This window comes from Deinococcus grandis, assembly GCF_001485435.1.
GTDB classification, from domain to species: domain Bacteria; phylum Deinococcota; class Deinococci; order Deinococcales; family Deinococcaceae; genus Deinococcus; species Deinococcus grandis.
This window is the reverse complement of the sequence record NZ_BCMS01000001.1, coordinates 753,592-862,889: the sequence shown is the minus strand read 5'-3', so window position 1 is coordinate 862,889 and position 109,298 is coordinate 753,592. Positions and strand designations below refer to the sequence as shown.

Here is a 109,298-nt window from a genome sequence, read left to right as displayed (position 1 = left end):
GCCGCTCGGGGCAGGGTAAAGTTCGCGTCAGATGAGCCCGGAAGGCGCGTGATATGCTGAGCGGGCTGCCGGGTTCAGGACAGCGCCCCCGCCCACTCACCGCTCAGCACCCGCTGACTGACGCTGGACGGAGGGCGCAACCCGAGGATAGCGAACACCTGCTGCCCGTGGACGGGTCGCGCGCACGCCAGCGTCAGTCTGAGAAGTGCGTCTCACACGAGTTAACCCCCACGGGCGCGTCCTGAGTGACCAGGAACGTACATGCCGAAAACGAAGAAGACGGAAACGGTGCCCGGCACCGAGAGGACCGGCACCGACATCACCAAGACCACCCCAGCCAAGCGCGGCGCGAAGAAGACGGCCGCCCAGACCGAACCGAAGAAGGCCGCGTCGGCCCGCCCGGCGAAGAGCAGCGCCAGCAAGGCGCCCGCGAAGACCCCCGCTAGCCCCCGCGCGAAGAAGACCGTGGCGGTCACGCCCGACCCTGTCGCTGAGGCACTCATTCCTGCCGAAGTCCCCACCGCGGCCGAGCCGGTCACGACTCCCGTGCAGGCGGCGCCGAAGCGTGGCGCCCGCACGGCGGCCCCGGCTCCCTCCCCCGTGGACCCAACCCCAGCAGAAGCAGCACCAGCTGAGGCAACCCCAGTCGCGGCAGATCCTGCCGAGGTGACTGCCGAAGTCGAGGCGACCCCTGCGCTCGCGTCCGAGCCGCGGCCCGTGAAGGCCCGCCGCGGTCGTCCCTCGAAGACGAAGACTGAGCCTGCCGCGCAGCCCGACATTCAGGAGCCTGCGACGGCGCAGCCAGTCAAGGCCACCCGGGGCCGGAAAGGGCGCGCGGCGGCGGCGAAAGCGGCCGACACCGAGACCGAGACGGTCACCGCCGCGGAGGCCACTCAGCCTGTCGAGGTCATCCCGGCGGAGCAGACGACCCCTGTCCGTGGGAAGGCCGGTCGCCGCTCCAGCAGGGCCGAGGTCGCGCCTCTGCCGGAGAGCGCGCCTGCTGCCGTGGCCACAGCGGAAATTCCCGAAAAGCCATCTGCGCCGAAGCGGAAGGCGGGACGTGGCCGCCAGACGGTCAATGAGCCCCTGCCCGAGTCGGCGGCTGAGTTGCAGCCCGAGGTTCAGCTGGATGCCGAACCGGCCCGGGAACCCGCGCGTCGGGGCCGCAAGCCCAGGGCGGCGGCCCGGCAGGACACCCCGGCCAGCGAGCCGGAGGTCGTGTCACAGCCCGCAGGGGCTCCCGTGGACGCCGATCCGGTGATTCTGGAGGTGCCCCGCAAGCGCGGTGGCAGGCGCAAGAACGCGCTGCCCGAGGCGCCGCTGGAGGACGTCCTGACCGGCGTGGAGGCCGTCACGAGTGAGCCTCAGCTGACTGAGGTCACAGCCGAGACCGTCGAGACTGAGCCGGTCACCGCCGAACCCCTGGTCGCCGAGGCACCTGCTGCCGGGACGAAGAGCCGCCGGGGCCGCAAGAAGAAGCCGGAGGCGGCGCCCGCACCCGCCCCGGTGGCCGCTGATGAGTCCACGCCGGTCGTGGATCAGGACACGGACCCTGAAGTGGAACCCGAGGAACCACTGCCCGGCGCGGACCCTCTGCAGTCCATCGTGGTGGCGCAACTGCGCAAGCTGGGCCGCCCGGTGCATGTGCGGGATCTGGAGCGGACGTTCACGCGCCAGACCATGAACCGCCTGGGCGGCTGGCGGGAACTGACGGACCTGCTCGACACGTTGGTCGACGCGGGCGAGGTCATCCGCACCCGCAAGAAGACGTACGGGCTGCCCGAGGCGATGAGTCTGATCCGTGGGCGCTTCCAGGCGTCGGCGGCGGGCTTCGGCTTCGTGATTCCCGACAGTGGCGGCGAGGACTATTACGTCCCGGCCGAGCAGACGCTGGAGGCCTGGAACGGCGACATCGTCCTCGTGCGGCAGGAGGGGCGTGGCGACAGCCGGGACGACCGGGGCCGGGGCGGGTCGCGCCGTGGTCAGCGGGGGGACGGCAATCCCCGCGCGAGCGTCGTGCGGATCGTGCAGCGCGCCTACCATCAGCTGGTGGGGACGCTGGAATTCCATCACGGGCACCCGATCCTGAAACCGGACGATCACCGGGCGCGGCACCGCATCCTGCTGCTGCCCGAGGGTCTGGACGGCCTGGAGGCCGGGGCGCGCGTCGTGACCGAGCTGTTCTGGCCCGAGCATACGGGTGAGGACGAGGTGTTCGGGCAGGTGTCGCGCGTGCTGGGCGATCAGGACGATCCGGTCACCGAGACGGAGGCCGTGATCGTGAAGTTCGGCTTGCGCGGCGACTTCCCGCCCGAGGTGCTGGAGCAGGCGAACGCGATTCCGACTCAGATTCCTGAGGAGGCCCTGAAGGGTCGCCTGGACCTGCGTGGGTTCAACATCTTCACGGTGGACGGCCGGGACGCGAAGGACTTCGACGACGCGATCCACATCCAGCCGACGCCCGAGGGCACCTTCGTGGTGGGCGTGCACATCGCCGACGTGAGCCACTACGTGCAGGAGGGCTCGCCGCTGGACGAGGAGGCGTACGCGCGGGCGACCAGCGTGTACCTGCCGGGCCGGGTGCTGCCCATGCTGCCCGAGCATCTCAGCAACGGCGTGTGCAGCCTCGTGCCGTACGAGGACCGCCTGACCATGACCGCGCTGGTGGAACTGAGTGCCGAGGGCGAGATCCTGAAGGTGCAGCTCGCGCCCAGCGTGATCAACAGCAAGGCCCGCCTGACGTACGACGAGGTGCAGGCGTACAGCGAGGCGACCGCCACGCTGCCCGAACACGCCCGGCACCTCGAGGGCGACCTGCACCTGCTGCTGAAGATCACCACGAAGCTGCGCCAGAAGCGCCTGCGTGAGGGGTCTCTCGACTTCAAGCTGCGCGAGGTGAAGGTGGACGTGGGCCCCGACGGTCGGATGGAACTCATCCCGATCCGCGAGGAGACGGCGCGCGGCATGATCGAGGACCTGATGCTGCTGGCGAACAAGGTCGTCGCGCACGAGCTGATCCAGCGCGAGATCCCGGCCCTGTTCCGCATTCACGAGGAACCCACCCTGCAGCGCTTCCAGGACGTCACGAACGCCATCGGGCGCATGGGGCTGGCCTTCCCCGGCGGGGAACCCACCCCGCAGGCGTACCAGGCGGTCCTCAAGCAGGTGCGCGGCACGCCGCGCGAGAGCGTCGTGAACACGCTGCTGCTGCGCTCCATGCAGCAGGCGAAGTACGCCGGGGAGAACCTGGGGCACTTCGGGCTGGCGTTCGGCGAGTACCTGCACTTCACCTCGCCGATCCGCCGCTACCCGGACCTGCTCGTGCACCGCGTGCTGCGCGGCATGCTGTCGGGCGAACTGAAGGCCAGTTCGCGCGGGGTGGCGCAGCTTCAGGCGCGCCTGCCCGGCATGGGCGAGCACACCAGTGAGCGGGAACGCGCCGCGACGGAAGCGGAGCGGGACCTCACGAAGTACTACCAGGCGAAGTGGGCGCAGGAGCACCTCGGGGAGTCGTTCCCCGGCACGGTGTCCGGCGTGGTGTCGAGCGGGCTGTTCGTGGCGCTGGACAACGGCGTGGAAGGCAAGCTGCACATCTCGCACCTGGACGACGACTACTACGTGTTCATCGAGGACGCGCAGATCCTGCGTGGCCGCAGCCGCGGGCGGTCGTACCGCCTGGGCGATTCGCTTCACGTCACGATTCAGGCCGTGAACCCGCTGGCTCGCCAGACGGATTTCACGCTGGCCGACCCGACCGACCCGGACTACCGCCCGGGCGACCTTCATCAGGAGACCGATATGGATTCACCCGTCAAACCCCGTGCCCGCCGCCGTGACGACCGCGAGCAGGAGAAACGCGAGAAGTTGCAGAGCCTGCCCGTGAGCGAACCGAAGAAGTTCACGCTGGAGGACCCCTCGAACCGGCCCACGCTGTCCCCCTCGGCGGGCGGGCGCACGGGGCGCGGACGCGGCCAGGGCCAGGGGGGCCGCAGCGAGGCCCGCGGTGAGGCCAGGCCCGAGGCGCGGGGCGAGGGCCGCGAGCGGGGCCAGGGCCGCACCTTCGGCGGGGTGAGCATGGGCCGCTCCCGGCGCGTGATCACGCTGGAACGCCCCCGCAACGAGCACCTGCGCCCGGTGAACATCACGGTGCAGCGCATGTACTTCGGCGACTGGACGCTGGAGAACATGCCGCCCGAGGACGGTCAGGGCGGCGGGCGCGGCGGGCGTCCCCCCATGCGCGAGCGCAGCGGCGGGGAGCGCGGGCGTGGGTTCACGCGCGGCGGGAACGACCGGGGCGCGGTGCAGCGCGTGAACGGCCGCCAGCAGGGCCAGGGGCAGGGCCGTCAGCGGGAGGCCGCCCCGCAGGTGCCGGCGCCGCAGCCCGCACCCGCCGCCGCGCAGGACGCCGCCGGGGATGACGCCAAGCGTCGCCGTCGCCGCCGGGGTCGCCGGGGCGGCGGGGGCAGCGCGCCCACGCAGAGCTGAGCACAACCCTTGAAAACGGGCCGGTCTCCTGCGGGAGGCTGGCCCATTGACTTGGCAGAATTCTCATGTTGACAGATTGCCCAGCGAGGACCGTATCTGCCCTTCCAGACGGGTCGAACCGCTGGACACCGGGCGGCGCAGTCGCCTATGCAGGTGGCCGGAAGCCGGGCACGTCTTAGGGTTCCTATCATCGGGCGGGTGGCGGCGCGCCTCTAGGCTGTCCTGATGCGCCCGGACGGGCGTGCAGGAGGGAACAGTCATGACCACGTCGGAACAGCCAGGGACTCAGCGTCAGCGCTCCCGCCTGGGGGCGCAACTCCTGCCGGGGGGCCGGGAGACGCGCTTCCGGGCCTGGAGTACCCGCGCTGGGCGGATGTGCGTGCGGATCGGGGGCGAGTCGCACGTGATGGAGCCGCGGCCCGGCGCGTATTTCGAGACGGTACTGCCGGTCGGGGCGGGCACCCGCTACTGCTTCGAGCTGGACGGGCAGGCGCTGCCGGACCCGTACGCGCGGTTCATGCCGCACGGCGTGCACGGCGACTCGGAGGTCGTGGATTTCTCCGAGTACGAGTGGCGGCACCCGGACTGGACCGGGCGGGAGCTGGCCGAATGCGTGTTCTACGAGTTGCACGTGGGCACGTTCACCCCGGAAGGCACGTACCGCGCCGCGCAGGAGCGGCTGCCGGAGCTGGTGGACCTGGGCGTGACCGCGATCCAGATGATGCCGGTCGCGGCCTTCCCCGGCGAGCGGGGCTGGGGGTACGACGGCGTGGCGCTGTTCGCGCCGTTCGCGCCGTACGGCCGCCCCGAGGACCTCATGGCGTTCGTGGACGCTGCGCACGGCCTGGGGCTCGCGGTGTTCCTGGACGTGGTGTACAACCACTTCGGGCCGGACGGGAACTACCTGACGAGCTACAGCCCGTCGTACTTCACGGACCGTTTCCACACGGCGTGGGGGCAGGGCCTGGACTACGCCGAGCCACACATGCGCCGGTATGTCACCGGGAACGCGCGGATGTGGCTGCAGGACTACCGCTTCGACGGGCTGCGGCTGGACGCGACGGCCAGCATGCAGGACGACAGCGAGGAGCACATCCTGCATGAACTGGCGCGCGAGACGCACGCGCTGGGCGGCCGCCACATCCTGCTGGCCGAGGATCACCGCAACCTGCCGGAACTGGTCACCGAGACCGGCCTGGACGGCATCTGGGTGGACGACTTCCATCATGAGGTGCGCGTGACCCTGACCGAGGAGCAGGAGGGCTACTACGGGGGCTTCCGGGGCGGCGCGCGTGAACTGTCGGAGGTGATCAACCGCGGCTGGCAGTACCAGGGGCAGTTCTGGAACGTGACCGGCGAGGAACACCACCGTGGAAAACCCGCGACCGGTCTGGAGGCGCCGAGCTTCGTGTACTGCATCCAGAACCATGATCAGGTGGGCAACCGCGCGCTGGGGGACCGCCTGCATCACTTCGAGTCCGTGACGCTGGCCGAGTACCGCGGGGCGAGCACGCTGCTGCTGTCGCTGCCGATGACGCCGCTGCTGTTCCAGGGGCAGGAGTGGGCGGCGAGCACGCCCTTCCCGTTCTTCAGCGACCACGCCGGGGAACTGGGGCAGATGGTGACCGAGGGACGGCAGCGCGAGTTCGCGTACTTCTCGGGCTTCAGCACGCTGAACGTGCCGGACCCGCAGGCCGCCGGGACGTTCGAGAGCGCGAAGCTGAACTGGGCCGAGCGCGGGGAGGGCGAGCACGGGCGCACACTGGCGCTGTACCGCCACCTGCTGCGCCTGCGCCGGGAGGATCCGGTGCTGCGGGAGCGGTCGCGCCGCTTCATCCGGGCGGGCGCGGTGGACACCGGGGCCGGGGAGGCGCTGTGGGTACGCTGGGAGACCCAGCAGGGCGTGCGGGTCCTGCTGTGGAACCTGACGCACACGCCGCTCACGCCGGGGCTGCTGGCGCTGCCGTTCGCGCTGCCGCCGGAGGTGCTGCTGCACTCCGAGGGGGACCTGCACGCGCCCGCCGCGCTGGGCGAGCTGCACCTGAGTCCGGGTGAGGCCGCGCTGCTGGCCGGGCCGGTGGAGGCGTGACCCCGGCTGCCCGAGACGGGGCGGCACGGGCCGGGGCCGAGCGAAACACAACCGACGGCGTCCGGACCCACCTGCCGGGCGCGACGTACCGCCTCCAGCTGCACCGGGACTTCGATTTCGCGGCGGCGCGGCGGGTGCTGCCGTACCTCGCGCGGCTGGGCGTGACCGACGTGTACCTCTCCCCCATCTGGACGAGCACGCCGGGCAGCACGCACGGCTACGACGTGACGGACCACGCGCAGGTGAACCCGGAACTGGGCGGCCTGAAGGGCCTGAAGGGCCTGTCCGCGCGGGCCCGCGAGCTGGGCCTGGGCCTGATCGTGGATTTCGTGCCGAACCACATGGGCATCCAGGGCGGCCACAACCCCTACTGGGAGGACGTGCTGGAGCACGGGCAGGCCAGCCGCTACGCGCATTTCTGCGACATCTCCTGGCATCCGCTGAAGCGGGCGCTGGACGGCCGGGTGCTGCTGCCGGTGCTGGGCGACCAGTACGGGCGGGTGCTGGAACGCCGTGAGCTGCGCCTGGAACGCCGGGGCGGCGCGTTCCGGCTGCGCTACTGGGAGCGGCAGCTGCCCCTCTCGCCGCGCAGCGTGGGACAGCTGCTGGCCTGGACGGCAGAGGCCCTGCCCGCCGCGACGGACACGGTCACGCTGGGGGAATTGGCGAGCATCCGCCGCTCGGTGGATACGCTGCCGCGCAGCACCTCGGCCGACCTGACCGACACCGACCGCGTGATCCGCGCGCAGGAGGTGCAGGTCATGACCCGCCGCCTGGGCGCGCTGCTGGAGGACTCCGGGGCGGTGCGCGGCGCGCTGGACGCCATGCTGGACGCCGTGAACGCCGACCCGGCGCGGCTGGACCGGGTGATCAGCGAGCAGAACTACCGGCTGGCGTTCTGGAAGGTCGCCGCCGAGGAGATCAACTACCGGCGCTTTTTCGACATCAACGACCTCGCGGCGCTGCGCATGGAGGACCCCCGCGTGTTCGCCTGGGCGCACGGGACGCTGTTCGACCTGCTGCGTCAGGGGCTCGTGCAGGGCGTGCGGCTCGATCACACCGACGGGCTGTTCGACCCGGCCGGGTACTTCCAGGCCCTCCAGGAGGGCGCCGCGCACGCCCTGGGCCGCGAGATGGGCGACGGGCTGCCGCTGTACGTGGTGGCCGAGAAGATCCTGGAGCCCGGCGAGACGCTCCCCGAGGCGTGGGCGATTCACGGCACGACCGGGTACGACTTCCTGGCGCAGCTCAGCGGCACCTTCGTGGACGGCGCGAACGAGGAGGAACTGAGTGCCATCTACCGCCGCTTCAGCGGGGACCGGCTCTCGTACGGGGAACACCTGTACCGCGGCAAGCACCTGATCCAGCGGGTGAGCCTGCCGGGCGAGGTGAACGTCCTGACCGAGCACCTCGAGCGGCTGGCCGAGACGGACCTGAACGCGCGGGACTTCACGCTGAGCACGCTGCGCGCCGCGATCCGCGAGGTCATCGCGACGTTCCCGGTATACCGCACGTACATCCGTGCCGACGGGCAGCGCGAACCCGGCGACGACGCGAAGATCGCCCACGCCATCCGCGACGCGAAGGCCCACAACCGCCGGGACGGCCTGACCCTGGACCCCAGCGTGTTCGACTACCTGCACGCCGTGCTGACCCTGAACGCCCCGGACGGGCGGACGCGCGCGGCGTACGCGGACTTCGCGCTGAAATTCCAGCAGCTGACCGGGCCGGTCACGGCCAAGGGCGCCGAGGACACGGCCTTCTACCGCTACGCGCGGCTGCTGTCGCTGAACGAGGTGGGCGGCGACCCGGCGCTGTTCGGCACGCCGGTCGCGACCTTCCACGAGGCGGCGCAGGCCCGCGCGGCGCGCTGGCCGCACGCGATGCTGGCGGGCAGCACCCACGACACCAAGCGCGGTGAGGACACCCGCGCGCGCATCGGCGTGCTGTCCGAGCTGCCGCAGACGTGGTCGGCGTACCTGAGCCGCTGGTCGCCGCTGATCCGCAGCCTGGAGACCGACCTGGAACTGGGCCGCGCGCCCACCACCCTGGACGGGTACGTGCTCCTGCAGAACGCGCTGGGCGCGTACCCGCTGGACGGCCGCACGGAGGACTTCGCGGACCGCCTGAGTGCGTACATGCTCAAGGCGGCGCGCGAGGCGAAGCTCCGCACGAGCTGGGCCGCGCCCGACGAGGAGTACGAGGCGGCGCTGGATGCCCTGGTGCGCGGCCTGCTGGCCGACGACGACTTCATGACTTCGCTGGCGGAACTGCACGCGCGGATCAGTCCGCACGGCGCGCAGAACGGCCTGAGTGCCGCGCTGGTGCGCCTCACCGCGCCCGGCGTGCCCGACACGTACCAGGGCAGCGAGGGCTGGAACCAGAGCCTCGTCGATCCGGACAACCGCCGCCCCGTGGACTACGGCGCGCTGAACCGCACGCTGGGCCGCCTGGAACGCGGTCAGGGCACCCTGGCGCTGGCTCGCAAACTGCTGGACACCTTCGAGGACGGCAGCGTGAAGGTCCTGGTCACCTGGGCGGCGCTACAGGCCCGCGCCGCGCACCCCGAGCTGTTCCGGGACGGCACGTACCGGCCGCTGGACGGCGGTCGGCACGTCCTGGCGTTCGCGCGGGAACTGGGGACGCAGCGGGCCGTGACGGTCGCGCCGCGCCTGACCTTCACCCTGACCCGCGAGCGGACCCCCTGGGCGACCGGGGCGGTGTGGGGCACGCGGCAGCTGACCCTGCCCGCCGGGACGTACACCAACGTCCTGACCGGGGAGCGGCTGCGCGCGCGCGGCGGCAAGACCCCGCTGGCGAAGGTGCTGGAGGACTTCCCGCTGGCCCTGCTGCTGCGCGAATAGGGATGATCGGGTGGAGGCGGGACGTGAATCCGCCTTCACCACCTGCGGGAACTTCCGGTGTGGTCACCGCGTAGTCTGAGGCGTATGCAGACCTATCCCACCACTGCCCGTTCGACCGACATCGTGCGGACGTTCATGGCCCGCACCTATTCCTGGATGGCCGCCGGTCTGGCCCTGACCGCCGGCATCGCGTGGCTGACCGCCAGCAACGAGGCCCTGGCCCTGCAGGTGCTGAACCTGCGCCTGCCGCTGATCATCGCGCAGCTGGCGCTGGTGTTCGTGCTGAGCCTCGGCGCGCAGCGCCTGCCCAGCGCGCTGGCCGGCGTGCTGTTCATCGTGTACGCCGCCCTGACCGGCCTGACGTTCTCGTCGATCCTGCTCGCCTACGACCTGAGCGCCGTGACGGCCGCGTTCGCCACGACCGCCGGGACCTTCGGCCTGATGAGCGTGGCGGGCTTCGTGATCAAGAAGGACCTGAGCGCCATGGGCCGCTTCTTCATGTTCGCGGTGATCGGCCTGTTCGTCGCCATGATCGTGAACCTGTTCGTGGCGAGCAGCGCCCTGACGCTGGGGATCAGCATCGTGGGCGTGCTGCTGTTCGCGGGCCTGACCGCGTACGACACTCAGATGCTGCGGAACCTCGCCCTGAGTGGCGTGCAGGGAGAGCAGGCCGAGCGGGCTGCGATCAACGGGGCGCTGGCGCTGTACCTGGACTTCATCAACATGTTCCTGTTCATCCTGCGTCTGTTCGGCATCGGCGGCAGCCGCGACTGACCGACGCACCTGGAAGCGCCCCCGCCGATGCACCGGCGGGGGCGCTTCTCTGCATGGCCTATTTCGGGTACAGCGTCTTCACGAGCGGGCTGCCGAGGTTCGCGTCGCCGCGCAGCGTCGCGTACGGCAGCGTGACGGTCTCGGCGCACACACCCACGACGTGTGGCAGATCAGTGGGCGTCAGATGCACCCCGGCAGCGCTCAGGTATGCGGTGAACTCGTCGGCGTCTTCACGCAGGACGTTCAGGCACTCGGCGTCCACCTTCGCCTTCACGGCCGACAGGTACAGCGTCTTCTGCCGCGCGGCGCCCAGTTTCGGGAACAGGGTGGTCAGCGGGACGGCGCGGCCCGTGGCGCGGTCCAGGATGACGCCCTCGGTCCAGTTGTCGGGGTGCGCGCCGCCGCAGTAGTAATTCACGTCCTCGCGCAGGCTGAGCAGGCGGGCGTTCGACAGGGTGAGACCGGCACTCAGGGTATAGCCGTTCTCCGGGTTCTTCTGGGCCGATTCGGGCAGCAGGGCGCGGCAGTCCAGGGCGTCCGCCGCGTGGCGCAGCTGCCGGTCCTGCAGTGCGGCGTTCAGCGCGCTGCTCGCGCCGGGCACGCGCGGGTATGTCACGCCGGACAGCGGCTCACGCACCGCCCGGCCTCCGGGCAGCGTGACCCAGGCGCGGTTCAGTTTCAGGAACGCCAGCGGGTCCTCGCGGCGCAGCACACTCAGGCCCGGCGAGAGGGGCAGCCGCAGCGGCAGGCGCGCGGCGTCCAGCGGGGTCAGGGTGACCTCCTGCGGCCGGGCGGCACCCGGCGCCTGCCACGTCCCCTTCAGGCCGCCCGGGGCGGGCATCAGGCTGAAGCAACCGGTCACGACCGCTTCGCCGCCCAGTTCACGGCGCACTCGTTCCTCCAGCACCAGCGCGTTCCCGCTGCGCCGCGCCTCCAGGAGCAGGTCGAGGCTGCGGCCCTCGTAGAAGTACCGGGACTCGCCCTTCGGGTCCAGACTCAGCGCGACCGGCAGCGTCCCGAGGGTGCCCCGGAACGTCCCGGCGCGCGCCCAGTCGGGCATTCCCTCGGTGCCGCCGCACCCGGCAGCCTGCGCGCCCGCACCGAGGACGAGGGCGGCGGTGAACATCCATCTCATACGACCTCCGGTTGAGAGGTTTGTAAAAGCTTTCAACCCGAGCGAAGCGAGCAGGAGAGAAACGGGTTCCGGGCGTGGAGTTGGCAACCCGGTGCCTTCGCGGGTTGTCAACGGAACAGACGGAATCCGTATCAGCATGCGTGCAGCGTACACCGTCAGGGCTGCGGGCCCTCCCACACACCGTCCCCGCGGGCGTCCATGGTGCCGGTGCGCAGCAGTTTCGCCTCGCCGTCCCCGAAGGGCGTGTGGGTGCAGGCCCAGGTCACGGCGGCCTCGATGTCGTACGGCACGGCGTGGAAGGTGACGGCCCACTGGCCGTTCGCGCGGTCCAGCAGCGTCCAGCGGGCGCGGGGGTCGCCGTCCACCTGATCACTGACCGACCCGGCGTTCACGAGCAGCGTGTTCCCCACGCGGGTCGTCCCGGCGCGGTGGGTGTGTCCGCACAGGACGACCTCCGCGCCCAGCGGGTCCAGCGCCGCGCGCAGCTCACGCGGATCGCGGGCCCGGTAGAACCCACCGTGATCCCACACCCACAGCAGGCTGTGCCACGCGCTGTCCGGGGTGCCGTGGCAGGCCAGCAGCGCGCCGCCCAGCGCGCGGGCCGTCAGGGGCAGGGCCGCCACGCGCGCCAGCAGGGCCGGATCGGTATTCGCCGTGAGCCACGCCCCGTACGACAGTGACAGCGCCGAGCGGCGCCCGCCAGGCCAGAGTTTCTCCTCGTTGTTGCCCCGAACCTCCAGCGCACCCGCCGCGGCCAGTTCCGCCTGCATCTCCAGCGCGCGGGCGGGGTCGGCACTGCCCTCGGCCTGATCGCCCAGGTTCACGATCAGGTCCGGGGCGGCGGCGCGCACCTCGCGCAGCACCGCGTCCAGCGCGAAGGCGTTCCCGTGCACGTCACTGATCACCGCGAGCCTCATCAGGGTGCAGCGTAGCGCGGCGCTACACTCCGCGCATGACCGTCCCGCCGCGCCCCCGCACGCCCGACGATCTGCCCGCGCTCGTGGCGGCCCTGCGCGCCGTACACGAGCAGTCCGGGTACCCGTCGGTGTGGCCGGATGATCCGGCAGCGTTCGTGCTGGGCCGCGGCGAGGCCTGGGTGGCGGAACACGCGGGCCGCGCGGCGGGGCAGGTCATGCTGGCGCCCCTGCCCGAACCGCGTCCGGCCTGGGCGGCGCAACTGGTCATGCCGGGCGAGATCCTGGAGGTCAAGCGGCTGTTCGTCCGTCCGGACGCGCAGGGGCGGGGGCTCGCGCGGGCGCTGCTCTCGCACGCGCTGAGCGAGTCGCGGGCGCGCGAGGCGTTCAGCGTCCTGCAGGTGAACGAGACCAGCGGGCCCGCCATCCGCCTGTACGAGCGCGAGGGCTGGCGCGTCCTGGCCCGCGCGCAGGCGGCGTGGACGGACCCGGACGGCTCGCACCCGTGGGTGCGGGTATACGCCCAGCCTGCCCCTTGAGGCTCGCTTCAGAGATCAAGTGCCGTTCACGCGACCCTGAGGGTTCTCGCCCGCCCGCCTGCCACGCTGGACGCATGCCAGACAAGGACGACAAGAACAGCGGGCACACCAGCCAGCCTCAGGACTACGACCGCAACAAGAAGGAAGTCCACGAGATCGAGCACGACAACGGGCCGTCCATGAAGAGCGCGAACGACCGCGAGGCCAACGCGCCCCGCAACAACGACGACGGCCTGAGCGACAAGGAACTCAAGGACCGCGCGGAAGCGCGCAGCGTGCCCTCCAGCAACGGCTGACCGCCGACCCACCTGAACCCCCACAGCGAAGAGGGAGCCCCGCAGCGGCTCCCTCTTCGCTGTGGGGGCGTACCCTGTCCGGGTGACTGACTCTCCTGTGCCTGCCCGCCCAAGCGTGGGGACGCTGCTGCTCTCGGCACTGTTCGTCACGGCGGGCACACTGCACTTCGTGACGCCCGGCTTCTTCGACCAGATCGTGCCGCCCTGGGTGCCCCTGACGGCGCGGCAGGCGACCCTGATCAGCGGCGCGGCGGAACTTCTGGGCGGGCTGGGCCTGCTGCACCCGCGCACCCGCCCCCCCGCCCGCTGGGGCCTGCTGGCGCTGCTGGTGGCGGTCTACCCCGCGAACGTCTGGATGGCGCAGGACCCCGGGCGGTTCCGGATCAGTCCATGGGTGGTGTGGGGGCGACTGCCGCTGCAACCGCTGCTGATGTGGGCCGTGTGGCGCGCGGGCCGCCCCGACAGGGTCAGGGCCGGGCGAACACCTGCGTCCAATAGCGAGTGAATTTCGTGCCGGGGCGCTGCACGTAGCTCAGGCCGACCAGCGTGAAGTCCCCCATGATGTTGCGGCAGTGGCCGGGGCTGCGCAGCCACGCGTCCACGACCTCCTGCGGCGTCTGCTGCCCGGCGGCGATGTTCTCCGCGACGCTGGTGGGGTTCATCCCGGCGGCCTGCACGCGCCGCATGGGGGTGCTGCCGTCGAGTGCACTGGCGTGGTCGAAGTACCCGTACAGCGCCATGCCTGCCGACTGGGCCTGCGCGGCCACGTCCAGGGTCGCGTCGCCTTTCAGGGGGGGGCGGGCGGGCCCGCCGGGGCGTCTGGTGTCGCAGTTCCAGCCCTGCGCGCGGGCCTGGTTGGTGAGGCGCAGGACCTCGCTGTCGAAGGGCAGGCTGGTGGTCAGGGCCGCGCCGGTCAGGGTCAGGGTGCGCTGCACGGTCTGCCCGGCGCTGGTCGTGGCCTGCGCGGTGGCCGTGTTCGCGCCGCCGCTCAGGCGCCCCGCGGCGCTGATCTCACGGCCGTTCAGCAGCACCCGGACGGGTTCCGGGCGGTACAGGACGCTGCCCAGGCCGCTCAGGCGCACGGTGCCGTCGGCGGCGTGCAGGACGGTCAGTTCGGCGCGTTCGGCGCCGCTGCCGCGCACCTGCATGGGGATCTCGGTGCGGCCCACGGCGCGGCCCTGCGCGTTCAGCATCGACACCTGAATCTGGTACGTGCCGGGCCGGTAGAACGTGTGGGTCACCTGGGCGCCGCTGCCGGTGGCGCCGTCCCCGAACGCCCAGGCGACCGTGTACCCGGCGGGGTGCGTGACGCGCAGCGTGACGGTCAGCGGCGCGAGGTGGTCCGCGCTGGCGCTGTAGCCCACGCGGAACAGCTCGGTGCTCTGGGACCGGGCGGACTGCCCCAGCGTGAGGAGGGCCAGAACGGTCAGGCAGAGTCGCACGGCGGGCACCCCGCAAGCTTAAGAGATCCTGAAGGCCGCCTGCTGTGAAGTGCCCGTGAAGATCAGCCGGGCGTCAGCTTCCGCACTGGGACGGGCGCGGCGACCTGCGTGGCCGCCTGCCCGAACGTCAACGTGATCAGCAGCCCACCGCCGGGCGCGTGGTTCAGCATGACGTCCCCCCCGTGCGCGTGCGCGTAGCGGCGCACGAGCGGCAACCCCAGCCCGCTGCCCGGCCCGAGGCTCTGCGGGCCACGCTCGTACGGCAGGAACACCCGGCCGCGCAGCTCGTCACTGATGCCCGGCCCGTGATCCCGCACCTGCACGCGCGGCGCGCCGCCCGGCGCGTCCAGCGTGACCTCCACGGTCCCCTGCGTGTACTTCACGGCGTTCTCCACGAGGTTCTCCAGCATCTGCCGCACGCGGTTGGCATCCACCGGCCACACCAGCGGCGACGGCGCCGTCACGTGCACCCGGCTGGACGAGAAGCGCCGCACGAGTTCCCCCAGGTCCGTGGGCTGCACGCGCAGCGTCACGTCCAGGTACAGGTCGTTCAGGCGGGTCAGGTCCGCGCGGCTGGCCAGTTGCGCGGCGCTGTCCTCGATCTGCGTCAGCAGACGCTGCTGCATGCCCTCGTCCCGCGCGGACCGCAGGGCGTCGGCGGCCAGCAGCAGCGCCTGCAGGGGACGGCGCATCTCGTGACTGGCCAGCCGCAGCGCCTCACGTTGACGGTCCTCACGCCGCTGCGCCCGCACCCGGTCGGCGCGCCACAGCAGCAGGGCGCGCAGGATCAGCACCAGACTCAGCAGCCCCGAGAAGATCGCGCTGCCGATCAGGGCGCGGCGCAGTTCGAGGAACGCCCGCTCGTAGGTGGCGCCCTGGTCAGCGCTGTAGTCCCGCACGAGGTTGTTCAGCGCGATAGCCTCATCCGCCGCGCGCTCCGCCCCTGCCAGCGTGCGCCGTTCCAGATCACGCTGGACGTTCAGCAGGCGGAATTCCCCCCACGACTCGACGCTGTCGAGCAGGACGAACTGCCGCCGGTTGCTGGCGCTGCTCAATGCCTGCTGGTACCGCACCTCGCGTTCCTCGGGGGTGGCCTGTGGATTGACCAGCGCAACGCGGTACTGCAGCACGTCTTGCACCAGTCCCTGGTACGCGTAGGGGCTGAGCCCCTTGCCGCCATTCGTCAGGGCGATGTACGCGGGCTGGGTGGCCAGGGCCAGCAGCGTGACGGTGGCCAGCAGGGGCAGCAGCGCCAGCAGCAGTTCACGCAGCAGTTCACGGCGGGGGTGGGCGGGCCGGGCGGTCATTTCAGCGGGGCGATGCGCTCGACGTACCACACCCAGGCCGCGCTGTACTCCCCGGTGTGCAGCCGCGCAGGCTGGGCGGGCAGCACGACGGTCAGCGGGCCCTTCTGCAGGGTCGTGATGGCCTGCCCGTCGGCGCTGTAGGCGAGCATGATCGGTTCGTTCATGTAGTCGCTGGCCTTGATGGTCGTGAAGTACCCGTTGCTGGCGTACACGCGCAGGTCCTTCCCGGCGAAGCCGCCGCGCGCGGCGAGGTCGCGCAGCGTGACGCCCTGGTACGTGAAGGTCTGTTTCAGCTGGCGGTGCAGGGTGGCGTAGCGCATGGCGGGCATGGCCTGCAGCTGCCGCAGGGTGAGTTTCAGGGTGCCGGTCGTGCCGTCGAGTTCCAGCATGATCCGCTCGCCGGGCTTGCGGACCGGGGTGGGCTGGGCGGCGCGGGCGTACGTGAAGGGCTTCCAGCTGGCGGGGGCGCCCCAGGTCTGTGCCGCCGCGGAGTGCAGCAGCAGCACACTCAGGGCCAGTCGGGCGAGGTGGGGCAGGGTCACGTTCCCGATTCTAGGGGGGCGGGGCGGCCCCCTCAAGCGCGGGCGTGTGGTGGCCGCGCCGGGCGCATGAGGCGGACGTGAAAGGCAGGGCCGGTTGTCCTGATGCCCCGGTCAGCCTGGGGTCACGCCGGGCGGGCAGGATGGAGGGCATGAACGCGAAACTCTCCCTGACTCTGCTGAGCGCCGCGCTGGGCCTGGGTGCGCCCGCGCTGGCCGCCCCGACCCTGAGTGCCCAGAGCATCATCGTCAACCCGGTGCAGACGGACCTGAACGTGAAGGTCTGGACGGACCGGGACAGCAGCGGTGCGGGCACGCCCGCGTACCGCCCCGGCGAGAAGATCCGCCTGTTCACCAGCGTGAACCAGGACGCGTACGTGTACCTGTTCAACGTGGACCCGCAGGGGCAGGTGGACCTGATCCTGCCCAACCGGTTCCAGGGGGGCGCGAACTTCCTGAAGGCGAATACCGTCAAGGCCTTCCCCAGCGCCGGTGATCCCTTCACGTTCGACATCGCCGCGCCGTACGGCGTGAACAAGGTGCTGGCCCTGGCGAGCCGCGCGCCGCTGAACCTGGATCAGATCGCGACGTTCAGGTCGCAGAATTCGTTCGCGTCGGTGTCCGTGACCGGGCAGCAGGGGCTGGCGCAGGCGCTGAGCATCGTGGTGACGCCCGTCCCGCAGTCGAGCTGGGTGACGGACACGGCCTTCTATGCGGTGGCCGCTCCGGCGGCAGCCGCGCCGCTGCGCACGGCGCCCGCCCCGGCGCCCGTCGCGACCCAGCCCGCGCCCCGCACCGCGCAGGCGCTGTCGGTGACGGTGCAGCCCAAGGCGCCCGCCAGCCCGTGGGGTTCGGCGCGCGAGTGGAGCGCGGTCGTGGACAACCAGGCGGACCTGCGCGCCCTGCATGACCGGTACGCGGCGTTCCTGCGCGCCGAGGGCTACACCCTGACGGAACTGAAGAGCAAGCCCAGCGAGGTCAAGAGCGAGTACCGCCGCGCGAACGGCGGGAAGGCCGAACTGACCGTGAAACGCAAGGGCAACCGCGTCGAGGTGAAGGTCGAGCGCCGCTGAGCGGTCAACCTGACAGGAGGTGGTCTGGGGAACCGGACCACCTCTTTGCCGTGTTCCCGGCGGTGCTCAGCGTGTTCAGCGCAGCAGGTCGCCCGCGATGATGAGTTTCTGGATCTCGCTGGTGCCCTCGTAGATGCGCAGGAGGCGCTGGTCGCGGTAGTAGCGTTCGACGGGGCTGTCTTTCATATAGCCCATGCCGCCCGCGACCTGCACGGCCCTGTCGGCCACCTGCGAGAGGGCCTCGGTGGCGTGGTACTTGGCGACAGAGGCCATGCGGCGCACGTCCTGGCCCTGGTCGACCATCCAGGCGACCTTCTGCCACAGGACGCGGCTGGTCTGCACGGCGATCTCCATCTCGGCGAGCATGAACTGCACGGCCTGGAACTCGGCGATGGGTTTCCCGAACTGTTCGCGCGCCTGGGCGTGCGCGACGGACAGGTCGAGCAGGCGCTGCATGGCACCCGTGCTGCGCGCGGCGATGCCGACGCGGCCGTTCGTGAGGATGCCCAGCGCCTCGCGGTACCCGAGGTGTTCGGGCCCCAGGAGGTTCGCGGCCGGGACCACCGCGTCCTGGAAGATCACTTCGGCGCTCAGGGCGCCTTTCTGGCCCATCTTCTCGTCGATCTTGCCGATGCTGACGCCGGGCGTGCTCTGCGGTTCCACGAGGAACGCGCTCATGCCCTTGCTGCCGCGCGCAGGGTCGGTGACGGCGATGACGGTCAGCAGGCCCGCGATGGGCGCGTTGCTGATGTAGTGCTTGGTGCCGTTCAGGACGTACGCGTCGCCCCTCTTCTCGGCGCGGGTGCGGATGTTCGCGGCGTCACTGCCGGAGCTGGGTTCGGTGATGGCGAAGCCCGCGACGCACTCGCCGCTCGCCATGCGCGGCAGGAAGCGCGCCTTCTGCTCGTCGGTGCCGAGCTTCACGAGGCCGCTCGTGCCGATGCTGGCGTGCGCGCTGATCACGCCGCCGAAGCCCATGTGGCCCATGCCGAGCGCCTCGTACACGGCGCAGCGGCCCAGGGCGCCCAGGCCGACGCCGCCGTACTCCTCGGGGATGCTCAGGCCGAACAGGCCCAGCCCGGCGGCCTCGCGCAGCAGGTCCTCGGGGACGTGGTTGGTGTCCTCGATCTCGTGCGCGCGGGCTTCGACGCGCGTGAGCATGAAATCGCGGATGATCGCCTGCATGTCGCGCAGGTCGCCGGGCAGCTCGAAGTTCATGTGCCCCCCAGCGTACTCCCTGCGGGCGGGACACCTGCGCGCGCCTGGGCGTGGCACCATGGGGGCAGGAGGTGGCGGGCATGACGGACGGGGACAGGCCGAATGGGGACTGGCTGCTGCGCTCACTGGGGCAGGCGGAGGTGCTGCGCGGCGGCGTGCCGGTCACGTGGCCCGCGCGCAGCGCGGAGGAACTGCTGTGGTACCTGCACGCGCACCCGGACGGCCGCTACCGGCATGACCTGCTGCGGGACCTGTGGGATCTGGAGGACACTCCGGCCGCCGCGAACCGCTTCCGGGTGGCGCTGCACCGGCTGCGGCACGCGCTGGACTTCCCGGAGGCGGTGACCGAGCGGGGCGGGCGGTACGCGCTGCACCCGGACCTGCTGGCGGCCAGTGACACGGCGGCGCTGCACCGGGCGCTGCACGGCGCGCGGGAGGCCGAACTGCCGCGCGCGCAGGAGGAACTGCTGCGCCGGGCGCTGGCGTGCGCGGACGGCGAGTACCTGCCGCACCTGACGGGCGAGTGGGTGCAGGAGGCGCGGCAGGCGCACCGCGCGGCGGTCGTGGAGGCGCACCTGACCCTGGCGCGGCTGCACTGCGCGGCGCACGAGTGCCCGCTGGCGGCGCAGGATCTCGTGCGGGCCGCGCAGACCGACCCGCTGATCGGGGAGGATCACCACCAGCGGCTGATGGCGTGTCTGGCGATGACCCGGGACCGGTACGCGGCGACCGAGTACTACCGCCGCTACCGGCAGTACCTCCTGACCGAGATCGGGGACACGCCGCTGCCGGAGACGGTGGCGTTCGCCGAGCGGCTCAAGGAGGGCGAACTGCCGTGCGTGGACGCGCCGTTCCGCCCCGCCGGTTCCGGCGACCGCACCTGACGGACAGGCGGGCTGGATGAAGGGCCCTGGTCACCGCCGGGGCCCTCGCTGCTGCTGCGCCCAGACGGCCTGAATTGGGGCCGATCGGGCCGTAATGCCTTCGTAATGCCCTCACTGGACCCTCACGGCATGGAGGTGTTCCATGCGAGTACTTGATCTGATGACGGCCCCGGTGATCACGGCGGCCCCGACCCTGTCCCTGCCGGACGCGGCGCACCTGATGCGCTCGCGCGGCATCCGCCGCCTGCCGGTGATGGACGGCGCGACCCTGGTGGGCATCGTGACCGACCGCGACGTGCGCGAGGCCATGCCCAGCCGCGTGTCCAGCCTCTCCCCCTGGGAGGCCACGACGCGACTGGCGGCCGTGTCCGTGGCGGACGTGATGCGCCGCTCGGTGCTCACGACCCGTCCCGACGCGGACGCCCGCGACGCGGCGCACACCATGCTCACCCACCGGGTGGGCGCCCTGCCGGTCGTGGACGACCAGCGGCGCGTGGTGGGCGTCGTGACCGTCAGTGACGTGCTGCGCGACTACGCGTACGAGGACGGACTCAAGCCCGGTACCGCCAGTGGTGCGGAGGCGCAGGCGTGAGTGGCCCGCACCACCCGCAGGAGGGCGGCGAGGCCCCGCGCGGCACGCTGGTCGTGGTGATCACCCTGGTGCTGAGCATCCTGAGCCTGTGGATGCTGGCGCTGGGTGTCCTGCAGGGGCGGGCCTGACATGAGCCGCGCTCCTGAATCCGCCCCGCCCGCCCGGCTGGACCACCACGCGCTGGAACGCTACGAGACTGCGTGGCTGGGCGTGGCGGCGGTCATGACGGCGCTGCTGTTCGTGGGCGTGCTGGCCAGCGTGGTCAGCGGCACCTACCCCCTGCTGGACGCGGGCAGCGGGCATGCCCACGACGGGCCCATCGTCCGGGGCCGTGTGGATCCGAAGAATCTGGCCGCGACGCCCTTCGTGAAACCGGGCCTGGTCGTGGACGCGGCCGGGCAGCCCCTTCTGAATGATCAGGGCACCCTGGACGCGTACATCGTGGCGGGGAACTTCACGTTCCAGCCGGCGGTGCTGCGCGTCCCGGCGGGCGTGCCGGTCACGCTGCACGTCACCGCGACCGACGTCGCGCACGGGTTCGAGGTGACCGGCACGAACATCAACGCCGAGATCCTGCCCGGGCACGTCGCCTCCCTGACCGTCACGTTCCGCCACCCGGGCGAGCAGCACGCCATCTGCAACGAGTACTGCGGGGTGGGGCATCACAACATGATCACCCGCTTCGTGGTCGATCCGCCTGCCACAGGCGCCAAGGAGACCCAGTGACCACCGCCCTTCCCTCCCAGTCGGCCCCCAGCGCGGCGCTGCCGGGCCTGGACGCCGCCACGCTGAGCAGCCTCAAGAAGCTCACGCAGTATTACGCCGTGACCGCCTTCGTCGCCCTGATGATCGGCGTGCTGCTGGGGCCGCTGCAGGCGCTGAACTACGGCGGCATCAACGTGTACGACTACCCCCTGCTGAAGGTGCTGATCAAGTCGTACTACCAGGGCCTGACGCTGCACGGCGTGCTGAACGCGCTGGTGTTCACGCAGTTCTTCATCAGCGGCTGGATGCTGTACCTGCCGGTGCGGGACCTGAACGTCCGCCCGAACATGCGCTTCGCGTGGTTCACGTACCTGATGATGACCGCGGGGCTGCTCACGGCCGCCGTGCCCCTGCTGACGAACGACGCGACGGTGCTGTACACCTTCTACCCGCCGCTGGAGGGCAGCCCGGTGTTCTACATCGGCGCGGCCGTGATGGTCGCCGCGAGCCTGCTGGTGGCCGGGCAGGTCGTGTGGCTGTGGCTGGCCTGGAAACGCGCCCACCCGGGCCGCGTGACGCCCGTCGTGACGTACATGAGCGTCGCCACGTGGCTGATGTGGGTCGTGGCGGCGCTGGGCCTCGTGATTGAGGTCGTGGTCCTGCTGATTCCCTGGTCGCTGGGCCTGACGCGCGGCGTGGACCCGCTGCTGGCCCGCACGCTGTTCTGGTGGACGGGGCACCCCATCGTGTACTTCTGGCTGCTGCCGGCGTACATCTCGTGGTACGCGTTCCTGCCGCGGCAGGCGGGTGGCCGCATGGCCAGCGAGGGCCTGACCCGGCTGGCGTTCGCGATGTTCCTGGTGTTCAGCGTGCCTGTGGGCCTGCACCATCAGTACGCCGACCCGAATGTTCAGAACAGCTGGAAGATCATCCACATGTTCCTGACGTTCCTGGTCGCGGTGCCCAGCCTGCTGACCGCGTTCAGCGCCGCCGCGTCCCTGGAGGACGCCGCCCGCGCCCGGGGGGGCCGGGGCCTGATCGGCTGGGTGCGCCGCCTGCCGTGGGGGAACGCCAGCATGACCGCGCAGGTGCTCGCCATGGTGTCGTTCATCTTCGGCGGGGCGGGCGGCATCGTGAACGCCTCCATGGCGTTCTCGCCCGTGGTGCACAACACCGCGTGGATTCCCGGGCACTTCCACATCACGGTCGGCACCGCGACCACCCTGACGTTCATGGGCGTGATGTTCTGGCTGGTCCCGCACCTGACCGGCAAGCGGCTCGCGTCGCCCCGAACAGCGCTGGCGTCGGTGTGGTGGTGGTTCACGGGCATGATGCTCTTCGCGCTCGGCATGCACTGGCAGGGCCTGGCGGGCGTGCCCCGGCGCGCGCAGGTGAGCGCCTCGGCGCAGCAGGCGGTGTACGACGCCATGCACCTCGGTCTTCCGAAGGCGATCACGGCGGCCAGCGGCATCGTGCTGTTCGTCGCGGCCATCCTCTTCTACACGGTGCTGTGGCGCACGCTGCTCTCCCGGCGCGTGGACGACCCGGAACGCACCCCGATCCCCACCAGTGAGGCCATCAGCCCCGCCGGGGAGGTGCTGGCCGACGCGAGCCCGCTGGTGCGCCGCACCGAGCCGCTGCTGGCCCTGACGTTCGCGGCCCTCGTGCTGGTGATCCTGGTGTACGGTCCGGTCATCGCGCCGATGCTGACGAACTACCAGTTCATTCCCGGTCAGAGGCTCTGGTGAGCGGCATGAACGAGACCCACGGGGGCTGGTTCACGCCGGGGCAGATCGCGGGCTTCGTTGGCCTGCTGGTGCTGGGCGCGGCGCTGGGCGCCGGCTCGTACGGGGTCGGGCACCGCCTGGCGGGCACGGGCAGCGGCGCGGTCGTCGCGGCGGCCAGCAGCGCCGCCACCCCGGACGGCAGCGTCCTGTATGCCGGGAACTGCGCCGGCTGCCACGGCGCGAAGGCCGAGGGCGCGGTCGGCCCCGCCCTGAAGGTCGTGGGTAGCTGGAGCGCCGCCGACTTCCGGCACGCGGTGCTGGACGGGAAAACCCCGGACGGCCGCACGCTGGGCGTCGTGATGCCCCGCTTCGCCACCACCGGCCTGGACGGCGCGCCCCCCACCGACGCGCAGATGGACGCCATCCAGGCGTACGTGAAGACCCTCCAGTGACCTGCCGGGGCCACCCGCCGCCCGCATGGGATTGACAGGTGGCCCCCCTGCCTTTAATCTGTGTGGGCCTGACAGGACGTGGGCCAGCGTGGTGGGTTTAGCTCAGCCGGTTAGAGCGCCGCTCTGTGGAAGCGGAGGTCGTGGGTTCAAATCCCATAATCCACCCCACACCGAAATTCCGGCCCCAGGCGTGAGCCCAGGGCCGGATTTCATTTCACGCCGGACAGGCGGACACAACCAGCGTGCGGGGATGGCGGAATTGGTAGACGCACCAGACTTAGGATCTGGTTCCCGTAGGGAGTGAGGGTTCAAGTCCCTTTCCTCGCACCACACGCAGCGCAGCGGCGGCCTCACCCACAGCGGGCAGGGGCCGCCTCTGCATTCTGCCCCGGCGGCCCAGCACCGCGTCTCTCTGCCCACTGCGCGCAAATGCACTATCATGCTTGGCGGCATGTCGCGCCCAGGCCCCCGCACTGGTGGGGAGCCGGTGAGCGGCAGGGCAGATTCAACAGAGGAACGCGCCGCGCACGCCCGCACGCACCCCCACCGGGGCCTGACGGCGGGCGGAGGCGGCGCAGACGGGAGACCCAATGGCAGAGCTGATCAGCAGAGAAGGCAACAAGGTGGAATTCAAGGTGTCGGTGCCCGCCGCCGAAGTGAACCGCGCCTACGACCAGGTGTGGGCCGGTCTGGCGCGCGACGTGCGCGTGCCCGGCTTCCGCCCCGGCAAGGCTCCCCGCAAGGTCATCGAAGGTCGCGTGGGCAAGGGCTACGTCGAGCAGGAAGTCCGTGACCGCCTGCTGGAAACCCACTACACCCAGGCCGCCCGCGAACTGAAACTCAGCCTCGTGGACGCCAGCATCGAGCCGCAGACCCTGGCCAGCGGCCAGACGTTCGAGTTCACCGTGAAGGGCGAGACGTACCCCGAAGTGAAACTCGCCGACTGGAGCGGCCTGAGCCTCAGCGCCGCCGCGCCCGAGATCACGGGCGAGGTGCTCGAGCGCACCCTGAACGACCTGCGCGAGCGCAACGCCACCTTCGAGAGCGTCGAGCGTCCCATCGAGGCCGGCGACCAGGTGACCATCGAGGAAGAGGGCGAGGACGGCGGCACGTACCCCGTGTACCTGGACGTCGCCGAGGCACACGTCCGTGACGCGCTGGTCGGCAAGACCAAGGGCGACACCGTGGAGATCACCGTGCCCGCGCACAGCCACGGCGACCACGAGCACCCCGAGCACACCGTGACCGTCAAGGTCGTGGACGTGAAGACCAAGCAGCTGCAGGAGCTCGACGACGCGTTCGCGGGCAGCCTGAACTTCGACTCGCTGGAGCGCCTCAGAGGCGACCTGAAGGGTGAACTGGAGCGCCGCGCGCAGCAGGAAGGCGAAGCCGCCCGCCGCGAGGAGTTCATCACCGCGCTGGTCGACGGCATGGAAGCCGACATTCCCCAGGCGCTGCTGGACCGCCGCCGCGAGGGCATGCTGGAAGAGATCAAGGACGACCTGGGCCGCCAGGGCGTCAAGTGGGGCGAGTACGAGGCGTTCATGCAGGAGCAGGGCAAGCTGGACGACTTCATGGCCGACCTGGGCAAGAACGCCGAGAGCCGCGTGAAGCGTGACCTGGTGCTGGAGAAACTGGCAGAAGACCTGAAGGTTCAGGTCAGCGACGCCGAGTTCAACCAGACCATGAACGCCCTGGCGCAGGCCAACGGCCTGACCCCGGCCGAGCTGAGCAAGCAGCTCGGGCCGAACGGCATCAACTCGTACTACATCAGCCTCGTGCGCGAGAAGGGCCTGCAGCAGGCCATCGCCCAGCTGTCCGGCGCCAAGAGCGAAGGCAGCGAGGCCGCCGAGAGCACCGAAGAGAGCACCGAGAACAGCGCGGAGTAATCCCGCGTAAAGGGCCGGGGCGTTCCTGCGGGAGCGCCCCGGCTTTTTCGGTCTCCTGGGCCTGATGAGGCGGGTGAGCGTGGCGGCCCGGACGGCCGGACGAACTCTGAACTCAATTCATTGAACGTCCGTTCAAAGAATGCTACGGTGCCCCCATGAGCGACCCCTCCCCCACCCGGCCCACGCTGGGCATCACGGCGCTGGGCATGTACGTCCCCGAACGCGTCGTGCCGAACAGCGACTTCGAGGCCCGCATGGACACCAACGCCGACTGGATCGAGTCCCGCACCGGCATCCGCGAACGCCGCTTCAGCGCGCCCGACGAGTACACCAGCGACGTGGGCGTCGGCGCCGTGCGCGACATGCTGCGCCGCGACCCGCAGGCGCTGCACGAGGTGGACGCCGTCATCTGCGCCACCGTCAGCCCCGACGCGCTGATGCCGTCCACCGCCGCGCTGATCGGCATGCAGGTCGGCCTGACCGGCGCGGCCGCCTTCGACCTGAGCACCGCGTGCAGCGGCTTCGTGTACGCCCTGAGCGTCGCGCAGGGCCTGATCCTCGCGGGCAGCGCCCGGCGCGTGCTCGTGGTGGGGGCCGAGGCGCTGAGCAAGGTCGTGGACCAGAACGACCGCAACACCGCCATCCTCTTCGGGGACGGCGCGGGCGCCGCCGTGGTCGGCCCGGTCCCCGCCGGGTACGGCTTCCAGGACTTCATCATGGGCGCCGATGGGAACGGCGGGTCCAGCCTGTACCTGCGCTGCGCCGCCCCCCAGCTGCCGGGCGGGTTCCCCATGGGCGAATCAGTCGGCATGAACGGCCGCGAGGTCTTCAAGTTCGCCGTGCGCGTCCTGGGCGACAGCGGCACGCAGGTGCTCGCCAAGAGTGGCCTGACCACCGCCGACGTGGACTGGGTCATCCCGCACCAGGCGAACGTGCGGATCATCGAGGCGGCCATGGACCGCTTCGGGCTGCCCATGAGCAAGACCATCGTGAACCTCGACCGCTACGGGAACACCAGTTCCGCGACCGTCCCGCTCGTGCTGCGCGAGGGCGTGGACGCCGGTCAGATCACGGACGGGCAGCAGCTCCTGCTGATCGCGTTCGGCGGCGGCCTGAGCTGGGTGGCGGGCACCATGAAATGGTGGGGCGGCGCGCCCAGCCTGAGGGCCGAGGAGCGGGGCGAGCAGCAGGCAGAGGTGAACGCATGAAGATCGCCGCACTCTTTCCCGGACAGGGCTCGCACAGCGTCGGCATGGGCGCCGACCTGACCGCCGCGTTCCCCGAGGCTGCCGAGGTGTACACGCAGGTCGAGCACGTCCTGCCGGGCCTGCGCGCCTTGATCGAACAGGGGCCGCTGGAGGACCTGACCCTGACCGCCAACCAGCAGCCGGCCCTGGTCGCCGCGAGCGTCGCCGCGTACCGCGCGTGGCGCGCCCAGACCGGCCTGACGCCCGCGTTCGCCGCCGGGCACTCGCTGGGCGAGTACTCCGCGCTGGTGGCCGCCGACGCCCTGAGCCTCGGGGACGCGCTGCGCCTGACCCGCCAGCGTGGCGAACTCATGCAGGCCGCCGTCCCGGTCGGCGCGGGCGCCATGAGCGCCGTCATGGGCGACCCGGCCATCGTCGCGGAAGTCTGCGCCGGGACCGAGGGCGCGCAGCCCGCGAACTTCAACGCCCCCACCCAGACCGTCATCAGCGGCACGAAAGACGGCGTGGACGCCGCGAACGCCGCCCTGAAAGCCCGTGGCCTGAAAGCCATTCCCCTGAAGGTCAGCGCGCCCTTCCACTGCCCGCTGATGGCGCCCGCCGCGGCTGGGCTCGCCCCGGAGCTCCAGACGACCGCGTTCGCGCCGACCGCCTTCCCCGTCTACGCGAACGTCACCGCGCAGCCGAACACCGACCCCACCGCCCTGCCGGGCCTGCTGACCGAGCAGATCACCGGCGCCGTGCGCTGGGTCGAGACCATCCAGGCCCTCGCCGAAGCAGGCGCCGACGTGTTCATCGAGTTCGGCCCCGGCACCGTCCTGACCGGCCTCGTCAAGCGCATCCTGCCCGACGCCCGCACCATCAACGTCGGCACCGCCGCGCAGGTGCAGGACTTCACCCTGTGAATCCCCACCGCCCAATTCCCTGGAGCATCCACCCATGACCGAAACCTCCCGTAAAGTCGCCCTGGTGACCGGCAGCAGCCGGGGCCTGGGCAGAGCCATGGCCCTGAACCTCGCCGCCAGCGGCTTCGACGTCGCCATCCACTACGGCCGGAACGCCGACGAGGCCCGCAAGGTCGCCGACGAGGCCGCCACGCACGGCGTCCGCGCCGAGGTGTTCGGCGCCGACCTGACCGTCCCCGCGAACGCCGGAGCGCTCGTCGAGGACGTCATTAAGACCATGGGCCGACTGGACGTCCTCGTGAACAACGCCGGGATCACGCGGGACACCCTCGCGATCCGCATGAAGGACGAGGACTGGGACGCCGTCCTCCAGACGAACCTGTCCAGCGCGTTCATGGCGTGCCGCGCGGCGATCAAGCACATGATGCGCGCCCGCTCGGGCCGGATCATCAACATCGCCAGCGTGGTGGGCCTGATGGGCAACCCCGGACAGGCGAACTACGTGGCGAGCAAGGCGGGCCTGATCGGCCTGACCAAGGCGCTGGCCAAGGAGTACGGCGGGCGCGGCATCACCGTGAACGCCGTGGCACCCGGCTTCATCGAGAGCGACATGACCGCGCAGCTGCCCGACACCGTGCAGCAGGCGTACCTGGGCGGCATTCCGCTGGCGCGCTTCGGGCAGCCGCAGGAGGTCGCGGCGCTCGTGGCGTTCCTCGCCAGCGACGGCGCGGGGTACATCACGGGGCAGACCATCGGCGTGGACGGCGGGCTGAATCCTCACTGAGCGGCGTTCAGGTCTCCCAAGGGCGCTGTTCTTCAAAGAGACCTGAACCGCTCCGTCAGGGAACTTGCCGCGCGGAGCGGCGTGATACCCGCCTTTTTCCGGGCCTTTGGACCCTGTTCAAATCAGCCGACTCTCATGGGCGCCGCGTGTAGACTGGCGCAGACTTCAGTATCAGGAGGTACGAACTCATGGCAACTTTTGATGATGTGAAAGACGTGATCGTGGACAAGCTGGGTGTCGACGCCGACAAGGTGAGCCCCGAGGCCCGCTTCGTGGAGGACCTGGGCGCGGACAGCCTGGAGACCGTGGAACTGATCATGGGTCTGGAAGACAAGTTCGGCATCACCATCAGCGATGAGGACGCCGAGACGATTCGCACCGTGCAGGCCGCTGTCGACTACATCGAGAGCAAGCAATAACTTCCCTGGTCGGGTCAGCCCGACCCGAGCGGAGCGAGCAGGGAAAGGGCGGCGCTGAACGCAGCGCAGGGCACGCAGGCGCGGTTTGCCGGAGTGCCCGGAGCGGAGTTCAGTGACGCCGCAGAAGTCCGCACAGGACGGACGGCGGGCGGGGTGCGGGCACAGATCCGCCTCCCGCCCCGACTTTTTCCGGGTGGCCCCTGTGGGCGCGCCCAGTCAGGAGGGAAGCCAGTGGGTGTTTCAGGACTGAAACGGGTGGTGATCACGGGCCTGGGGCCGGTCACGCCCATCGGGGTGGGCGCGCAGGCGTTCGCGCAGGCGCAGCGGGCCGGGAAGAGCGGCATTGCGACCATCACGCGCTTTGACCCGGCGGAGACCGGCAGCAAGATCGCGGGTGAGGTCAATGACGATCTGTCCGCGTTCGTGGATCCGCGCGAGGCGAAGAAACTCGACCGGTACGTGCAGCTGGCCCTGGCGGGCGCGGCGCTGGCCGTGCAGGACAGCGGCCTGAGCGAAGAACAGCTGCGCGGCGAGCGCACCGGCACCGTGATCGGCAGCGGCATCGGCGGCGTGAAGACCTTCGAGGATCAGGCCGGGGTGCTGCACTCGCGCGGGCCGGGCCGCATCAGCCCCATGTTCATCCCGATGATGATCGCGAACATGGCGACCGGGCACGTCGCCATGCGGTACGGCGCGACCGGCCCGAGCAGCACGGTCGTGACCGCCTGCGCCACGGGTACGGGCGCGATCGGGGACGCGGCGCGGTACATCCAGCTGGGTCTGGCGGACGTGATGATCGCCGGGGGCAGCGAGGCCGCCATCACGCCCATTGCGATCGGGGGCTTCTCGAACATGAAGGCGCTGTCCACCCGGAACGACGAGCCGGAACTCGCCAGCCGTCCCTTCAGCGCCACCCGTGACGGCTTCGTGCTGGGCGAGGGCGCGGGCGTCGTCGTGCTGGAAGAGTACGAGCACGCCGTGAAGCGCGGCGCGACCATCTACGCCGAGGTCGTCGGGTACGGCACCAGCGCCGACGCGCACCACATCACCATGCCCGCCCCCGAGGGCCGCGGCGCGCAGGTCGCCATGCGCATGGCGCTCGCCACGGCGGGCGTGAACCCCGATCAGGTCGGGTACATCAACGCGCACGGCACGAGCACGCACTTCAACGACCTGCACGAAACGCAGGGCATCAAGCACGTGTTCGGCGACCACGCGCACAAGCTGGCCGTCAGCTCCACGAAGAGCATGACCGGGCATCTGCTCGGCGCGGCCGGTGCCGTGGAAGCCATCGCGGTCGCGCAGGCGCTGAAGGACGGCGTCCTGCCGCCCACCATCAACCTCACCGACCCCGACCCGGACCTCGACCTGGACTACATTCCCCTGGAAGCCCGCGAGGCGCAGGTGGAGTACGCGCTGAGCAACTCCTTCGCGTTCGGCGGCCAGAACGCCGCGCTGCTGTTCAAGAAGATCTGACGTTCAACGATGAGGCCCCCTCCGATCACTGGAGGGGGCCTCTGCTGTGTGTTGCGTGGGGCAGGTCAAATGGCTTAAGGGCGCGCCCCTGCCTCTATCCTGCCGGTCAATGACTGCAGACTGGATAGACCGGGCCGCAGCGGAACGGGACGAGCAGGCGTTCCAGACGCTGCTGGAGGATCACTACGCTTACCTGCACGCCAGCGGGTTCGGGCAGGAACTGCCGGGGCTGCTCGCGGACGCGCTGCGGGGGGCGCCCGAGCGGCAGGACCGGGGCGAGTGGGCGCAGGCGCTGCAGGGCGTGCTGTCCCGCAGCGTGGACGGGCACGCCCGCGTGCGGGAGTTCCGGCCGCTGCCCGGCGCGATTCCCGCGCTGATGCACGTGTCCGGCGACCGGGTGGTGGCCGTCCGGCCTGACCGGTCCGGGTTCCTGCTGCCGGACTTCCCGTTCCTGACGGCCATCGATGGCCTGGGGGTGGAGGCGTGGCTGGCCCAGGTGGGGACGCTGGTCGCGGGGAGCGGCGCGTCGTGGCGGCGTGAGCGGACCGTGAGTGGCCTGCACCTGATCCAGCAGTCGCGGCGGCGCCTGGGACGGCCCGAGACGGACACGGCGACCCTGACGCTCTCGGACGGGACGGGCAGTCGGGAGGTGCAGGTTCCAGTGGTGCCGGAGCGGCCGGAGTACGGCGTGTGGCCCGCGCCGCAGTCCCGCTGGATCGGTGACGTGGGGTACCTGCGCCTGCCGGCCATGACGCCCCGCGCCGCGCCGGAGATCGCGCGGTGGCTGCCGGAATTCGGGTCGGCGCGGGGGTTGATCGTGGACGTGCGCGGGAACCCCGGTGGCATGCGGGACGTGTTCCTGCCGCTGCTGCGGGCGCTGCTGCCCCGCGAGGCCGGGCCGCGGGTCGTGAATGTCGCCGCGAGCCGCCAGCTGGACGCCGAGGGTGCCGAGCGGCTCGCGGGCCGTCACCTGCACCCGGTGGACGGCCCGCACTGGACGGACGCGGAGCGGGCCGCAGTCGCGGAGACCATGAGCACATTCAGGCCGACCTGGACGCCTCCGGCAGAGTCGTTCAGCGGGTGGTACGCGCAGGTGGTTCACCCGGCGGCGCCGGACGAGCCGCGCGTGACCTGCCCGGTGGTCGTCCTGACCGACGGCCAGTGCTTCAGCGCCACCGACATCTTCCTGAGTGGCGTGCAGGGGCTGCCGGGCGTCACGCTGCTCGGCGAGACGAGCGGGGGCGGCAGCGGTTCCCCGCGCGTCCACGCGCTGCCCAGTGGCCTGCAGTTCCGGGTGGCGTCCATGGCGTCGTTCCGGCCGTCCGGCGAACTGATCGAAGGGCACGGCAGCGTGGTGGACGTGCGCGTGCCCGCCGCGCCGGAATCGTTCCTGGCAGGCGGCATGGACAACGTGCTGCAGGCCGCCCTCAGCGGTTTCCAGTTCCATTGAAGGGCCAACACCACACCCTTCAATTCCACTTCCAACCGCTGGTGTGGTCAGGTGCTCGCTCCGCTCGGTTCAGTGGTCTTGAGCAAGGCCCTCAAGACCACTGAACTCTGCTGTGACCCGCCTTCAGGGCTGAACGACGTGGCAGGGGCCACCTCCACATCCCGGAGGTGGCCCCTGCTGTTCCTACTTCCTACTGCCTACTCCCCACTACCTACTGCCCTCAGATGGCCTGTACGTCGAATGTCAGGCCCAGTGCGGCGAGGTCGTCGCTGTTGGGGTCGCGGCCGGTGACGACGCCGTACGTGGCACGTTCCGGGGTGAGGTAGGTGTCCATGACGCGGCGCAGGTCGTCCAGGGTGACGGCCAGGAGGCGGGCTTTGTAGGTCTGTTCGAGGTCCTGGGTGTAGCCGGCGTGGTCGCCGTAGATGCGGCGGCGGCCGGCGGTGTCGGGGCTGGTGAGGGGGTCGAGGATCTTGCTGGCGGAGAGGATCGCTTCGGTCAGTTCGCGTTCGCCCAGGTCGCCGTTCAGGAAGGTGCGGGCGTCTTTGAACACCTGGTAGGTGCGGGTGACGTGCGGGTCGCGGTAGCTGCTCATGGCGAACACGCCTTCGCGCGGGTCGAAGCTGGCGGCGCCGCCGTACGCGCCGCCTTTCTCGCGCAGTTCGGGCAGCAGGTACTCGCTGCGCAGGACGCGGGACAGGACGAGCAGGGCGGGGCTGTCGGGGTGGGTGTAGGGGACGGTGGGGAACGCGACGGCGTTGTACGAGACGGGCACGTCGGTCGTGCGGGCCTGGGGGGCGCGCGTGGGCAGGGTGGGGGCGGGGCGGCCGACGGGGGCGTCGCCGCTGAACAGGTCCGTGAGGGGGGTCAGGTCGAGGTTCAGGTCGTCGGGCGTGGCGGTCAGCGCGAGGAGGGGTTCCGCCGTGCGGATCAGGTCGCGCAGGCGCCCGAAGCGCTCCAGGAGGTCGTCCAGCCCGCCTTCGCCTTCGACGGTGGCTTTCAGGGTGGCGAGGGCGGTCAGGCCGCTGAAGCGTTCCTGCACGGCGCCCGTGGCGTTCAGCTGCGCGGCGGCGAGGCGTTCGGCGTAGGCGTTCCCGGCCTGCACGACGCTGGCTTTCAGGCCCGCGAGGCGCTGCTTGAGCAGCTGCTCCAGGCGGTCGCGGGTGAATTCGGGCGCGGCGATCAGGTCGCGCAGCACGCCCACCAGGGCGGGGGCGTTGCGGGCCAGGGCCTTGCCGCTGAAGGTCACGGCGAGCCGCACGGCGTTCAGGTCGTCCGGGGGGGTGCCCACGCCGACGGCGGCACTGACGCCGCCCGTGACGGCCTCGATGCGGCGCGCGAGGCTCACGTAGTCCTGCCCGGCGGCGCCGCTGCGGGTCACGGCGAAGGTGTACAGCGGCAGCGCGTCCAGCAGGTCGTCCGGCAGGGCCGGGAGGCGCAGTTGCACGTCCAGGTACGTGAGGCCGCCGGTGGGCTGCGCGGCGCGGGCCACGCGGGCGCGGCCGGGCTGCTCGGTGTGGTAGGTCACGGCGGGCGCGGCGGTGGGGATGTCCTCCAGGCCCAGGGTGGGCAGGACGCTGCGGTCGGCCTCCTGACCCTGGAGTTCCTTCAGGCGCAGGCTGTCCGCGACGATCCGGGCGCGGTCCTCGTCGGTGAAGCTGGCGCTGAGACGCTCGACCAGCGCGGCCTCGTCGGCCTCGGCGCGTTCGGCCAGGGCGGGATCAGGGGCGACTTCCAGCGTGACGCGGTGGGGGTTGGCGAGCAGGTCACGGAGCATCGGTTCGAACACCGCGCCCTGCGCGAGGTCGGCCCGCAGGCGCCCCAGTTGCGCGTCGAGGCGCAGGCCCGTGACGGGGTCGCCGCCCTGCATCCAGGGGCCGAGCAGGCGGAACATCACGCCCAGCGCGTAGGGGTAGCCGCTGTTGCTGACCTCCTTCTGCGCGATCTCGAACTGGTGGAGGCTGCTCTCGATCAGTTCCGGCTCGATGCCCTGCGTGGCGATCTCCTCCAGGGTGCGCAGCACGAGCGTCTCGACCTGGGCGGCCTTCCCGGCGGGGAGGCCCTTGAGTCCGGCGGCGAAGGCCCCCTCGCGGAAGTTGTCGCGGTAGCCGCTGCCGTCCGCCAGGGCGCTGCCCAGCCCGGACTCGATCAGCGGGCGGGTCAGGGGCGCGGCGGGGTTGCCCAGCAGCACGTCACTCAGGACGCTCCAGCGCAGGTTCAGGTCCGGGTCGCTGGAATGCCCGAGCTTCCAGCCGACGAGGACCTGCGCGCCGCGTTCGACGTCCGTGCCGGGGTACACGGCGCTCTCGTGGCGGGGCGCGTCGAAGGGGGGCTGGTCGGGGATGCTGACGTCCAGCGTCTGCGGCGCGAAGTTCGCCATGACGTGGTTCTCGATGGTGTCCAGGATGCGCGCCAGCGGCAGCTGCCCGTACGTGTAGAAGAACGCGTTGCTGGGGTGGTAGTGCGCCGCGTGGAAGGCCCGCAGGCCCTCGTAGGTCAGGTTCGGGATCTCCTCGGGGGCGCCGCCGCTGTTGTTCGCGTACGTCAAGTCCGGGTAAAGCGCCTTGCCGAACGCGCGCCACATGACCGAACCGGGGCTGGCCATGGCGCCCTTCATCTCGTTGTACACGACGCCCTGCAACTTCAGCGGCGTGGTGGGATCGTCCGGCGTGGCGAATTCGAAGCGGTGCCCGTCCTGCCGGAAGCTCTCGTAGCGCATCAGCGGGAAGAACGTCGCGTCCAGGTACACGGCCAGCAGGTTGAAGAAGTCCTTCTCGTTGCGCGTGGAGAACGGGTAGGTCGTCCAGTCGCTGGCGGTCATGGCGTTCATGAACGTGTTCAGCGACCTGGGCAGCATCGAGAAGAACGGGTCCGGCACTGGGAAGCGCTGGCTGCCCATGAGGACCACGTGTTCGAGGATGTGCGCCACGCCGGTACTGTCCTGCGGGACGGTGGGGAAGGTCACGCCGAACGCGGCGTTGTCGTCCGCGCGGATCACGTGCGCGTGCCGGGCGCCCAGTTCGTGGCGCAGCAGCACCAGCGTGCCCTGCATCTCCGGCAGGGGTTCGACCCGTTCGACGGTATAGCGGCCCAGCGTCTCGCCGACGCGCGGCGCGGCGGGCAGTGAATCCATGATCGTCATATGCCCGGCAGTCTAAACCCGCTCCCGCCGGGCCGTGCGGGAAGTCGGGCACGATTCGGGCGGCGGCGCGCCCGGCGGTATCACGGTCCGTTCACCGCCGCGCGGCCCGGCGCGGCTACACTGCGGGGCATGGCACATTCGCGTTTCGCTGCCCGGCAGGGGCTGGGCGTCCTGCTGGCCTGCGCGCTGCCCGCCTTCGGGCTGGTCGCGTGCGGGCAGGACCTGACCGGCACGTCCAGCACCAGTGCGCGCGACGCGCTGTACTTCAACGACCGCGCCAGCGGCCTGCCCCCGGTGTACCTGCAGGAACCGTATTCGGCGCCCATCGAGGTCGCGGGCGGCGCCGGGCCGTACACCGTGCGCCGGATCGAGGGCACCCTCCCACCGGGCCTGAACCTGACCGGGAACGGCACGACCCTGAGCGGCACGCCCACGAAGACCGGGACGTACACCTTCACGCTGGAGGTCACGGACTCCACGCTGAGCAGCAAGCAGAAGTCGTACACCCTGAACGTGCAGGAACTCCCGCCGCTGAGCCTCAGCCTGACCCTGCCGACTGGTGAGATCCGCGGCGAGACGCGGGTGCCGCTGCTGATCGCCGCGCCGCGCAGCGTGCGGGCCGCGCGTGTCACGTGGACGCTCCCGGCGAACGTGACAGTCACGCGCGTGCAGCCCGAGGGCGGCGCGCTGGTGTTCTGGCGGCAGGACGGCCCGCGCCTGACGGTGGACCTGGGCTTCAAGGCGGTGCCGCGCAGCGGCGCGCGCGTGGCGCTGATCAGCGTGAAGCCGGGCGCGCCCGTCACCCTGAGCAGCCCCGACCTGGGCTACGAGGCGCGCGGCGGGGACGGCAAGGTCCTCGCGCAGAAACTGACGGCCGCCGAGCAGAAGACACTCGACGAACAGAAGGCCGCCGAGCAGAAAGCCGCCCAGGAGAAAGCAGCGCAGGAGAAGGCGGCGCAGGAGAAAGCCCCGGAGGCGAAACCGGGTGACGTGAAGCCCGGCACTTCCACCCCGACCGACGCGCCGAAGACCGGGACGGACACCACCCCGCCGGGCGAGGCGCCGAAGACGGCCCCGCCGAAGACCGAGCCGACTCCCACTCCTCCGCCCTCGGGCGGCACCGGGGGTGGCAAGTGAACGCGCGCACGCTGCTGCTGGGCGCGGCCCTGACCGTGCTCTCCCCGGCCCTGGCGACCACCGCGCCGACGCTGACTCTGGCGCAGCAGGCGCAGCGGGCCGAGGTGATCGTCCGCGCCACGCTGGGCACCCCTGCCGAGGTGAAGGACGGGGAGGTCACGTACCTCGCGTACCCGCTGACCGTCACCGAGACCATCGCCGGGGACGCCGCGAAGCTGCCGCAGCAGGACGGCAGGCCCGCCCTGTTCGTCCTGAAGGGCGTGGACGGCCTGCCCGACCTGCGCGCCGGGCTGGAGGTCGTCGCGCTGCTGTACGCCACGCGACTGGACAGCCCGGTCGTGGGCTTCAATCAGGGGCTGTACCCCGTGACGGCCGGGAAGGTCGCGGCGGGCGACATCACGGACCCCACGAAACTGCGTGAGGCGCTGCTGGGCGCCCGGGGAGGCAAGTGATGCGCGCCCGGACCCTCCTGCTGCCTGCCCTGCTGACCCTCGCGGGGACCGCTGGTGCCGTGACCGTCAAACTCCGCCCGCAGGGCGAGGAGCTGACGAAAGCCGTGCAGGCCGCGCTGGCGGCCCTGTCCACCCCGGACTTCCCGGTCACGCTGGACACCAGTGGCGGCCCCATCCTGACGCTGGGCGGCGCCGCCCCATTCAGCCCGGACGTCGCGGCCCGCAGCTTCGGCGTGGGCACCGAGCGCCGCATCGAGTTCAACCCGCGCGGCCCGCTGAACCTCCAGGACGCCGTCCGCGCGGAGCTGACCCGCGAGTGGAAACTGACCGACTGGACAACCGCCAGTGCCCGCGCCCGCCTCAGCGGCGCGGACCTGAACGGCGACGGGAAGATCGACCTGACCGACCTCGCGCTGCTCATGAACAACTACGGCAAGTCAACCAGCATCGGCGACCTGGACGGCAACGGCAAGGTGGACGACGCCGACCTGAAACTGTTCAGCGCGCAGTACAAGCTGTGACTCCGCTGGGCTGGTTGGTACAACCAGTCCAGTCCGAGCGGACTCGGAGAGCTGCGCAGCAGCGCGAGTGGGAGCCCTGCGGGTTCCGGACGTGGAGTTGACGACCCGGCGCCCTTCCGGGTCGTCAGCGGAACAGACGGAATCCGCCAGAGTGAGCCCACAGCCCACACCCCGCCCCACAGACAGGTGGGGGCGGGCGCTGCTACGCTGCGCGGCATGACTGGCGAACGAGGGTACCCCGAGCAGGACACGATCGACCTTCAGGACTTCCTGAAGATGCGCGGCATGGTGGAGACGGGCGGCGAGGCGAAGTTCCGCGTGCAGGGCGGCGAGGTGCGCCTGAACGGGGAGATCGAGACTCGCCGCCGCAAGAAACTGCGCCGGGGGGACATCGTGGAGTACGCCGGGGAGCGCGTGCGGGTGGATTTCTAACGTGACCGCCTCGGCGTACGAGGCGGCGGTGCTGGACTTCCGCCGCCGCAAGGACGAGCACTTCGCGGCGGGGCGCGGTCCGGTGAACCCGGCGGCGTTCGCGGGCCTGTCGTACTACCCGCCGGACGAGGCGTGGGCGTTCACGGTGCTGCTCGAGCCGCTGCCGCAGGATGACGCGGGCGCGGAGTGGACGCTGGAGACGAACACGGGCGAGACGCGCACCATGGCCCGCGTCGGGCAGGTGCAGCTGCCCCTCCCGGACGGCGAGCGGACGCTGCTGGTGTTCGCCCCGCTGGGTGAGGAGCGCCCGGAGCGGGTGTTCATTCCGTTCCGTGACGCCACCAGTGGCGACACCACGTACGGCGCGGGCCGTTACCTGGACGCGCCCCTGGACCGGCAACTGGGCGGGGACGGCGCGCTGGTGCGGGTCGATTTCAATCTGGCGTACCACCCGTACTGCGCGTACGGAGAAGGCTGGACCTGCCCGCTCCCGCCCCGCGAGAACTGGCTACCGGACGCGGTGACGGCCGGCGAACGCCTGAGCTGAACTCGGATCGAATGGCTTGCAAAGCCGTTCCATCCGAGCGGACGCGAGTGGGAGAAAAACGGGTTCCAGACGTGGAGCTGATAACCCCGTGACGTTCCAGGTTGTCAGCGAAACAGACGGAATCCGTATGAGCTGACGCAGGCCCGGGCGGGAGGGGGTGGACGGGAGGCGCCCGCCGCCCTCCCGCAGCCTGTTTCAGCGGGCGACGACCGCCACGTACACCTGTGGCGCGCCCGCCTGCATCAGGGCGTCCTGGCAGGCCTGCGCGGTGTGCCCGGTGGTGAGTGGAGGCGCACTCATGCACATGGAGTTATCCACAGCCCGCCTGTGGATAACGAAAAACGCCCCCATCCCAGCGCAGGCCAGGGTGGGGGCGTGTCAATCGCCTGAGTTGTCCGAGGAGTTACGCGGCGTCCAGTTCCATCGCGCTGTAGCCCCACGCGACGGCCGCACGTACAGCTGCGGCTTCCAGTCGATCGATGATCGGCAGGTCCATGAACGCGCCGAGGACAGGGATCTTGTTGTCGTACTCCTCGACGGCGGCCAGCAGCCACTTCTCAGCGAACGCGGCTTTTTCCGCACCGGTGGCACCGGGCAGTGCCTGGTTCGCCAGTCGGGCGGCGGCCTTCGCAGCAGCCTTGAGGCCGTCCACGGTCAGGACATTGCCGATGCGGCTCTTGAGGTCGTTGAGGATGGTCTGCGGGTTCAGGTTCGTCATGGTGGGTGCCTCCAAGGGCACGGCCCCCATCGCAGGGGGCCGGTGAGAGGGTGGATTGTCAGTGCCCCATGGGGCACGGCGGGCCTTACTCGCGTTCCAGCTGCAGCGCACCGTCCGGGTACAGGGTCAGGCGTGAGCCGTTGTAGATCGTGGGTTTCCCATCCCACAGGACGTTCTCCCCGCCGGTGCCCCGCAGGAACACACGCGGGACCGGCGGGCGCGCCGCTTGCTCAGCGAGCCAGTCACGCTGGGCCGCCACCCGTCTGAGCCAGCCCTTCAGGAAGACCTGCTGGCTGGGCCGCGCCTTGACGATGTTCTGGAAGAACTGCTCCCGCGCATCGATCAGCCGGGCCGCGCGCTCCGCCGGGGTGCCTGTCGCCGGGACGCTGCCCAGCATCAGCCGCAGGTTGCCTGGGCCGTGGTTCACGGCGATGTCGTACGCCACGCCACTCAGCGGCCAGGGCAGGCCGGACGCGGCGGGCCAGTACCGCGCCTCGTACAGCGGCAGTACGTCCGCCATGACGAGCGTCTTCATGGGCTTCACGGGCAGGCCGCGCTCCCGGCACCAGCTTTCCCACACGGCCTGGGTCACGCCCAGGTTCGTCGGGCCGCCCTTGTCCGCCGGGTGGTTCACGTACCCCCCTTCCCACTTCGCAGTGAACTCGTGGGCCTTCTCGAAGTCAATCGTCATGCTCTCCCCTTCCCTGCGCTGCCAGCTGCGCCCTGAGCGCCGCGTTGTGCCGCACGGCCCGCGTGAGCCGCACCGAGAGTTCGATGATCGCCAGCACCAGCGCCAGTCCCAGCAGCGTCACGCGCACGCCGTCACCAAACGGGTAGGCCACGCCCACCCGGGCCGCAGTGATTGCCTCGTGCGGCCACGCCCACATCGCGGCGTAGTACGCGAGGCTCAGCAGGCCCGGTGCCCAGCGGCTGAGTGGGCTGAGCATGAAGCGCCAGCACGCGACGCTCGCCACGCCCAGCGCCAGCCCGATCAGCAGCAGGCCGATCACGCCAGCGTTCACCGGCGCCACCGGGGCTGAGGACCGAGGGTGCCCCTGGCGAGCATCAGCAGGATGGTGTTCAGCACCCACAGCCACGCCGCGAACACCGACGTGCGCAGCACGCTGTCCAGCGTGGCGTGACTGCTGTTGTCGCGCAGGCTCGCCAGGACGCTCGGCACGTCCAGCGCCAGGAGCACGATGTACCCCAGCGCCAGGATGATCAGGAGCGCCCCGCGTTCCTGCCAGTGGGGTTTGGGCGCGATCAGCTGGATCAGCAGCATGACGGCGCGGTACGTCACCCCGCCCATGCCGGAGACGAAGGCGAGTAGGGCGAGGGCGGCCAGGAGATCAAGGGGTGTTACGGCCATTGCTGTCACCGTCCTTTTTGCGAGTGGCGAGCGCTGTGATCAGGCCGCCGAGAATGGTGCCCATGCCTGCGAGGATCTTGTCGTCGAGCTGCCCAGTGACGGCGTACCGTCCAAGGACGAGCAGCAAGCCAGCACCGACAATCCAGGTGAGGATGACGAGGGGGTCTTTCATGTCGCTCCTGTCGGGGGGTGAGATTGAGGCATGAGGCTCCAGAGTCCGGCCGGGGTGAATGGGAACCGCCCCAGGGCCGGAGAGGCTGGGGCGGTGCTGTGATGGGATAGGGGATCAGATCAATAAATTGTGGTGGGCATCTCAACCCGTATCCAGGGCACGGGCAGCAGGGGCAGCAGCAGGATGGCAATGCGCGCCCAGAGCGGCAGGCGTTGCGTTGCGTCCCACGCGACCGCAAACCAGATGGGCAGGCTACTGCCGAAGAACACCGCAGCGGAGAGGCTGAGCGTCATGCGCGGCGGGGGCGGGAGAGCAGGAGGAGGACGCAAGCGACGGGGAGCAGGTAGATGTAGACCACGTTCACGCACGCCCCCACGGCCCAGACGGTCACGAGCCCCAGGAGGCCCAGCCCGAACGGACTCTGCCGTCTGAGCCACGCCTGCGCGCCCTCTCGTGCCAGCCAGTACAGGCAGGCCAGCGCGAGCAGCAACCCCGGCAGTCCGAACTGAAGTGTGAGGAACAGGCCCTCGTTATCCACTGGGACGAAATCCGCGAGGTCGGGGCGTGCGCCTACCGGAGTCAGCAGGGCCTCCAGGTCACGCGCGCCTGTCAGGAGTTGGTCGTTCCGCGCCGTCAGTTCACGCAGGAGCATGGGGTAGTCGGACAGGCGGATCAGCAGGTTCTTGCTCTGGAAGAGCGCGTCCCCGCCGGTGTTGAGCCTGCCGATCAGCTCCGAGAGCCCATCCGCAAACACGAGGGTGCCGCAAAGGATGACGTACAGCGCCGTGAGCAGCGCAGGGACGTACCGCACAACGGCGGGACGTAGTTTCGCAGCGATCACGACCATGACGGCCACCGCAGCACCGGCCAGCGCGGTGCGGTTGGCACTGGCGTACACCCCGAGCAGGCCAATCAGACCGATCAGCAGGTGGGGTTGCACGGGGCGGACGCGCAGCCGGGGGAGCCGCACCGTAGTCCTGATCCGCAGGCGGGGGCGGGGCAACGCGACAGGCCGCATGCGCCACGCGGCCACCGCCGTCAAACCCACGGCAGCGCAGAACACGCCGTACTGAACTGGTGTGTAGAAATAGCTGAATGCCCGGACGCTCAGCAGGCCCGTCGTGGGGTCCTGCGCCCGCCACACCCACGGGTACCATGAGCCCTTCTCGCCCACCCACACAATCGGTGTCTGGGTAGCCCACTGCGCCAACCCCATGCCGACGAGCAGGGCGGTGAGGCCCCCCAGGGTCCACGCTGCCGTGCGATTTTTGCGGGGCGCGTAGGGCGCGAGCGCCACCAGTCCGAGCGTGGCGAACGGGATCAGGTACGCCACCGTGCGGGCCTGCCACGTGTTCGTGCTGGACCACACCTCCTGGATGATCAGGGCGACGACGCCCCAGATCGGCACCAGGAACGCCAGCGCCGCCAGAGGTGTCAGGCGCACCCGCCCGCCTGCCAGGACGCCAGCGATTGCCAGGGCGAATCCCAGCAGCGCCAGCACCCGCTCGCCCAGGATCACCTGCCCAATCACGGCGTGCTGCACGTTGATGAGCAGTCCCGCTGTGATCACGAGTAGCAGGCCGCACAGGACGGCGGCGGCACCGATGCCCACCGTAGACACGCGGAGGGTGCGGGGGGACTGGGAGACAATCACGCCCCCAACTATACCGACCTCTAGTTGATCTCCCAGAACCAGGTGACGGTCCCGCCGTCAGAGCGTGGCATGTGCCAGGGCGGGGGGGGGTAGCAGGCAAATGGCGGTGCATGCAGGAGCAGGAGGCGTATATAGACGAGGAAGGGAGCCCGGAGGCTCCCAGTTAACCGATACCCGGCCCTGTGCTGCGGGGTCTACTGCTGCCAGCCGAACGTGGCGGCCTTCGCGGCGATGGCCTGCGCCAGGCGCCACTGCCCCGCATCGTTCGGGTGCACCGGGTCGTACATCCATGCGGGATTCGGCGTGCCATCCGCGCGTGCACTGCCATCCGCGTTGACGCACAGCACGGCCCTCGGGTCCAGGAACCGCACCCCGTACGCCGCTGCCATCGATGCGTTGTGGGCCTTGATGCCCTCGCACTGCGAGGTGCCGAGGGCTTCGGTGGTGGCGTTCAGGACGCCGATCACCAGGAACTCGCGCGGCCACTGGAGGCGGCCCACCATCGTCCCAATGCGCGCGGCCACCACGTCCCGCCCGGCACTCGTCGTCAGGTCGTCGTTGCGCCCGGACCAGATGATGTTGCACATGCGGCGGTAGGCGTCGGCATCCGGCACGAACGGCACCGAGCCCGCCGCCGCCGTCGCGGTGGCCGCCGGGTCGGGGAAGAAGTAGTAGGCGCCCCCGTCCAGTGGCGGGTCGCGTTTGAGCACCCCAGGGCGCCCGGCCAGCGTCCCCCGCAGGGAGCGCACCACGTCCGAACGCAGCAGATCTACGCTCCCATCGGCCAGGGTCAGGGCCGCGAAGTCCCCGGCCGCCGAGAGCGACCCGCCGGCCACCGTAAAGGTCACGGCCTCCCCACCGGCGCGCGCCTGGATCATCCGGGTGGTCTGCCCCGCGATCCCCATATTGATGGCTGGGCGGCGGTGTGGCAGCAGGGCACTCAACAGGTAGGGGTAACTCATGGTGCTGGTGATCCCCTGCGTGATGCTGTCCCCCCAGGCCACCACCTCGTCCTGCGGCGAGCGGGCCGCCACGGCCGCCGCATCGTCCCGTTCGCGCAGCACGTAGTGCGCCCCGGCATCGTTGCTGACCCGGGCGCGGTACGTGATCCCCGCCGCGTTGCCGTTCACGAAGATGTTCCCGGTGGTGTCCGGGCTGGTCATGATCGCCTGCACGTCCGGGAGGCGCACGCCGCTGCTGGCCGAGCCGTTGATCTCGATCAGGCGGACGAAGCGGTCGTCCGTTTCCAGGCGGTAGCGGTGGATCGTCAGGTCCTGCACGCCCGAGAGGAACAGCGCCCGCCCGTTGGGATCGTTCGTGCGGTTCGGGTTCCGCACGTTCAGGCTCTCCACGAGCACGTTGTTGACGTTGGTGAATGCCGCCGCCGCGACCGGCGCGCTGTCCAGCCGCCAGTCCCCGCCGCGGATCAGGCTGATGTTGCCCAGGCTGATCGACTGCGCCTGCATGGTGCCCAGGGTCAGGTCGGTCATGCTGTCGAGCACCAGGGGCGCGTCGGTCGTGACCCGCCGCAGATCCACCGGGCCCGCGCCGGTCACCTGGAGGGTGCCGGTGCTGCGCAGCGTGCGGATCACGTCCACGGACAGGTTCGTGACGTCCCCGTAGATCGGGGCGGGCTGGTCGAGGCTCTGGTGCGTCCCGACCCGCAGGTCCGCCTGCGCCGTGATCCGGTCCGGGTACGCATTGCCCTGACTGTAGATGCTCTGCACGGTCGTGAACTGCCCTTCGAGGCGGACGCCGGCGCCGAGGTTGTTGATGGCGCGGATGCTGCCCCACTCGGTGTACCGCTGCTGATGCGGCGCGTTCGGGTACCCCTCGCGGATGCCGGCCGTGCCGCTGCTCTCCGGGTCGCGCGCCTGGTTGCACGCGAACGCGGCGGCCTCCGCCACTCGGGTGTACAGCGTCAGTTCCCCCTCCAGCGCCTCGGCCGCCACGAGCACGCCTTCTTTCCACGCATAGCGGGCGTCGGCGCGCAGCACGTGCGCGTTGGTGGTGCCGCTCACGACGATCCCGCGCGCGAGACTCCACTCGCTCGTGGCGTCCAGCACGTTGCCCACCATCTCCGGCTCGCCCGTCTTGCGGACCATCGCGGCGCTGTCGTCCCCCGTGTGATCGGCGTGCACCGTGAAATGGTTGAAGCTGCTGCCCCCGTGGATGTGCACGCCGTCCGCGAGGCTGCGGCGCACCGTGAGGTACGCCCGGCCGTAACTGCAGCCGCTCACGACGGTGCCCATGCCACGCACGCCGTCCACGGTCGCGTGCAGCTCGTAGTCCTGGCAGCCGAACACGCTGATCCCGTGGTCGTTGTGCGTGCGCCAGTAGCGGGCGGCGGGCAGATCGGATCGCAGCTGGAACGGGTCGCCCCACCCGGCGGGCGCGATCCCGGCGGGCGCGTGCCCCTCGGTGATGTCGCGGCTGGGGTCGGGGAGGCCCAGCTGGCGGATCAGGCCGATGTTGGCGTACCAGCTGCGCGCCTGGTACAGCGTGAGCATCGGCATGCCCACGCCGGACGAGCCGGTGTCCTTGACGCTGAACACCAGACTGACGCCCCCGGCCTCCAGGCGGAAGGGCTTGCTGCCCAGGACGGGCAGGCGGCGGCTGGTGCGGTACACGCCCGCGTCGATGTCGATCAGGCCCCCGTAACGGTTCACGGCGCCGAACAGCGCGTCGAGCGCGTCGGCGTTGTCCGTCCCCGCCCCGGCCAGGGTGAGGTCACCATCCGGCACCAGGCCGTACCAGACGCCCCGCACGCGACCCTCACGTTCGCGCACGGCCACGCGGTCACCGGGCAGGGCAAACACCACGCCACCGTCCGCCGGAGGGGCGTCGGCAGCGGGTTTCACGACGAAGCGACCGCCACGGCTGCCCGCCACCATGAGCACGTCCCCCGGCAAGGCCGGCAGCGTCGCGAGGTCATCCACGCTGCCCAGTCGCAGGGCCTGCACATCGGCGGCGGCAGCGGCCTCCAGTTCCGGGCGGCGCAGCACGCCACCACCGGCCACGCGCTCCCAGACCTGCCCGACCTCCGTGCCGGTCATGATTCGGTACACCCCAGCTCCGGCCGGGATGGTGGTGTGGTCGCCCCCCTCGTGCGCGATGAGTCCGGCGGTCGCGGTTGCGGCGAGCCGCGCGGCTCGCAGATCCGGCAGGAGACCAGCGGCCAGCAGGGCGTTGGCTTTCGCGCCAGCTGCCAGCAAGGCGTCCGCCTTCGCGCCGGCGGCCAGCAGGGCATCTGCCTTCGCGTTGGCGGCGGCCTGTGCGTCTGGGATGAGACCGGCGATGGCCGCGCGGGCGTTCTCGGCAGCCTGTGCGCGCTGCTGCGCGTACGTCGTGGCTGCCCGGAACGCCTGGAAGTTCGCGTCGGTGTTGGTGAGTACGGATTCAGCCATAGGTGGCCTCCAGGGTGTCGAATGCGAAGGCGGTGCCGTCATCGGTGACGAGCAGGAACTGCCCCCGCTGTGTGCTCACGCCTTTCAGGGGCGTCAGGATGGCCGTGCCCCCGCCGATCTCCTCAATGCGGAGCTTGCGCAGCGGATAGATGGCCAGGAGGCTACTGCGCGTCACGCGTTCCACCGTGTTCAGGGACACGTTGAACGTCGTCTCGCGCAGGCGCGTGCCGGACGTGATCAGGGTGTTGCCGGGCCGCGTGGCGTCCAGCAGCATCAGGAACTGCCCGCGCCACCACACGCTCCGCGCGTACGGCATGGCGTCCTCGATGGCGGCCGTGTGGATCAGTGCCTCCTCGTCATCCTGGTACGTCCAGCTGCCGGTGAGGGTCATGATCGGGCGGATGCGGGGCACGCCGTCCCCACGCGGGAACCAGCGGTCCGTGAGGGGCGGGTGGTCCCAGGTGTACGGGTCGGGCGTGCCCAGCGCCTCGCGGAACCCCACGGTGGGCGGCAGGGCCACCAGGAAGTTCTCGCTGACGTCCCGCAGTTCGAAGTTCACGTCGCGCCAACTGGCGGGGCTCAGGTCGGGGCCGGTCGCCCAGGTGGGGTCTACGGCGGGTGTGGGCATGGCACCTCCTACGCGGTGACGGCCGTGATCACGGCCGCGTCGTCCCGTTTCTTGATGAGGGCGGCCTGCGCGAGCTTGCCGGGATCGTCGGCCTGCTCGGTCAGGTACGCGGTGTACAGGTTGTCGGTGAGGCGGTACTCCACGGCGTCCAGCCCTCGCTCGTACGCCGGGCCGAAGTCCGGGTCGTCGAGGCGCACGCGGCCCGGCAGGTCGTCCGGCGGCACGAACACCTGCGTTTCGAGTTCAGCGGGTTCCCGCGCGGGCGGTGCGTAGTGGTACTGGGCGGCGCTGTCGAGGTCACGCGGGTCGATCAGGTCCGCGCGGAACTCCGTGAGGACCAGCGTGGTCTGGGTGGCGTCGCCCAGGCTGGCGCGGTTGGTGAACAGGACGCGGGTGGCGGGCGCGTCGAGCGTGATGCTGCCCGCGGCCCATCCGGCGCCGTGCTCAGCGAGGGGCGCGACCACGTACCCGGTCTCGTCCGGCACGGCGACCAGCGTGGCCACGTCGCTGCCCAGGCTGCCGGGGGTGCCGCTGTAAGCCCGGCCGGTGTACGTGATCCGCTGGAAGGGGTAGGGCGTTTCGAACAGCAGGCCCAGGCGGGTCACGTCCTGGGTCATGCCGAGGCCGCCGTCCTCCGTGCCGGCCTTCCCGTCCCGCAGCACGCCGAAGGCGGCCAGGGGCGGCTGTGGGTTCAGGGGCACGTACCGCCCGGCGCCGTCGTAGGTCACCCATGTCCACGTGCCGGGTGCCGCCTGCCAGTACGTGAGGTCCGGGCCGGGCGTGAGGCGTTTGATGCGCGTGCGGTACACGCGGGCGCTGTCGCTGCGGCTCAGGTACGTCAGAGGGCGCCCGTTCTGGCGTTTACCCAGGTACCAGAGCACGGCGGTGTACGGCGTCTCGGCCACGGGGCTGCGCCACTGCGGGCGGGCACTGATCTCGCCCGTGATGTTCCGCACGGTCTGCGCGGCGGGCCGCGCGAACGCGTACCGGTCGGGGCGCACGCCCACCCACACGTCCACGTTCTCGCGCGTCCCGACGGCCTGCACCGCTTCGATCAGTCCGGCGAGGGTCTGCTGCGCGCCGTCCTTCACCTCCGGGAAGTCGAAGCCCAGGTCAGCGAACCGCGCCTCGTCGAACAGCACGAGGCTGGGCGTGCCCCACTGCCCGCTGCTGATCACGTCCTGGAACGCGGCCCGCAGGGTCAGGTGGGCCGCCTGGGCGGGCTGCGCGAACCCGTCACTGAGGACCACCTCGTCGAACGTCCGGCTCATGCCGCGCAGGGTGTAGCTCTCGCCGTCCACGTCGCGGGCATTCCCGCCGATCCGCACTTCCCCGAACCACACGGCCGTCCAGACGCCGTTCACGCGCACCTGCACCTGCGTGGGCGTCAGGGGCGGCAGGGCGAGGTCACGGCCCACCGCCGTCCACGTGGCCTCCCGGCAGTCCCCCCGGGCGAGCTGGAGGCGCAGGCCGTTCCCGCCGTCCGCGCTGATGAACGATTCCCGCGCGGGGATCACGCGGGGCTCGCCGCCCATGACGGGGTACGCGAGCAGCTGGTACGTCAGGTCATCCATGATTCACCTCCTAGAGAGCGCCGCCGGACAGGGGTTGCAGCCCGCCGGGGCGTGAGCGGCCGAGGTCTGCGACCGTCTGCCGGAACTCCGCGTTGATCTGCCGCCACTCGGCCACCCCGGCCCGCCACTCGGGCACGGCCTGCCCGAACGCCGTGAAGCCCAGCAGCGCCTCGGGCGGGAACAGCACGCGGGGCGGGGCGCCGTACTGCACGTCCGGGGCGTTCCCGAACACCGGGCGACTGCCACTGGTCCCACCACCCGACTGGGCCGGGTCGATACCCCAGCGCTGCTGCAGGTCCATGAACTTCGGCGCGACGTCCGTGTAGAACCGCTCGGCCCGCTGATCCACCTGACTGATCGCCGCGTCAATGCCCGCGAGGGCCGCCGCGTCGTCCGCCGTGTCCGGCGTCTTCAGCGCGTCACTCCAAGCCTTGATGGCCGGGGCGAGGATGCTCTTCAGGATCTCGTCTTTCAGGAAGGCGTCTACCATGCCGGCCAGCAGGCCGTCGAACGTGTTCTCGCGCAGGGTGCTCTTGAACAGGCTGAAGTCGTTCTGTTTGATGGCCTCCACCATCCCGGTCTTGATCCCGCCGATCAGCGCGTCCTGTAGGCTCTTGGCGAACATCACGCCGATCTTGTCGATCTCGTTGACCACCTCGGGCCCACCACCGAACACGTCGGCCAGGAAGCCGCGCGAGCGGGTGTACGCCTTCTGGTAGTCGCCAGGGTTGAGCAGGGGGTTGTCCTGCGCGAACTCCTGTTTGAGGCGGGCGACCTCCGCCTGCGCCTTCTTGAACCCGCTGATGGCGTCGGCGATGGAGCTGACCACGTTCGTGATGAGACTGACCCACGCGCCAATGTCGGCGGGGTTGGCCAGCAGTTTGACCACGTCGGTGATCATGCTGCCCAGCTTCTTCGCGGCGTTCTGCGCGCCGTCGAGGTTCGCCGCGAGGTCCTTCCAGGGCGTGGAGAGCTTCTCGCCGGTCACCCCGTCGTACGCCTGTTCGATTTCGCCCAGCGCGCCTGCAACCTGCCCGAGGGAGCCCGCGACCTGACCGCCCCAGTCGAGGTACTCCTGCGCGTCCATGAGCTTCCCGATGGCCCCGGCCGCCTCACGTGCGCCCCGGGCGATCTGGCGGAACTGTCCCGCTAGTTCGGCATCCCCGGCCGCCTGAGCCGCTGCGGCGTACCGCTCGGCCTCCTTCGCCAGCCCGCGCAGCTGCGTGGCGGCGTCCACGGTGTCGAGTTCCCCCGCCGCCCTGGCCTGCTCGATACCGACACCCCGCGTGAGCAGCCCGTCGTAGTTGCCCTTCATCCGCCCGATGGGGCCAAGGTCCACGTTGTCGCTCGCGCTCTTGAGCTGCTCGATCAGGGCCAGCAGGTTCTGCAGGTCCGCGATGGTCAGCTCGCCGCTCGCGCGCGCCTCGTCGAGGCTCTGGGTGAGCCCGTCGAAGGTGGTGGGGTCGTTCAGGCCCGCCGCGCCCAGGTCGAAGATCTTCTGGGCCCAACTGGTGAACTCGTTGGTGGGAGTGGGGTTCGCCAGGGCGCCGCGCGTGCCGCGTTCCCAGCCGTCCACGACTGCCTCCTCGGTCAGGTCGCTCAGGATGCCCAGGTAGGTCTGCGCGTCCTTCACGCCGTCCTCCAGGCCCTGGCGGGTGCCGTCGCTGAGCTTCTTGCCCGCCTCGCTGGCGAGCAGGTCGGTCACCTCTGCGATCACGCCCTGGAGCGCGGCCGGGTCGGTGGTCTCGGCGATCAGCGTGCCCAGATCCCGGGCGCGGGTGATGGTGGCGAGGTCCGCACCGTCCTGCACCTGGGGCGCGAACCCATTGCCCCCGGGGATCAGGCCGGCCGCGTACGGGTCGGCGTACTTCGGCAGTTGCCCGCGCAGGTCCGCGAGGAACACCTTCAGTTTCGCGGCGAGCTTGGCGCCCGTGGCGGGGTCGGCGATCTTGTCCACCACCTGCGCGATCTGATCGTCGATCATCCCGCCCAGGCCCGCCACGAACGTCCCGAACTCGGTGTCGAGATCCAGGGCGCTGCCCAGGTCGTTCAGCCGGTCCACGACCTGCCCGATGGCGGCGGCCACGTCCTCCCCGTTTTCCAGGCGGGTGTAGAGGTCGTCGAGCGTGCCGTACAGCGTGTCGATGGCCCCCTCGGTGTCCCCGACCTGCGCCAGGGCGTCGGCAGCGCCCAGGCCCTCGGTGGTGACGCGGGCGATCTGCTCGGCCTCCAGTTGCCAGATGACCGTGCGGTCCGCGATGGCCTGCCGCACGGCGTTCAGCGTGTCGGCGCTGACCCGCCCCTGCGTGGCGAGGTCCTCCAGGGCGCGCACGTACGCGTCCGTGGCGGCTTCCCCGTCCGGCAGGAGATCCAGGGCCCGCTCCAGGGTCACGGTGTACCCCTGCCCGGCGCGGGTGGCCCGGTCGTAACTGTCGCCCACGTTGTCGTACGCGCCGCTGGCGACCTGCGCGTCGATGGCGAGCTGGTACACGGCCTCGGCGCTGGCCTGCGCGCCGGTCACGAAGCGGCTGCCCGCCACGCCCGCCGCGCGCGCAGAGGTGGCCAGTTCATCCACCCGCTTGCGGTACGCGGCCAGGGCCTCCTCGTCCACCTGCCCCGCGCGGATCTTCTCGCGCAGGCCGGTGGCCAGTTCGCCGTACGCGTCCCGCACCTGCCTCACGGCCTGAGCTTCCCCGGCGAGCGCGGCGCGGTTCGCGGTCTGCTGCGCGAGTCGCGCCGCCTGCACCTCGTCCGTGTACGCCTGCCGGGCCTGTTCGATGGCCGTGCCCATGTTCGGGCCGCCTGCGTTCTGAGCCTCCCGGATGGTCTTGTCCCGCACGGCGCGCGCGACCTGCTCACGGGCATTGGCCTCGTCAGCCGCCTGCCGTTTGATCAGCGCGACCCGCTGGGCCTGCGTCCCCTTGAATGCGTCCAGCTCGGCACTGTTCAGGGTTCGGACCCGGGCGAGGGTGGCCTGCTGCTCACTGACCTCCAGGTCGCGGGCCTGCGCGGCGTACCGGGCGCGCAGCTGCGCCTGTTCCTTCGCGCGGGCCTTGGCCTTGTCGGCGGCCTGCTGGGCAGCCCGGTCATCCCCTTCCCGCTGTTGGCGGGCCTTCCCGGCAGCGTCCCCGGCGAGGTCGAGCAGCGCGCGGTACTTCGCGGTCTCCCCGTTCTTCGCCTTCTCGCTGCTGGCGGCGGCCTGGGCGGCCTTGCTGATGGCGTCGAGGCTCCGCACGTACCCCTGCGCGTCGTCCGAGAGCTTGAACGTGGACCCCGCGAGGTCGAGCTGCCCCTTGAGCTTGTCGAACGTCTGCCCGTACTGGCTGACCTCCTTCCGTGTGGCCTTCGCCTCGCTGCGCACGATCTCCAGCGCCGCCGCCGCGCGCGGGCCGCTGTCCGTGAACGCCTTCAGCACCGCCTCGGCCTTGACCTTGCCGGTCACGTCCCCGGCCTTCGTGGCGGCCTCGATGCGGTCGAGGATGCGCCGCGCCTCGGCGATCAGGGCCTGATCGGTCTTCTTGACGAACGTGGTGGCCGTCCGGGTGGTGTTCGTGTCGGCCGGGCGGACACTCCCGTCGAGCCCCGCGTACCCGATGGTCCGGGCGTCCACGGGCGTGGTGCTGCCCGCGCGGTAGCCCATGAGGTGGAGGTGTGGCGCGCTGCCGGCGGTCGTGCCGGTGTTGCCCACGGTGCCGATCTGCTGCCCCCTGAGGATCAGGGCCTTCCCGCCGCCTTTACGCAGGGCTTCCTGCACGCCCGCGTCGAACTGGTCGAGGTGGATACCCACCAGTTTGTTCCCGAGGGCGTCCACGAGTTCGAACACCTTGCCGTTCCGCGCGTCCTGCCGGGTGCTGATCTGGCCCGCGAACGGCGCGAGGATCGGCGTCCCGCGCGGCGCGCCGAAGTCGATGCCGTTGTGGGTCGCGTCGGCCCGCACGGCGCCGTCGTGATGGTAGTCCTTCCCGCTCACGCCGAACTCGTTCAGGATGCGCTTCCCGGCCATACCCAGCGCCTGCACGATGCCGTCCGTGGCCTGCTGCACCGCGCGCTGCTGCCCCGGCAGGAGCGGCCCCTCGCCCACCTGCGGCTGAATCCGCTTCAGGGTCAGGTCCGCCTGGTTGGTCGGAGCGGCCTCCCCTGCCCCGCGCCCCAGGCCGGTGCGGGCCACGATGAAGGCAGCGGCGCGCAGAGCCGGGTTGTTGGCCGGGTTGAAGCCCTTCTCGATCTGCTGTCCCGCGCCCAGCAGGAACTTCAGGATGGCGGTGGTGCCGTCATCCTTCGCCGTGATCTGGAGCGTGGCGTGCAGTTCCGCCGGGGTGGCGGCGTTGTTCATGGCCTCTTTCAGGTCGCCCAGCTTGATCAGCAGGGGGTTCACGCCCTTCTCCAGGAACGTGGTGAAGCTGCTCAGGAGGGTGCCGTTGAACAGGATCTGCGTGCGGTCCCACGCGGCGTTGAACTCCCCCACGCTGTCCTGCGCGGTGCCCTTGAGTTTCGCAGTGGCACGGTCGAGTTCGCCGGTGCTGTTCGTGACTTTGCTGAGGATGCCCCCCGTGTCGCTCAGCCCGCCGTTCAGGAGGCCAATCACGGCCTGGAGGCCGCCCACGTCCCCGATCAGGGTGGCGAGCGCCTGGCTGTTGTCGCCCACGCCCCGACCCAGCTGGTCGAGGAACTTCACGAGGCCCATGCTCTTGAGGCTCGTGGCGCTGAACTCGATGCCCAGGCTCTTGGCGAGGTCCCGCGCTTCCTTGCTGGGTTTTTGCACGTTCGTCAGGGCTGAGCGGATGTACTCCAGGGCGGTGCTGGCGGGGATGCCGCGCGTGGTGAGCAGCGCCATGGCGCCGAGCAGTTCCTCCAGCGGGACGCCGAGGCTCTTGGCCTGACCGGCGACCGCGCCGAGACTCCCGGAGATTTCACCCAGGCGGACCTTACCGGCGCTGATGCTGGCCCACAGCATGTCCGTGACGCGCGCGGCGCTGGTCGCGTCGAGTTCGTACGCGTTGAGGATGCTGGTCAGCGCGTCGGCGGCGACCTTGGTTTCCTCGCGAGTGACGCGGGCCAGCTGCGCGGACCGCTCCAGGAATTGCAGCGCGACGGGTTCACTGTCCGTGCCGCGCACGCTCGCGCCGAGGATTTCCTCGTACCCGGCCTTCAGGTCCGCGAAGGACCGGCGGGTGTCCACGCCGAGTTTGAGCATCTTGCGGCCCAGGTCGTCGAGGTCGCCCGGCATCTTGTTCGTGAGGGTGCTGATCTCCGCGAGCCCCTGCTGGTACGCGGCAGCCTTCTGGGTGCCGTTCACGAGAGCGACACTCACGGCGCCAGCCGCGAGGGCCGTGCCGCCCAGCGCAGCGGTGGCCAGGGCGGCCTGCGTGGCGACGCCCCTGAGGCCCGCCTGCGCGCTGGGGAGGACAGCCGGGAGAGCCGCGCCGCCCAACGCGCCTCCGCTGACGGGCGTGGCCACGACGGGGATGTTCGGCGTGGCGTTCACCTCGGCGGCGTTGGCGAGGGCCTTGGCGGCGGCGCCGACCTCGGCGCGTTTGCTGAGCAGCCCGTCCCGCAGGCCGTCCCCGGCGAACTGCCCAATGCGGCGCATGACGCGGCTGGGACTGTGAATGTCCAGCGCGTCCTCCGCACCGTCCTGCACTTCGTGCGCGAGGTTCACGGCGGCCTGCCGGACGCGGCCCTGCTGCCCGGCGAGTCCACTCTGAAGGCCCGCCCCGGCCTGCTGCGCCACGTCACGCGCGCCCTCGCGGGCGGCCTGCTCGGCGGCCTGCATGCCGCTGGTGATCACCTGTTCGAGCAGCTGCCCGAACGGCCCGAGGTTCCCGACCGCCTGGAGGATGCCCTGGGTGATGCCCGCGCTGAACCCGCCGGGCGTGTTGATGCCCTGGACGTTGTTCACCGTGTTCTGCGCGCTGGCCATGACCTGCGTGAGGCGGCGGTAGGCGTCACTCTGCTTGTCCACGGCCTGCGCCTGGAGGAGTGCCTGCTGGTAGATGCGGCGCTGCGCCTCGATGGTCTCGTCGTCGCTCAGCTGCCGCGCCCGCCACAGGTTCCGGTAGCTGCGCTGCTCGTTCTCCAGGGCCGTGATGGTCGCCTGGGACCGCACGCGCTCATCCCGCGCGGCCTGGGCGGCCATACGGGTCTGCAGGGAGTACGCAGCCGACTGCTCGCGGATCTTTGCGGCAGCGGCGGCACTCTCGGCGGCCGTGACGCGCGCGGCCTGCACCTGGGCCTGCCCGGCGGCGCGGTACTGCTGTTCCAGGCTGCGGGCGGCGGCGGCCTGCTCACGGCTGACCTTGGTGGTCTGTCCGCTTACGCGGTCCAGTTCGGCCCGCAGGTCGCGCAGGGCGGGGATGGCGTTCCCGCCGACGAGCACGGGGATCTCGATCTTCTTCCCGAGTCGAGCCTCGGCGGCGTCGAGCGCGCGCTTGAGCTGAGCCTCGTCGAGGTTGAAGGCGACGTCGGCGGTCAGGCTGCCGAGGCTGATGCCGGGGGTGTCGGGAGCGTCACTCTGGGTCATGGTTCACCTCCCGCGCAGGGGCGGAATGAGAAACCCCCGCGCAGGGCGGGGGTCACGGGGTCAGGGGGTAGGTCAGGGCAGCATCGTGAACCGCGTGGCGAGTTCCTTGTAGACGTTCTCGATGCGGGTGTCAACTGCGGAGGAGGGGGTCACAGCGTTGGTGCCCAGCTTGGCGAAGTGGCTGACACTGGTGCTGTTGCCGGACTGCAGGGCCGTGAAGGTGGCCGTGATGGGCTGATTCCCGGCGAGGAACTGCATGCCGATGGTAGGGTTGGCGCGCACGGTGACCTGTGTGGGGGTCACTTCCGTCACGCTGAAGTAGTCGTACCCGCCCAGCGGCTGGATGGTCGTGGCGATCTGACTGATCGCGGTGAGGATCTCGGCACTGTTCCCGGCGTACATGCGGGGCTTCACGCCCTGTGAGGGGGTGCAGGCGGCGAGGGGGAGGACCAGGAGGGGCAGAAGGAGAAGTTTCTTCACCCTTCACCCGTATCACCTGGGCGCGTCAGGCGTTGACGCATGTGAGACACAGCCCCCGTCAGGTGCCCTGTGCGGCCGTTGCCTGAATCTGGTGCCACAGGGGCGCCACGTCATCCGCCCAGACGTTCTCGGGGAAGCCGCCGGCCTCCGCGAAGGCCATGACGGCGCGCGCGGTGGCGACGGGCAGCCCCCCGATGGGCTCGGCTTTCGGGACGAGGGTGGTGCCCGCTGCGGGCGTGCTGGGCAGGTAGAACGCGTGGGCGATGCGGTACGCCTCGGCCCGGTCGCGTTCCTCCCGCGTGGGTGGCGGGGGTTCTGCCGCGCGGCCCCTCAGGATCTTCGCCACGCCGTCCTTGTCCATGTGCGCCCAGTTCGCGTCCAGCTGCGGGCGCAGCCGGGGGTAGAGGATCTGACCCTGGCCCCGCATCAGCCAGTGCAGTTGCGGGATGGTCAGCGCGGCCAGGGTGGGCAGGTCGTACCCGGTCACGCCGATCAGGGCGTACATCTGGTCCGAGAGTTCCTGGTCGCTCAGCGCGCTTTTGTGTTCTCACCCGCCTTGGGCAGCTCGCCGTAGAACAGCAGGTGCTCCAGCAGCGGCAGGCGGCTGGATTCCATGTGCTCCATGAACCACTCGGCGGTGATGCTGGCCGGGTCGGTGGTGTGGTTCTTCACGCGGCGGCGCAGTTTGTCCGCCCAGAACTCACAGCGGGCGTCCTCCGCGATCCGCTCGCGGGCCTCCCCGCCCACGGTGACGGTCACGGTGGGCAGGGCGTTGTACTCCGCGACCTCCGCGATGGTCAGGGGCGCGGCCATGAACACGATCTCCTGGATGGTGAAGGTGTCTTTGCTGGTACCAGCGAGCACGGTCAAAAGGTTCATTCGCCCTCCTGGGGCATAAATACGCGGCCCAGCCGGAAGCCACTGGGGAGACCGGCGGGCGCGCGAAATCTTCGTTTATCGGGGGTGATGAGGGTGCGGACGCGCGTGAGGGGCGCGGTGGCGTAGAACGCGAACGCCTCCACGCCCCCCGGCACGTCGCGCGGGGCGAACAGCGTGACGCTGCAGCCCCGCGCGGTGAGTGTCAGGGTGTCCACGAGGTTTAGGCGTTGTCGTCGATGTAGTTGTTGCTGGTGTCGACGTACCGGTAGTTGATGACGTTCAGGTCGAAACCCCAGGTGGGGATCGCGGTGGCGTCACCCTGGATGCCGCGGTCGCCGATGGTGCCGTTGCCGTACACGCGCACGCCCGCGCTGTGGTACATGCTCTTGAACGCAACGGGCCAGCCGTTCTTCGCGGCGGCGATGAGCTTCTTGGTGAGGGGGTTGCTCGCGCCGGACGCGGTGGCGAAGGGGATGGTGCCCCCGTTGTCCTGCGTGGCGCGCAGGGTGGGGGTGCTGCCGTCCGCTTCGACGAACAGCGGCAGTTCGCTCGTCTGGACGTTCTTGGCGAACGCGCCCAGTTCCGCGACGAGGCTGACGCGTTCGAACACGGGCGTGGTGACGCCCGGGGTTTTCACGGCGATGAGCAGGTAGTCGAGCTGCTTGCGGACGGCGACGGTATCGAGCGCGACGAATCCGGGATCAGTGGCGGCGGTGGGCATGGGTTCCTCCAGGGGAACGCCCCCACGTCAGGTGGGGGCGGGTGAGGGGCGACGGGCTGGCGCGGGGGCGCTTAGCTCTTGAGGTAGGCCAGGATGTTCTGGTATGCCTCGTCGGCGGTGTCGGCGGTGTTTTCCAGCTGGCGGCCGTCCTTGGTGGTGAGGTACACCTTCTGCTGCCCGTTCACCTCCTCGCTGTAGTAGCTGTTGCCCTTGTTGTCCTTCTTGGGCTTGACGACGGGGGTGCTGGGCGTGGCGTCGGTCTTGGTCATGGTGGTTCCCTCCAGGGGTGGATTTACTCGATGTACACGCAGATGAGGCGCACGGCGGCCAGGGGGCGGCGCGTGTCGCTGTCTGGGGTGGGGGGCAGGACGGCGCCCCGGGTGACGCCGCGCAGGGGCGGGTAGCCGGGGTGCTCGGTGACGAGGTTGGCGAGGCCAGCGCGGGCGGCCTGCCAGATGGGGCGCAGGTCGCTGAGCGTCCAGCCTTCCTTGCCGTAGAGGGTGATCAGGAGCGTCAGTGTGCGCTCCTGGGGGCGCGCGCCGTTGGCTTCCGGGTAGTAGTCGCGGCGGGCGGCGTCCGTGATCTCGCTGATCACCCAGAACGCACCGGTGGGGAGCGGGGTGGGGCGGGCCTCGTGGATGTCCCGGGCGGGCACGAGGGTGGGGAACAGCTGCGCGAGGGCCTGGGCGACGTTCACGGGGGCTCCTGGTACACCACCGTGCCGTGGGCATCCACGGTGAATGGGCGACCTCGGTAGGGCTCATACCAGTGGTGGAACTGCGCGGCGGGAATGACCTGCCGGGTTTGGTCGAGGGCGAGGATGGTGACAGCCTGCTCATCCATGCGCAGCACGACGCAGCTGTCGGGTTCACAGACAGGGCACTGTGCGGTGGCGACGTAGACCCTCATGGTTTCACCCCCATGGCCGCGCGCACGGCGCGGTGCACGTCCCGGTCCTGCAGCAGGTCGTCCATGAAGGGGCGCCCGCCCATGTCCGGGGGTTTGAAGTGCAGCGCCATGACGTACCCGGGGACGTTGCGCAGGGCGCCCCAGCGGGCGCGCAGGCTCCCGGCCCCCTCCGCGTCGATACTGTCCCGCAGGCGGCTGCTCTGCTCGGCGGGGTACTCCCCCTCCGCGCTGGACCGGTTGGGCAGCCGGGCGTACTGCCGGCCGCTGCCGGGACCAGAGAGCTTGTCGCGCGCGACGTCGGCGGCGGCCTGTGCACCGGCCAGCGCCAGGGGCGTCAGGCGGGCGCGGAGCTTAGCCAGTCCAGCCGGGTTCACTCGGGCCACTCGTCACCTCCCCGGGGCTGCGCAGCGGCACGATCCACACGACGCCCTGCCCGCCGGGGTCCTCGGCGTCCCCACTCGGGTAGTACGCGCGGCCCTCGTGGAACAGGTGCCAGCCGGGCGTGCCCAGGTCGGGCGTGTACGGCAGGTACGCCACCCAGTCCGGCACGGGCAGCCCGGCGGGCGTGCCGGCGCGGCGGCGCTGACTGGCGGGCATCAGCAGGCCCCGGACGTTGATGTCCGCGCCTGGGTCGCTGCTCTGATTCCACGCGGTACTACTGCCACCGCGCACGACGACCAGATCGTGCCCAAGATCCTCGAACAGCTCGTCCAACTCCGGCTTGAGGAGCTGTTGGATCTCAAGGGTGAGCGCGCCGGTCACGGCCACACCTCACAGTCGTCCCAGCTCACCAGCGCGGGGCCAGGGACGCCACTCCCGGCGGCCTGGTCGCGCAGACGTCCGGCCAGCGTGCACCACGTGTCGGCATTCGCGGCACTGACCGTCCCGGTCGCCGCCTTCTCGATCTCGATGCCCTCGATCTTGAAGCGCTTCTTGCCGGGCGCCGTGAGGGCCGCCCCGCGCGCCTTCAGGCACACCGTATCGAGGATGTCAGCCGCCACGAGCCGCACGTCACCGTGCACCTCGAAGGCCAGCTCCGCATCCACCTGCTCAGTGGAGTCCAGGGCCTCGTGGGCGGCCCAGGCGCCAGGGGTGACCAGCACCCGCAACCGCTTCAGGTCATCTGCGCTCAGGGCCATGGGTCACCCCCTCGCTCAGCTGCCCTTGGCGAGCCAGGCGCCCGTGTCGCTGACGATCTTGGCGCCCAGGGCGTGACCGACCTTGCCGTGCAGGCTGTGATCGTTGAAGCTGCCCTCGTCCTCGTAGCGGTCCACGTCGGGCACCTTCGCATAGAACTTCGCGCCGCCCTGGAAGCCTTCCAGGAACGCCACTTCCAGCCAGTTCACCGTGCGGTCGAACAGCAGGTAGTCCGCCCCGAAGATGCGGCGCCACATGCGCTCGAAGTGCGGGGTCAGCACGCCACGCAGCGGGTTAGCCAGGCCGGTGGCGGTGCCGTCCACGGTGATCTGGTTCAGAGCGGTGTACACGAGGTCACGCTGATCGATGCCGTACACGATGTCCGTGGCGTCCAGACCGAGGTCTTCGTCCTTCTTGTCGTCGTTCTTGAAGGTCTGGCTGCCGAACAGGGTGCGCAGGGCGCGCAGCTTGGTGATGTCGATGGCGCCGGCGTACGTGCCGCCGGTCTTGAGGGTGAGGCCCGCCTTGATCGCTTCGAAGATCACGCGGATCTCGGTGCGTTTCGCGGCGCCGCCCATCTCGTTCGCCATGGCCGTCAGCAGGCCGATGTCGTCCGCGAGGTGCATCTCCCACGTGTACTTCCACGCGCGTTCGTAGTTCCCGGCGCGGTACCCGTCGGTCGTCTCGCCGAAGGTCGTGTACTTCACGTCGCTGCCTTCGGGGCGCAGCAGAAGATCACCGGGAATGGTCAGCTTGATGCCGTTCACGGTGCGGAAGTCGTTCACGGTGCGAGTGCGGACGCCACCCCAGGTGCGCCAGGCGCTTTCCACGTCGGGCGCGTCGCTGGCGCGCACCGTGCGCTGGCGGAGGTTCGCGAAGGCCTGTGGGAAGTCGCTGGTGGTGTGCGTGTCGACCAGGGTGCGGACCACGCTGCGGGCGCCGTCGACGTACTGGTCAGCGAGGTTCAGGGTGTGCTGCTCGTACTCGGCGCTGTTGCGGGGCAGCGTGACGCGTTCCTGGCGGGCGTCCGCGAGGGCCTGCTCGACGGCGCGGTCACCGTAGTAGCCGCGCGCGAAGGCCATGGCGGCGGTCTCGGCGATCATGGCGTCGGTGAGGCGCCCGGCGGCGCCCTGGGGGATCTGACCGCGGGCTTCGGCCAGTTGCATGCGGGCGTAAAGGGTTCGGCTCATGGGGTGCTCCTGTGTTCAGTGCGTGAAGGGGCGGGGCTGCGCGCGGCTCAGGGTCGGGTCAGGCCGACGGGGATGGTGTCCCCGGCCGCGCCGCTGGGTTCCAGGGCGTACCCGATGAACTGGTTGCCCGCGTCGTTGGCGGTGGTGTAGGTGCCGTCACCGGCTTTCTTGTAGATGCCCTCGCCCAGTGCGGCGGATTCCGCGACGGTGAGACGGACGGCGGTGCTCACGCCGATCAGTTCGACGCTGGCCTGCCCGTCGGTGAGGCCGGGCGCGGCGGTTCCGGCGTTGATGGTGGCGGTCGTCGCGCGGTTCGTGAGCGCGAGACCGGTCAGGCCTTCAGCGCCCACGAGGACGACGTCGCCGCTGGCGGTGCCGGCCGCCACGGCGCACGCGATGACGATCTGAGCGCTTCGGGTCATGTGCAGGTTCTTCATGGGTTCCTCCCCAATGAGAAAGCGCCCCGTGGGGCGCGGCGGGAATGGTCGTGGCGGATGGGGGTCAGGTCAGGCCGAGGCCAGCGCGGACGCTGCTGACCAGGTTCCTGCCGCCCTTCTGGGCGTCCTGCACCTGATCCTTGCGGGGCACGTTCGGCGTGTTCGGGGGCGTGCCGGCGGCGTCGGCCACCTGGCCGGTGTTGAGCTTGCGCTCGGCGATCATCGCGGCCACCTCGGCGGCGGCTTCCTGATCGGACTCGGCGCGCAGGGCAGCGTCGGTCACGCGCTTCTCGAAGCGGGCGTCGAGGTCGATGTCGCCGCTCTTGCCCAGCTTGGGCAGATTCGCGTCAGCCAGGGCCTTGGTGGCGATGGCGGTGCGTTTGCCGTCCTGGATCTCGCGTTCCAGCTTGAGGCGCTCGGTGCGCTCGGCGGCCAGCTGGTCTTCGAGGCTGGTGGTGCCCGCTTCCTTCTTGCCGTCGGCGACAGCCTGGGCGTACAGGTCGGGAAACTTCTCTTTCAGCTCCTGCAGGTTCTTCACGGTGGATTCCTCCCGGTTGGGGTTGTGCGAGTCGGCCGCCTGCACGTCGCCCGCGCTATCGCTGGGCGTCATGACGGCGTCGATGGTGGTAAGGCGGGCACCCACTTGAACCACGCCAATCCACTCCTCCGGGTCGGGCCAGGACTCGTCCACGTCACGGGCCTGCTTGTACTCGAGCATCCCGTTGATGTTGGTGCTCATCCCGACCTTCACGCCGCTGTCCAGCACGGCCATGAGGTCACGCCCCCGGGCGGTGCCGACGAGGGTGCCTTCGAACTTCATGAGCTTGCCGTCCATCCAGAGCTTGTCGAAGCGGATGGCGACGTCGTCGATGCGGCCCTTACGGCCGTCAACCCAGAAGTCCGGATGGCCGTTCAGGCCGATCAGTTCACCCTGCTCCATGGGGACCTGGGCGGCGTTGACCATGTCGGTACAGCAGTCGAGGCCGAAGTAGTAGCGGTTCAGGTTGATTTTGTCCGCTTCCTTCGCGACGCCGGCGATGCGGCGGGGGCCGTTCTTGGTGGCGTCGGTAAGGGGCTGCACTTCGAAGCTGACCACGGCGTCCCGGATGGGCTTGGCCGGGTCGGTCGGGGCGTTGTCGAGGAGGGGCGGGCAGGGGCTGCGGTTGAGTTGGTCGGGCATGATCATCCTCCTCAGGACGGGATTTTTGGCGCGGTGGGGGTGGGCTCATCCCGGATGTGGGTGGGGACGAAGCCGACGTCAGGTCCTCTGAGCGCCCAGCGGTTGCAGCTGAAGGCGAGCTTCGGAGGACGGAAGAACAGCACGGTCTGCCCGGGCCCGCCCTGACTGAGTTCGACGTTCTCGCAGAACAGGTGCTGTGGGCCCTCATCGGCCTTGCGCTGGTAAGTGATGAACCGGCACGTGGCGCAGGTTTCCACCGTCTTGAGTTCGGTTTCCTGTTCAGGCATGGTCAACCTCCAGTGGGCGCGGGGGCGGGTATCGGGTCGGGTTCCTGCTGTTGGCGTTCCACCTCAGCCAGGTGGTCATACCCGAGTTCTCCGCTGAGCGTGGCGCGGCTGGCCAGGCGCAGGCGGGCGGCCACTTCGACCTTCTTGATCAGGCCTTCCAGGTCCTCGTCGTTCAGCGTCGGGAAGATCACGGGCGCTTCCAGCAGGTACGCCTTGACCCTGCGGCTGCTGCGGCTGATGTCCCCACCCGGCAGCATGCGGGCACTGACGACTTTGTACAGCTGGTCGGGCCCGTTGCGGCGGATCAGTTCGGTGATCATCACGGCGTTCAACCAGCGGAACACCTGCCGCTGCCGTTTCTGGAAGCCTCGGCGAGTGGGGGCGCCCATGCTGTCCGCCGTCGTGCGGGTCACGCCCCCACCCTCAGCGAGGTAGTGCTCGGGGAGGCCCAGCGCGACGGCAAGCAGTTGCTTGATGAGCTTCCCGTCCACGGCGGCGTCCTGTGATTTCAGGTCGGGCGTGTGAAACTCGAACGATTCCTTCTTGCCTTCGGCGTTCTGCCCGAGGGTGAGCACGGCGCCGCTGCGGGGAACGTTGCGGAAGCGGGCGCCCTTGCGGTTCAGTTCTGCGTCGTCTTTCGCGAAGGCGTAGTAGATGGCGTTGATCCGCCCGGCCAGCTCGTGGATCTTCCGGCGGGCATCCAGGAAATTCATGTACGCCAGGGCCGGGCCGATCGCGCGGGCTGTGGCGGGCCAGCCGCGCGGGTCGTTATACAGGGCGTCCGTGGCGCGCCAGACGAACTGCCCAGCCTCGTACCAGCGGTGGTTCGCCTTGATGCGGGTGACGTGGTGTGGCACGCCCGGCTCGGTTTCGACCGTATCGAGGCCGCCATCGACCACGTCCCAGAAACCCAGGCGGGCGGGTACGTCCCCGATCTTCGCCAGCGGCCAGAGCGTGAGGCTCTCGCCGTCCAGCAGGTGCTCAATCAGCCAGCGGTCCGTGAGTTCGTCCAGGTCGTTCGTGGCCCAAAGCTCTTCCAGGCCCGCCTGGGCTCGCTTGTCGGCGAACTCGCCGTAGTTGATGCCAGCGCCCAACGTGAACGAGTGGACGACCTGCACCGCGCCGTAGAAGAGCGGGTTGAGGTGGTACGCGAGGCGCGCGGCGCGCTGCGTGGTGGCCCGGTCGAACGTGCCGCGCGCGAAGGCGGGGATGCTGGTGACGGGATCGGCCACGCCGCCAGAGACGCGCCAGCCGCCGGACAAGCCAGGATCGCGCGCGTCGGTCATGTCGATGGGGTCACCCCTGCTGTCCAGAATCACCAGTCATCACCTCCTTGGTAGGTGTCGTCCTGCTCGTACCCGGCGATGCCGGAAGGGGGAAGATCAGGCGCGGCCTCTTCCATGAATGCCTCGATGACCGCGTCACCCTTGTTGGTGCTGCGGCCGATACGTTTCTTGATGTCCTTCTTCGCCTCGATCAGGATCTTCCCGCCTCGCGGTTCCCAGCCGACGCTGATGAGGTCCTGCGCCATCTGCTCGTCTGGCGGGAGGGCCAGACCCAGTCCAGTGATGGGATCGAGCGCCTCGCGGAACTTCCAGTACGCCTCGGCGCGCAGGTTCGCGAAGCCGTAGTTGCCGGTGCTGTCCATGGCGTCACTGCCGGCGCCGAAGTTGATCGGGACGGTCCGGTCGTGCACCTGCTTCGTGAAGTCGAATGGACTGGTACCGACGCCGACAATGTCCACGTTCACCAGGGTCTGCGGACCGATCTCGGGCAGGATCAGGTCCCGCACGCTCGGGCCGTCCGGCGTGAGGGTCCCGGCGAACTCCTTGACCGGGCCGAAGTACACGCCCCAGCGGGGGGCGAGCACCGTGGTGTCCTGTCCGCCGCGGGCCACGTCCACACCCAGCGCGTCTGGCGGGCGCTGCGGCTGCTGCATGGCTTCCCAGCGCTGCTGAGCGAGACGCACCCACGCTTCCGGAATGACGCGCAGGCCGCCACCCTGGATGTTCACGAACTTGCCGTAGATCTCTTGGTTGACGAGGTTCTCGCCGCCCAGGGTGCGCATCTCTTCGATCAACCCGGCTAGTGCCTCACGCCGCAGCCAAGGGCTGTCGTGGCTGGTGAAGGTCTGCGTGTGGTACCCGGGCAGATTCTGTGTGGCGCGCTGGTGCAGGTCGTAGAACAGGTTCGTGGTTCCCTTGGGCACGCCGAACGCGTACAGCTCACTCTCCTCGAAGTCCAGCAGCATGGGCAGCACGCTGTTCTGGTACAGGTACCGGCCGTTCTCCCCTTCCAGGATGATCCCGGCTTCGTTGAGCAGCACCTTGTGGTACCCGAACCCTTCCCAGTTCTCGGGGTTGTCAGCCGATCGGAAGTCGATGAACCCGCCTGTTTCGAAGCGCAGGGTCTTCTCGACGACGTTCCAGGTGTGGGGGATCTTCTGCTTCTGCAGCAGCGGCAGCGCGTACCGCTCCACGTACTTGCGGATGTTCACGCTGATCGTGTCACCCCACAGTACGGCCAGGCCTTCCAGGGCCCACTCGCACGCGGCCTGCATGCCACCCCGGGTGAAGCCCACGCGGCGGCCCTTGGGGTAGATGAAGTACTTGCCGGGCGGGTGATCGAAAAACGCCGCGTTCTGCGCGGCGCTGTACGTCAGGTCGAGGTGCAGGGCAGTCACGAGGTGCCGCCCACGATCCGGCGGGTGATCTGCACCTGCACGGGCCCGCCATCAGCACCGCTGATCTGCACTTTGTCCGTGAACATGTTGTGCAGCTTGCCCAGCAGTTCCAGTGCCCGCGTGGGGTCCTTGATGCGGTACTCGATGCTGCCGTCCTTGTTCTTCTTCAGCACGGCCATGCCGCTGATCGCACCGGCAGCTTTCGCGGCGGCCCAGTCGATCTCGACATCCTGACTGATCGTGGCGACACGCACGAGCATCTCGCCGTCACCGGTGCGGCTGATCTGATCCTCGCCGAAGTGCCCGCATAGGTCGTAGATGTCGAGGTCGTCCACATGGCAGCCCTTGCGCTTGGCCAGCTCACGCACCGGCTCGTGCTCCCGGGCGGGCACCCAGAAGGTCCGCTCGGTGGGCGCGACGGTCACGAACGCGTCCATGTCCACGACGCTCCGGGCCTCCATGGTCAGGCGTGCGGCAACCTCGCTGCGGCTCATGACGTCGTCTTGTTCGTCGAGGCGCGCGGCGATGTACGCCTTCACAGCAGGGTGGCGCAAGAGGCCCCAGCCTTCACGATGGTCGCTGTACTTCGCCTCGCGGGAGGCGGCACTGGCGTTCAGGCGGCATGGGCCGAGGTAGGCGTCCGCGAAGCGCTTCTGCTTAGGGGTGAGGGCCGCGCCCAGCTCCTCAGCGGTGGGTTGTTTCGGTGCGTCGGTTTGCATGTGCGGGATCACCTCCAAGTGGATAGAGTTGGCATGTGCTTGACTTCACGCCATCTGAATACCGGGGAGCCATTCTAGGAATGGTGGGAGCTCTTTTAATAAGTGGTGCAGGCTGGGCATTACGAAAAACGTATCCAATAATCAAAGAGAAGCAAAGACAGGCCGATGAGTCAGATTTTAGAATAAATATGCGCCTAGTTAGCAGTCTTGATAGACTCATTATATTTACTGGATTGTCAATAGTAATGACAATGGCTTTCGCTTTAATATCTGCCACTTTATGGGCATTTTTTGTCATGAACGACGCCAAGTCACCCTTTTGGTCCGACATCATAAGAGGATGTCTTGGAGGCGCTATGATCATATCTGTTGTCACCACATATGATTTTTTCAAACTAGCAGAGGCCGCCAAGATCAGAGAGAAATCAAAAATTTGATTTTGAAGCCTGATCGCAAACGTAGAACACCATCACGTCTTGTCTGGGCGGCCCAGGCTCAGGCCGCAGCAGGCCCAGGCTGGTCAGGTGCACCCGGTACCACTGGTCTGCCTCGCGGTATTCCGGTCGGAGCTGGCCGCGCCAGTCCTCCCGGCCCTTCCGGTCAGGTGGGCGGATGTGGCGGGGGTCCATGTCACGCCCGGCGCCTGAGGTGGCTGTAGCGCCTGCCGGTGCGGCCACCGTTGCAGCGCGTGCCGTTGATGGTGCGCCAGTGGCTGAGGCGTTCCTTCCGGGTGCGCTTCACCGGCGCACCTTCGCGCGGCCCAGCATCAGCGGGCGGGGTACACCTCTGGCCACCATCGCCTCTCTGGAGAACTCGGAGAGCGTGCCCATCTCACCCGTGTCCTGAGGGCTGAGGATGATCTGGTCACATGCGATGGACGTGAAGGTCCGCCCGCCGTCCGTGCTGATGCTGACGCTGGTGCCTGTGGACTTGATCATGGACGACTCCCGTGTAGATGGCGTGTAGAGCGGTTTACGAGTGGGGCAACCCGCTGGCATCGAATCCAGCGCCCCTCCAGTTCGGGGAAGGGCATCCATTGAGCTGCACGCGTCCCGGCCGCCACGCCCCGCACAGTCAGGCGTGACGACTGGGTGTTGGACCGGACTGTCACCATCCGGCAGTCTCGAAACGCAACGCAAAACCGCCCACGTGGGGCGGTTGGGTTGGTCTCTTGACTACTCTTGCGAGCTTACAGAAATTGTACCTGCTTGCCGCGCAAATGCAAGGGCTTGTACGTGCACCTCCGCTTCGGGGTCGCCCAGGATCACCGCGAGGCGCAGCACGGCCTCCGCGTACGCCATGGCCCGCTCGCGGGGTTCCGCCCAGCCGCGCCCGGAGTGGTGCAGCAGCATGGCCATGCTCTCGCCCTGGCGGATGCGTTCCAGCAACTGCCCGTGCTCGCGCTGGGCGGGGATGGTGCTCTGCGCCCAGCGCGTGATCAGCCGGGCCACCTCACCCTCCCGCAGCACGCCGCACGGCAGGCTCAGGCCAGTGGGTCGGTCCGGGCCACCCTCGCCCATCGTAGTGGCGTTGTCCACGTAGAACGTGCCGTACCGCAGGCGGGGGATGACGATGGGCGGCACGATCACCTCCCACGCCCTGAGCGCCTGGTACCAGACCTCCGCGTACGCCCGGGCGTCCCGCTGCTGTTGGCGGATGCTGCCCAGCGCCTGCGTGACCTCCTCCCGGGTCGCAGGGTTGGCGCGACGGCGCGAGGCGGTCATGGGCGCTCCAGTTCGAACAGCTCGGCATCGTTGATGCTGACCTCTTCCTGCATGACGATCAGGTCGCTGATGCACGCTGCTACCAGTCGCGCCGACATGGGCGCAGCGCGCCCGACGATCAGGCTCAGGCTCATGGGCCGCCCGTGCGCCCGCATGATGCGCAGCACCGTCGCGCACCCCTCAGGGGTGGCGGGCTCATCTGCGGCGACGCGCCACAGCTTCTCTCGCTGGTACGTCATATGGCCCTCAGTTCGACGATGACGCGACCGCCGGGGTGGTTCTCGCGGCGCACGATCTCCAGCCGGTCAATCTGGCTGTCATCCACGTACACCCCGGCGTGCGTCAGCAGGTCCAGCACCGCCTTGGGCATGTTGTCGAGGTCCCGGCGGCGACGGTCAGGCGGGTACACGCTGATGCTGACGCTCAGGCGCACCTCGGCGGGCCAGTGGCGGGGGGACTGGGCCGCCACCACGGTCAGCCCGTTCTCGCGGTACTGGCGGCCCTCCTGGCTGAGGATGTTACGGCCGCGCACGCTGCGCCACATGCGGTTCACGCTGGGAGGCCAGGGCAGGGTGATCATGCGGCCCACCTCCGGAACAGTTCGACGGTGCGCTGCCAGTCCGCCTCGGTCAGCAGTCGGCGGCGCACGCCCTCCCCCACGCTGGGCACGTTGAACCCGTGCAGGTGCAGGGTGTGCAGCAGGTACATGACGGCCTGAGCTTCGGCGTTCACGACTTCACCGCCGCGCGGTAGACGCGCACGGTCCGGCTGGTCAGCTCGCCCAACTGCGCGAGTTCAGCCAGGAGCTTGCGGGTGTAGTTGTGTGAGAGGTTCAGGCGCACCGCGTAGTGATTCGCGGGCCGCCCGGGGTCCTTGCGGACCAGGGCGAGCAGGTTCTGCATGTCCGTCGCGCGGGTGATCACGGGGTACCTCCGAGCGCCAGGGCGGCGCGTTCCAGGGCGTCGAGGGCCGCGCGGCGGTCCGCACTGGTGCGGGCGTCACGGGCCTGAACGGCGAAGGCGTGGACCTGCTCGACGGCCTCAGTGGCCTTCGCCAGCTGACCCAGGAAGGCGAAGATCTTCGAGCGGAGCATGACGGGCACAGGAACGCCGGGGGTCTTGCCCCATTCGGCACGCAGGCGCACCAGCGAGGTCAGGACGAACAGCGGCGTCACTGCGCCTCACCTCCAACGCTGCCCGCCCCGGCCTGCGCCTGAGCGAGCGCGGCGTGTTCCCGTTCCGTGAGGCCGTACATGCCGTCCGCAGCGAATGGGCCAGTTTTGCTGATCGGGTCCGCATCGAGGACCACGCCGAGGCGCAGCAGGGTGTGCGTGGCGCGGTTGTGGTCGTCCGGGGCGTAGGTGCTGCGACCGTCGCAGTAGCGGCGGGAGTACATATGCAGAGTGCGGGCTGCCTGCCGCAGGTCCTGGTCCGCTTCCGCCTGGGCGCGCAGGGCCTCGCGTAACTGGGCGGCACAGTCCAGGTATGCCTGCCCTGCATGGGCATTGGGGACACTGGCATGCACCCCGTCGCAAAGTTGCGCGCCTTCGATCTCCCACCCGTCCGCCAGCAGCGCCAGCGGGTGCCGGGGCTGGGCGGGGGTCACGACTGGGCTCCGAGGAGGGCGGCGGCATCGTGGATGATCTGCTCGTCGGGTACGTGCTGGCGGAGGAGGGCAACGGCAAGCTGCGTGGTTTTCTCCTGTGTTGTCAGCGCCTTTGCCTGCGCTGTGATCTCGTCCCGCACCTCACTCAGCAGCGCGATGTACTCCCGCGCCTGGTCATCCAACTGATCTTCCAGCAGGCCCTGATCCTGGTACACCAACTCGGTCTGCTGAACCGCCTGCGTGTAGATGCCGCGGTACTCCTGCAGCTCACGGATGCGAGCGTCGAGGCGTTCCAGGAGGGTGGCGTCTTCGGCTTTCTTCGGGGTGCTCTTGCTGTCGTTTGCGGTCACGGTTGGCCCCTCCCGTCGTGGGTCTGGTGCGGCTTGAGGTCGGTCAGGTAGTACCGGCACTGGCGGTTGAGCAGCAGCGTGGCGAGGCCGTGCAGGTGGAAGTCGGCTGAGGCCTGTGTGCTGAAGGTGGGGAGGAACTTGGTGCGGTTGGGGTCGTCGTCCTCGCCGCTCCAGTTGCTTTCGATGGCCGCCCAGGTGAACGGGAGGACTTCGCCGTCGAAGTAGCTGGTGCCGTCGGGCGCGTCGGGGATGGCGAGGTCCCGGTAGGCGGGCCAGCAGGCGCGGAGGGCTGCCACGGCGCGTTCACGGGCGGCTTTGAGTGCTTCGCCTTCCAGGTCCTGGCACCGGGTGAGGTAGGCGCAGAGTTTAGGGAGGCGTTCAGTGTCGAGGTACCCCTGGGGGAACGTGGCGGTGTAGGGGTCGCCGACTTGCTGGATGAGGCAGCGGGTGCAGACGTGGTAGTAGGCGAGCAGTGCGGCTTCGTCGCCGTGGATGGTGGGGTCGTCCTGTTTGAGGGTGGCCCACTCGGTGTCGAGTTGATCGAGGATCGACTTGACGAGGTTCCCGGCGGTCTTGGGCTTGCCAGTGCTCGCGCTGGGCTTCTTGGTGCCGGTCAGGGGCATGTGTGGCCTCCGTGTTGCAGATCGGTTGCAGATGTGTTTTCGGATCTGCAACGGGAAAGTGCCGTGCTGGTTGGGGTCGTTGCAGATGCGGCAGATGTGGCAGATGTTTTGGACAAATTCCCGCAGTTCTCTGCGCTTCCCAGGTTTTTCTCTCTCTCGTATGAGCTATTGAAAAAACCTGCAACATCTGCAACATCTGCAACCGAACTGTCTAGAACGCTGTTTTTCTGTTGCAGATTGCTGAATGAATCTGCAACGCATCTGCAACAGGTCATGCTTCGCCCTCCCAGCCGCCGGGTGAGGTGCTCAGGGTGATGTGGTGGAAGATCGTGCCGGTCCGGATTCGCTCGCGGACCAGGGTCTTGCCGAAGTAGCGTCCGGCGGCCAGCAGCTGCTTACTGAACCCCTTGGCGCTCAGGGGCTTGTGGCCGTTCGTGCCGCACCACTTCCGGTACTCGTCGTACAGCTCGCCGCTGGTGGCGGTGACGTCTCGGGTGTAGCGGCACTCGTCCCGGATGAACGAGATGACCTGGTTGCTCTCTTCGACGATCTCGCGGGTCAGGCTGCTGGACTCGCTGCTGGGGAACCGCATGCCGCGCTCTTGCAGGAGGCGCAGGCCGTCCAGCATCCAGTTGAGGACGCCGGGCAGCTCGTCGGGGTGCGTGAGGCGGTCAATCAGGGTGGGGTCCTGCTCTGCGGGGCGGACGTTGAACGCGACGGGGAGGAAGCGGCGCAGCAGGCTGTTGTTGCTGACGTCGTCGCCCAGGAAGGGCATGACGTTGCTGAGGATCACGAGTTTCATGTCGAGCTTGGTGGTGTACGGCGTCTTGTTCTTGACGTCGACGCTGATGTGGTCTTCGCCGGTGATCCGCTTGAAGGGCAGCCAGTCGAACGACCTGGGCAGCTCGCTGACGACGCACATGCGTTTGCCGACGAGGGTGCCGACGAGGAAGCTGCCGTCCTTGATGTTCTCGATGGCGCTGCTCGTGGCGAGGTTGCCCAGCACCGTCTGCAGCACGCGGGTGAACGTGCCCTTGCCGGTGCCGCCCTCCCCGATCAGCAGCAGGGCCCGCTGGGGGCTGGTGTCGCCGGTGAGGCACAGCCCGGCGAACATCTGGAGTAGCTCCCGGTCTCCCTCGTCTGGGACGGCCTGATTCAGGAAGGTCAGCCAGTCGTAGGACACCTGGAACGGGGCGTACGCCGCGGCGCTCTGGATGATGCTGAAGTAGTCGGGCGTGTGGTCGTACAGGTCACCGCTGGCCAGGTCGAGGATGCCGCTGCGGGTGTTCAGTTCCCAGGCGCCCTGGTCCACGATGCGGCTGCCCACCATGGGGTCGCGGCCGATCTTGACCATGATCTCGGTGACCTGGGCGTTCTTGAGGGTGAAGCCGTGGTTCTGCAGGGTGAGGTCGACTTTCTGGCTCATGACCTCGTCGGGCACTTCGACGTACACGCCCTGGCGGTACTCCCACCACGTGCGCCACACCTGGTGGTAGCGGTAGACCTGCCCGCTGTCGTGGAAGTCGGCCAACACCAGATCGCGGTACTGGGCGAGGCTGGGGGCTTTGTCGTCGGGCAGGGTGGCGAGCACGTCGGCCACGCCTGCGGGGGTGGTGTCACTGCCCTGCCCGGCGTGCTTTCCGATGGTGCCGCGCCCGGCGGTGGGGGGGCGCTGGCCGACGCGGGTGAGGTCGCGTGGCTTGAGGCGCCCGGCGCTGATGGCGCTGTGCAGGGTGGTGCGGATCTCGCCCAGGTCCAGGCCGGCCTGCTGGGCCGCTTCGGTGAGTTCCTGACGGGCGTGCACCTCGTCGAGGATGCCCGCGCCGATGAGGGTGCCAAGGTTGAAGGCGGCGTCGTTCAGCGCCTGGTTCCGGCCGCCTTCGCCGGTGCTGCGGACGCGTTCCACTTCGCGGGCTAGGGCGCTGTGTGCGTACCGTTCGTGGCTGGTGGCGCCGGGTTGGGGGAGCGGGGCGGGCGCGTCCCGCCGCTCGATGGGTTCCGGCGCAGCCCTCTCCGGCTGGGGGAGGGCGTTCAGGGCGGCGTCGGTGACGGTGGCCGTCTCGTCCGTGAACATGACCTGCACGGGTAGCGGCCGGGCCGGGTTCTTGAGGTTGTGTGTGCCCGGGACGCGGAGGATGCGCGCCAGGTCGGTGCTCTTGAGGTCCCCGCCCAGCAGGTGCGCCAGGGCCCGGTTGAACCGCTCAGTGTCCGCCTGATCGGTGGCGTACTCCCGGGCGAGGTACAGCTGGACGCCGTGCCCGCTGTCCACGGCGGCGCGGATGCTGAGGCCGTGATCGGCGAGGGTGTTGATGCTCTGCGCCAGGAGCACGGCCTTGTACTCGGCCAGCTCCTCGGGTGCGGTCTGGTGCAGGGTGTCCTTGTGAAGGCCGCCGGTGAGCCCTGGGTGATCGGCGAGGTCCACGTCCACCCACACGAGGCGGGTGGGTTTGCAGTTCTCGGCCTTCCCGCTCGTCTGGTCCTTGCGCAGCGCGACGCCGAAGTACACGTCCTTGCCTGCTGGGGCGCGGTCGGGCGTGAAGAGTTCGGGGTGACCTTCGAACACGGGCCAGGGCATCCAGTGCTTGGTGCCGCCCTTGAGGTAGCGGAATTCCACCCAGCCCTGCGCGGTGACACCCGCGTACAGGCTGGTGAGGAATTCCAGGGGTGAGACTGGAATCATGTCAGTTCAGTCCCAGCGCGGCGAAGTCCGCCTCGTCGATCGGGAAGGGCAGGTCCTCGCCGGGTTGCTTCGGTTCGATGACCACGCGGGGCGGGACGGGGTTCAGCGCGGCGGCCACGGTCTGCCAGTGGAACAGCAGCGTGCTGCGCATGCTGATCAGGTCCTCTTCGGGTGTGGTGCTGGGGTCTTCCCAGTCGCTCGGGTCGATGCCGATGTCCTGCAGCAGCGCGCTGACCTCGTCGGCATCCGCGCCGGCCACCAGCGCCGCGATGCGCTCGTAGGCCTGATCGCGGGGCGCGTGGATGTCCGGGCAGTGCGGGCAGCCCTCGGCCAGCATCCGCTCGCGCGCCAGGTCATCCTGCAGCAGCTCGTCCAGCGCCCAGGTGGGCGTGACGGGGTCCGCGTCGAAGTCGAGGCCTTTCTGCTCGCGTTCCTCCACGACTTCCACGACCAGGTGCAGGTCGAAGCGGCCGTACTTGCCGGTGCTGAACAGCTCGGTGAGATTGTCGCGCGAGTCGCCGTACTTCGTAAAGATCGCGACGGGCACGAAGTCTTTCATCTTGCTGTTCTTCAGCGTGAGCGGCAGCCGCCGGGGTTGTGTGTCGTCCTGGGGGCGGACGATCAGGGTACTGCGGACGTCCTGGTCGTTCTCCTGAGCGGAGAGGACTTCACCCAGGTACTCGAGTTCATCGGCGGGGACGCGCAGCTCGATGGTGCTGATGAGGGTGCCTTTCTTGTCGTACTCGGTGAGCATGCGGTGCGCGGTGACGTCCAGTTCTCGTTTCATTGCAGCCACTCCTGAGCGGTGAGGTGCCCCCACTGCTGGGGCGCGGGCGGGGTGAGGCGGGCCTGGACGATGGCGGTGAGGTCGTCACCGAGATCCCAGAAGCCCTGCTTGCCGCTGCACTGCACCGGCTCGGGGAGGGTGATGACGTCGGTCAGGTGGAGGTGCAGCAGGCCAGGAACGGCCCAGGGGTCGGTGCTGTGCACATCCACGTCGGCTACGGTGGCGACGGCGACGATGCCGGGGAGGATGAACGCCTCGGGGGTCAGCGCGGTGACGCCGCGGCGCGCGAGGTACTGGGCGGCACTGTCGGGCAGCTCGCCGCCGAGGATCCGGTGCACGCCCTGCAGGTCCTCGCAGTGCTGGCGCCACAGGTTCGTCTCGGCCAGCTGGCTCCAGTGCCCGGCGCGCTTGGGCCGCTGGGGGGCGGTGCCGCCGTGAATGGCGATGGTCTCCCCCACCAGCTGCGGGAGGCCCATGAGGTCAGCGGTGCGGGCGTCCCAGTCGCGGTTCTCGACTCTCTTGCCGAGGTGGGCGATGGCGAAGGCCCACGGGTGGCGCAGGGTGAGGGCCTTCATGCAGTACCTCCGAGTAGTACGGGGCTGACGTGGGTGAGGCGGCGCCACGCGACGGGGTTCAGCCACAGGGTTTCGGCGCGCTGCGCGTTCGTCTGGGTGCGGGCGGCCGTGCTGACGGTGTGCCAGCCGGGCAGTTGCTCGCTGTAGTACTCGTTCGCGTACGCGCTGAGCACCACGGGCCCCAGGTGGGCGCGTAGCGCGTCAATCAGCTCGTCGTGTTGCGCCCGGTCCCGCATCTCGTGCTCATACATGCGGGCCCCGCTGCGGATCTCACTCAGGTAGGGCGGGTCGGCGTAGACCAACGTGTCCGGTCCCTGGGTCTGCTCGATCAGGCGCACGGCGGGCATCTGGCTGACCTGCGCTGCAGCCAGCCGGAACGCGGCGTGCTGGATGCGGTCGGGCAGGGTGCGCCAAGCGGTCACGGGACTCTGGCCGCGCACGTCGCGGAAGCGCCAGCTGCTGCGCTGCGTGATGGGTTTGCGGCCCATTTGCTGCCAGCTCACGACGATCAGGCAGCGGGCGCGCTCCAGCTCGCTCAGCCCACCATCGTTCAGGGCCGCCCAGCACTCGCGGTACTCCTGCTCACTCCACGGGGTCAGGGACACCAGTGCGGCGAGTGCGTCGGGTTGCTCGCGCAGGACGCGGAAGAGAGTGACGACGTTGCTGTCGAGGTCGTTGATCACCTCGACGCGGCTCGCGTCTTTATTGAAGAAGACGGCACCGCTCCCGAAGAAGGGCTCGATGTACACATCGTGCGCGGGGAGGTGACTGACCACGAATTCGGCAATGCGCCACTTCGCGCCCGGCCAGCGCAGGACAGGGGCGACGAGCATCACGCCACCTCCATGGTCTTGAACTGGGCCTTCAGGGCCTCGATGTGGTCGGGGGCAGGCGTTTCGACGACACTCGGCTGCCGAAGCGTGCGCCACACCTGCGGGGCGGGCGCGCTGACCACGTCATCCCGCTGGGCGGCCAGTTCCACGGCCAGGGGCGCGCTGTCGGTGGGCTCGGTGACGCGTACGGGGGCCGGGCCAGCCGCGTAGCGCTTGAGGCCGGCGGCCAGCCGCTCGTACGCCTCTTCCGGGTAGACCGGTTCAGGCTCAGCGGCCACCACGGGGCGGCCCAGGATCAGCTCGGCGGCCGGGATGAACTCCGGGCGGATGTCCAGCTCGACGGGTTCAGGCGCGGGGCGCGCGAGGCGGCGCATCAAACTGCTGGGCACCTCGGGGGCATCCTGGGCGGCGTTCTTCCACCACGTCGGCGTGGGCAGCATGCTCACGATCACGAGGCGGGTCTTCGCGCGGGTGGCGCTGGTGTAGAAGAACGGCCGGGCCGTGTCCGCCCGCACCGCGCTCGGCTGGATCAGGATCACGCGGTCCCAGTCGCTGCCCTGCGCCTTGTGCACCGTGATCACGTAGCCCAGCTGCACGTACTTCTCCAGCTCGTCCTCAGGAATCGCGACGCTGCCTTCCTGCGCGCCGATCTGCACGACCAGGTGCATCATCGGGTCGCCCAGTTCTTCTTCCCAGCTGCCGTCCGGCTGCTTGCGCAGCACGCGCTTGGGCTTGTACGTGCGGTCCACGACGCGGCCCGTCTGCCCGTTGAAGATGCCCAGCAGCGTCGAGTTCTTGACGACGATGATCTTGTCCCCGCGCCGCACCTCGGCCTTGTGCAGCGGGCGGTTGCGTTCGCCGGTGCCCAGCTTCCACAACGGGTATTCGAATAGGGCCTCGCCGTCGGGGTTGATGACGGCCTGCGCGGCGAGGTTGTACCGCTCCGCGTTCTCGTTCTGGTACGTGATGGCCTGCCAGTCGTTGAAGTCCTGCCCGCCGTGCCGCCGCACGAGGTCCGTGAACAGCGCCTCGAGGTTCATCTGCGCGGTGTTCAGGTGGAACTCCACGCAGTCCGCCGGGGCGGGCCGCTTGCGGTGCAGGATGCCTTCGGCGACGTGGAGGATGCCCTGCTGGTCCTGCTGGCGGTAGTTGCGTTCCAGGTGCACGCGGGGCGCGCCGTGCCGGATCAGGTCCACGAACGGCGTGCCGTGTCCGATGGGCGGCAGCTGGTTCGGGTCACCCACGACCACGAGGCGGCTGCTGGGGCTGAGGCGCATGACGACGGCCCACAGCAGCCAGTTGGGGAGCATGCTGCTCTCGTCGATCACGACCAGGTCTTCGTCGAGGACGGGCACCGTGAACTCGCGCCGCATGAAGCCCAGCGCCTTGTGGATGGTGCTGGCGTCGGCCATGATCCCGTACCGGTCGAACGCCTCACGCATCCGGTCCGCGGCTTTCCCGGCGAAGGCCATGCCGCGCACCGTGCCGCCTGCGATGGTCACGCACTGGGCCGCTGCGGCGATCACGTGCGTCTTCCCGCAGCCGGCGCCGCCGGTCAGGCTCAGCACGCGGTTGGCGAGAATGGCGCGCACCGCGCGGGTCTGCACGTCATCCAGGCCCAGGCGGTCGCACACAGCCTGTTGCGCCGGAGTGAGGTCAGCCAGGGCGGGCTCGCCGGTGGTCATGCGGCGCATCCAGGCTTCCAGGCCCTTCTCGGCGGCGAGTTCCTCGGGCAGCCAGTACAGGCCCTCCTCGATGTCCACGCCGCTGCCCAGGTGGGCCGGGTCACGCAGTTCCAGCCGGGCGCGTTCGGCGGTGAGTTCCTTCTCGGTGAGGACGCCCTTCTGTTCGAGGATGCTGCGGTTCCCTGCCTCGTGGCGGCGGGGGTCTTCGCTGCCCAGATTGAACTGCGCGAGGGCGATCTTGTCGGCCTTCTTGAAGCCGAAGCCGTCTACCTGCATCAGGTTGTAGGGGTTGCGTTCGATCATGACGAGCGCTTCGTGCGCGTCCCCGTCGCCCAGGTCTTCGATGATGCGGGGGGCGAGGCGGGAACCGACGCCGGGGAGCTCGCGTATGGCTTGGTGAGGGTCGGAGCGGAACCAGAGGGAACCGGGTTGCTGCTTTAACATGATCTCGCCTCTCTTCAGGGGCTGAAAAATGCCCACCGCAGGCTTTCCAGGCGTATGCGGTGGGCTTTTTACGTGCTCCTCAGGGGGATTGGATAGGGTCGAAACTCAGGTCAGTACGGGGGTTCGTCGTTGATGGCGGGCGCGGGCGCCGGAGTGGCCGGACGGGCCGGGGGGCGGCTCGCCGGAGCCTGCTGCTGGGGCGCCGCTGCGGGCTGGGCGGCCTGACGCTGGGGCTTGCGCGGGCCAGTGCCGCCACCCACCTGCATGACGGCCGCGATTTCGTTGCCCTGCTTGCCGTTGCTGTCCCAGACCTTCACGACCAGCTGGCACGTCTTGCCGATCAGCTGCTGATCGCCGACGGTCAGGCCCTTCACTTCGGCCTTCTCGTTGTTGCCCTTCTCGTCCTTGCTCTGCAGGTGATCGACCAGCTCGTCGTAGGACTGGATGAACTCGCCCAGGTCGATGTCGACGGTGTCGGCGTTCTCGCTGGTGATCTTCGTGCCGGCGATTTCGCCCACGCGCTTCCAGAAGATGCTCTTGTCGTTGAAGGCGAAGTTCTTGGGGAAGCCGAGGTAGTCGACGAGTTCGAAGGTCTGCCCGTCCGCTTCGTACTCCCAGACGAACATGATCTTGGGCGCGCCGTCGGGCTGGAACTGGGTGGGCTTGCCCCACATGACGAGGGCTTTCTTGAGGGTCATGGGGTAGGTGCCGGGGTCGAAGAGGGTGCGTTCGAAGGTGCTCTGCTGCTGTGCGGTTCCGCGCATGGTGTGCTCCTGGTGTTGGCCTGGTGCTGGGTGTCGTGGGCCGGGTGAGTGGAGGGGGTCGTGGTGTCCGTGCCGCTGGGCCGCGTGTGCGTTGTGGGCAGCCGCACCCCTGCCAGAGGGGCTAGGGGGTGGGCAGCATCTCCAGCAGCTGCGCGTTGTCTTTCCCGCAGCGCCTCATGGCCCAGGCCGTATCGAGCGCGGTACTGATGGCGTTGCCTTGAAGAGCTACAGCGATGAAGGCCGGGTACCAGGCTTTGGGCAGCGGGATCAGCGTCTTGCGGTACTCCGGGTCGTTGAACAGCGCGTTGAGGTAGTCGTGAATGGCCTGTTCCAGTTCGGTGTCGCTCAGGGCACGCCCGGCCCGCTGCTCGTGGAATGCGCGGCGTTGCTCACGCCAGTCCGGATCGACGAAGAAGGTTTGAGCGGAGTCGTTGAAGCGGGCCATCAGCGCCTCGCCTCGATGCAGAGCCAGCAGAGGGTGGTGCCGGGATCCACGTGGGCGCGGCACTCGGGGCAGGTGGGCAGCGGGTAGTAGCGGCGTTCGATGAGGTGACCGGCGCGGCGCACGACGATCTCCCCCAGCCCGGCGCGGGCGAGGAACGCGAGGGCGTGCGCGGGCCGCTCCTTGGGTGTGGTGCTGAGGGTCACAGCTTCACCGCCCGCACAGCCAGCGCCAGGGCAATCACGCCGTTCACGGCGGACTCGGCCACCTGTTGGAGTTCGAGGATCTTCAAGCCCAGGCAGATGCCGACGAGCAGGGTCAGGATGAACAGCAGGGCCAGCAGCGAGCGGCGCCGGGCGCGGGCGATCATGGCGCTGACGAGCGGCGGGGTCACTGCATCCCCCGGCGAGCCTTCAGCAGGGCCGCTTCCAGCTGGGCGGCCTCCTCGTGGTTCAGCTGGATCTCCTTGCCGTCCACTTCGATTCGGACAGTGCGCTCATACGGGACGGCTTCGACGCTGATCTCGTGGCCGAAAGCGGTGAGTCCGAAGCTCGTGTCGTAGTAGCCGCTCACGCCGCGCCGCCGGGGTACAGGGGCACGCTGACCGGGCCGGTCACGGGGTTGCTCAGCGTCACTGTCAGGGCGGGGCTGAATTCCAGCTGCGCGCCCCAGCGGGTGTGATCAGCAATGCGCTGCTCGACTTCGCGGGCGATGCTGCTGGCGTGCCCGATCAGTTCGCTGGGCAGCGCGACGTTCGTGCCGACTTCGAGGCGGACCAGCTCGCCGTGAGCGAACTGCGCGAGCATGGGCGTGCTGGGCCCGAGGGGCTGCACGCGGTTCCACTGGTAGATGCCGTCCTGTATCATGTTCGTACCTCCTCCCCCCGCTGAGCCGCTTCCGACGGCATTGACGCGGGGGGTGTGTGCTTTCAGCTCGCCTTGGCGGGCTGCGGGGTGGGCTTGCGCGGGATGCTCAGCAGCGCGCGGTGAATGCGGGCGAGGTTCTCGGGGGCGTACGGATCACTGCCGTCTGCCATCACGACGGCCACGACACGCACGGACGAGGGGCGGATGGGCTGAGTCATGCCATTTGCCTCCGGAAGTCGGCGGACAGGTCTTTCTCGGGTACATCCGAGTTTGGCGGTAAAAAAAGCTCGTACCGTTGGCATCCCAGTGCCGCACACAGGGCATCGAGGGTGTTGCCGTCTACTCCATTGATCGCCCCCTGTTCGTGCTTGAAGATGGTCGCCACCGACACGTCAGCAGCAGCCGCGAGCTGTTGCTGCGTCAGACCCGCCGCCTTTCGGCGGGCCTTCAGCCCGGACAGCAATATCTCCATACCCGAGATAATATACCTCTGCCCTAGTAACGTCAATATTATTTCGGATGTACCGTTGGAAATCCGGGAACCCCGGACTAATACTCTCCGTACTATGCGCCATGTTGGTAGAAACTCGGATGGGCGGCCATAACGTGGCACGCGGGCCGCAGCCTAAAAACCCAGTACCCAACTGGGCGCTGGCCCTGCGCATGCGCAGGGTGCAGTTAGGCAACCTCACTCAGGAGGACGTCCAGGAGCGATCCAAAGACCTCATCTCCCAGGGAACTGTCTCCGATCTGGAGCGCGGGAAAATCACTCTCGACAGCCTGAACGTTCGCCGGGCATCCGCACTGGCACAGGCTCTCGGATGGAGCCTGATAGAGATGCAGCGAGCGACAGGTGTGGATTTAGGTCTGACAGAAGCCCACGAAATCAAAGCCGCTGAGCCTACCCCCGTGTACAGCCTGAAAGCACTGGGAAGCGTCACACCCGTCTCAGACGGGGTCAACATCACCCCCAATCCCGGCCCGCATCCTGCCAACTGGATGCAGACCTTCATGGACGGAGATGAAATGGACCCCCGCATTCGCGATGGCGAGACCATTTATCTCGACACCGATAAAACAACCCCCGACAAGGGCGTGTACGTCATTCGATACCGCGACAGGGCTTACGTCCGTCGGTTCTCTCAGCTGCCCACCGGCCCAGCATGGACAGCGGATAATCCAGCGTTCGCCCACCAATTCATACCTGATGGCCCCGAAGTGACCGTGCTTGGCAAGATTTATCGCGTGGTCGGCATTCGAGACAGCAAGGCTCTTAACTAAAGGAGATTCCGATGCCCGCCAGCCTCATCCTTCCCAAAAGCCAGCCGCGTACCAATTACACGCTCCCACTTTCAGGCATGGTGCAGGCCAGCCTCCCCTTCGCGCCTGCCGATGATGATGACTTCGACCTGCTCGACAGCATTGAAATCATGCTGCGCGGCACTCAATACCACCCACACGTTCGAGCCTTCCAAGTGACTGGCAACAGCATGGACGACGGCACGCGAAATGCCATTCGACATGGGGACATCGTGCTGGTGAACAGCCGGGACGAGTTCAACACCACGCGGCCCTGCCTGTTCGAGACGCCAAACGGGTACATCATCAAGACCCGCGGCCTCGTGAATGGGACTCCGGCGCTCGTCAGTGCGAACTCGACCGTGCCCCCAATCCTCGACATGACCGACATCCGTCCCTGCGGCAGCGTGTACGGCGTCTACCTGGGGCCTTACCGCGTCCGGATGCTCTGATGACCCGCACGGCCATCTACCTCCGAATCTCTGACCCTCGAGGGGACCGGGACGACCGCTTCGGTCTCGCGGTTCAGGAGCGGGCCTGTCGGGAGTACGCGGCCCGCGCTGGCCTGACCGTCCAGAAGGTCTACACGGACGCAGTGACCGGCGTGACCGAGACCCGCGTGGGCTTCGGGCAGCTGCTCGCCGAGGCGGACGCCTACACCGACGTGATCGTGTACGCCGTCGACCGACTGGCCCGCCACCCGAAGGCCGGGTACGCCCTCCTCGAAACTTTGCAGGCGGCCGGGCTTCAGGTACACACCGCCATCGAGGGCATGCTGGACCTGGAAGACGACGCGGGGGCCCTGAACTTCGGGGTCAGGATCGTCATGGCTGATGCGGAACGCCGGCGCATCGTCCGCCGCCTCACCGAAGGCAAGAAGCAGAAGGTCCGCAACGGCCAGCCGCTCGCGCCCCTGCGCTGCTACGGGTACCAGAACGGCGAGGTGTTCGAAGAGCAGGCGCAGTGGGTGCGGTGGATGTACCAGCAGGCCCTCGTGACCGGCACGCACGAGATCATGAACGAACTCCAACGCCTTGGGGTGCCCAGCAGTGCCGGCCACCCCAAGTGGAACCGGGACCAGGTGCTGAAGATCCTCCGGAACAGCGTCTACCGGGGCGAGTACCTGTACGGCCGGGACCGCCGCACCCGCCGCGCCCACCCGGACGCCATCAGCTGCCCCTGCCCCCGCATCGTGGATGACGAGACGTGGTACGCCGTCCAGCGCGCCATCGACTACCGCCGCAGCGGCGCAGGCCGCCGGGGCAGCCGCACCGACCTGTTCTCCCTGACCGGCCGCATCCGGTGCGCCGAGTGCGGGGCGGCCATGGTCGGCCGGCGCCCAGGTGGGCCCGACACCCGGAACGCCGGGTACGTCTACTACGCCTGTGGCGACCCAGCCCTGATGCGCCACCGCAAGGGCTGCACGCACCGGAAGTTCTACCCGGCCGTCGACGTGCACGGCGCAGTGCAGGCTGAACTGGAACGCCTGGCGCGGCAGCCCGCGCAGCTGGCGAGCATGGTGGTCACGCCCACCTCGCGTCCCATCGACACCGACAAGGCCGTGTACGACATCGACGCGCAGCTGACCAAGGCGCGCAACGCCTACCTGCGCGGCATTGACACGGAGGACGAGTACGCGGAGACCAAGGCCACCCTCCTGGCTCAGCGGGCCCGCTTGCTGGCCCTGGCCGAAGGGGGACAGCCTGAGCCGGTAGCGGACGCCGGCCACCTGCAACGCGCCTTGACCGAGGCGCTGGAACTGGGAGACCTGCACCAGGCTGCTGGCCGCCTGGGCCTGCTGGTGCGCGTGGCGCCCGGCGGCGAGATCACGCTGGCGCTAGACCCGTCGTAGCCAGTGCATGAGTGCCGATGTGGTGGTCAGGACGTCGTCGATCAGCAGGACCGGCCCGGTGGGCAGGAAGCCCTCGTGTGCGCGGAACGCGCCGTGCAGGTCCTCGCGCTGCGTGCCCTGGCGGCGGGCCTGCTGCGCGGTGGCGCGGGTGCGGGTCAGGGCGGGGACGCACGGGACGGCCAGGGCGCTGGCCAGGGCGCGGCCGAGCAGTTCGGCCTGATTGAAGCCCCGCTGGCGTTGCCGGTCGGGGTGCAGCGGGACGGGAATGACGGCCTGCACGTCCCACGTGGCGGGGACGCCGGTGGCGAGCGTCTCGCCGAGGATGCGGGCGAGGTCGCGGGCCTGCGCGAACTTCAGTTCCCGCACGGCGCGTCGGCGCACGCCGCTGTACGGGCCGAGCGTCACGAGGTGCGGTTCCGGCCGGGCGCGCAGGGGGCTGTGGTGCTGCACGTGGGGGCGCAGGGCGGCGCGGCAGTCCGGGCACAGTCCGGCGTGCGCGCCGAGTTGCGCGCCGCAGCCGGGGCAGGCGCGGGGCAGCAGGGTGCGCAGCGCGCCGAGCAGGGCCGTTCCGAACGCAGCGGTCATGCGGCGAGTGAATCACGCGGCGGGGCGTGGCGTTGCCTCAGGTGAGCCTCTACGGGGCGGGCTGCTGCAGTTCGTCCAGGAAGAGGGGCGGGCGGGTCGCCTCGATCCGCTGCCACGCGGCGGTCAGGCCGTCCGGGTCGAGCATCGGCGCGGCCAGCGCGAAGCACGCGATGTGATGCGCGCACACGAGCGCGACGCCGCCTGCCCCGAGCCGGGCCTGCTCGGCGGGCGTCAGCAGGCGCGCGAACGCGGCCGGGTCGCCCAGCGCGGGGTGGCTGCCCTCGCGGATCGCGGCGCGCAGGAACGCGGCGACCTCCGAGGGGTTCAGCCAGAAGCCGAACATCAGCTGGTCGCTCAGGGTGTCCAGTCGGCGCATGCGCGCGCCGTCCAGGCCGCGCCGCACCAGTGAGCGGGCGAGGTCCTGGCGTTCCAGGCGCAGCGCGGCGTACTCGCTCAGGCGCAGCTGCTCGCCGGGCGGCGTGACGCGGCCGCCCACGGCGCGGCGCAGGCGGTAGGCGAGCACGTATTCCTGGTACTCGCGCAGCAGTTCGCTGACGGGCAGGGTCACGCCGGTCAGTGTACGGGCCTCCCATACGGCACACGGGGTTTTCACACCCGTTTGACACTGGGGGGGCATGCTGCGCGGGACGGACATGTTGGACAACTGCTGCGCGGTGGGGACAAAGGCCACCGCGTGACCCCGTACGCTGATGGTATCCAAGTCAGTTTCAAGGAGATTCCCATGCACCTGCTGAGGCGCAATCATCAATTCGAATTCCGTTCCCCGTCCGGTGATGACCTGTTCGGCGCGGCCGACCTGTACAGCGACGCCGGGGCGACCCGCGCGGTGCTGGTGCTGCGCGGCATTCCGGCGGCCGAGGCGCCGCGCGCGCTGGCGTCCCTGAACCACTCGTGGCTGCCGTACCTGCTGCGGGCCGACACGACGCTGCTGGTGCTGACGCTGCGCCCGCACGCGGACGGCGAGAAGGCCCGCGCGGTGGTGCTGCCGCTCAGCGCGTAAATCCCATTCACAGGACGGCGCGGCCCCAGGTTCCGGGGGCCGCGCCGTCTGCCGTCAGGGTCAGGCGGGGCGGGGGTGCGGGGCGGTCTGCACGGCCTTCAGGGCCAGCAGGGTGGCGGCCACGTCCAGCAGGGCGTGCAGGCCGTACACGGTCAGGCTGACCGCGTCGGGCGCCCCGGCCAGACGGGCCACCGGCACGACGTTCACGACGCCCAGCGCGAGGCTCAGGGGCGCGGCGGCGTTCAGCCACGACAGCAGGCGCGCGCGGGCGACCGGGTCCTCCGGGTGCGGAGCGGCGCGCACGAGGCTGCCGTACACGGCGTTCTTCGCCAGGATGAACCCCAGTTCGATGGTGGCGATGGCGGTCAGCGCGACCGGGTTCGCGTTCAGGCTGCCGCTCAGGTACACCAGGGCGCTCAGGGCCCACAGGGCCAGCCGCAGGGACGTCAACCAGGGAAACAGGCCGCGCAGGGAGCGCAGCACGCCGTCCCCGTCCGGGGTGGGCACCGCGTGCGTGTAGCGGGCCAGGAGCTGCGTCCACCACACGAGCACCACGGCGGCCAGCAGGGCGCGCAGGGTCGCCAGCCACGCGAACTGGTCGTCCAGGCCCGCGCGCCACAGGCTGTACGCACCGAGCGCGAGGGTCGCGGCGACCAGCGTCCACAGGGCGGCCAGGGCCGCGGCGCGCCAGCGCCCCGGAGTGATGGACCCCGCGGTCATGACAGGCCCAGTTTCGCGGTCAGGCGCTCGCGCACCACCTCCGGCTTGGCCTGCCCGCCCATGGCCTTCATGACCGGGCCGAACAGCGCGTTCATGGCCTTCGCGTTCCCGCCGCGCACCTTCTCGACGGTGGCGGGGTCGGCGGCCATCGCGGCGTCGATGGCGGCGTCGATGGCCGTCGTGTCGGTCACGACGCTCAGGCCGCGCTCCTGCACGAGAACGGCGGGGTCGTGCCCGGCGAGCACGTCGGGCAGCAGGTCCTTGGCGATCTTGCCGCTGATGGTGCCCGCGTCGATCAGACCCACGAGCGCGGCCAGATGCGCGGGCCGCAGGGCGCTGCCGTCCAGCGTCTCCTCGCGCGCGGCGAGCAGGCCGGACACGTCGCCCAGCAGCCAGTTCGCGAGTTTCTGCGCATCCACGTTCTGCGCGTCCGGCCGGGGTTGCGCCGTCAGCGCCTCGTCGAAGAAGCGCGACAGCGGCACGCTGAGGCTCAGCGTCTGCGCGTCCGCCGCGCGCACGCCCGCCGCGAGGTAACGCTCCAGCTTCTGCGCGGGCAGTTCGGGCATCCGCGCGCGGACGCGGGCGATCCACTCGGGCGTGATGTCCAGCGGCGGCAGGTCCGGCTCGGGGAAGTAACGGTAGTCGGCCTCGCCCTCCTTGGTGCGCATCAGGAACGTCTTCTGCCCGCCCTCGTCCCAGCCGAGGGTGTCCTGCGTGATGCGCCCCCCGGCGTCCAGGATGCGCGCCTGCCGGGCCGTCTCGAACTCGATAGCACGCGCCACGCTGCGGAACGAGTTGAGGTTCTTCACCTCGCACTTCGTGCCCCACGGCTCGCCGGGCCTGTGCAGGCTGAGGTTCACGTCGCAGCGCATCTTGCCTTCCTCGGGCGCCGCGTCGCTGACACCCAGCGCCTGCGCGATGGCCTGCACGCTCTCCAGGAACGCGCGGGCCTGCTCGGCGCCTGTGATGTCGGCCTCGGTGACCATCTCCAGCAGGCTGGACCCGGCGCGGTTCAGGTCCAGCATGGAATACGGCGCGTACGTGGGGTGCGTGAGTTTCCCCGCGTCGTCCTCCAGGTGCGCGCGTTTGATGCGGATGCGGTGCGTACTGCCGTCCTCCAGCGTCACGTCCAGGAAGCCGTCGCGGGCGATGGGCCGGTCGTACTGCGACAGCTGGAAGTTCTTCGGGGCGTCCGGGTAGAAGTAGTTCTTCCGGTGGAACTGCGTGAAGCCCGACACGTCGCAGTTCAGGCCCAGGCCGAACATCATGGCGAGTTCCACCGCCTCGCGGTTCAGGGTCGGCAGGGTGCCGGGCAGGCCCAGCGTGAACGGGTCCGTGAACGAATTCGGCTGCGCGCCGTGATACTCCTGCGGGCACGCGCTGAAGATCTTCGATTTCGTCTTCAGCTGCAGGTGAACTTCCAGACCAATGACCGCCTGATACGCCATGACGCGCAGGATACCGCCCCGGGGCGGGAAACCCGGCGCTCAGGACTAGGAAGGCGTCCCCTCACCGGGCCCCTCAGCGCCCGGCGGCGCACGCTCCCGTGAGTTCCGGGCGGTACTCGAAGTGCATGGTGTCGAGGTGATACCAGCGCCCACCCCAGATCCAGCCGCGCCGCTCGAAGGTGTGCACCAGCCCCGCCGGGAACTGGTTGCGCCAGGGAATGCCGCGCTGCCCCTCGCGGAAGCCGCTCCACTGCCAGTACGCGGCGCGGGCGGTGTTCAGGTCGATGGCCGCGCCGAACGAGTGGACGCTGCGCCGGGGCGTGCCCGCCACCGTGCGCCACAGGAACGTGCCCGCGCTGGGCGTCAGGAACGCCCGCCACTCCGGGTGCGCCGCCAGGTCCTTCGCGACCGCCCGCAGGGCGTCGGCCGCGCCGTTCACGCGCGTGACCCGCAGCGGCTGCCCGAACCAGTCCACGGTCACGAGGTTCGCGCGCACGGCAGAGTCGGACGCGCCGTACATCTTCCGCAGCAGAGGCTCGAAGCGCACGCGCCCCGGATCGCTCAGGTACGCGGGCGCCGTCAGGGGCGCGCACGCCGGGTACGCGGCGTCCAGCTGATCGAGCAGGCCCGGCGCGTCCAGTCGGCCCGGGTAGGTGGTGGCCGCGCTGCGGGTCAGGGGCATGCGCGTCCCGTCGCGCCACACGAGCGCGCCGCCCTCCACGCCCCGCAGGAACGCCGGGTACGCCGCCACCAGCCGCTGCGCGGCGGCCGACTCGGCGGGGGTCAGCGACTCGGCGGGGGTCAGGGCCGACGCCCACCCCAGTCCGGCCCCCAGCACGCAGGCCCACACGTTACGCCTCTGCACCCGCGTAGCGTAACGCCTCGTTAACGCTGCCAGGCGCACACTGACCCCGTGCCTGAGCGGCGATGCAAGGGGGGCCGGAACCCGGGCCGGCCCGCCTCTCACGCCGCGCCACGCACCGCCGATGTCCTCTCCGTCTTCCCCCCTGAAAGTCGTCACGCCGTGACGCGAAGGCAGCCCATGACGAACTATCCCCTTGCCAACTTCACCGGTTCCTGCGGCGAATCCTCCACCCGGGGCCAACCCAACTCCGTGACCTGCCCGCGCGGCATGCAGCCCAACGAGGCCGCCGCCATCGACGGCAACACGGACTTGTCCACCTGCATGGTCGCCAACGGCGGCGCCAAGGTGTACGGCATCACCCTGACCGGTTCGCCCGGCATCTACGACTACGTCGTGAACGTGGACGCGCAGGGCCCCAGCGGCTTCGGCAGCGGCAGCATGTACCTGGCGTTCACGGATCAGTCCGGCGACACGTACTCCCTGTCCATCTACAGCAGCAGCCGTTCGGTGCACACCGTGCGCTACAACAGCCAGCAGCCGGCCATCGTGAAGATGTGGTGGAGCGACTACAGCTTCGACGTGTGATCCGGAGCTTCGACGTGTAAACCAGCCCGACTGAGCCGCGCCGCCCCACGTCCGGGCGGCGCGCTTCAGTCGGACAGTCCTTCTGACTGGGCGCCAGGGAGCGTGAGGCTCATCTCGTGCGTGCTGCCCGTGAACCCCAGTGCTCCGTACAGCGGGCGGGCCATGTCGCTGCTGCCCAGGCTGACGCGCGTGATCCCGCGCGAGCCCACGGCGTCCAGGCAGGCCGCGACCAGCGTGCGGGCGTGCCCGGCGCGCCGAAAGTCGGGGTGCGTCCAGACGTTCACCACCCGCGCCCGCCACGGCTGCGGGTCGCCGCGCGTGGGCCCCCAGTGCAGCAGGGTCACGCCCGCCCCGGCGATCACCTCTGCGCCGTCTTGCCGCAGGAAGCCCAGGTACAGCCCGTCCCGGATGGCACCGGCCACCCACGCGGCGTACGCGGGCCGCTCGGGCAGGTCGCGGGCGTCCGGGTAGCGGTGCGCGGCGATGGTGTGGGCGTCGGCAGGGGTGACAGCACGCATCAGGCCCCCAGTCTGCCGCGCCGGGCGGCCCGGCGTCTGGTAGAACGCAGTGCATGATCTTCGTGGCGCTCCTGCACGCGGTGAACCTGGGCGCGCGGCGCAAGGTGCCCATGGCCGACCTGCGCGCCCTGCTGACCGGACTGGGGCTGGAGGACGTCCGCACGTACATCCAGAGCGGCAACGCCGTGTTCAGCGCCGCCCCGGAAACGGACCTGCGCGGGCGGCTGGAGGCGGCGCTGGAAGCGCAGTTCGGCTTCCCGGTGCCCGTGACGCTCCGCACGGCGCACGAGTGGCAGGAGGCGGCCCGTGGCTGCCCCGCGCACCTGCGGGACGAGCCGGTGGTGCTGGCATTCCTGCGCGACCCGCCCGACCCGGCGCGCGTGGCGGCCCTGCGCGGGCGGGACGTGATACGGATTCCGTTTGTTTCGTTAACAGATCGGAAAATCACCGATCTGCCAACTCCACGCCCGGAACCCGTTGTTCTCCTCCTCGCTCCGCTCGGGTTGAAAGTTTTTGCAAACCTTTCAACCGGAGTCCGTATGACCCCGGAACGCTGGGAGGTAGTGGGGCAGACGCTGTACCAGACGGTCCCGGACGGCGTGCGGACCCTGAACCTGTCCTCGGGCGTGCTCGAGCGGACGCTGGGCGTGAAGGTCACCGTCCGGAACGAACGGACCGTGCAGGCCATCGCGGCGATGCTGGACACCTGAGCCCCGGTGGGGACGTGGCTGGTTTAGCCTGCCGCATGCCCCGCCTGCGCTTCGCGCCCGCCGCCTTCCTGTCGGCGGCGCCGCTGCTGTTCGTGCTGCTCTGGAGTACCGGGTTCCTGGGTACGAAGGGCGCGGCCCGCAACGCGGACCCGTTCGCGTTCCTGACGGTGCGGTTCGTGCTGGCCGCCGGGCTGATGGCGCTGCTCACGGCGGCGCTGCGGGCGCCGTGGCCCACGCGGGCGCAGGCGGGCCGCGCGGCCGTGACGGGTCTGCTGCTGCACGCCGGGTACCTGGGCGGCGTGACGACCGCCATCTGGCTGGGCCTCCCGGCGGGCGTGACGAGCGTGCTGGTGGGCGTGCAGCCCCTCCTGACCGGCCTGCTGTCCTGGCCGGTGCTGGGCGAGCGGGTCACGGCGCGGCAGTGGGCGGGGCTCGCGCTGGGCTTCGTGGGGGTGCTGCTGGTCATGGAGGGCCGCGTGAGCGGTGGGCTGGGCAGTCCCGCCGCGCTGGGAGCGGCGGGCTTCGCGCTGCTGTGCACCACGGCGGGCACCCTCTACCAGCGGCGCGTGGGGGCGGACATGCCGCTGCTGGGCGGGACGACCGCGCAGTACGTGGCGAGCGCCGCCGCGCTGGGCGCCGTCACGCTGGCGCGCGGGGGCGGCGAGATCCACTGGAACGCGGAATTCATCCTGTCGCTGACGTGGCTGGTGCTCGTGCTGTCGGTCGGGGCGATCCTGCTGCTCATGCGGCTGCTGCGGGACCTCCCGGCGGCGCGCGTGAACAGCCTGTTCTACCTCGTGCCGCCGCTGGCGGTGCTGGAAAGCTGGCTGCTGTACGGCGAGCGCCTGAGCGCCGCGTCCCTGGCCGGACTGGCGCTGTGCGTGGCGGGCGTGGCGCTGGCGGCCGCCGCGCCGCGGCCGGCCGCGCGGGCGGGGGGCAGCTGACCGGCAGACCTCTGACCGCGCGTCAGCTTTCTGTGCGCGTCATGAGGTAGCCTGCACTCCCGAGATCAAACTGGGAAGGTTGACGTGACGGAATGACGATCCACGCCACAAACGTCCGCACGCCGGAACGGCGGGCCGAGACCGCGCTGCTCACGGCCGCCGCGCTGCACGCCGCGCTGGTCCTCGCCGCGCCGCACCTGCCGGGCGGGCCCTGGCTGACGGGCGGCGCGTACCTGCTGGCCCTGGGCGTGTGCCTGGCCGTCACGGCGTGCGCGGCGCGCGGCGGCCACACCGCGCAGCGGCCCCTGCTGCGGCGCTTCACGCTGGCATTCGGCGCGCTGATCCTGGGCGACGCGGTCACCCTGAGTTTCGAACTGCGCGCCCTGCCGGTCCCGCCGCTGTCCGTCGCGGACGCCCTGTACGGCGCGTACTACGTCCTGATGACCTGGGGCCTGCTGAGCCTCACGCGGCTGCACGTGAACTCGCTGCGCACGGCCGCCATGATCCTCGACAGCCTGATCGTCATGGTCATCCTGGGCACGCTGTGCTGGACGTTCCTGCTGACCCAGCCGGCGCCGCTGCACACCGCGGGCGCCGCGTACATGACCCTGGACCTCGCGCTGATCGCCGTGGGCCTGCTGGCACTGCGTCAACAGCGGCTGAGCGTCCCGGTCGCGCTGCTGTGCGCGGGCCTGACCCTGATCGTGGGCGGCGACCTGCGGTTCGCGGTGACGGGCGGCCTGACCGGGGACCGCGCGGACGTCCTGTACCTGTGGGGCACCGCCCTGCAGGCGCTGGGCCTGTGGCAGCGGCGCGAGCAGTCCGTGCGGGGCGTGCAGTGGCGCCCCCCGCGCCCCGTGCGGGTGTGGCTGGCCGCGTTCCCGTACCTGGCGGGCGGCCTGACCTGCGCGGCGCTGCTCCTGACGCGGCCCGCGCCCGTCACGCTGTGGGGCGCCGCACTGACGTTCCTGCTGATCCTGCTGCGCCAGAGCACCGTGCTGGAGGAGAATCGCCTGCTGGCCCGCAAACTGCGGCACTCCGCGGCGGAACTCGAGCGGCGCGGCGCGCGGCTGCGCCACCAGGCGCGGCACGACACCCTGACCGGCCTGCCCAACCGCAGCGAGTTCGAGGACCAGCTGCGCGCGGCCCTGAGTGGCCCCGCCGCCGTGATGTTCATCGACCTGGACGGCTTCAAGGACGTGAACGACACCTTCGGGCACCCGGTCGGGGACGAACTGCTGCGGCTGGTCACGGCGCGGCTGCGGGCGCACCTCCCGGCGCGCGCCACACTGGCCCGCGTGGGCGGCGACGAGTTCACGCTGGTCCTGCCCGGCGCGGACGAACGGCAGGCGATGCACGCCGCGCGGCAGCTGCTGGGCAGCCTGCGCGACCCCGTGCCGCTCGTCGGCCTGAGCGTGCAGGTGTCCGCGTCCATCGGCGTGAGTCTCGCCCCGCGTGACGGCACGGACGTCACCACCCTGCAGCGCCGCGCGGACACCGCCATGTACCACGCCAAACGCAGCGGACGGCAGCAGGCGCAACTGTTCACGCCCAGCCTGGACGAACAGCGCCGCGAACGGCTGGTGCTGGAAGCCGCGCTGCGCCGCGCCCTGCACGGCGACGAATTCACCCTGCACTACCAGCCGCAGCTGCGCGGCCCGCACCTGGAGAGCGTCGAGGCGCTGCTGCGCTGGACCGCGCCGGACCTGGGCACCGTCACGCCCGGCCGGTTCATTCCGGTCGCGGAGCAGTGCGGCCTGATCCTCCCGCTGGGCCGCTGGGTGCGTGAACGGGCGTGTGAGCAGGCCGCCGCGTGGCACCGGCAGGGCCGCGCCCCGCGGGTCGCGGTGAACGTCTCCCCGCTGGAGTTCGCGCAGCCGGACTTCGTGCCGCACGTGCAGGACCTGCTGGCGCGGCTGGACCTGCCCGCGCACCTGCTGGAACTGGAAATCACCGAGGGCGTCCTCGTGCAGGACCTCACGGGCACCGCCGCGAAACTCCGCGAGCTGCGCGCCGCCGGAGTCCGCATCAGCGTGGACGATTTCGGCGTGCAGCACGCGTCCCTGAGCGCCCTGATGGCCCTGCCGGCCGACGTGCTGAAACTCGACCGGAGCTTCCTGACCGGGCCCGGCGGTGGGGGCGCGCCCGCCGCCGGACCGCAGGTGCTGCGCGCCGTGCACACCCTGGGCCGCGAACTGAACCTCGACGTGCTCGCCGAGGGCGTCGAGACCGCGGAACAGCACGACATGCTGCGCGACCTGGGCTTCGAGTACATGCAGGGCTTCCTGTTCTCCCCCGCCCTCCCGCCGCAGGAACTGGACGCGTGGCGTGCCGAGCGGGCCGCACCGACCGGCACGTAGCACCGCGACCGGCCGTCCGGCCCGGGCGGCAACCCAGACGGCCGGACCCGCGTACCTGTGGGCATGAACCTGAACGGACGGATCGGCGGCATCACCCAGGGGTACGACGTGCACGCCGCGTGGGACGGCACGCACCTGACTGGCCGCATCGGCGGCCGCTTCGAGGGCAAGGACATCCGCCTGAGCGTGCAGGAGGGCCGCGTCACCGGCCGGATCGGCGGGACCTTCGAGGGCTTCGACGTGACCGGCGACCTCAGCGGCGACCGGGTGGACGTGCGCCTGGGCGGCCGGATCGACGGGGACGACCTGCACCTGACCGTCAGCGGCACGCAGATCGAGGGGCGCTTCTCGGGCCGCATCGACGGCAAGGACGTGAATCTCACCGCCGACCCCGAGCGGCTGCACGGGCGGATCGGCGGGGCCGTGGACGGCAAGGACGTGCACCTGACCCTGGCCGGCGCTCCCGGCACCCTGGCGGCCCTCGCCGCCGCGTGCGCCTACAAGGCGCTGGAGGATCAGCAGGCCGCCTCGACCGCCGCCAGCACCAGCACCTGAGGAGCGGTTGTGGCACGGACCGCCCCGGGCATCAGCCCAGCCTGGCGCCCGTCCCTCTGCTCATGTCGCGCGCCCGTCGCCGGCAGGCCCTCAGCGGCGCAGCAGGATGAATCCGGCGGCGCAGGCCAGCGCCAGCAGCAGGGCGGGCGCCCCGAGCATCCAGTGGGCGGTGCCCGCCATCGCGGCGGTGACGGTCAGGACGCCACTGATCCACCCGCAGGACAGCAGCGCGAACGTCGTCCAGGGCAGGCGGTTGACGGTGATGAGCAGCAGTGGGCTCAGCGCCACGTAACGCAGCGTGCGGACCAGGCCGCTCGTGGCCCCCGCGTCGAAGGTGGCCCCGGCGATCCACAGGGTCAGGGCGGCGGCCGGAATCAGCAGCAGGATGGGCAGGAGGGCGGTGCGGGCGGCAGCGGGTTGCATCTGACCCACAGTACGGTCGGGAGAGCCGCCGGGTTGCCTCAGGTGCCCAGCCTTTCCCACTGCCCACAACCCATTTTCCCCTTCATTCCCAGCAGGTCGCACAATCCCGCCCGGGGGCGCGTGGTACGTTCCGCGCATCATGACCGTGACTGCGAAGGCGAGGACGTTGGGAGAGCTGCTTCAGACCGAAGGGTACGCCGGGCGCGCGCCGTTCGACGGGAAGATCCGCCTGGTGCAGGACGAGGTGCGGGACAACCTGACCCGCAAGCTGCGGAGTGGCGAGGAACTGTTCCCGGGTGTGGTGGGGTACGACGACACGGTGATTCCGCAGCTGGTGAACGCGCTGCTGGCGCGGCAGAACTTCATCCTGCTGGGGCTGCGCGGGCAGGCGAAGAGCCGCATCCTGCGCGCGATCACCGAACTGCTGGATGCCGAGGTGCCGGTCATCGCGGGCGTGGACATGCCGGACGACGTGCTGAACCCCGTGGGTGCCGAGGGCCGCGCGCTGCTGGAGGCGCATGGTCTGGACCTGCCGATCCGCTGGCTGCCGCGCGCGGAGCGGTACGTGGAGAAACTGGCGACGCCGGACGTGACGGTCGCGGACCTGATCGGGGACGTGGACCCGATCAAGGCGGCGCGCCTGGGCACCAGCCTGGGTGACGTGCGCTCCATGCACTTCGGGCTGCTGCCCCGCGCGAACCGCGGGATCTTCGCCGTGAACGAACTGGCGGACCTGGCGCCGAAGGTGCAGGTGGCGCTGTTCAACATCCTTCAGGAGGGGGACGTGCAGATCAAGGGGTACCCCATCCGCCTGGAGCTGGACGTGATGCTGGTCTTTTCCGCGAACCCCGAGGATTACACGGCGCGCGGGAAGATCGTCACGCCGCTGAAGGACCGCATCGGGTCAGAGATCCGCACGCACTACCCGACCGACGTGCGCCTGGGCATGGACATCACCGCGCAGGAGGCCGTGCGCAGCGGCGACGTGACCGTGCCGGAGTTCATCGCGGAACTCGTAGAAGAAATTGCCTTCCAGGCGCGCGAGGACGGCCGCGTGGACAAGCTGAGCGGCGTGTCGCAGCGCCTCCCGATCTCGCTGATGGAGGTCGCCGCCGCGAACGCCGAACGCCGCAGCCTCACGCAGGGCGACGACGCGGTCGTGCGCGTCAGTGACGTGTACGCGGGCCTCCCGGCGATCACCGGGAAGATGGAACTGGAGTACGAGGGTGAACTCAAGGGCGCGGACAACGTCGCCCGGGACGTGATCCGCAAGGCGGCCGGGGCCGTGTACGCCCGCCGCCACGGCAGCGCGAACACCCGTGAACTGGAAAAATGGTTCGAGGCCGGGAACGTGTTCCGCTTCCCGCAGGGTGGGGACAGCGCCGCCGCCCTGAAAGCCACGGCGGAGGTGCCGGGCCTGAGCGACCTGGCCGCCGAGGTCGCCGCGAGCAGCGTGGACGCCGTGCGCGTCTCCGCCGCCGAGTTCATCCTGGAGGGCCTGTACGGCCGCAAGAAACTGTCCCGCGCGGAGGAACTGTACGCCGCGCCGGAACCCGAAACGCGCCAGCAGCGCGGCGGCCGCTGGAACTGAAGACCCATTGCGGTGAGTCGCAGACGAACCCGACCGGAGGGACTCGCCGAGCTGCGCAGCAGAGAAGCAATCAAAGCCGGTGCTCAGGAGATGGACGGCTCTCCGGCGCTGTCCCGGAGAGCCGGGAATCGGATGAGTCCGGCTCCGGCAGGGCCTTGAGCTCTGGGCTGTGAGCTGTGAGGACCCCCTCCCCCACCCCGCGTGGGCCGGAGGGGTCTTCTTTTCCCACTTCCCACAACCCACTTCCCACTCCCCATCGCCCCCCTTTCGTATGCTGTGCGCTATGTCTGTTGTGACCCGTATTGCTCCGAGCCCGACCGGTGATCCTCACGTGGGGACCGCGTACATCGGGCTGTTCAATTTCACGCTGGCCCGTCAGGGTGGCGGGAAGTTCATCCTGCGCATCGAGGACACCGACCGGAACCGTTACGTGCCGGACAGTGAGAAGCGCATCTTCCAGATGATGCAGTGGCTGGGCCTGAGGCCGGACGAGTCGCCGCTGCAGGGCGGTCCGAACGGCCCGTACCGTCAGTCGGAGAGGTTTGACCTGTACGGTGAGTACGCGCGTCAGCTGGTGGCGAGCGGGCACGCGTACTACGCGTTCGAGACGGCCGACGAACTGTCGGCGCTGCGCGAGGCGGCGCAGGCGGAGGGCCGCGTGATCGCGGTGCCCAGCCGTGAGCTGGACCCGGCGGCGGCGCAGGCGAGGGTGGACGCGGGCGAGGCGGCCGTGATCCGCCTGAAGGTCCCGCGTGAGGGTGAGACGGTCGTGAATGACCGGCTGCGCGACCCGATTCACTTCCAGAACCGCGAGATCGACGACAAGGTGCTCCTGAAAGCGGACGGGTTCCCCACGTACCACCTGGCGAACGTGGTGGATGACCGCCTGATGGGCGTGACGCACGTGGTGCGCGCCGAGGAGTGGATCACGAGCACGCCCATTCATGTGCTGCTGTACCGCGCGTTCGGGTGGGATGAGCCGGTGTTCGCGCACATGCCGCTGCTGCGCAACTCGGACAAGTCGAAGATCAGCAAGCGCAAGAACCCCACGAGCGTCGAGTGGTACCAGGGGCAGGGCTTCCTGCCGGAGGCGATGCTGAACTTCCTGGCGACGATGGGCTGGACGCACCCGGACGGCCTGGAGGTGTTCGACCTGGAGGAATTCGCGCGGGTGTTCCGGCTGGAGGACGTGACGCTGGGCGGCCCGGTGTTCAGTCAGGAGAAGCTCCGCTGGTACAACGGCAAGTACCTGCGCGAGGTGCTGACCGAGGACGAGGTCGCCAAGCGCCTGCACGACTTCCTGGCGGGCCAGAAGGTGGACCTCCCCCTGGATGACTACTTCCGTTCGGTGGTGCGCCTGATGACGCCCCGCATCGAGGTCTTCAGCGAGTTCCTCGACAAGACGCCTTACTTCTGGTCCGAGGAGTACCCGGTGACCGAGAAGGCGCAGGCGGCGATCGACGGCGCGCGGGAGCTGCTGCCCGAGCTGGCCGCCACGCTGAAGAACCTGCCGACCTTCGACGCGGCGGCCATCAAGGCGGCCTTTGCGGCGTTCGCCGAGGAGAAGGGCCTGAAGCTCGGGAAGGTCATGCCGCCCGTGCGCGCGGCGGTCGCCGGGACGATGGAGAGCCCGGACCTGCCGGACCTGCTCGCCACGCTGGGCCGTGACCGGGTAGTCGCCCGGATCAGTAAGCTGGGCGCATGACCCTGATCGCCTCGGTTCTGGTGGGCCTGATCGCCCTGCTGCACGTGTACATCATGGTGCTGGAGATGTTCCTGTGGACCACCCCGCGCGCCATGAAGGCCTTCGGGACCACGCCGGAACTCGCGGCGCAGACCCGCGTCATGGCGGGCAACCAGGGCCTGTACAACGGTTTCCTGGCGGCGGGCCTGATCTGGGGCCTGATCACGGGCTCGGCGGCGATTCAGCTGTTCTTCCTGGCGTGCGTGGCGGTCGCGGGCCTGTACGGCGCGGCCACCGCAAACCGCCGCATCCTGTTCATCCAGACGGTGCCCGCCGCGCTGGCGATCCTGGCGGTGCTGCTGGCGCGATAGGGGTCATTTCCCGCGTCCCCGCCTCCCAAACGCTCGTTTGGTTCCCGTGCCTCCCGGCTGCTACGCTGGGAGGCACTTCTCATCCCGACGGGGCCGCGCGGCCCCACCTGCCCTGCCATGCCTGACGTTCTGCCCTGCCCCGCCTCCGGCCTGCCCCGTCGCAGTGACCGGCTGCTGAACCAGCGCCGCGCGCCCTGACGCGGCCCGCACCCGCCGCCTCAGATTCCGTGCCCGCCGCCCCAGACAGGAGACTTCATGACCCCAGATGCCAAACCGGCTGCCCCGCAGCCTCACGCCCCAGCAGAGTCGCAGGACACCGCCCCCGGCTACGCGGCGGCGCAGGCCGCGTACGACGCCGCGCAGCAGGACACGAACATGGTGCAGTGCCTCGCGCCGGACGGCTCGGTCGTCCGCGAGGACCTGCTGCCCGACCCCGAAACGCGCCTGGAACTGTACCGGCAGATGCGCCGCGCCCGGCACTTCGACGAGCGCGGCTGGGTACTGTACCGCCAGGGCCGCCTGGGCGTCTTCCCGCCCTTCGGCGGCATGGAGGCCAGTCAGGTCGGCACCGCCGCCGCGCTGACGAAGAACGACTGGCTGTTCCCCACCTACCGCGACACCGGCGCGGCCCTGACCCTCGGCCTGCCCATTGCTCGCACCCTCGCCTACTGGCGCACGTCACCACACGGGTGGCACATGCCCGCCGACCTGAAGGTCCTGCCGTTCTACATCCCGATCGCCACGCAGTACCCGCAGGCGGTCGGCGCGGCCCTCGCCGAGCGGCGCCAGGGCACCCGCAACGTCGCCATGGCGTTCATCGGGGACGGCGGCAGCAGCGAGGGGGACTTCCACGAGGCCCTGAACTTCGCCGGGGCCCTGAACGCCCCGTGCGTGTTCATCCTCCAGAACAACGGCTGGGCCATCAGCGTCCCCACCCGCGCGCAGACGCGCGCCACCGACCTCAGTCGCCGCGCCGACGGGTACGGCATTCCCGGCGTGCGCGTGGACGGCAACGACGCCCTGGCCACCTACCACGTCACCCGCGAGGCCGTGGACCGTGCCCGCAACGGCGGCGGTCCCACCCTGATCGAGACGGTCACGTACCGCGTCAAGCCGCACACCGTCGCCGACGACCCCAGCCGCTACCGCAGCGAGGCCGACACCGCCGGCTGGGACGCCAAGGATCCCGTCACGCGCCTGCGCACCCACCTCCTGACCGCGGGCCTGCTGACCGAAGACAGCGAGGCCGCGCTGCTCGCCGAGATCGCCGCCGAGTTCGAGGCCGCCCTGGCCGAGGCCGACAGCTACCCCGAACCGACCCCCGCCGAGATCCTCGACCACGTCTTCGCGGAACCCACCCCCCAGCTGAAGAAACAACGCGCGGAGATCCTCGCCGAGCACGCCGCGCCGAACCAGAAGGAGCAGGCATGACCGCCACCCCCCCCACCGGCACCAAGAACATGACCATGGTCGCCGCCATCAACGACGCCCTCGACATCGCCCTCGCCGCCGACGACACCGTCCACATCTTCGGCGAGGACGTCGGCGTCATGGGCGGCGTATTCCGCGCCACCGACGGCCTCCAGGCCAAGCACGGAGAAGGGCGCGTGTTCGACACCCCCCTCGCCGAAGCCGCCATCGTCGGCATGGGCATCGGCATGGGCCTCGCCGGCCTCAAACCCGTCGCGGAAATCCAGTTCGCGGGCTTCCTCTACCCCGCCCTCGACCAGATCCTCTCCCACCTCGGCCGCTACCGCCACCGCACCCGCAGCCGCTACCACCTCCCCATGGTCATCCGCGCCCCCTACGGCGGCGGCGTCCACACCCCCGAACAACACGCCGACAGCCCCGAAGCCATCCTCGCCCACACCCCCGGCGTCAAGGTCGTCATCCCCAGCACCCCCGCCGACGCCAAAGGCCTCCTGCTGAGCGCCATCAACGACCCGGACCCCGTCTTCTTCTTCGAAGCCATCAAGCTCTACCGCAGCGTCAAGGAAGACGTCCCTACCGGCGACTACCGCGTCCCCATCGGCAAAGCCCGCCTCGTCACCCACGGCGACGACGTCACCGTCATCTGCTACGGCGGCATGGTCGAAGTCGCCCAGAAAGCCGCCGCCGCTGCCCAGGCCGCCGGGATCGGCGTGGAAGTCATCGACCTGCGCACCCTCGTCCCCATGGACACCGACACCATCATCAGCAGCGTCGCCAGAACCGGCCGCGCCGTGATCGTCACCGAAGCGCCCCGCACCGCCGGATTCCACAGCGAAATCGCCGCCGTCATCGCCGAAGAAGCCATCGAACACCTCCGCGCCCCCATCGTCCGCGTCACCGGCTTCGACGCGCCCTACCCACCCTTCACCGCCGTCGAGGACGTGTACCGACCCAACCCGCTGCGGGTGGCGAAGGCGATCCGGCAGGTCATGGACTACTGACCGTCTGACCTGGGACGGTCAGTTGAGTCACACGGCTGCGCCTGGCGGCGGGCCTCCCCACCCCCCAGCCCCCTCCCCCAGAGGGGCAGGGGGAGTTTTCGCTGCGCTCAGCAGGTATTTCTCTGAGGTGGTCGGTGGGTGACTGGCGGGAACGGCCACGTCTCACACGCCATCCTCCGGGTTCGCGGCGGGCGCCCCGCGCGCTGCGCGCACGACGGGCTCGGTTGCCACGACGATTGTGTGGCTCTGCTTCTTGGTGAGTGCGGGAAAGTTCTACTTTTTCTCGCTTCTGCAAAGGCTGTGGTTATGAAAGTCGATCAGCGGCTCGCTTCAGGTTACCCAGCACCTGACCGCAGACCACCACCGGCCGTCGTGCGCGAAGCGCGCGGGCCTTGCGGGGGGCGGCAGGATGGCGTCGAAGCCGGACGCGTCACCGACCAACACAACCACGCCGCACGAGTCAAAACTCTTGCCGAGCGCAGCGACTACTCCCCCTGCCCCCCTGGGGTACTCGTATGAGCCGCTTGCGGAGGGGGCTGGGGGGTGGGGAGGCCCGCCGCAGGCGCAGCCAATCCAACTCAGTAGGACAGCTCTTGGCAGCCGCCCCCCGTCAGCCGGGGAAGTTCAGCAGGACGTGTTCGGCGCTGAAGCCGGGTCCCATGGCGCTCAGCAGGGCGCGGCCCTGCGGGTGGGCACGCAGGGTTTCCTGCAGGACGAACAGGACGGTGACGCTGCTCATGTTGCCGTAGTGGCGCAGGACGTGACGGCTGGCGTCGAGTGCGCCGGGGGGGAGGTTCAGGGCGTCCTCGTAGGCGCTGAGGACTTTCACGCCGCCGGGGTGGACGACGTACGTGCCGACCTGCGTGGGGCACCAGCCGTGCGCGCTCAGGGCGGCCTGGACGTTCCCCTGCATCATGCCGCGCACCAGGGTGGGGATGTCGCGGCTGAAGCGGACTTTCAGGCCGTCGTCGACGACGTCCCAGCCCATGATGTCCTCGCTGTCCTCGATCAGGGTGGAGTATGCACCGTGCAGTTCGGCCAGGGGTGGGGGGCCGGGTTCATCGGGGTGGGTGAGGACGGCGGCGGCGCCTCCGTCGGAGAACAGGGCCGTGCCGACGAAGTTGCTCTTGGTCTCGTCGCCGTGCACGAGGGTCAGGCTGCACAGTTCGACGGCGACGTACAGCACGCGGCGGTACCCGGCGCGGACGAGGTCGGCGGCGCGGGCCAGTCCGCTGGCGCCTCCGGCACAGCCCAGGCCCCACACGGGCAGGCGCGCGGCGTGCCGGTTGATGCCGAGGTGTTCGATCAGGTCGGCGTCGAGGCTGGGGGCGCTGATGCCGCTGGTGTTCACGACGACGACGGCGTCCACGTCGGCCGCTTCGATCTGCGCGGCGTCCAGCGCTTCCCTGGCCAGCCTACGGGTCAGGGCGCGGGCTTCCTGCACGAAGACGGCGTTCTTCTCGCCGAAGCCGCGCGGGGTGAGGTACCACTCAAGCGGGCGGGCCAGGGCGCGCGTGTCGATCATGGCGTTCGTGAAGACGTCCAGCAGTTGCGGGCGGGCCGCCATGCGCGGGAAGAGGGTGCGGGCGGCCTCCTGCACCTGCGTCTGCGGCGTCAGGTGCGGGGGCGTGCCCGTCACGAGGGCGCGCAGGTGGGGGGTCAGGGGCATGCGCCGCATTCTGCGCGACTTTGCCCGGGTTGAGGGGGGACACGCGCCACGGTTGGGGGTTCAGCAAACGTCCATGCACGGCTCACCGCGCCTCACCGTCAGGAAACGGGGGCGCGGTGAGCGGGGAACACGGCAGGGTCAGTTCTGCTGTTTCTCCCATTCCTGACGGCCGACCTCGTCCAGCGCGCGGAAGTCCTCGTCGGTCAGTTCCAGGTGGGCGGCGGCGACGTTCTCTTCCAGGTGTTTGACCTTGCCGGTGCCGGGGATGGGCAGCATGACGGGGCTGCGCCTCAGGACCCAGGCCAGTGCCACCTGGGACGGCGTGGCGCCCAGGCGGGCGGCGATGTCGGTGAGGACGCTGCCTTCCTTCGCGAGGTTCCCGGCGGCGAGCGGGAACCAGGGGATGAACCCGATGTGCTCACGCTCGCAGTAGTCCAGCACGTCCTCGCTCTTGCGGTTGGCGAGGTTGTAGAGGTTCTGCACGGTCGCGACCGGGAAGACGGCGCGGGCGGCCTCGATCTCCTCGACGCTCACTTCCGAGAGGCCCGCGTGACGGATGACGCCCTCGTCCATGAGTTCCCTGATCGCGCCGAACTGCTCGTCGCGCGGCACGTTCGGGTCGATGCGGTGTAGCTGCCACAGGTCGATGCGGTCCACGCCCAGGCGGCGGCGGGAGATGTGCGCCTGCTGCTTGAGGTACTCGGGGCGGCCCACGGGAATCCACACGTTCGGGCCGGTGCGGGTCAGGCCGCCTTTCGTGGCGATCACGACGCGGTCGTAGGGGTGCAGGGCCTCGCGGATGAGTTCCTCGCTAACGGCCGGGCCGTAGCTGTCGGCGGTGTCGATGAGGTTCACGCCGAGGTCCGGCAGGCGGCGCAGGGTGGTCAGGGCGCCCTCGCGGTCGGCGGGGTCGCCCCACACGCCGTCGCCGGTGATGCGCATCGCGCCGAAGCCCAGGCGGGTGACGGTCAGGTCCCCGCCGATGTCGAAGGTGCCGCTCGGGGCGGCACTGGGGGTGCTGCTGTTGGTGGTGTCGGTCATGGTGGTGCCCTCCAGGGAGGCATTCTGCGCCGAGTGCCCGCCCGGGCGCGTGGCAGTTTCCTCAAGGGAGGGTGAAGTCGCGTGGCCTCCGGTGCCGTGGTGTGCCTCCACCGGTCACGCCGAGCGGACGCGACTCGCAGGGAGGCCTCGCAGAGGAGGAGCAGAAGACCCCTCCAGGCATGAAAGTGGTGGCCCGGTGACGGGCCGGGTGGGCCACGACACCGACCGACGCCGGATCACTCGCGTTCGGGCTGCTCGCAGGTGTCGCGGTACACGAACTGCTCCAGGCGTTTGCGGTGGCGGCTGCTCCAGTCGATGCTGGGCCGCGCCTGATCGGGCGGCAGATACCCCAGGCGGTACACGGCCATGAGTTCCAGGTCGCCGGGGACGCGCAGGAGGTCCTGGATGGCCTGCCAGTGGCGGGGGAGCTCCATGGGTGTGCTGACGAACTGGATGCCCATGCCGAGCGCACCGACGGCGTTCCAGATGTTCTCCATGGCGGCGCCCATGCCGAACACGGAGTAGAAGCCGGACAGTTCGCCGGGGCGGTACTCGCCCTTGTCGAGCAGGACGGCCAGCAGCAGCGGGCTGCCTGCCACGAGTTTGCGGTTGTCCTCCCCGAGTTTTTTCGGCACGCCGAGTTGCCGCATGAGTTTCAGTCCGGCGTCGCTGAACACCTGCCGCGTGAAGGGTTTCAGAGGGCCGGGCAGGTGGTCGATGTGGATGCCGTCGCGCCGCTCCTCCATTTCCTGCTGGGTGAAGCGGAAGTAGCGGCGGTAGCGTTCGAAGAACACGCCGCCCTCGATGAGTTCGGTCATGCTCTGCCCGGCGATGGCGGCGACCTGCGCGATGGTGTCCGGGTTCTCGATCAGCACGAAACGCCACGGCTGGCTGTTGAAGTGGCTGGGGGCCGCCTGCGCGACCCGCATCAGGAGGTGCTGGTGGTCGCGGCTGACCGGGTCCGGGCGGAAGGGGCCGTTGGTGGTGCGCCGCGCGAGCATGCCGTCGATCAGGTCCATGCGGGCAGGCTAGCAGTGAAGGCCGACGGGGAGCGTGGGCCGGTCAGGTGCCCCAGGCGGTCAGGGCTCCGGCGGTGAACGCGGCGGCGCCGAGCAGGGCGCGCTGCCAGTGGTCGGCGCGGCCCGGGCGGGTGCGGGGCATGCTCAGCAGGAGAAGCAGCGCGGGCAGCAGCGCCCACGCGGCGGCCCCGGCGCGCCACGCCAGGCCCAGGCTGAGCAGCGTCCCGGCGCAGGTCAGGAAGAACAGTGCGTGGTGCGGCCAGCGGGCCGCGTCGCGCCGCCAGCCCAGTTGCAGGCTCAGGCCCAGCGCCAGCAGCGTGCTCAGCAGCGCGGCGGTGATCAGCAGGGCGAGGTGGTGCGGGCTCACACTCTATGCTGGCACGGCCCGGATTGGCGCGTCGCATGACAGATGCCCTGCCGGGGCGGGTGTACGTTCGGGAGCATGCGTCCCATTTACCTGCTGCTGCCCCTGCTGCTCCTGACTGCCTGCAAGCCCGGCGGTGCGGCCAGGGACGGGGTGGGGGGTGAGGATCTGGTCGCCAGGACGCTGTTCACGGCGACCGGGTCGTTCGACGCGCAGGCGGACTCGCGCGAGCGGATCGGGGGTGGGCTGCGCCGCGCCACGTGGACGACCCGCCCGCCTCTGGACGCGCAGGGCGTGGTGGTGCAGTACGACAGTGACGCGCGGCCCCTGAGCTGGATGCTGGACATCCGGTCGCCGCGGTTCACCGCGCAGGACCTGGCCGGGCCGGACGCGCGGGCCGTGACGACGCCGCAGGGCGAGGCGCTGCACCCTGCGGCGGGCTCGCGGCTGGCCGACACGCTGATCCTGACGACCGGGCAGGGCCTGCGGGTGGTCACGCGCGGGTACGTCACGCAGGAGGAGGCCGCGCTGCTGCCCGCCTTCCGCCGCTGACGGGCTCGCCGCTCAGCGGACCGAGTTGCGGCCGTTGCGTTTGGCGTTGTACATGGCGCTGTCCGCGCGGGCGAACAGGTCCTCGGCGGTGTCCTCCGCGCCGCGCAGGGAGGCCACGCCGAAACTGGCGGTGACGTCCAGACCCGCGATGGCCTCGTCGGCCACCTCGGCCCGCAGGCGCTCGGCGACGACCATCGCGTCCGGGCGGGCCATGCCGGGCAGGATCACCAGGAATTCCTCGCCGCCCCAGCGGCCCACCTGCCCGCCCGAGGTGCTCACGCTGCGGCGCAGGCGCTTGCCGAAGGACCGCAGCACGTCGTCCCCGGTGCCGTGCCCGTGCACGTCGTTCACGCGTTTGAAGTGGTCGATGTCGGTCACGATGATGCTCAGCGGCGCGCGGTTCTTCAGGGCCTGCTCGATGCTGCGTTCGAGTTCCTCCTCGGTGGCGCTGCGGCCCAGCACCTCGGTCAGGGCGTCCTTGCGGGCCGCCTGGAGGCGCTGGCTGGTCTGCTGGTGCGCGCTGAGGTTCTGCTCGATGAACGCCATGACGTTGAACGCGATCAGGCCGGTGCCGCCCAGCACGATGATCGCCGTGACCCAGTCGGCCATGTTGCTGGCCTCGAGCGGGCCGTTCATGAGGACGCTGACGATCATGGTCAGGACACTGCCGAGGTTCACGGCGGTGCCCAGGCGCGTGCCGAACACCAGGTACGACACGAGGACGTTCATGGTCAGCCACAGCGTCAGGTGGAACGGCATGTCCCCCCACGCGACGGCGCGCGGGATTTCCAGCACGGCGACGAGCAGGTACCCGACGCTGGTCACGGCGTACACGGCGCCCACCCGCGCGGGCCGCAGCAGGGTGGCGGCGGCGGTCAGCAGGGCCACGACGGCCGCGATGTACTTGGGGTTGCCCAGCGCCGCCCAGCCCTCGCGGGGCGGGTCGATCAGGCCGGTCAGGACGGCGTACAGGACGTACGCCAGGCTGGCGCTGCACACCACCAGAACCCGGTTGCGTTGCAGCAGCTGAGGAAGCGTCGGCGTTTTCAATTCGGCTTCACTCCGGGAACGGACCTGTCGACCATGTGCTGAGTGAAATTCTCGCACGAAGCGCCCGGCACCGTCACCCGCAGGTGGGGGCCTCCGGCGGGGGTGGCGCGCCGCACCGGCCCGCTGCCGGGGGTCAACGGGACCGCGCCCCGCTCACGGTGGAGGCGGGGCGCGGCGCGCGGGGGCGCGGCTCATACGGATTCCGTTTGTTTCGCCAACAATCCGGAACTTCACCGGATTGCCGGCTGCACGTCCGGAACCCGTTTCTCTCCTTCTCGCCTCCGCTCGGATTGAACGGGCTTTGCAGCCCATTCAATCGGAGTCCGTATCAGGCGAGCAGTTCGCCGTCCTTGAAGAACAGGGCCAGTTCGCGCGCGGCGCTCTCGGTGCTGTCGCTGCCATGCGTGACGTTCTCGCCGGTGGTGGTGGCGAAGTCGGCGCGGATGCTGCCGGGGGCGGCGTTGGCGGGGTTGGTCGCGCCCATCATGGCGCGCCAGCCGGCGATGGCGTTCTCGCCTTCCAGGGCGATGGCGACGACGGGCCCGCCGGTGATGAAGTCCACCAGTTCACCGAAGAAGGGGCGCTCCTTGTGCTCGCCGTAGTGCGCTTCGGCGGTCTCGCGGGCGATGACCATCTGCTTGAGGCCCACCACGCGGTAGCCCTTGCGCTGGATGCGGGCGAGGATCTCGGGGGTCAGGCCGCGGCGGACGCCGTCGGGTTTGATCATGGCAAAGGTGCGTTCCATAGCGTCCCCGAGGATAGCAGGATGCCCCGGGACGGGTGCCGCCTTCACCCCCATCACCGGGGGCCTGCGCACCTGTCCAGACTTGCCTGAAACCCCGTACAATGGGAAGGTGACCCACGATTCTCACCCTCGCCCATCCGGCGACGCGGCCCGCATTGCGCTGATCGCCTGCGCCGTCGCCGCCCTGGGCATGCTCCTCTTCCCCCTGGCCACCCTGGGCCGGGGCTTCAGTGCCGACGCCGTCCTGATGCACGTCACGGGCAGCGTCATGAACCTCACCTCCAACCAGCAGGCCCCGCTGCCCCCCACCGGCACGGTCCTGGCGCTGGCCTGGGCCGCGCTGGCCGCGCTGCTCGTGACCCTGGCCGGCGCCTGGGGCCGCCAGCGCTGGTTCTGGGTGACGGGCCTCCTCACCTTCGGGCTGGCCACCGCCGCCGTGGTCGTGCTGGGCGGCGCCCTGGACGACCAGACCCGGCGCGTGCTGGCCGACACGACCCTGCGCCCCGGCGCCAAGCGTCAGCTGGGGAACTTCTACGCCAGCGGCGGCATGAACCTGGGCCTGTTCCTCCCGGCCCTGGCGGGATTGATCGCCGCCGGTGCCGGCCTGAGCGCCGCGCCGCGCGTGTGGCAGGCGTTCAACCGCATGCGCAGCCTGCTCGTGCCGGTCGCCGCGATCGGGATGGCCATCCTGGTCGGCGCGCTCGTCGTGCTGATCGTGCAGCCCAGCGTGAACCAGAGCGGCGCGCCCCTGGGCCTGTGGGGCGCGTGGCTGGCCAAGTCGGACCTGGTGTACTTCGTGTACTCCACGCTGTTCGCGCCGGTCACGGCCCTGAACCCGCTGCTGGACAGCCTGAAGCTGGCCACCCCGCTGATCTTCACCGGTCTGAGCGTCGCGTTCGCGTTCCGCACGGGCCTGTTCAACATCGGCGCGCCCGGGCAGCTGACCATGGGCGCCATCGCCGCGATGCTCGTCGGCGTGTACGGCCCGCCCAGCCTGGGCTACGGCCTGCTGGCCCTGAGCGTCCTGGCCGCCGCAGCCGGGGGGGCCCTGTGGGGCGCCATTCCGGGTCTGCTCAAGGCGCGCTTCGGGTCCAGCGAGGTCATCAACACGATCATGCTGAACTACATCGCGTCGTCGGTGCTGGTGTTCCTGATCGGCAGCGACTCTTTCCCGTTCCTGGGCCGCGAGTACCCGCAACCCCTGAAGGCCGAGGGCTCGAACCCGCAGAGCGAACTGCTGAACGGTGAGGCGCAGCTGCGGCCCCTGCTGGAAGTCCTGAACGTCGGCCAGAACGGTCAGGTGGCCCTGAGTATCGGCCTGCTGGTGGCGCTGGTGACCTTCGTGATCGTGCGGCTGCTCGTCCGTAAGAACCGCAGCCTGATCGCCCTAGCGGCCGCCGCCGCGCTGGGCGCCCTGACGTGGCCGATCGGGATTCCGGTCAGCGTCACCGGCAGTCAGCTGAACGGCGCGTTCCTGATCGCGCTGCTGTGCGCGGCGGGCTTCGGCATGCTGATGTGGCGCACCGCCGCCGGGTACGCCCTGCGCGCCGTGGGCCTGTCCCCCAAGGCCGCCGAGTACGGCGGGATCAGCGTCGCGAAGAACACCATCCTGGCCATGACCATCGCGGGCATGTTCGCGGGTCTGGCCGGCACGCACTACGTGAACGGCGGCGCGCTCGACGAGTACCGCCTGAAGCAGAACATGCCCGTGAACGTCGGCTTCGACGGGATCGCCGTGGCCCTGATGGGCCAGAGCACCCCGGCGGGCGTGGTGGCGTCCAGCGTACTGTTCGGCACCATCGACACCGGCGCGGTCAGCGTGACCACCAAGCTCTCCAAAGTGAACAGCGACATCGTGACGGTGCTCAAGGCACTGATCGTGCTGTTCATCGCCGCCGGGGGCTTCCTGAGCCGCCGCGTCACCTCTCCCCCACCGCCCGCCCTGGCCGCCGCCGCGGACCGCCACGAGACGCCGGCCGCCGCTGACGTCACCAAGACCCTCACCCCGCAGCCGAACGTGGCCCAGGCCAGCGAGGACATCACCCGGGAAGGCAAATAATGGACGGCCTCATCGCACAGATCTTCACCACGGCGTTCCTCGCCACCTTCATCCGCAGCGTCGTGCCGCTGCTGCTGACCGCGCTGGGCGGCCTGTTCAGCGAACGCAGCGGCGTCGTGAACATCGCCCTGGAAGGCCTGATCATCTTCGGGGCGCTGTCCGCCGCCGTCAGCACGCACCTGCTGACCCCCAGCCTCGGCGCGGCCGCCCCGTGGGTGGGCTGGCTGGCCGGGATGCTGGTCGGCGGCCTGATCGCCTGGATTCACGCGGTCCTGAGCATCAAGTACCGCGCCGATCAGGTGATCAGCGGCACGGCCATCAACCTGCTCGCCACCGGCGTACCTGCCGTGGTCCTGACCGCGCTGTACGGCGTGTCCAACGAGAGCCCCAAGGTCGAGTACGCGCTGCCGCTGTGGGGCGCGGGCGAACTGCGCTTCTCGCCGCCGGTGTTCTTCGCGTTCCTGGCCGTGGCGATCACGTGGTACGTGATGTACCGCACGCCGTACGGCCTGCGCCTGCGCGCCACCGGTGAGCAGCCGGGCGCGGCGGCCAGCATGGGCGTGAACGTGCGCCGCATGCGCTACAGCGCCGTGATCATGTCCGGCGTGCTGGCCGGCACCGCCGGGGCGTTCCTGAGCATCGGGAACCTCGACTCGTACGTGCGCAACATCAGCGCCGGCGCGGGCTTCATCGCGCTGGCCGCGCTGATCTTCGGGCAGTGGAAACCGCTGGGCGTGCTGGGCGCCACGCTGCTGTTCGGCCTGCTGCAGGCCCTGAGCATCGCGCTGGGCGGCACCAACCTCCTGCCGAGCACGCTGGTGCAGGCCCTGCCGTACCTGATCACGATCCTGGCGCTGATCTTCACGGGCCGCAGCCGCGCGCCCAAGGCGCTGGGCCAGACCTACGACGGCTGATACGAACTCCGGTTGAAAGGTTGACACAATCTTTCAACCCGAGCGGAGCGAGGAGGAGCGTAACGGGGTCCGGGCGTGGAGTTGGCAACATGGTGAAGTTCCAGGTTGTCGACGGAACGGACGAAACCCGTACAACACCCACACGGCAGCAGACGTCAGACTTCGGACACCGGGGACGCTACGCGGCGCCCCGGTGTCTGCTGCGTGGGCCCGGCGGGGCACAGCAGCGCGCCGCGCGCGCCGGACGGATGCGCTACTCTGGACAGTACCGTGACGAGCTTTGGAGCCGCCCTTCGACAGGCCCGCGAGGGGCTGGGTCTCAGCACGCAGGACGTCGCCCTGCGCACCAAGATCCGCGGGGATTACCTGCGGGCGCTGGAGGACGGCAACCTGGCCGCGCTGCCCGAACGGACCTTCGCCCGCTCGTACCTGACCCGCTACGCGCGGGAACTGGGCCTGGACCCGCAGCCGCTCCTGAGTGACTTCGACCGGGCACTCCCGGCCCCCGCCGGGTCGTCCGCCGCGACCCGCGTCACCGCGCCGGTCCGGCCCGCCCGGCGCCCCGGCGCGCTGTGGGCCGCCCTGGCCGTCGGCGCCCTGCTGATCGCCGGGGCGGCCGCGTACCAGTTCACACGCGGCGGGGGCAGTCCCCAGACGGCCGTCACCCCCGCGGCGGGCGCGGCAGCGGCGGGGGCGGCCGGGACGGGCAGCGGCACGGCGGGCGCGGCGACCACGCCCCAGGCCGTACAGACGGTCCGCCTGACGGTGAAGGTCACGCCGCCCGGCGCGCGGGTGTACCTCGACAACCGCGACCTGGGGACCGCGCCGGTCCTGGCGTTCCCGGTGGACGCCCGGCGGCAGGCGGAACTGCGCGTGGAACTCGCGGGTCGTGAGCCGCTGCGGCAGGCGGTGGACGTGAGCCGCAGCCGCGACCTGCGCGTGACTCTCAATCCCAGCGGGAAGGCCAGCGTCCTGACCGACGCGGCCCGTCCCGCCACTCCCCCGCGCACCGGGACCGGCGCCAAGGCGGCAGGCAGCGCGGCGGCAGCGCCGAAGCCCACGCAGACCCCTGCGAGCGGCGTGAAGGTCACGTACAGCGGCCCGTCATGGACGCGCGTGACGGACGCCGCGGGCCGCATCGTGTTCGAGGGCACCCCTCCGGCCGGGACCGTGAAGGCCTTTCCGAAGGGCGTGACCATCCGCACCGGGAATGCCGCGGCGGTCAGCGTCAGCGTCAGCGGCGGGCCCAGCGCGCCCCTGGGGCAGTCCGGTCAGGTCGTGACCCGCACCTTCTGAGGGTGTGAGGACACCCTCCGCTCCCGTGTGAATCGAGCAGAGTGAGCAAGGCCGCGGGTGGCCATGCGGCTGCACGCCCGGGACGCCATGGGCAGGTGCGGCGAGCCTGAAACGCAGACCCTGTGCGTGGTCGGGGGCGCGGCCCGCTAGAGTGTGGACGTGCCCCGACCTTCCCCCACGCCCCGTCCTCAGTCGTCTCCCGGTGATCCCACCCGCCTGAACGCCTTTCAGTACGTGTGGCGCAGCCCGTGGGTGCGGGCGCTGGTGTTCCTGCTGGCCATTTACGTCGCGTGGCGGTTCGTGGGGCAGATCCGGACGGTGCTGGTCAGTTTCACGGTGGCGTTCCTGATCGCGTACCTGGCCAATCCGCTGCTGAACTGGCTGGAGCGGGGCCGGGTGCGGCGCGGGCTGGGTGTGTTCTTCGTGGTGCTGATCTTCGCGGGCCTGCTGAGCCTGGCGGGGCTGCTGCTGGCGACCGTGTCGGGGCAGCTGATCACGCTGATCCAGAAACTGCCGGCTCAGATCGGGTCGCTGGGGGACGTGCTGGACCGCATGACGTCCTGGCTGTCGGCGCGGGGTGTGCCGGGCCTGGACAACTCCCGCGAGCGGCTGATCACGGCCGCACAGGACTACGTGCAGAACTTCGGGCAGAACATCGTCCCGATCCTGCAGAACGCGCTGTCCTCGACCGGGACGCTGCTGAACAGCCTCGTGTCGATCGGCGGGGTGGTCGGGCAGGTGCTGCTGATCCTGCTGATGAGCATCTACCTGATGATCGACTACAGCCGCGTGAACGCCGCGCTGCTGAACGTGTTCCCGCGCCCGTGGCAGCCGCGCGTCATGGAGTTCAGCGATCTGGTCGGCACGGCGGTCGGCGGGTACGTGCGCGGGCAGCTGCTGATCGCGTCGTTCATCGGGGTGTTCGTGTGGCTGGGCCTGACCATCGTGGGGATTCCCAGTGCCGCCGCGATCGGGTTCCTGGCGGGGGCGTTCAATATCGTGCCGTACCTGGGGCCGATCATCGGCGCGACCCCGGCGATCCTGCTGGCGCTGACGCTGCCGGGCGCGCTGCTGAAGATCGTGGCGGTGATCGTGGTGTTCGTGGCGGCCAACCAGATCGAGGGGAACTTCCTCAGTCCGTACATCCTGAGCCGCACGACGGACCTGCATCCGATCACGGTGCTCGTCGC

At 70.0% G+C, this 109,298-nt stretch carries 120 protein-coding genes and 2 tRNA genes (2 of these 122 only partly in view); 49 read left to right on the top strand and 73 right to left on the bottom strand.

Annotation, left to right across the window (positions count from 1 at the left end; all coding sequences use genetic code 11):
* From DEIGR_RS04355 to DEIGR_RS04330, 5 genes are all read left to right on the top strand, one after another.
* Positions 1-19, top strand: the 3' end of a protein-coding gene (locus DEIGR_RS04355) for an exodeoxyribonuclease III (protein WP_058975584.1). It extends 761 nt beyond the left edge of the window; the window shows 19 of its 780 coding nt (coding positions 762-780); its start codon lies off the left edge, out of view; the stop codon is at positions 17-19.
* 242 nt (positions 20-261) lie between these two features.
* The gene (rnr, locus tag DEIGR_RS04345; RefSeq protein WP_083523923.1) at positions 262-4,485 is read left to right on the top strand and encodes a ribonuclease R; all 4,224 of its coding nucleotides are present in this window, start codon (positions 262-264) and stop codon (positions 4,483-4,485) included.
* A gap of 259 nt (positions 4,486-4,744) precedes the next feature.
* The gene (gene treZ, locus DEIGR_RS04340) at positions 4,745-6,574 is read left to right on the top strand and encodes a malto-oligosyltrehalose trehalohydrolase (RefSeq protein ID WP_058978526.1); all 1,830 of its coding nucleotides are present in this window, start codon (positions 4,745-4,747) and stop codon (positions 6,572-6,574) included.
* 71 nt (positions 6,575-6,645) lie between these two features.
* The gene (gene treY, locus DEIGR_RS04335; protein ID WP_058978525.1) at positions 6,646-9,438 is read left to right on the top strand and encodes a malto-oligosyltrehalose synthase; all 2,793 of its coding nucleotides are present in this window, start codon (positions 6,646-6,648) and stop codon (positions 9,436-9,438) included.
* Positions 9,439-9,522: 84 nt separating this feature from the next.
* The gene (locus DEIGR_RS04330) at positions 9,523-10,212 is read left to right on the top strand and encodes a Bax inhibitor-1/YccA family protein (RefSeq protein WP_046843129.1); all 690 of its coding nucleotides are present in this window, start codon (positions 9,523-9,525) and stop codon (positions 10,210-10,212) included.
* Between the two features lie 58 nt (positions 10,213-10,270).
* On the opposite strand, the gene DEIGR_RS04325 is transcribed toward DEIGR_RS04330, so the two are convergent.
* Together DEIGR_RS04325 and DEIGR_RS04320 are read right to left on the bottom strand one after the other, a co-directional pair.
* Positions 10,271-11,347 (bottom strand): hypothetical protein, encoded by a 1,077-nt coding sequence (locus DEIGR_RS04325; protein ID WP_236704650.1) that lies wholly within the window; start codon positions 11,345-11,347, stop codon positions 10,271-10,273.
* Positions 11,348-11,502: 155 nt separating this feature from the next.
* Positions 11,503-12,264: a metallophosphoesterase family protein gene (locus tag DEIGR_RS04320; RefSeq protein WP_058975579.1), complete on the bottom strand. Its 762-nt coding sequence runs from the start codon at positions 12,262-12,264 to the stop codon at positions 11,503-11,505.
* A 35-nt stretch (positions 12,265-12,299) separates the two neighbouring features.
* On the opposite strand from DEIGR_RS04320, the gene DEIGR_RS04315 reads away from it, so the two are divergent.
* The 3 genes from DEIGR_RS04315 to DEIGR_RS04305 all read left to right on the top strand — a co-directional run bounded on the left by DEIGR_RS04315 (position 12,300) and on the right by DEIGR_RS04305 (position 13,601).
* Entirely contained in the window at positions 12,300-12,800 is a 501-nt protein-coding gene (locus DEIGR_RS04315; RefSeq protein ID WP_058975577.1) for a GNAT family N-acetyltransferase, read from the top strand.
* Between the two features lie 74 nt (positions 12,801-12,874).
* On the top strand, positions 12,875-13,096 hold the full coding sequence (locus DEIGR_RS04310) for a hypothetical protein (RefSeq protein ID WP_058975575.1): 222 nt from the start codon (positions 12,875-12,877) through the stop codon (positions 13,094-13,096).
* A gap of 82 nt (positions 13,097-13,178) precedes the next feature.
* Positions 13,179-13,601 (top strand): DoxX family protein, encoded by a 423-nt coding sequence (locus DEIGR_RS04305; RefSeq protein ID WP_058975573.1) that lies wholly within the window; start codon positions 13,179-13,181, stop codon positions 13,599-13,601.
* Here the strand turns inward: DEIGR_RS04305 and DEIGR_RS04300 are convergent.
* The 3 genes from DEIGR_RS04300 to DEIGR_RS04290 are packed head-to-tail and all read right to left on the bottom strand — an operon-like array spanning position 13,564 to position 16,387.
* Positions 13,564-14,547 carry a CAP domain-containing protein gene (locus DEIGR_RS04300; RefSeq protein WP_058975571.1) on the bottom strand — a complete coding sequence of 328 codons (984 nt, stop codon included), beginning with the start codon at positions 14,545-14,547 and terminating at the stop codon, positions 13,564-13,566. The genes DEIGR_RS04305 and DEIGR_RS04300 overlap by 38 nt on opposite strands.
* Before the next feature lie 53 nt (positions 14,548-14,600).
* Positions 14,601-15,845: a sensor histidine kinase gene (locus tag DEIGR_RS04295; RefSeq protein WP_058975569.1), complete on the bottom strand. Its 1,245-nt coding sequence runs from the start codon at positions 15,843-15,845 to the stop codon at positions 14,601-14,603.
* Positions 15,842-16,387: a molybdopterin-dependent oxidoreductase gene (locus DEIGR_RS04290; RefSeq protein WP_236704649.1), complete on the bottom strand. Its 546-nt coding sequence runs from the start codon at positions 16,385-16,387 to the stop codon at positions 15,842-15,844. Before DEIGR_RS04290 ends, DEIGR_RS04295 begins: the two co-directional genes overlap by 4 nt.
* A 149-nt stretch (positions 16,388-16,536) precedes the next feature.
* Here DEIGR_RS04290 and DEIGR_RS04285 point away from each other — a divergent pair, with 149 nt between their 5' ends.
* Positions 16,537-17,457, top strand: a complete 921-nt coding sequence (locus DEIGR_RS04285; protein WP_058978522.1) for a DUF4384 domain-containing protein — start codon at positions 16,537-16,539, stop codon at positions 17,455-17,457.
* Between the two features lie 75 nt (positions 17,458-17,532).
* Here DEIGR_RS04285 and DEIGR_RS04280 read toward each other — a convergent pair whose 3' ends face one another.
* The gene (locus tag DEIGR_RS04280) at positions 17,533-18,675 is read right to left on the bottom strand and encodes an acyl-CoA dehydrogenase family protein (RefSeq protein ID WP_058975567.1); all 1,143 of its coding nucleotides are present in this window, start codon (positions 18,673-18,675) and stop codon (positions 17,533-17,535) included.
* A gap of 80 nt (positions 18,676-18,755) precedes the next feature.
* On the opposite strand from DEIGR_RS04280, the gene DEIGR_RS04275 reads away from it, so the two are divergent.
* The 15 genes from DEIGR_RS04275 (at position 18,756) to DEIGR_RS04210 (ending at position 31,163) form a co-directional block, all read left to right on the top strand.
* Positions 18,756-19,559 (top strand): AfsR/SARP family transcriptional regulator, encoded by an 804-nt coding sequence (locus tag DEIGR_RS04275; protein WP_058975565.1) that lies wholly within the window; start codon positions 18,756-18,758, stop codon positions 19,557-19,559.
* 142 nt (positions 19,560-19,701) lie between these two features.
* A complete protein-coding gene (locus DEIGR_RS04270; RefSeq protein ID WP_083523921.1) occupies positions 19,702-20,151 on the top strand; it encodes a CBS domain-containing protein in 450 nt (149 codons plus the stop codon).
* Positions 20,148-20,279 carry a hypothetical protein gene (locus DEIGR_RS21435; RefSeq protein WP_269083787.1) on the top strand — a complete coding sequence of 44 codons (132 nt, stop codon included), beginning with the start codon at positions 20,148-20,150 and terminating at the stop codon, positions 20,277-20,279. Before DEIGR_RS04270 ends, DEIGR_RS21435 begins: the two co-directional genes overlap by 4 nt.
* Before the next feature lies 1 nt (position 20,280).
* Complete coding sequence (locus DEIGR_RS04265; protein ID WP_058975562.1) at positions 20,281-20,877, top strand: cupredoxin domain-containing protein; 597 nt, start codon at positions 20,281-20,283, stop codon at positions 20,875-20,877.
* On the top strand, positions 20,874-22,604 hold the full coding sequence (locus DEIGR_RS04260; protein ID WP_083523920.1) for a b(o/a)3-type cytochrome-c oxidase subunit 1: 1,731 nt from the start codon (positions 20,874-20,876) through the stop codon (positions 22,602-22,604). The genes DEIGR_RS04265 and DEIGR_RS04260 overlap by 4 nt, the downstream gene beginning before the upstream one ends.
* A gap of 5 nt (positions 22,605-22,609) precedes the next feature.
* Positions 22,610-23,035 (top strand): c-type cytochrome, encoded by a 426-nt coding sequence (locus DEIGR_RS04255; RefSeq protein ID WP_058978520.1) that lies wholly within the window; start codon positions 22,610-22,612, stop codon positions 23,033-23,035.
* A 91-nt stretch (positions 23,036-23,126) separates the two neighbouring features.
* Positions 23,127-23,203, top strand: a tRNA-His gene (locus DEIGR_RS04250).
* A gap of 76 nt (positions 23,204-23,279) precedes the next feature.
* A tRNA-Leu gene (locus DEIGR_RS04245) sits at positions 23,280-23,365 on the top strand.
* Between the two features lie 260 nt (positions 23,366-23,625).
* The gene (tig, locus tag DEIGR_RS04240; protein ID WP_058975560.1) at positions 23,626-24,924 is read left to right on the top strand and encodes a trigger factor; all 1,299 of its coding nucleotides are present in this window, start codon (positions 23,626-23,628) and stop codon (positions 24,922-24,924) included.
* 155 nt (positions 24,925-25,079) lie between these two features.
* On the top strand, positions 25,080-26,132 hold the full coding sequence (locus DEIGR_RS04235; RefSeq protein ID WP_058975558.1) for a beta-ketoacyl-ACP synthase III: 1,053 nt from the start codon (positions 25,080-25,082) through the stop codon (positions 26,130-26,132).
* Positions 26,129-27,034: an ACP S-malonyltransferase gene (gene fabD / locus DEIGR_RS04230; RefSeq protein ID WP_058975557.1), complete on the top strand. Its 906-nt coding sequence runs from the start codon at positions 26,129-26,131 to the stop codon at positions 27,032-27,034. Before DEIGR_RS04235 ends, fabD begins: the two co-directional genes overlap by 4 nt.
* Before the next feature lie 34 nt (positions 27,035-27,068).
* A complete protein-coding gene (gene fabG / locus DEIGR_RS04225) occupies positions 27,069-27,818 on the top strand; it encodes a 3-oxoacyl-[acyl-carrier-protein] reductase (protein ID WP_058975555.1) in 750 nt (249 codons plus the stop codon).
* Between the two features lie 188 nt (positions 27,819-28,006).
* On the top strand, positions 28,007-28,237 hold the full coding sequence (acpP, locus tag DEIGR_RS04220) for an acyl carrier protein (protein WP_046843145.1): 231 nt from the start codon (positions 28,007-28,009) through the stop codon (positions 28,235-28,237).
* 231 nt (positions 28,238-28,468) lie between these two features.
* Positions 28,469-29,713, top strand: coding sequence for a beta-ketoacyl-ACP synthase II (fabF, locus tag DEIGR_RS04215; RefSeq protein ID WP_058975552.1), 1,245 nt, complete (start codon positions 28,469-28,471; stop codon positions 29,711-29,713).
* Positions 29,714-29,822: 109 nt separating this feature from the next.
* The gene (locus tag DEIGR_RS04210) at positions 29,823-31,163 is read left to right on the top strand and encodes a S41 family peptidase (protein WP_058975550.1); all 1,341 of its coding nucleotides are present in this window, start codon (positions 29,823-29,825) and stop codon (positions 31,161-31,163) included.
* A 220-nt stretch (positions 31,164-31,383) separates the two neighbouring features.
* On the opposite strand, the gene DEIGR_RS04205 is transcribed toward DEIGR_RS04210, so the two are convergent.
* Positions 31,384-34,305 carry an insulinase family protein gene (locus tag DEIGR_RS04205; protein ID WP_058975547.1) on the bottom strand — a complete coding sequence of 974 codons (2,922 nt, stop codon included), beginning with the start codon at positions 34,303-34,305 and terminating at the stop codon, positions 31,384-31,386.
* 129 nt (positions 34,306-34,434) lie between these two features.
* On the opposite strand from DEIGR_RS04205, the gene DEIGR_RS04200 reads away from it, so the two are divergent.
* The 5 genes from DEIGR_RS04200 (at position 34,435) to DEIGR_RS04180 (ending at position 37,394) form a co-directional block, all read left to right on the top strand.
* Positions 34,435-35,442 (top strand): Ig domain-containing protein, encoded by a 1,008-nt coding sequence (locus DEIGR_RS04200; protein WP_058975545.1) that lies wholly within the window; start codon positions 34,435-34,437, stop codon positions 35,440-35,442.
* On the top strand, positions 35,439-35,894 hold the full coding sequence (locus DEIGR_RS04195; RefSeq protein ID WP_058975544.1) for a hypothetical protein: 456 nt from the start codon (positions 35,439-35,441) through the stop codon (positions 35,892-35,894). The genes DEIGR_RS04200 and DEIGR_RS04195 overlap by 4 nt, the downstream gene beginning before the upstream one ends.
* Positions 35,894-36,415, top strand: a complete 522-nt coding sequence (locus DEIGR_RS04190; RefSeq protein ID WP_058978519.1) for a hypothetical protein — start codon at positions 35,894-35,896, stop codon at positions 36,413-36,415. Before DEIGR_RS04195 ends, DEIGR_RS04190 begins: the two co-directional genes overlap by 1 nt.
* A 216-nt stretch (positions 36,416-36,631) precedes the next feature.
* Positions 36,632-36,847: an RNA-binding S4 domain-containing protein gene (locus DEIGR_RS04185; protein WP_046843150.1), complete on the top strand. Its 216-nt coding sequence runs from the start codon at positions 36,632-36,634 to the stop codon at positions 36,845-36,847.
* A gap of 1 nt (position 36,848) precedes the next feature.
* Positions 36,849-37,394 (top strand): DUF1684 domain-containing protein, encoded by a 546-nt coding sequence (locus DEIGR_RS04180; RefSeq protein WP_058975542.1) that lies wholly within the window; start codon positions 36,849-36,851, stop codon positions 37,392-37,394.
* A 195-nt stretch (positions 37,395-37,589) separates the two neighbouring features.
* Here the strand turns inward: DEIGR_RS04180 and DEIGR_RS20805 are convergent, their stop codons facing one another.
* The 30 genes from DEIGR_RS20805 to DEIGR_RS04045 form a co-directional block, all read right to left on the bottom strand.
* The gene (locus DEIGR_RS20805; RefSeq protein WP_160329912.1) at positions 37,590-37,694 is read right to left on the bottom strand and encodes a phosphoribosyltransferase; all 105 of its coding nucleotides are present in this window, start codon (positions 37,692-37,694) and stop codon (positions 37,590-37,592) included.
* 103 nt (positions 37,695-37,797) lie between these two features.
* Positions 37,798-38,112: a hypothetical protein gene (locus DEIGR_RS04175; RefSeq protein ID WP_083524112.1), complete on the bottom strand. Its 315-nt coding sequence runs from the start codon at positions 38,110-38,112 to the stop codon at positions 37,798-37,800.
* An 85-nt stretch (positions 38,113-38,197) separates the two neighbouring features.
* Positions 38,198-38,803 carry a glycoside hydrolase family 108 protein gene (locus tag DEIGR_RS04170; RefSeq protein WP_058975537.1) on the bottom strand — a complete coding sequence of 202 codons (606 nt, stop codon included), beginning with the start codon at positions 38,801-38,803 and terminating at the stop codon, positions 38,198-38,200.
* A complete protein-coding gene (locus DEIGR_RS04165; protein WP_153013626.1) occupies positions 38,793-39,134 on the bottom strand; it encodes a hypothetical protein in 342 nt (113 codons plus the stop codon). Before DEIGR_RS04165 ends, DEIGR_RS04170 begins: the two co-directional genes overlap by 11 nt.
* Positions 39,131-39,481: a hypothetical protein gene (locus tag DEIGR_RS04160; protein WP_153013625.1), complete on the bottom strand. Its 351-nt coding sequence runs from the start codon at positions 39,479-39,481 to the stop codon at positions 39,131-39,133. Before DEIGR_RS04160 ends, DEIGR_RS04165 begins: the two co-directional genes overlap by 4 nt.
* Positions 39,462-39,653, bottom strand: a complete 192-nt coding sequence (locus DEIGR_RS04155) for a hypothetical protein (protein WP_058975531.1) — start codon at positions 39,651-39,653, stop codon at positions 39,462-39,464. Before DEIGR_RS04155 ends, DEIGR_RS04160 begins: the two co-directional genes overlap by 20 nt.
* A 119-nt stretch (positions 39,654-39,772) precedes the next feature.
* Positions 39,773-39,946, bottom strand: coding sequence for a hypothetical protein (locus DEIGR_RS20800; protein WP_160329911.1), 174 nt, complete (start codon positions 39,944-39,946; stop codon positions 39,773-39,775).
* A complete protein-coding gene (locus tag DEIGR_RS04150) occupies positions 39,943-41,307 on the bottom strand; it encodes a hypothetical protein (protein WP_058975529.1) in 1,365 nt (454 codons plus the stop codon). Before DEIGR_RS04150 ends, DEIGR_RS20800 begins: the two co-directional genes overlap by 4 nt.
* 194 nt (positions 41,308-41,501) lie before the next feature.
* Complete coding sequence (locus DEIGR_RS04145) at positions 41,502-44,714, bottom strand: SGNH/GDSL hydrolase family protein (protein WP_058975527.1); 3,213 nt, start codon at positions 44,712-44,714, stop codon at positions 41,502-41,504.
* On the bottom strand, positions 44,707-45,342 hold the full coding sequence (locus tag DEIGR_RS04140; RefSeq protein ID WP_058975525.1) for a hypothetical protein: 636 nt from the start codon (positions 45,340-45,342) through the stop codon (positions 44,707-44,709). Before DEIGR_RS04140 ends, DEIGR_RS04145 begins: the two co-directional genes overlap by 8 nt.
* An 8-nt stretch (positions 45,343-45,350) precedes the next feature.
* Complete coding sequence (locus tag DEIGR_RS04135) at positions 45,351-46,916, bottom strand: hypothetical protein (protein WP_058975524.1); 1,566 nt, start codon at positions 46,914-46,916, stop codon at positions 45,351-45,353.
* Between the two features lie 10 nt (positions 46,917-46,926).
* On the bottom strand, positions 46,927-53,436 hold the full coding sequence (locus tag DEIGR_RS04130; RefSeq protein WP_058975522.1) for a phage tail tape measure protein: 6,510 nt from the start codon (positions 53,434-53,436) through the stop codon (positions 46,927-46,929).
* Positions 53,437-53,508: 72 nt separating this feature from the next.
* Positions 53,509-53,916 (bottom strand): hypothetical protein, encoded by a 408-nt coding sequence (locus DEIGR_RS04125; RefSeq protein WP_058975520.1) that lies wholly within the window; start codon positions 53,914-53,916, stop codon positions 53,509-53,511.
* A 58-nt stretch (positions 53,917-53,974) separates the two neighbouring features.
* Entirely contained in the window at positions 53,975-54,421 is a 447-nt protein-coding gene (locus tag DEIGR_RS04120; protein WP_058975518.1) for a hypothetical protein, read from the bottom strand.
* 23 nt (positions 54,422-54,444) lie between these two features.
* Positions 54,445-54,795: a hypothetical protein gene (locus DEIGR_RS04115; RefSeq protein ID WP_058975516.1), complete on the bottom strand. Its 351-nt coding sequence runs from the start codon at positions 54,793-54,795 to the stop codon at positions 54,445-54,447.
* Positions 54,792-55,010 (bottom strand): hypothetical protein, encoded by a 219-nt coding sequence (locus DEIGR_RS04110; RefSeq protein ID WP_058975514.1) that lies wholly within the window; start codon positions 55,008-55,010, stop codon positions 54,792-54,794. Before DEIGR_RS04110 ends, DEIGR_RS04115 begins: the two co-directional genes overlap by 4 nt.
* A gap of 5 nt (positions 55,011-55,015) precedes the next feature.
* On the bottom strand, positions 55,016-55,516 hold the full coding sequence (locus DEIGR_RS04105; RefSeq protein ID WP_058975512.1) for a hypothetical protein: 501 nt from the start codon (positions 55,514-55,516) through the stop codon (positions 55,016-55,018).
* 71 nt (positions 55,517-55,587) lie between these two features.
* The gene (locus tag DEIGR_RS04100; protein WP_058975511.1) at positions 55,588-55,785 is read right to left on the bottom strand and encodes a hypothetical protein; all 198 of its coding nucleotides are present in this window, start codon (positions 55,783-55,785) and stop codon (positions 55,588-55,590) included.
* A 23-nt stretch (positions 55,786-55,808) separates the two neighbouring features.
* On the bottom strand, positions 55,809-56,213 hold the full coding sequence (locus tag DEIGR_RS04095; protein ID WP_058975509.1) for a hypothetical protein: 405 nt from the start codon (positions 56,211-56,213) through the stop codon (positions 55,809-55,811).
* The gene (locus DEIGR_RS20300) at positions 56,210-56,425 is read right to left on the bottom strand and encodes a hypothetical protein (RefSeq protein ID WP_153013624.1); all 216 of its coding nucleotides are present in this window, start codon (positions 56,423-56,425) and stop codon (positions 56,210-56,212) included. Before DEIGR_RS20300 ends, DEIGR_RS04095 begins: the two co-directional genes overlap by 4 nt.
* Positions 56,422-56,808 (bottom strand): hypothetical protein, encoded by a 387-nt coding sequence (locus DEIGR_RS04090; protein ID WP_153013623.1) that lies wholly within the window; start codon positions 56,806-56,808, stop codon positions 56,422-56,424. The genes DEIGR_RS20300 and DEIGR_RS04090 overlap by 4 nt, the downstream gene beginning before the upstream one ends.
* Positions 56,777-57,187, bottom strand: coding sequence for a hypothetical protein (locus tag DEIGR_RS04085; RefSeq protein WP_153013622.1), 411 nt, complete (start codon positions 57,185-57,187; stop codon positions 56,777-56,779). The genes DEIGR_RS04090 and DEIGR_RS04085 overlap by 32 nt, the downstream gene beginning before the upstream one ends.
* Positions 57,184-57,564: a hypothetical protein gene (locus DEIGR_RS04080; RefSeq protein ID WP_058975502.1), complete on the bottom strand. Its 381-nt coding sequence runs from the start codon at positions 57,562-57,564 to the stop codon at positions 57,184-57,186. Before DEIGR_RS04080 ends, DEIGR_RS04085 begins: the two co-directional genes overlap by 4 nt.
* Positions 57,565-57,579: 15 nt before the next feature.
* Entirely contained in the window at positions 57,580-58,752 is a 1,173-nt protein-coding gene (locus DEIGR_RS04075; RefSeq protein WP_153013621.1) for a phage major capsid protein, read from the bottom strand.
* Between the two features lie 47 nt (positions 58,753-58,799).
* The gene (locus tag DEIGR_RS04070; RefSeq protein ID WP_058975499.1) at positions 58,800-59,189 is read right to left on the bottom strand and encodes a capsid cement protein; all 390 of its coding nucleotides are present in this window, start codon (positions 59,187-59,189) and stop codon (positions 58,800-58,802) included.
* Between the two features lie 64 nt (positions 59,190-59,253).
* A complete protein-coding gene (locus tag DEIGR_RS04065) occupies positions 59,254-60,369 on the bottom strand; it encodes a hypothetical protein (RefSeq protein ID WP_153013620.1) in 1,116 nt (371 codons plus the stop codon).
* Positions 60,370-60,380: 11 nt separating this feature from the next.
* Positions 60,381-60,656 (bottom strand): hypothetical protein, encoded by a 276-nt coding sequence (locus tag DEIGR_RS04060; protein ID WP_058975495.1) that lies wholly within the window; start codon positions 60,654-60,656, stop codon positions 60,381-60,383.
* A 2-nt stretch (positions 60,657-60,658) separates the two neighbouring features.
* The gene (locus DEIGR_RS04055) at positions 60,659-61,975 is read right to left on the bottom strand and encodes a hypothetical protein (RefSeq protein WP_058975493.1); all 1,317 of its coding nucleotides are present in this window, start codon (positions 61,973-61,975) and stop codon (positions 60,659-60,661) included.
* Positions 61,972-63,339 (bottom strand): hypothetical protein, encoded by a 1,368-nt coding sequence (locus DEIGR_RS04050; RefSeq protein ID WP_058975491.1) that lies wholly within the window; start codon positions 63,337-63,339, stop codon positions 61,972-61,974. The genes DEIGR_RS04055 and DEIGR_RS04050 overlap by 4 nt, the downstream gene beginning before the upstream one ends.
* A complete protein-coding gene (locus DEIGR_RS04045) occupies positions 63,336-64,058 on the bottom strand; it encodes a terminase small subunit (RefSeq protein ID WP_153013619.1) in 723 nt (240 codons plus the stop codon). The genes DEIGR_RS04050 and DEIGR_RS04045 overlap by 4 nt, the downstream gene beginning before the upstream one ends.
* 35 nt (positions 64,059-64,093) lie before the next feature.
* Between DEIGR_RS04045 and DEIGR_RS20295 the strand changes: the two genes are divergently transcribed.
* On the top strand, positions 64,094-64,495 hold the full coding sequence (locus DEIGR_RS20295; RefSeq protein ID WP_153013618.1) for a hypothetical protein: 402 nt from the start codon (positions 64,094-64,096) through the stop codon (positions 64,493-64,495).
* A 300-nt stretch (positions 64,496-64,795) separates the two neighbouring features.
* Here the strand turns inward: DEIGR_RS20295 and DEIGR_RS04040 are convergent, their stop codons facing one another.
* From DEIGR_RS04040 to DEIGR_RS03940, 23 genes are all read right to left on the bottom strand, one after another.
* Positions 64,796-64,996 (bottom strand): hypothetical protein, encoded by a 201-nt coding sequence (locus tag DEIGR_RS04040; protein ID WP_058975488.1) that lies wholly within the window; start codon positions 64,994-64,996, stop codon positions 64,796-64,798.
* A 237-nt stretch (positions 64,997-65,233) separates the two neighbouring features.
* A complete protein-coding gene (locus DEIGR_RS04035) occupies positions 65,234-65,782 on the bottom strand; it encodes a hypothetical protein (protein WP_058975485.1) in 549 nt (182 codons plus the stop codon).
* Positions 65,779-66,021 (bottom strand): hypothetical protein, encoded by a 243-nt coding sequence (locus DEIGR_RS04030; protein ID WP_058975483.1) that lies wholly within the window; start codon positions 66,019-66,021, stop codon positions 65,779-65,781. The genes DEIGR_RS04035 and DEIGR_RS04030 overlap by 4 nt, the downstream gene beginning before the upstream one ends.
* Complete coding sequence (locus tag DEIGR_RS04025) at positions 66,018-66,362, bottom strand: RusA family crossover junction endodeoxyribonuclease (RefSeq protein WP_058978518.1); 345 nt, start codon at positions 66,360-66,362, stop codon at positions 66,018-66,020. Before DEIGR_RS04025 ends, DEIGR_RS04030 begins: the two co-directional genes overlap by 4 nt.
* Entirely contained in the window at positions 66,359-66,514 is a 156-nt protein-coding gene (locus tag DEIGR_RS20795) for a hypothetical protein (protein WP_160329910.1), read from the bottom strand. Before DEIGR_RS20795 ends, DEIGR_RS04025 begins: the two co-directional genes overlap by 4 nt.
* On the bottom strand, positions 66,511-66,705 hold the full coding sequence (locus DEIGR_RS04020; protein ID WP_058975481.1) for a hypothetical protein: 195 nt from the start codon (positions 66,703-66,705) through the stop codon (positions 66,511-66,513). The genes DEIGR_RS20795 and DEIGR_RS04020 overlap by 4 nt, the downstream gene beginning before the upstream one ends.
* Positions 66,702-66,956 (bottom strand): hypothetical protein, encoded by a 255-nt coding sequence (locus tag DEIGR_RS04015; RefSeq protein WP_058975480.1) that lies wholly within the window; start codon positions 66,954-66,956, stop codon positions 66,702-66,704. Before DEIGR_RS04015 ends, DEIGR_RS04020 begins: the two co-directional genes overlap by 4 nt.
* Entirely contained in the window at positions 66,953-67,387 is a 435-nt protein-coding gene (locus tag DEIGR_RS04010; protein ID WP_058975477.1) for a hypothetical protein, read from the bottom strand. Before DEIGR_RS04010 ends, DEIGR_RS04015 begins: the two co-directional genes overlap by 4 nt.
* Positions 67,384-67,737 carry a hypothetical protein gene (locus tag DEIGR_RS04005; RefSeq protein ID WP_058975475.1) on the bottom strand — a complete coding sequence of 118 codons (354 nt, stop codon included), beginning with the start codon at positions 67,735-67,737 and terminating at the stop codon, positions 67,384-67,386. Before DEIGR_RS04005 ends, DEIGR_RS04010 begins: the two co-directional genes overlap by 4 nt.
* Positions 67,734-68,360 (bottom strand): hypothetical protein, encoded by a 627-nt coding sequence (locus DEIGR_RS04000; RefSeq protein WP_058975472.1) that lies wholly within the window; start codon positions 68,358-68,360, stop codon positions 67,734-67,736. Before DEIGR_RS04000 ends, DEIGR_RS04005 begins: the two co-directional genes overlap by 4 nt.
* Positions 68,361-68,631: 271 nt before the next feature.
* Entirely contained in the window at positions 68,632-71,040 is a 2,409-nt protein-coding gene (locus DEIGR_RS03995; protein WP_058975471.1) for a phage/plasmid primase, P4 family, read from the bottom strand.
* A gap of 1 nt (position 71,041) precedes the next feature.
* The gene (locus tag DEIGR_RS03990; RefSeq protein ID WP_058975469.1) at positions 71,042-71,827 is read right to left on the bottom strand and encodes a hypothetical protein; all 786 of its coding nucleotides are present in this window, start codon (positions 71,825-71,827) and stop codon (positions 71,042-71,044) included.
* Positions 71,824-72,402, bottom strand: a complete 579-nt coding sequence (locus DEIGR_RS03985) for an ASCH domain-containing protein (protein WP_058975467.1) — start codon at positions 72,400-72,402, stop codon at positions 71,824-71,826. The genes DEIGR_RS03990 and DEIGR_RS03985 overlap by 4 nt, the downstream gene beginning before the upstream one ends.
* The gene (locus DEIGR_RS03980; RefSeq protein WP_058975465.1) at positions 72,399-73,235 is read right to left on the bottom strand and encodes a DNA adenine methylase; all 837 of its coding nucleotides are present in this window, start codon (positions 73,233-73,235) and stop codon (positions 72,399-72,401) included. The genes DEIGR_RS03985 and DEIGR_RS03980 overlap by 4 nt, the downstream gene beginning before the upstream one ends.
* Complete coding sequence (locus tag DEIGR_RS03975; protein WP_153013617.1) at positions 73,235-75,364, bottom strand: AAA family ATPase; 2,130 nt, start codon at positions 75,362-75,364, stop codon at positions 73,235-73,237. Before DEIGR_RS03975 ends, DEIGR_RS03980 begins: the two co-directional genes overlap by 1 nt.
* A gap of 110 nt (positions 75,365-75,474) precedes the next feature.
* The gene (locus DEIGR_RS03970) at positions 75,475-76,128 is read right to left on the bottom strand and encodes a hypothetical protein (RefSeq protein ID WP_058975461.1); all 654 of its coding nucleotides are present in this window, start codon (positions 76,126-76,128) and stop codon (positions 75,475-75,477) included.
* Between the two features lie 121 nt (positions 76,129-76,249).
* A complete protein-coding gene (locus DEIGR_RS03965; protein ID WP_058975459.1) occupies positions 76,250-76,573 on the bottom strand; it encodes a hypothetical protein in 324 nt (107 codons plus the stop codon).
* A complete protein-coding gene (locus DEIGR_RS03960) occupies positions 76,573-76,776 on the bottom strand; it encodes a hypothetical protein (protein ID WP_058975457.1) in 204 nt (67 codons plus the stop codon). The genes DEIGR_RS03965 and DEIGR_RS03960 overlap by 1 nt, the downstream gene beginning before the upstream one ends.
* Complete coding sequence (locus DEIGR_RS03955; RefSeq protein ID WP_058975455.1) at positions 76,773-76,964, bottom strand: hypothetical protein; 192 nt, start codon at positions 76,962-76,964, stop codon at positions 76,773-76,775. The genes DEIGR_RS03960 and DEIGR_RS03955 overlap by 4 nt, the downstream gene beginning before the upstream one ends.
* Positions 76,961-77,143 (bottom strand): hypothetical protein, encoded by a 183-nt coding sequence (locus DEIGR_RS03950; protein WP_058975454.1) that lies wholly within the window; start codon positions 77,141-77,143, stop codon positions 76,961-76,963. The genes DEIGR_RS03955 and DEIGR_RS03950 overlap by 4 nt, the downstream gene beginning before the upstream one ends.
* Positions 77,140-77,436: a hypothetical protein gene (locus tag DEIGR_RS03945; protein WP_058975452.1), complete on the bottom strand. Its 297-nt coding sequence runs from the start codon at positions 77,434-77,436 to the stop codon at positions 77,140-77,142. The genes DEIGR_RS03950 and DEIGR_RS03945 overlap by 4 nt, the downstream gene beginning before the upstream one ends.
* A 62-nt stretch (positions 77,437-77,498) precedes the next feature.
* Positions 77,499-77,654: a hypothetical protein gene (locus DEIGR_RS20790; RefSeq protein WP_157445367.1), complete on the bottom strand. Its 156-nt coding sequence runs from the start codon at positions 77,652-77,654 to the stop codon at positions 77,499-77,501.
* Positions 77,651-77,908: a helix-turn-helix domain-containing protein gene (locus tag DEIGR_RS03940; RefSeq protein WP_058975449.1), complete on the bottom strand. Its 258-nt coding sequence runs from the start codon at positions 77,906-77,908 to the stop codon at positions 77,651-77,653. Before DEIGR_RS03940 ends, DEIGR_RS20790 begins: the two co-directional genes overlap by 4 nt.
* A 101-nt stretch (positions 77,909-78,009) precedes the next feature.
* Between DEIGR_RS03940 and DEIGR_RS19570 the strand changes: the two genes are divergently transcribed.
* From DEIGR_RS19570 to DEIGR_RS03925, 3 genes are read left to right on the top strand one after another with little or no spacing between them, the layout of a single operon-like run.
* The gene (locus DEIGR_RS19570; RefSeq protein WP_160329909.1) at positions 78,010-78,717 is read left to right on the top strand and encodes a LexA family transcriptional regulator; all 708 of its coding nucleotides are present in this window, start codon (positions 78,010-78,012) and stop codon (positions 78,715-78,717) included.
* Between the two features lie 11 nt (positions 78,718-78,728).
* A complete protein-coding gene (locus DEIGR_RS03930) occupies positions 78,729-79,187 on the top strand; it encodes a S24 family peptidase (protein WP_153013616.1) in 459 nt (152 codons plus the stop codon).
* On the top strand, positions 79,187-80,587 hold the full coding sequence (locus tag DEIGR_RS03925; RefSeq protein WP_058975443.1) for a recombinase family protein: 1,401 nt from the start codon (positions 79,187-79,189) through the stop codon (positions 80,585-80,587). Before DEIGR_RS03930 ends, DEIGR_RS03925 begins: the two co-directional genes overlap by 1 nt.
* On the opposite strand, the gene DEIGR_RS03920 is transcribed toward DEIGR_RS03925, so the two are convergent.
* Together DEIGR_RS03920 and DEIGR_RS03915 are read right to left on the bottom strand one after the other, a co-directional pair.
* Positions 80,573-81,172 carry a ComF family protein gene (locus DEIGR_RS03920; protein WP_058975436.1) on the bottom strand — a complete coding sequence of 200 codons (600 nt, stop codon included), beginning with the start codon at positions 81,170-81,172 and terminating at the stop codon, positions 80,573-80,575. The two genes, DEIGR_RS03925 and DEIGR_RS03920, sit on opposite strands and share 15 nt — an antisense overlap.
* Positions 81,173-81,221: 49 nt before the next feature.
* Positions 81,222-81,740 (bottom strand): hypothetical protein, encoded by a 519-nt coding sequence (locus tag DEIGR_RS03915; RefSeq protein ID WP_322787150.1) that lies wholly within the window; start codon positions 81,738-81,740, stop codon positions 81,222-81,224.
* 174 nt (positions 81,741-81,914) lie between these two features.
* Between DEIGR_RS03915 and DEIGR_RS03910 the strand changes: the two genes are divergently transcribed.
* Positions 81,915-82,193, top strand: coding sequence for a hypothetical protein (locus DEIGR_RS03910; protein WP_058975434.1), 279 nt, complete (start codon positions 81,915-81,917; stop codon positions 82,191-82,193).
* 60 nt (positions 82,194-82,253) lie between these two features.
* Here DEIGR_RS03910 and DEIGR_RS03905 read toward each other — a convergent pair whose 3' ends face one another.
* From DEIGR_RS03905 to DEIGR_RS03895, 3 genes are all read right to left on the bottom strand, one after another.
* On the bottom strand, positions 82,254-82,913 hold the full coding sequence (locus DEIGR_RS03905) for a hypothetical protein (protein ID WP_058975432.1): 660 nt from the start codon (positions 82,911-82,913) through the stop codon (positions 82,254-82,256).
* Positions 82,910-84,361 (bottom strand): Asp-tRNA(Asn)/Glu-tRNA(Gln) amidotransferase subunit GatB, encoded by a 1,452-nt coding sequence (gene gatB, locus DEIGR_RS03900; RefSeq protein ID WP_058975429.1) that lies wholly within the window; start codon positions 84,359-84,361, stop codon positions 82,910-82,912. The genes DEIGR_RS03905 and gatB overlap by 4 nt, the downstream gene beginning before the upstream one ends.
* 73 nt (positions 84,362-84,434) lie before the next feature.
* Positions 84,435-85,226 carry a M15 family metallopeptidase gene (locus tag DEIGR_RS03895; protein WP_201785744.1) on the bottom strand — a complete coding sequence of 264 codons (792 nt, stop codon included), beginning with the start codon at positions 85,224-85,226 and terminating at the stop codon, positions 84,435-84,437.
* A gap of 177 nt (positions 85,227-85,403) precedes the next feature.
* On the opposite strand from DEIGR_RS03895, the gene DEIGR_RS03890 reads away from it, so the two are divergent.
* Positions 85,404-85,811 carry a hypothetical protein gene (locus DEIGR_RS03890; RefSeq protein WP_153013615.1) on the top strand — a complete coding sequence of 136 codons (408 nt, stop codon included), beginning with the start codon at positions 85,404-85,406 and terminating at the stop codon, positions 85,809-85,811.
* A 65-nt stretch (positions 85,812-85,876) separates the two neighbouring features.
* Here DEIGR_RS03890 and DEIGR_RS03885 read toward each other — a convergent pair whose 3' ends face one another.
* Positions 85,877-86,329: a GNAT family N-acetyltransferase gene (locus DEIGR_RS03885; RefSeq protein WP_083523917.1), complete on the bottom strand. Its 453-nt coding sequence runs from the start codon at positions 86,327-86,329 to the stop codon at positions 85,877-85,879.
* Positions 86,330-86,382: 53 nt separating this feature from the next.
* Between DEIGR_RS03885 and DEIGR_RS03880 the strand changes: the two genes are divergently transcribed.
* The 4 genes from DEIGR_RS03880 (at position 86,383) to DEIGR_RS03865 (ending at position 90,898) form a co-directional block, all read left to right on the top strand.
* Positions 86,383-87,039, top strand: a complete 657-nt coding sequence (locus tag DEIGR_RS03880; protein ID WP_058975423.1) for a DUF1697 domain-containing protein — start codon at positions 86,383-86,385, stop codon at positions 87,037-87,039.
* 35 nt (positions 87,040-87,074) lie between these two features.
* Positions 87,075-87,983 (top strand): DMT family transporter, encoded by a 909-nt coding sequence (locus tag DEIGR_RS03875; protein WP_058975421.1) that lies wholly within the window; start codon positions 87,075-87,077, stop codon positions 87,981-87,983.
* A gap of 92 nt (positions 87,984-88,075) precedes the next feature.
* Positions 88,076-90,343, top strand: coding sequence for a putative bifunctional diguanylate cyclase/phosphodiesterase (locus DEIGR_RS03870; protein WP_058975420.1), 2,268 nt, complete (start codon positions 88,076-88,078; stop codon positions 90,341-90,343).
* A 63-nt stretch (positions 90,344-90,406) separates the two neighbouring features.
* Complete coding sequence (locus DEIGR_RS03865; RefSeq protein ID WP_058975418.1) at positions 90,407-90,898, top strand: hypothetical protein; 492 nt, start codon at positions 90,407-90,409, stop codon at positions 90,896-90,898.
* A gap of 90 nt (positions 90,899-90,988) precedes the next feature.
* Here DEIGR_RS03865 and DEIGR_RS03860 read toward each other — a convergent pair whose 3' ends face one another.
* On the bottom strand, positions 90,989-91,321 hold the full coding sequence (locus tag DEIGR_RS03860; RefSeq protein ID WP_058975417.1) for a hypothetical protein: 333 nt from the start codon (positions 91,319-91,321) through the stop codon (positions 90,989-90,991).
* Between the two features lie 139 nt (positions 91,322-91,460).
* Here DEIGR_RS03860 and DEIGR_RS03855 point away from each other — a divergent pair, with 139 nt between their 5' ends.
* From DEIGR_RS03855 to DEIGR_RS03835, 5 genes are all read left to right on the top strand, one after another.
* Complete coding sequence (locus tag DEIGR_RS03855; protein WP_058975415.1) at positions 91,461-92,912, top strand: ATP-binding protein; 1,452 nt, start codon at positions 91,461-91,463, stop codon at positions 92,910-92,912.
* Positions 92,913-93,195: 283 nt separating this feature from the next.
* The gene (gltX, locus tag DEIGR_RS03850) at positions 93,196-94,617 is read left to right on the top strand and encodes a glutamate--tRNA ligase (protein ID WP_058975413.1); all 1,422 of its coding nucleotides are present in this window, start codon (positions 93,196-93,198) and stop codon (positions 94,615-94,617) included.
* On the top strand, positions 94,614-94,967 hold the full coding sequence (locus DEIGR_RS03845) for a DUF1304 domain-containing protein (RefSeq protein ID WP_058975411.1): 354 nt from the start codon (positions 94,614-94,616) through the stop codon (positions 94,965-94,967). Before gltX ends, DEIGR_RS03845 begins: the two co-directional genes overlap by 4 nt.
* Positions 94,968-95,342: 375 nt before the next feature.
* A complete protein-coding gene (pdhA, locus tag DEIGR_RS03840; RefSeq protein ID WP_236704779.1) occupies positions 95,343-96,398 on the top strand; it encodes a pyruvate dehydrogenase (acetyl-transferring) E1 component subunit alpha in 1,056 nt (351 codons plus the stop codon).
* Positions 96,395-97,399 (top strand): alpha-ketoacid dehydrogenase subunit beta, encoded by a 1,005-nt coding sequence (locus DEIGR_RS03835; protein WP_058975407.1) that lies wholly within the window; start codon positions 96,395-96,397, stop codon positions 97,397-97,399. Before pdhA ends, DEIGR_RS03835 begins: the two co-directional genes overlap by 4 nt.
* 610 nt (positions 97,400-98,009) lie before the next feature.
* On the opposite strand, the gene DEIGR_RS03830 is transcribed toward DEIGR_RS03835, so the two are convergent.
* The 4 genes from DEIGR_RS03830 to DEIGR_RS03815 form a co-directional block, all read right to left on the bottom strand.
* Positions 98,010-99,077: a type III polyketide synthase gene (locus tag DEIGR_RS03830; protein ID WP_058975406.1), complete on the bottom strand. Its 1,068-nt coding sequence runs from the start codon at positions 99,075-99,077 to the stop codon at positions 98,010-98,012.
* Positions 99,078-99,206: 129 nt separating this feature from the next.
* Positions 99,207-100,109 (bottom strand): aldo/keto reductase, encoded by a 903-nt coding sequence (locus DEIGR_RS03825; protein WP_058975404.1) that lies wholly within the window; start codon positions 100,107-100,109, stop codon positions 99,207-99,209.
* 236 nt (positions 100,110-100,345) lie between these two features.
* Positions 100,346-101,128: a nitroreductase family protein gene (locus DEIGR_RS03820; protein ID WP_058975402.1), complete on the bottom strand. Its 783-nt coding sequence runs from the start codon at positions 101,126-101,128 to the stop codon at positions 100,346-100,348.
* Between the two features lie 43 nt (positions 101,129-101,171).
* The gene (locus DEIGR_RS03815; protein WP_058975399.1) at positions 101,172-101,495 is read right to left on the bottom strand and encodes a hypothetical protein; all 324 of its coding nucleotides are present in this window, start codon (positions 101,493-101,495) and stop codon (positions 101,172-101,174) included.
* A gap of 75 nt (positions 101,496-101,570) precedes the next feature.
* On the opposite strand from DEIGR_RS03815, the gene DEIGR_RS03810 reads away from it, so the two are divergent.
* Positions 101,571-102,044, top strand: a complete 474-nt coding sequence (locus tag DEIGR_RS03810; RefSeq protein ID WP_058975397.1) for a hypothetical protein — start codon at positions 101,571-101,573, stop codon at positions 102,042-102,044.
* 12 nt (positions 102,045-102,056) lie between these two features.
* On the opposite strand, the gene DEIGR_RS03805 is transcribed toward DEIGR_RS03810, so the two are convergent.
* Together DEIGR_RS03805 and ndk are read right to left on the bottom strand one after the other, a co-directional pair.
* On the bottom strand, positions 102,057-103,094 hold the full coding sequence (locus DEIGR_RS03805; protein WP_236704648.1) for a GGDEF domain-containing protein: 1,038 nt from the start codon (positions 103,092-103,094) through the stop codon (positions 102,057-102,059).
* A 328-nt stretch (positions 103,095-103,422) separates the two neighbouring features.
* Positions 103,423-103,839, bottom strand: a complete 417-nt coding sequence (gene ndk / locus DEIGR_RS03800) for a nucleoside-diphosphate kinase (RefSeq protein WP_058975395.1) — start codon at positions 103,837-103,839, stop codon at positions 103,423-103,425.
* Between the two features lie 109 nt (positions 103,840-103,948).
* Here ndk and DEIGR_RS03795 point away from each other — a divergent pair, with 109 nt between their 5' ends.
* The 4 genes from DEIGR_RS03795 to DEIGR_RS03780 all read left to right on the top strand — a co-directional run.
* Positions 103,949-105,898 carry an ABC transporter permease gene (locus tag DEIGR_RS03795; RefSeq protein ID WP_058975393.1) on the top strand — a complete coding sequence of 650 codons (1,950 nt, stop codon included), beginning with the start codon at positions 103,949-103,951 and terminating at the stop codon, positions 105,896-105,898.
* Complete coding sequence (locus tag DEIGR_RS03790) at positions 105,898-106,812, top strand: ABC transporter permease (protein ID WP_058975391.1); 915 nt, start codon at positions 105,898-105,900, stop codon at positions 106,810-106,812. The genes DEIGR_RS03795 and DEIGR_RS03790 overlap by 1 nt, the downstream gene beginning before the upstream one ends.
* A 270-nt stretch (positions 106,813-107,082) precedes the next feature.
* Complete coding sequence (locus DEIGR_RS03785; RefSeq protein ID WP_058975389.1) at positions 107,083-108,108, top strand: RodZ domain-containing protein; 1,026 nt, start codon at positions 107,083-107,085, stop codon at positions 108,106-108,108.
* A gap of 159 nt (positions 108,109-108,267) precedes the next feature.
* Positions 108,268-109,298 carry the 5' portion of an AI-2E family transporter gene (locus tag DEIGR_RS03780; protein WP_058975387.1) on the top strand. The gene runs 127 nt beyond the window's last position, so the window shows 1,031 of its 1,158 coding nt (coding positions 1-1,031); its start codon is at positions 108,268-108,270; its stop codon lies off the right edge, out of view.

Excerpts from the sequence above, each read along its gene's own strand:
- rnr (WP_083523923.1), top strand. The coding sequence starts at position 262 with ATGCCGAAAACGAAGAAGACGGAAACGGTGCCCGGCACCGAGAGGACC.
- treZ (WP_058978526.1), top strand. The coding sequence starts at position 4,745 with ATGACCACGTCGGAACAGCCAGGGACTCAGCGTCAGCGCTCCCGCCTG.
- DEIGR_RS04330 (WP_046843129.1), top strand. The coding sequence starts at position 9,523 with ATGCAGACCTATCCCACCACTGCCCGTTCGACCGACATCGTGCGGACG.
- DEIGR_RS04325 (WP_236704650.1), bottom strand. The coding sequence starts at position 11,347 with ATGAGATGGATGTTCACCGCCGCCCTCGTCCTCGGTGCGGGCGCGCAG.
- DEIGR_RS04320 (WP_058975579.1), bottom strand. The coding sequence starts at position 12,264 with ATGAGGCTCGCGGTGATCAGTGACGTGCACGGGAACGCCTTCGCGCTG.
- DEIGR_RS04315 (WP_058975577.1), top strand. The coding sequence starts at position 12,300 with ATGACCGTCCCGCCGCGCCCCCGCACGCCCGACGATCTGCCCGCGCTC.
- DEIGR_RS04310 (WP_058975575.1), top strand. The coding sequence starts at position 12,875 with ATGCCAGACAAGGACGACAAGAACAGCGGGCACACCAGCCAGCCTCAG.
- DEIGR_RS04295 (WP_058975569.1), bottom strand. The coding sequence starts at position 15,845 with ATGACCGCCCGGCCCGCCCACCCCCGCCGTGAACTGCTGCGTGAACTG.
- DEIGR_RS04285 (WP_058978522.1), top strand. The coding sequence starts at position 16,537 with ATGAACGCGAAACTCTCCCTGACTCTGCTGAGCGCCGCGCTGGGCCTG.
- DEIGR_RS04280 (WP_058975567.1), bottom strand. The coding sequence starts at position 18,675 with ATGAACTTCGAGCTGCCCGGCGACCTGCGCGACATGCAGGCGATCATC.
- DEIGR_RS04275 (WP_058975565.1), top strand. The coding sequence starts at position 18,756 with ATGACGGACGGGGACAGGCCGAATGGGGACTGGCTGCTGCGCTCACTG.
- DEIGR_RS04270 (WP_083523921.1), top strand. The coding sequence starts at position 19,702 with ATGCGAGTACTTGATCTGATGACGGCCCCGGTGATCACGGCGGCCCCG.
- DEIGR_RS04265 (WP_058975562.1), top strand. The coding sequence starts at position 20,281 with ATGAGCCGCGCTCCTGAATCCGCCCCGCCCGCCCGGCTGGACCACCAC.
- DEIGR_RS04255 (WP_058978520.1), top strand. The coding sequence starts at position 22,610 with ATGAACGAGACCCACGGGGGCTGGTTCACGCCGGGGCAGATCGCGGGC.
- tig (WP_058975560.1), top strand. The coding sequence starts at position 23,626 with ATGGCAGAGCTGATCAGCAGAGAAGGCAACAAGGTGGAATTCAAGGTG.
- DEIGR_RS04235 (WP_058975558.1), top strand. The coding sequence starts at position 25,080 with ATGAGCGACCCCTCCCCCACCCGGCCCACGCTGGGCATCACGGCGCTG.
- fabD (WP_058975557.1), top strand. The coding sequence starts at position 26,129 with ATGAAGATCGCCGCACTCTTTCCCGGACAGGGCTCGCACAGCGTCGGC.
- fabG (WP_058975555.1), top strand. The coding sequence starts at position 27,069 with ATGACCGAAACCTCCCGTAAAGTCGCCCTGGTGACCGGCAGCAGCCGG.
- acpP (WP_046843145.1), top strand. The coding sequence starts at position 28,007 with ATGGCAACTTTTGATGATGTGAAAGACGTGATCGTGGACAAGCTGGGT.
- DEIGR_RS04210 (WP_058975550.1), top strand. The coding sequence starts at position 29,823 with ATGACTGCAGACTGGATAGACCGGGCCGCAGCGGAACGGGACGAGCAG.
- DEIGR_RS04205 (WP_058975547.1), bottom strand. The coding sequence starts at position 34,305 with ATGACGATCATGGATTCACTGCCCGCCGCGCCGCGCGTCGGCGAGACG.
- DEIGR_RS04200 (WP_058975545.1), top strand. The coding sequence starts at position 34,435 with ATGGCACATTCGCGTTTCGCTGCCCGGCAGGGGCTGGGCGTCCTGCTG.
- DEIGR_RS04190 (WP_058978519.1), top strand. The coding sequence starts at position 35,894 with ATGCGCGCCCGGACCCTCCTGCTGCCTGCCCTGCTGACCCTCGCGGGG.
- DEIGR_RS04185 (WP_046843150.1), top strand. The coding sequence starts at position 36,632 with ATGACTGGCGAACGAGGGTACCCCGAGCAGGACACGATCGACCTTCAG.
- DEIGR_RS20805 (WP_160329912.1), bottom strand. The coding sequence starts at position 37,694 with ATGAGTGCGCCTCCACTCACCACCGGGCACACCGCGCAGGCCTGCCAG.
- DEIGR_RS04175 (WP_083524112.1), bottom strand. The coding sequence starts at position 38,112 with ATGACGAACCTGAACCCGCAGACCATCCTCAACGACCTCAAGAGCCGC.
- DEIGR_RS04170 (WP_058975537.1), bottom strand. The coding sequence starts at position 38,803 with ATGACGATTGACTTCGAGAAGGCCCACGAGTTCACTGCGAAGTGGGAA.
- DEIGR_RS04160 (WP_153013625.1), bottom strand. The coding sequence starts at position 39,481 with ATGGCCGTAACACCCCTTGATCTCCTGGCCGCCCTCGCCCTACTCGCC.
- DEIGR_RS04155 (WP_058975531.1), bottom strand. The coding sequence starts at position 39,653 with ATGAAAGACCCCCTCGTCATCCTCACCTGGATTGTCGGTGCTGGCTTG.
- DEIGR_RS20800 (WP_160329911.1), bottom strand. The coding sequence starts at position 39,946 with ATGACGCTCAGCCTCTCCGCTGCGGTGTTCTTCGGCAGTAGCCTGCCC.
- DEIGR_RS04145 (WP_058975527.1), bottom strand. The coding sequence starts at position 44,714 with ATGGCTGAATCCGTACTCACCAACACCGACGCGAACTTCCAGGCGTTC.
- DEIGR_RS04140 (WP_058975525.1), bottom strand. The coding sequence starts at position 45,342 with ATGCCCACACCCGCCGTAGACCCCACCTGGGCGACCGGCCCCGACCTG.
- DEIGR_RS04135 (WP_058975524.1), bottom strand. The coding sequence starts at position 46,916 with ATGGATGACCTGACGTACCAGCTGCTCGCGTACCCCGTCATGGGCGGC.
- DEIGR_RS04130 (WP_058975522.1), bottom strand. The coding sequence starts at position 53,436 with ATGACCCAGAGTGACGCTCCCGACACCCCCGGCATCAGCCTCGGCAGC.
- DEIGR_RS04120 (WP_058975518.1), bottom strand. The coding sequence starts at position 54,421 with ATGTACGCCCTGATCGGCGTGACCGGGTACGACCTGCCCACCCTGGCC.
- DEIGR_RS04115 (WP_058975516.1), bottom strand. The coding sequence starts at position 54,795 with ATGAACCTTTTGACCGTGCTCGCTGGTACCAGCAAAGACACCTTCACC.
- DEIGR_RS04105 (WP_058975512.1), bottom strand. The coding sequence starts at position 55,516 with ATGCCCACCGCCGCCACTGATCCCGGATTCGTCGCGCTCGATACCGTC.
- DEIGR_RS04100 (WP_058975511.1), bottom strand. The coding sequence starts at position 55,785 with ATGACCAAGACCGACGCCACGCCCAGCACCCCCGTCGTCAAGCCCAAG.
- DEIGR_RS20300 (WP_153013624.1), bottom strand. The coding sequence starts at position 56,425 with ATGAGGGTCTACGTCGCCACCGCACAGTGCCCTGTCTGTGAACCCGAC.
- DEIGR_RS04080 (WP_058975502.1), bottom strand. The coding sequence starts at position 57,564 with ATGGCCCTGAGCGCAGATGACCTGAAGCGGTTGCGGGTGCTGGTCACC.
- DEIGR_RS04075 (WP_153013621.1), bottom strand. The coding sequence starts at position 58,752 with ATGAGCCGAACCCTTTACGCCCGCATGCAACTGGCCGAAGCCCGCGGT.
- DEIGR_RS04070 (WP_058975499.1), bottom strand. The coding sequence starts at position 59,189 with ATGAAGAACCTGCACATGACCCGAAGCGCTCAGATCGTCATCGCGTGC.
- DEIGR_RS04065 (WP_153013620.1), bottom strand. The coding sequence starts at position 60,369 with ATGCCCGACCAACTCAACCGCAGCCCCTGCCCGCCCCTCCTCGACAAC.
- DEIGR_RS04060 (WP_058975495.1), bottom strand. The coding sequence starts at position 60,656 with ATGCCTGAACAGGAAACCGAACTCAAGACGGTGGAAACCTGCGCCACG.
- DEIGR_RS04045 (WP_153013619.1), bottom strand. The coding sequence starts at position 64,058 with ATGCAAACCGACGCACCGAAACAACCCACCGCTGAGGAGCTGGGCGCG.
- DEIGR_RS04040 (WP_058975488.1), bottom strand. The coding sequence starts at position 64,996 with ATGATCAAGTCCACAGGCACCAGCGTCAGCATCAGCACGGACGGCGGG.
- DEIGR_RS04035 (WP_058975485.1), bottom strand. The coding sequence starts at position 65,782 with ATGACCGCCTCGCGCCGTCGCGCCAACCCTGCGACCCGGGAGGAGGTC.
- DEIGR_RS04030 (WP_058975483.1), bottom strand. The coding sequence starts at position 66,021 with ATGACGTACCAGCGAGAGAAGCTGTGGCGCGTCGCCGCAGATGAGCCC.
- DEIGR_RS04025 (WP_058978518.1), bottom strand. The coding sequence starts at position 66,362 with ATGATCACCCTGCCCTGGCCTCCCAGCGTGAACCGCATGTGGCGCAGC.
- DEIGR_RS04000 (WP_058975472.1), bottom strand. The coding sequence starts at position 68,360 with ATGCCCCTGACCGGCACCAAGAAGCCCAGCGCGAGCACTGGCAAGCCC.
- DEIGR_RS03995 (WP_058975471.1), bottom strand. The coding sequence starts at position 71,040 with ATGATTCCAGTCTCACCCCTGGAATTCCTCACCAGCCTGTACGCGGGT.
- DEIGR_RS03990 (WP_058975469.1), bottom strand. The coding sequence starts at position 71,827 with ATGAAACGAGAACTGGACGTCACCGCGCACCGCATGCTCACCGAGTAC.
- DEIGR_RS03985 (WP_058975467.1), bottom strand. The coding sequence starts at position 72,402 with ATGAAGGCCCTCACCCTGCGCCACCCGTGGGCCTTCGCCATCGCCCAC.
- DEIGR_RS03980 (WP_058975465.1), bottom strand. The coding sequence starts at position 73,235 with ATGCTCGTCGCCCCTGTCCTGCGCTGGCCGGGCGCGAAGTGGCGCATT.
- DEIGR_RS03975 (WP_153013617.1), bottom strand. The coding sequence starts at position 75,364 with ATGTTAAAGCAGCAACCCGGTTCCCTCTGGTTCCGCTCCGACCCTCAC.
- DEIGR_RS03970 (WP_058975461.1), bottom strand. The coding sequence starts at position 76,128 with ATGCGCGGAACCGCACAGCAGCAGAGCACCTTCGAACGCACCCTCTTC.
- DEIGR_RS03965 (WP_058975459.1), bottom strand. The coding sequence starts at position 76,573 with ATGGCCCGCTTCAACGACTCCGCTCAAACCTTCTTCGTCGATCCGGAC.
- DEIGR_RS03945 (WP_058975452.1), bottom strand. The coding sequence starts at position 77,436 with ATGATACAGGACGGCATCTACCAGTGGAACCGCGTGCAGCCCCTCGGG.
- DEIGR_RS20790 (WP_157445367.1), bottom strand. The coding sequence starts at position 77,654 with ATGACTCAGCCCATCCGCCCCTCGTCCGTGCGTGTCGTGGCCGTCGTG.
- DEIGR_RS03940 (WP_058975449.1), bottom strand. The coding sequence starts at position 77,908 with ATGGAGATATTGCTGTCCGGGCTGAAGGCCCGCCGAAAGGCGGCGGGT.
- DEIGR_RS19570 (WP_160329909.1), top strand. The coding sequence starts at position 78,010 with ATGTTGGTAGAAACTCGGATGGGCGGCCATAACGTGGCACGCGGGCCG.
- DEIGR_RS03930 (WP_153013616.1), top strand. The coding sequence starts at position 78,729 with ATGCCCGCCAGCCTCATCCTTCCCAAAAGCCAGCCGCGTACCAATTAC.
- DEIGR_RS03925 (WP_058975443.1), top strand. The coding sequence starts at position 79,187 with ATGACCCGCACGGCCATCTACCTCCGAATCTCTGACCCTCGAGGGGAC.
- DEIGR_RS03920 (WP_058975436.1), bottom strand. The coding sequence starts at position 81,172 with ATGACCGCTGCGTTCGGAACGGCCCTGCTCGGCGCGCTGCGCACCCTG.
- DEIGR_RS03910 (WP_058975434.1), top strand. The coding sequence starts at position 81,915 with ATGCACCTGCTGAGGCGCAATCATCAATTCGAATTCCGTTCCCCGTCC.
- DEIGR_RS03905 (WP_058975432.1), bottom strand. The coding sequence starts at position 82,913 with ATGACCGCGGGGTCCATCACTCCGGGGCGCTGGCGCGCCGCGGCCCTG.
- gatB (WP_058975429.1), bottom strand. The coding sequence starts at position 84,361 with ATGGCGTATCAGGCGGTCATTGGTCTGGAAGTTCACCTGCAGCTGAAG.
- DEIGR_RS03890 (WP_153013615.1), top strand. The coding sequence starts at position 85,404 with ATGACGAACTATCCCCTTGCCAACTTCACCGGTTCCTGCGGCGAATCC.
- DEIGR_RS03885 (WP_083523917.1), bottom strand. The coding sequence starts at position 86,329 with ATGCGTGCTGTCACCCCTGCCGACGCCCACACCATCGCCGCGCACCGC.
- DEIGR_RS03880 (WP_058975423.1), top strand. The coding sequence starts at position 86,383 with ATGATCTTCGTGGCGCTCCTGCACGCGGTGAACCTGGGCGCGCGGCGC.
- DEIGR_RS03875 (WP_058975421.1), top strand. The coding sequence starts at position 87,075 with ATGCCCCGCCTGCGCTTCGCGCCCGCCGCCTTCCTGTCGGCGGCGCCG.
- DEIGR_RS03870 (WP_058975420.1), top strand. The coding sequence starts at position 88,076 with ATGACGATCCACGCCACAAACGTCCGCACGCCGGAACGGCGGGCCGAG.
- DEIGR_RS03865 (WP_058975418.1), top strand. The coding sequence starts at position 90,407 with ATGAACCTGAACGGACGGATCGGCGGCATCACCCAGGGGTACGACGTG.
- DEIGR_RS03860 (WP_058975417.1), bottom strand. The coding sequence starts at position 91,321 with ATGCAACCCGCTGCCGCCCGCACCGCCCTCCTGCCCATCCTGCTGCTG.
- DEIGR_RS03855 (WP_058975415.1), top strand. The coding sequence starts at position 91,461 with ATGACCGTGACTGCGAAGGCGAGGACGTTGGGAGAGCTGCTTCAGACC.
- gltX (WP_058975413.1), top strand. The coding sequence starts at position 93,196 with ATGTCTGTTGTGACCCGTATTGCTCCGAGCCCGACCGGTGATCCTCAC.
- DEIGR_RS03845 (WP_058975411.1), top strand. The coding sequence starts at position 94,614 with ATGACCCTGATCGCCTCGGTTCTGGTGGGCCTGATCGCCCTGCTGCAC.
- pdhA (WP_236704779.1), top strand. The coding sequence starts at position 95,343 with ATGGTGCAGTGCCTCGCGCCGGACGGCTCGGTCGTCCGCGAGGACCTG.
- DEIGR_RS03835 (WP_058975407.1), top strand. The coding sequence starts at position 96,395 with ATGACCGCCACCCCCCCCACCGGCACCAAGAACATGACCATGGTCGCC.
- DEIGR_RS03830 (WP_058975406.1), bottom strand. The coding sequence starts at position 99,077 with ATGCGGCGCATGCCCCTGACCCCCCACCTGCGCGCCCTCGTGACGGGC.
- DEIGR_RS03825 (WP_058975404.1), bottom strand. The coding sequence starts at position 100,109 with ATGACCGACACCACCAACAGCAGCACCCCCAGTGCCGCCCCGAGCGGC.
- DEIGR_RS03820 (WP_058975402.1), bottom strand. The coding sequence starts at position 101,128 with ATGGACCTGATCGACGGCATGCTCGCGCGGCGCACCACCAACGGCCCC.
- DEIGR_RS03810 (WP_058975397.1), top strand. The coding sequence starts at position 101,571 with ATGCGTCCCATTTACCTGCTGCTGCCCCTGCTGCTCCTGACTGCCTGC.
- ndk (WP_058975395.1), bottom strand. The coding sequence starts at position 103,839 with ATGGAACGCACCTTTGCCATGATCAAACCCGACGGCGTCCGCCGCGGC.
- DEIGR_RS03790 (WP_058975391.1), top strand. The coding sequence starts at position 105,898 with ATGGACGGCCTCATCGCACAGATCTTCACCACGGCGTTCCTCGCCACC.